107 protein-coding genes, 2 pseudogenes and 1 riboswitch (1 of these 110 cut by a window edge) are annotated in these 112,189 nt (G+C 72.6%); of the genes and pseudogenes, 67 read left to right on the top strand and 42 right to left on the bottom strand.

Translation table 11 applies throughout. The features are described 5' to 3' along the window. The 5 genes in view from ACWCP6_RS21215 to ACWCP6_RS21195 are tightly spaced (at most 4 nt apart) and all read right to left on the bottom strand, a layout consistent with a single transcriptional unit that may run on beyond the window. Nucleotides 1-172 carry the 5' portion of a cytochrome P450 gene (locus ACWCP6_RS21215; RefSeq protein WP_450934018.1) on the bottom strand. Its footprint begins 1,115 nt before the window's first position, so the window shows 172 of its 1,287 coding nt (coding positions 1-172); its start codon is at nt 170-172; its stop codon lies beyond the left edge, outside the window. Further along, nucleotides 169-789, bottom strand: coding sequence for a GTP-binding protein (locus ACWCP6_RS21210; RefSeq protein ID WP_450934017.1), 621 nt, complete (start codon nt 787-789; stop codon nt 169-171). The genes ACWCP6_RS21215 and ACWCP6_RS21210 overlap by 4 nt, the downstream gene beginning before the upstream one ends. Next, entirely contained in the window at nt 770-1,141 is a 372-nt protein-coding gene (locus ACWCP6_RS21205) for a DUF742 domain-containing protein (protein ID WP_450934016.1), read from the bottom strand. Before ACWCP6_RS21205 ends, ACWCP6_RS21210 begins: the two co-directional genes overlap by 20 nt. Further along, complete coding sequence (locus ACWCP6_RS21200) at nt 1,138-1,548, bottom strand: roadblock/LC7 domain-containing protein (RefSeq protein WP_450934015.1); 411 nt, start codon at nt 1,546-1,548, stop codon at nt 1,138-1,140. Before ACWCP6_RS21200 ends, ACWCP6_RS21205 begins: the two co-directional genes overlap by 4 nt. A 4-nt stretch (nt 1,549-1,552) precedes the next feature. Continuing rightward, entirely contained in the window at nt 1,553-3,229 is a 1,677-nt protein-coding gene (locus ACWCP6_RS21195) for an ATP-binding protein (RefSeq protein ID WP_450934014.1), read from the bottom strand. Nucleotides 3,230-3,592: 363 nt separating this feature from the next. Here ACWCP6_RS21195 and ACWCP6_RS21190 point away from each other — a divergent pair, with 363 nt between their 5' ends. The 3 genes from ACWCP6_RS21190 (at nt 3,593) to ACWCP6_RS21180 (ending at nt 8,804) form a co-directional block, all read left to right on the top strand. Next, entirely contained in the window at nt 3,593-4,960 is a 1,368-nt protein-coding gene (locus ACWCP6_RS21190) for an MBL fold metallo-hydrolase (protein WP_450934013.1), read from the top strand. A gap of 152 nt (nt 4,961-5,112) precedes the next feature. Beyond that, a complete protein-coding gene (locus ACWCP6_RS21185; RefSeq protein WP_450934012.1) occupies nt 5,113-6,495 on the top strand; it encodes a pyridoxal phosphate-dependent decarboxylase family protein in 1,383 nt (460 codons plus the stop codon). A gap of 236 nt (nt 6,496-6,731) precedes the next feature. Next, entirely contained in the window at nt 6,732-8,804 is a 2,073-nt protein-coding gene (locus ACWCP6_RS21180) for a SpoIIE family protein phosphatase (protein WP_450934087.1), read from the top strand. Nucleotides 8,805-8,846: 42 nt separating this feature from the next. On the opposite strand, the gene ACWCP6_RS21175 is transcribed toward ACWCP6_RS21180, so the two are convergent. Next, a complete protein-coding gene (locus ACWCP6_RS21175; protein ID WP_450934011.1) occupies nt 8,847-9,992 on the bottom strand; it encodes a PP2C family protein-serine/threonine phosphatase in 1,146 nt (381 codons plus the stop codon). A 139-nt stretch (nt 9,993-10,131) separates the two neighbouring features. Continuing rightward, nucleotides 10,132-11,595, bottom strand: a complete 1,464-nt coding sequence (locus ACWCP6_RS21170; protein WP_450934010.1) for a flavin-containing monooxygenase — start codon at nt 11,593-11,595, stop codon at nt 10,132-10,134. Nucleotides 11,596-12,065: 470 nt separating this feature from the next. On the opposite strand from ACWCP6_RS21170, the gene ACWCP6_RS21165 reads away from it, so the two are divergent. From ACWCP6_RS21165 to rho, 5 genes are all read left to right on the top strand, one after another. Then, nucleotides 12,066-12,281 carry a type A2 lantipeptide gene (locus ACWCP6_RS21165; RefSeq protein ID WP_450934009.1) on the top strand — a complete coding sequence of 72 codons (216 nt, stop codon included), beginning with the start codon at nt 12,066-12,068 and terminating at the stop codon, nt 12,279-12,281. Between the two features lie 103 nt (nt 12,282-12,384). Continuing rightward, nucleotides 12,385-13,191 carry an HlyD family efflux transporter periplasmic adaptor subunit gene (locus tag ACWCP6_RS21160; RefSeq protein WP_450934008.1) on the top strand — a complete coding sequence of 269 codons (807 nt, stop codon included), beginning with the start codon at nt 12,385-12,387 and terminating at the stop codon, nt 13,189-13,191. Next, nucleotides 13,188-15,461 carry an NHLP family bacteriocin export ABC transporter peptidase/permease/ATPase subunit gene (locus ACWCP6_RS21155; RefSeq protein WP_450934007.1) on the top strand — a complete coding sequence of 758 codons (2,274 nt, stop codon included), beginning with the start codon at nt 13,188-13,190 and terminating at the stop codon, nt 15,459-15,461. The genes ACWCP6_RS21160 and ACWCP6_RS21155 overlap by 4 nt, the downstream gene beginning before the upstream one ends. A gap of 1 nt (nt 15,462) precedes the next feature. Continuing rightward, nucleotides 15,463-18,360 carry an NHLP bacteriocin export ABC transporter permease/ATPase subunit gene (locus tag ACWCP6_RS21150; RefSeq protein ID WP_450934006.1) on the top strand — a complete coding sequence of 966 codons (2,898 nt, stop codon included), beginning with the start codon at nt 15,463-15,465 and terminating at the stop codon, nt 18,358-18,360. A gap of 561 nt (nt 18,361-18,921) precedes the next feature. Continuing rightward, on the top strand, nt 18,922-20,076 hold the full coding sequence (rho, locus tag ACWCP6_RS21145; RefSeq protein WP_450934005.1) for a transcription termination factor Rho: 1,155 nt from the start codon (nt 18,922-18,924) through the stop codon (nt 20,074-20,076). 64 nt (nt 20,077-20,140) lie between these two features. Here the strand turns inward: rho and ACWCP6_RS21140 are convergent, their stop codons facing one another. After that, nucleotides 20,141-20,977 carry a pentapeptide repeat-containing protein gene (locus ACWCP6_RS21140; RefSeq protein WP_450934004.1) on the bottom strand — a complete coding sequence of 279 codons (837 nt, stop codon included), beginning with the start codon at nt 20,975-20,977 and terminating at the stop codon, nt 20,141-20,143. A 431-nt stretch (nt 20,978-21,408) separates the two neighbouring features. On the opposite strand from ACWCP6_RS21140, the gene ACWCP6_RS21135 reads away from it, so the two are divergent. From ACWCP6_RS21135 to ACWCP6_RS21115, 5 genes are all read left to right on the top strand, one after another. Further along, nucleotides 21,409-21,855, top strand: a complete 447-nt coding sequence (locus tag ACWCP6_RS21135; protein WP_450934003.1) for a nitroreductase family deazaflavin-dependent oxidoreductase — start codon at nt 21,409-21,411, stop codon at nt 21,853-21,855. A 76-nt stretch (nt 21,856-21,931) separates the two neighbouring features. Continuing rightward, a complete protein-coding gene (locus tag ACWCP6_RS21130) occupies nt 21,932-22,681 on the top strand; it encodes an MBL fold metallo-hydrolase (protein WP_450934002.1) in 750 nt (249 codons plus the stop codon). 186 nt (nt 22,682-22,867) lie between these two features. Further along, nucleotides 22,868-23,785, top strand: coding sequence for a zinc metalloprotease HtpX (htpX, locus tag ACWCP6_RS21125; protein ID WP_450934086.1), 918 nt, complete (start codon nt 22,868-22,870; stop codon nt 23,783-23,785). A gap of 7 nt (nt 23,786-23,792) precedes the next feature. Continuing rightward, nucleotides 23,793-24,377, top strand: coding sequence for a PspA-associated protein PspAB (pspAB, locus tag ACWCP6_RS21120; RefSeq protein WP_450934001.1), 585 nt, complete (start codon nt 23,793-23,795; stop codon nt 24,375-24,377). Nucleotides 24,378-24,555: 178 nt separating this feature from the next. Next, entirely contained in the window at nt 24,556-25,602 is a 1,047-nt protein-coding gene (locus ACWCP6_RS21115; RefSeq protein WP_450934000.1) for a glutathione S-transferase family protein, read from the top strand. Nucleotides 25,603-25,714: 112 nt separating this feature from the next. Here the strand turns inward: ACWCP6_RS21115 and ACWCP6_RS21110 are convergent, their stop codons facing one another. The 3 genes from ACWCP6_RS21110 to ACWCP6_RS21100 all read right to left on the bottom strand — a co-directional run bounded on the left by ACWCP6_RS21110 (nt 25,715) and on the right by ACWCP6_RS21100 (nt 27,386). Next, nucleotides 25,715-26,128 (bottom strand): hypothetical protein, encoded by a 414-nt coding sequence (locus ACWCP6_RS21110; protein ID WP_450933999.1) that lies wholly within the window; start codon nt 26,126-26,128, stop codon nt 25,715-25,717. Between the two features lie 497 nt (nt 26,129-26,625). Beyond that, a complete protein-coding gene (locus tag ACWCP6_RS21105; protein ID WP_450933998.1) occupies nt 26,626-27,132 on the bottom strand; it encodes a GNAT family N-acetyltransferase in 507 nt (168 codons plus the stop codon). Between the two features lie 14 nt (nt 27,133-27,146). Beyond that, complete coding sequence (locus ACWCP6_RS21100; protein ID WP_450933997.1) at nt 27,147-27,386, bottom strand: hypothetical protein; 240 nt, start codon at nt 27,384-27,386, stop codon at nt 27,147-27,149. Between the two features lie 38 nt (nt 27,387-27,424). Between ACWCP6_RS21100 and ACWCP6_RS21095 the strand changes: the two are divergent. Then, nucleotides 27,425-27,562, top strand: a pseudogene (locus ACWCP6_RS21095) (transcriptional regulator); the annotation flags it as partial. 288 nt (nt 27,563-27,850) lie between these two features. Here the strand turns inward: ACWCP6_RS21095 and ACWCP6_RS21090 are convergent. Further along, nucleotides 27,851-28,060: a hypothetical protein gene (locus tag ACWCP6_RS21090; protein WP_450933996.1), complete on the bottom strand. Its 210-nt coding sequence runs from the start codon at nt 28,058-28,060 to the stop codon at nt 27,851-27,853. 183 nt (nt 28,061-28,243) lie between these two features. Here ACWCP6_RS21090 and ACWCP6_RS21085 point away from each other — a divergent pair, with 183 nt between their 5' ends. The 9 genes from ACWCP6_RS21085 (at nt 28,244) to ACWCP6_RS21045 (ending at nt 37,622) form a co-directional block, all read left to right on the top strand. Continuing rightward, nucleotides 28,244-28,975, top strand: coding sequence for a DUF2470 domain-containing protein (locus ACWCP6_RS21085; RefSeq protein ID WP_450933995.1), 732 nt, complete (start codon nt 28,244-28,246; stop codon nt 28,973-28,975). 197 nt (nt 28,976-29,172) lie between these two features. Continuing rightward, a complete protein-coding gene (locus ACWCP6_RS21080; protein ID WP_450933994.1) occupies nt 29,173-29,610 on the top strand; it encodes an SPW repeat protein in 438 nt (145 codons plus the stop codon). Between the two features lie 231 nt (nt 29,611-29,841). After that, complete coding sequence (locus ACWCP6_RS21075; RefSeq protein WP_450933993.1) at nt 29,842-30,501, top strand: peptide deformylase; 660 nt, start codon at nt 29,842-29,844, stop codon at nt 30,499-30,501. 142 nt (nt 30,502-30,643) lie between these two features. Then, nucleotides 30,644-31,810, top strand: a complete 1,167-nt coding sequence (locus ACWCP6_RS21070) for a D-alanyl-D-alanine carboxypeptidase family protein (protein WP_450933992.1) — start codon at nt 30,644-30,646, stop codon at nt 31,808-31,810. Between the two features lie 215 nt (nt 31,811-32,025). Further along, nucleotides 32,026-32,775: a 2OG-Fe(II) oxygenase gene (locus ACWCP6_RS21065; RefSeq protein ID WP_450933991.1), complete on the top strand. Its 750-nt coding sequence runs from the start codon at nt 32,026-32,028 to the stop codon at nt 32,773-32,775. 85 nt (nt 32,776-32,860) lie between these two features. Then, nucleotides 32,861-34,417 carry an MFS transporter gene (locus ACWCP6_RS21060; RefSeq protein ID WP_450933990.1) on the top strand — a complete coding sequence of 519 codons (1,557 nt, stop codon included), beginning with the start codon at nt 32,861-32,863 and terminating at the stop codon, nt 34,415-34,417. 98 nt (nt 34,418-34,515) lie between these two features. Beyond that, on the top strand, nt 34,516-35,610 hold the full coding sequence (locus ACWCP6_RS21055; RefSeq protein ID WP_450933989.1) for an acyltransferase family protein: 1,095 nt from the start codon (nt 34,516-34,518) through the stop codon (nt 35,608-35,610). 29 nt (nt 35,611-35,639) lie between these two features. Then, entirely contained in the window at nt 35,640-36,449 is an 810-nt protein-coding gene (locus tag ACWCP6_RS21050) for an ABC transporter permease (protein WP_450933988.1), read from the top strand. A gap of 102 nt (nt 36,450-36,551) precedes the next feature. Further along, the gene (locus tag ACWCP6_RS21045; protein WP_450933987.1) at nt 36,552-37,622 is read left to right on the top strand and encodes a hypothetical protein; all 1,071 of its coding nucleotides are present in this window, start codon (nt 36,552-36,554) and stop codon (nt 37,620-37,622) included. 59 nt (nt 37,623-37,681) lie between these two features. Here ACWCP6_RS21045 and ACWCP6_RS21040 read toward each other — a convergent pair whose 3' ends face one another. The 6 genes from ACWCP6_RS21040 to ACWCP6_RS21015 form a co-directional block, all read right to left on the bottom strand. Next, on the bottom strand, nt 37,682-38,236 hold the full coding sequence (locus tag ACWCP6_RS21040; protein WP_450933986.1) for an isochorismatase family protein: 555 nt from the start codon (nt 38,234-38,236) through the stop codon (nt 37,682-37,684). Nucleotides 38,237-38,449: 213 nt separating this feature from the next. Next, nucleotides 38,450-39,913: an MFS transporter gene (locus tag ACWCP6_RS21035; protein WP_450934085.1), complete on the bottom strand. Its 1,464-nt coding sequence runs from the start codon at nt 39,911-39,913 to the stop codon at nt 38,450-38,452. A 95-nt stretch (nt 39,914-40,008) separates the two neighbouring features. Then, nucleotides 40,009-40,461, bottom strand: coding sequence for a MarR family winged helix-turn-helix transcriptional regulator (locus tag ACWCP6_RS21030; protein ID WP_450933985.1), 453 nt, complete (start codon nt 40,459-40,461; stop codon nt 40,009-40,011). An 83-nt stretch (nt 40,462-40,544) separates the two neighbouring features. Next, nucleotides 40,545-41,042, bottom strand: coding sequence for an FBP domain-containing protein (locus ACWCP6_RS21025; RefSeq protein WP_450933984.1), 498 nt, complete (start codon nt 41,040-41,042; stop codon nt 40,545-40,547). A 152-nt stretch (nt 41,043-41,194) separates the two neighbouring features. Then, complete coding sequence (gene asnB / locus ACWCP6_RS21020) at nt 41,195-43,036, bottom strand: asparagine synthase (glutamine-hydrolyzing) (protein WP_450933983.1); 1,842 nt, start codon at nt 43,034-43,036, stop codon at nt 41,195-41,197. Between the two features lie 239 nt (nt 43,037-43,275). Next, nucleotides 43,276-44,556, bottom strand: a complete 1,281-nt coding sequence (locus tag ACWCP6_RS21015; protein WP_450933982.1) for an alpha/beta hydrolase — start codon at nt 44,554-44,556, stop codon at nt 43,276-43,278. Between the two features lie 301 nt (nt 44,557-44,857). Here ACWCP6_RS21015 and ACWCP6_RS21010 point away from each other — a divergent pair, with 301 nt between their 5' ends. The 8 genes from ACWCP6_RS21010 to ACWCP6_RS20975 all read left to right on the top strand — a co-directional run bounded on the left by ACWCP6_RS21010 (nt 44,858) and on the right by ACWCP6_RS20975 (nt 53,862). Beyond that, a complete protein-coding gene (locus ACWCP6_RS21010) occupies nt 44,858-46,555 on the top strand; it encodes a phosphatidylglycerol lysyltransferase domain-containing protein (protein ID WP_450934084.1) in 1,698 nt (565 codons plus the stop codon). A 12-nt stretch (nt 46,556-46,567) separates the two neighbouring features. After that, a complete protein-coding gene (locus ACWCP6_RS21005; RefSeq protein ID WP_450933981.1) occupies nt 46,568-48,139 on the top strand; it encodes an ATP-dependent DNA ligase in 1,572 nt (523 codons plus the stop codon). A gap of 74 nt (nt 48,140-48,213) precedes the next feature. Further along, complete coding sequence (locus ACWCP6_RS21000) at nt 48,214-48,681, top strand: NUDIX domain-containing protein (RefSeq protein WP_450933980.1); 468 nt, start codon at nt 48,214-48,216, stop codon at nt 48,679-48,681. A gap of 95 nt (nt 48,682-48,776) precedes the next feature. Then, complete coding sequence (locus tag ACWCP6_RS20995) at nt 48,777-50,171, top strand: NADP-dependent succinic semialdehyde dehydrogenase (RefSeq protein WP_450933979.1); 1,395 nt, start codon at nt 48,777-48,779, stop codon at nt 50,169-50,171. A gap of 118 nt (nt 50,172-50,289) precedes the next feature. Next, nucleotides 50,290-50,535 carry a DUF6213 family protein gene (locus ACWCP6_RS20990; protein WP_450933978.1) on the top strand — a complete coding sequence of 82 codons (246 nt, stop codon included), beginning with the start codon at nt 50,290-50,292 and terminating at the stop codon, nt 50,533-50,535. Between the two features lie 388 nt (nt 50,536-50,923). Continuing rightward, complete coding sequence (locus ACWCP6_RS20985; protein WP_450933977.1) at nt 50,924-51,997, top strand: type III polyketide synthase; 1,074 nt, start codon at nt 50,924-50,926, stop codon at nt 51,995-51,997. 98 nt (nt 51,998-52,095) lie between these two features. Further along, the gene (locus ACWCP6_RS20980; RefSeq protein ID WP_450934083.1) at nt 52,096-53,292 is read left to right on the top strand and encodes a cytochrome P450; all 1,197 of its coding nucleotides are present in this window, start codon (nt 52,096-52,098) and stop codon (nt 53,290-53,292) included. 12 nt (nt 53,293-53,304) lie between these two features. Next, nucleotides 53,305-53,862 carry a cupin domain-containing protein gene (locus ACWCP6_RS20975; protein WP_450933976.1) on the top strand — a complete coding sequence of 186 codons (558 nt, stop codon included), beginning with the start codon at nt 53,305-53,307 and terminating at the stop codon, nt 53,860-53,862. Between the two features lie 62 nt (nt 53,863-53,924). Here the strand turns inward: ACWCP6_RS20975 and ACWCP6_RS20970 are convergent, their stop codons facing one another. Continuing rightward, a complete protein-coding gene (locus ACWCP6_RS20970) occupies nt 53,925-55,178 on the bottom strand; it encodes an acyl-CoA dehydrogenase family protein (protein WP_450933975.1) in 1,254 nt (417 codons plus the stop codon). Between the two features lie 161 nt (nt 55,179-55,339). Between ACWCP6_RS20970 and ACWCP6_RS20965 the strand changes: the two genes are divergently transcribed. After that, a complete protein-coding gene (locus ACWCP6_RS20965) occupies nt 55,340-55,984 on the top strand; it encodes a TetR family transcriptional regulator (RefSeq protein ID WP_450933974.1) in 645 nt (214 codons plus the stop codon). Here the strand turns inward: ACWCP6_RS20965 and def are convergent. Then, a complete protein-coding gene (def, locus tag ACWCP6_RS20960; protein ID WP_450933973.1) occupies nt 55,981-56,592 on the bottom strand; it encodes a peptide deformylase in 612 nt (203 codons plus the stop codon). The genes ACWCP6_RS20965 and def overlap by 4 nt on opposite strands. Nucleotides 56,593-56,731: 139 nt before the next feature. Here def and ACWCP6_RS20955 point away from each other — a divergent pair, with 139 nt between their 5' ends. The 5 genes from ACWCP6_RS20955 (at nt 56,732) to ACWCP6_RS20935 (ending at nt 61,307) form a co-directional block, all read left to right on the top strand. Further along, nucleotides 56,732-57,970, top strand: a complete 1,239-nt coding sequence (locus ACWCP6_RS20955; RefSeq protein ID WP_450933972.1) for a MurT ligase domain-containing protein — start codon at nt 56,732-56,734, stop codon at nt 57,968-57,970. Between the two features lie 31 nt (nt 57,971-58,001). Beyond that, the gene (locus tag ACWCP6_RS20950) at nt 58,002-58,730 is read left to right on the top strand and encodes a type 1 glutamine amidotransferase (protein WP_450933971.1); all 729 of its coding nucleotides are present in this window, start codon (nt 58,002-58,004) and stop codon (nt 58,728-58,730) included. 195 nt (nt 58,731-58,925) lie between these two features. Beyond that, the gene (locus ACWCP6_RS20945; protein WP_450933970.1) at nt 58,926-59,951 is read left to right on the top strand and encodes a 6-phosphofructokinase; all 1,026 of its coding nucleotides are present in this window, start codon (nt 58,926-58,928) and stop codon (nt 59,949-59,951) included. A gap of 107 nt (nt 59,952-60,058) precedes the next feature. Next, a complete protein-coding gene (locus tag ACWCP6_RS20940; RefSeq protein ID WP_450933969.1) occupies nt 60,059-61,009 on the top strand; it encodes a cytochrome c oxidase assembly protein in 951 nt (316 codons plus the stop codon). 139 nt (nt 61,010-61,148) lie between these two features. Then, the gene (locus tag ACWCP6_RS20935; RefSeq protein ID WP_450933968.1) at nt 61,149-61,307 is read left to right on the top strand and encodes a hypothetical protein; all 159 of its coding nucleotides are present in this window, start codon (nt 61,149-61,151) and stop codon (nt 61,305-61,307) included. 39 nt (nt 61,308-61,346) lie between these two features. Here the strand turns inward: ACWCP6_RS20935 and ACWCP6_RS20930 are convergent, their stop codons facing one another. Then, nucleotides 61,347-61,964, bottom strand: a complete 618-nt coding sequence (locus ACWCP6_RS20930; RefSeq protein WP_450933967.1) for an ATP-binding protein — start codon at nt 61,962-61,964, stop codon at nt 61,347-61,349. 269 nt (nt 61,965-62,233) lie between these two features. Here ACWCP6_RS20930 and ACWCP6_RS20925 point away from each other — a divergent pair, with 269 nt between their 5' ends. Beyond that, a complete protein-coding gene (locus tag ACWCP6_RS20925) occupies nt 62,234-62,440 on the top strand; it encodes a DUF5133 domain-containing protein (RefSeq protein ID WP_450933966.1) in 207 nt (68 codons plus the stop codon). 42 nt (nt 62,441-62,482) lie between these two features. Here the strand turns inward: ACWCP6_RS20925 and ACWCP6_RS20920 are convergent, their stop codons facing one another. Both ACWCP6_RS20920 and ACWCP6_RS20915 read right to left on the bottom strand, forming a co-directional pair. Beyond that, the gene (locus ACWCP6_RS20920) at nt 62,483-63,295 is read right to left on the bottom strand and encodes a VOC family protein (protein ID WP_450933965.1); all 813 of its coding nucleotides are present in this window, start codon (nt 63,293-63,295) and stop codon (nt 62,483-62,485) included. A 270-nt stretch (nt 63,296-63,565) separates the two neighbouring features. Continuing rightward, nucleotides 63,566-64,747, bottom strand: a complete 1,182-nt coding sequence (locus tag ACWCP6_RS20915; RefSeq protein WP_450933964.1) for a hypothetical protein — start codon at nt 64,745-64,747, stop codon at nt 63,566-63,568. A 163-nt stretch (nt 64,748-64,910) separates the two neighbouring features. Between ACWCP6_RS20915 and ACWCP6_RS20910 the strand changes: the two genes are divergently transcribed. The 3 genes from ACWCP6_RS20910 to ACWCP6_RS20900 all read left to right on the top strand — a co-directional run bounded on the left by ACWCP6_RS20910 (nt 64,911) and on the right by ACWCP6_RS20900 (nt 67,302). Further along, a complete protein-coding gene (locus ACWCP6_RS20910) occupies nt 64,911-65,642 on the top strand; it encodes a lysophospholipid acyltransferase family protein (RefSeq protein ID WP_450933963.1) in 732 nt (243 codons plus the stop codon). A gap of 130 nt (nt 65,643-65,772) precedes the next feature. Then, on the top strand, nt 65,773-66,816 hold the full coding sequence (locus ACWCP6_RS20905) for an NAD-dependent epimerase/dehydratase family protein (RefSeq protein ID WP_450933962.1): 1,044 nt from the start codon (nt 65,773-65,775) through the stop codon (nt 66,814-66,816). Then, a complete protein-coding gene (locus tag ACWCP6_RS20900) occupies nt 66,817-67,302 on the top strand; it encodes a YbaK/EbsC family protein (protein ID WP_450933961.1) in 486 nt (161 codons plus the stop codon). It abuts the gene before it with no gap. Nucleotides 67,303-67,319: 17 nt separating this feature from the next. Here ACWCP6_RS20900 and ACWCP6_RS20895 read toward each other — a convergent pair whose 3' ends face one another. From ACWCP6_RS20895 to ACWCP6_RS20860, 8 genes are all read right to left on the bottom strand, one after another. After that, entirely contained in the window at nt 67,320-68,915 is a 1,596-nt protein-coding gene (locus tag ACWCP6_RS20895) for an alpha/beta hydrolase (RefSeq protein ID WP_450933960.1), read from the bottom strand. A 249-nt stretch (nt 68,916-69,164) separates the two neighbouring features. Next, nucleotides 69,165-69,923, bottom strand: a complete 759-nt coding sequence (locus ACWCP6_RS20890) for an urease accessory protein UreD (protein WP_450934082.1) — start codon at nt 69,921-69,923, stop codon at nt 69,165-69,167. A 131-nt stretch (nt 69,924-70,054) separates the two neighbouring features. Then, complete coding sequence (gene ureG / locus ACWCP6_RS20885; RefSeq protein WP_450933959.1) at nt 70,055-70,735, bottom strand: urease accessory protein UreG; 681 nt, start codon at nt 70,733-70,735, stop codon at nt 70,055-70,057. Nucleotides 70,736-71,099: 364 nt separating this feature from the next. After that, a complete protein-coding gene (locus ACWCP6_RS20880; protein WP_450933958.1) occupies nt 71,100-71,774 on the bottom strand; it encodes an urease accessory protein UreF in 675 nt (224 codons plus the stop codon). A 30-nt stretch (nt 71,775-71,804) separates the two neighbouring features. After that, the gene (locus ACWCP6_RS20875; protein ID WP_450933957.1) at nt 71,805-73,541 is read right to left on the bottom strand and encodes an urease subunit alpha; all 1,737 of its coding nucleotides are present in this window, start codon (nt 73,539-73,541) and stop codon (nt 71,805-71,807) included. Beyond that, a complete protein-coding gene (locus ACWCP6_RS20870) occupies nt 73,534-73,845 on the bottom strand; it encodes an urease subunit beta (protein WP_450933956.1) in 312 nt (103 codons plus the stop codon). The genes ACWCP6_RS20875 and ACWCP6_RS20870 overlap by 8 nt, the downstream gene beginning before the upstream one ends. Before the next feature lie 10 nt (nt 73,846-73,855). Beyond that, on the bottom strand, nt 73,856-74,158 hold the full coding sequence (locus tag ACWCP6_RS20865; protein WP_450933955.1) for an urease subunit gamma: 303 nt from the start codon (nt 74,156-74,158) through the stop codon (nt 73,856-73,858). Nucleotides 74,159-74,563: 405 nt separating this feature from the next. Further along, complete coding sequence (locus ACWCP6_RS20860; RefSeq protein WP_450933954.1) at nt 74,564-74,854, bottom strand: type II toxin-antitoxin system Phd/YefM family antitoxin; 291 nt, start codon at nt 74,852-74,854, stop codon at nt 74,564-74,566. Between the two features lie 104 nt (nt 74,855-74,958). Between ACWCP6_RS20860 and ACWCP6_RS20855 the strand changes: the two genes are divergently transcribed. The 4 genes from ACWCP6_RS20855 to ACWCP6_RS20840 all read left to right on the top strand — a co-directional run bounded on the left by ACWCP6_RS20855 (nt 74,959) and on the right by ACWCP6_RS20840 (nt 77,704). After that, complete coding sequence (locus tag ACWCP6_RS20855; protein WP_450933953.1) at nt 74,959-75,594, top strand: ATP-dependent Clp protease proteolytic subunit; 636 nt, start codon at nt 74,959-74,961, stop codon at nt 75,592-75,594. A 7-nt stretch (nt 75,595-75,601) separates the two neighbouring features. Continuing rightward, nucleotides 75,602-75,901 (top strand): hypothetical protein, encoded by a 300-nt coding sequence (locus ACWCP6_RS20850; RefSeq protein ID WP_450933952.1) that lies wholly within the window; start codon nt 75,602-75,604, stop codon nt 75,899-75,901. Between the two features lie 507 nt (nt 75,902-76,408). Beyond that, a riboswitch (cyclic di-AMP (ydaO/yuaA leader) is annotated at nt 76,409-76,573 on the top strand. Nucleotides 76,574-76,576: 3 nt separating this feature from the next. Continuing rightward, complete coding sequence (locus ACWCP6_RS20845; RefSeq protein WP_450933951.1) at nt 76,577-77,050, top strand: C40 family peptidase; 474 nt, start codon at nt 76,577-76,579, stop codon at nt 77,048-77,050. A gap of 114 nt (nt 77,051-77,164) precedes the next feature. After that, nucleotides 77,165-77,704, top strand: coding sequence for a DUF6328 family protein (locus ACWCP6_RS20840; protein WP_450933950.1), 540 nt, complete (start codon nt 77,165-77,167; stop codon nt 77,702-77,704). Nucleotides 77,705-77,821: 117 nt separating this feature from the next. Here the strand turns inward: ACWCP6_RS20840 and ACWCP6_RS20835 are convergent, their stop codons facing one another. Continuing rightward, nucleotides 77,822-78,253: an ATP-binding protein gene (locus ACWCP6_RS20835; protein WP_450933949.1), complete on the bottom strand. Its 432-nt coding sequence runs from the start codon at nt 78,251-78,253 to the stop codon at nt 77,822-77,824. Nucleotides 78,254-78,504: 251 nt separating this feature from the next. Here ACWCP6_RS20835 and ACWCP6_RS20830 point away from each other — a divergent pair, with 251 nt between their 5' ends. Both ACWCP6_RS20830 and ACWCP6_RS20825 read left to right on the top strand, forming a co-directional pair. After that, complete coding sequence (locus ACWCP6_RS20830; RefSeq protein ID WP_450933948.1) at nt 78,505-79,365, top strand: helix-turn-helix domain-containing protein; 861 nt, start codon at nt 78,505-78,507, stop codon at nt 79,363-79,365. A 9-nt stretch (nt 79,366-79,374) separates the two neighbouring features. After that, on the top strand, nt 79,375-79,599 hold the full coding sequence (locus ACWCP6_RS20825; protein WP_450933947.1) for a DUF397 domain-containing protein: 225 nt from the start codon (nt 79,375-79,377) through the stop codon (nt 79,597-79,599). Between the two features lie 9 nt (nt 79,600-79,608). Here the strand turns inward: ACWCP6_RS20825 and ACWCP6_RS20820 are convergent, their stop codons facing one another. Continuing rightward, on the bottom strand, nt 79,609-80,748 hold the full coding sequence (locus tag ACWCP6_RS20820) for an 8-amino-7-oxononanoate synthase (protein WP_450933946.1): 1,140 nt from the start codon (nt 80,746-80,748) through the stop codon (nt 79,609-79,611). 251 nt (nt 80,749-80,999) lie between these two features. Between ACWCP6_RS20820 and bioB the strand changes: the two genes are divergently transcribed. The 4 genes from bioB to ACWCP6_RS20800 all read left to right on the top strand — a co-directional run bounded on the left by bioB (nt 81,000) and on the right by ACWCP6_RS20800 (nt 85,161). Then, a complete protein-coding gene (gene bioB, locus ACWCP6_RS20815; RefSeq protein ID WP_450933945.1) occupies nt 81,000-82,208 on the top strand; it encodes a biotin synthase BioB in 1,209 nt (402 codons plus the stop codon). After that, the gene (locus ACWCP6_RS20810; RefSeq protein WP_450933944.1) at nt 82,201-83,484 is read left to right on the top strand and encodes an adenosylmethionine--8-amino-7-oxononanoate transaminase; all 1,284 of its coding nucleotides are present in this window, start codon (nt 82,201-82,203) and stop codon (nt 83,482-83,484) included. Before bioB ends, ACWCP6_RS20810 begins: the two co-directional genes overlap by 8 nt. 1 nt (nt 83,485) lies before the next feature. After that, entirely contained in the window at nt 83,486-84,202 is a 717-nt protein-coding gene (gene bioD, locus ACWCP6_RS20805; protein ID WP_450933943.1) for a dethiobiotin synthase, read from the top strand. 284 nt (nt 84,203-84,486) lie between these two features. Further along, on the top strand, nt 84,487-85,161 hold the full coding sequence (locus tag ACWCP6_RS20800; protein WP_450933942.1) for a class I SAM-dependent methyltransferase: 675 nt from the start codon (nt 84,487-84,489) through the stop codon (nt 85,159-85,161). Nucleotides 85,162-85,218: 57 nt separating this feature from the next. Here the strand turns inward: ACWCP6_RS20800 and ACWCP6_RS20795 are convergent, their stop codons facing one another. Both ACWCP6_RS20795 and ACWCP6_RS20790 read right to left on the bottom strand, forming a co-directional pair. Next, nucleotides 85,219-85,590, bottom strand: coding sequence for a fic family toxin-antitoxin system, toxin component (locus ACWCP6_RS20795; RefSeq protein WP_450933941.1), 372 nt, complete (start codon nt 85,588-85,590; stop codon nt 85,219-85,221). Between the two features lie 2 nt (nt 85,591-85,592). After that, entirely contained in the window at nt 85,593-85,820 is a 228-nt protein-coding gene (locus tag ACWCP6_RS20790) for a toxin-antitoxin system HicB family antitoxin (protein WP_450933940.1), read from the bottom strand. 394 nt (nt 85,821-86,214) lie between these two features. Between ACWCP6_RS20790 and ACWCP6_RS20785 the strand changes: the two genes are divergently transcribed. The 6 genes from ACWCP6_RS20785 (at nt 86,215) to ACWCP6_RS20760 (ending at nt 93,478) form a co-directional block, all read left to right on the top strand. Next, complete coding sequence (locus ACWCP6_RS20785; RefSeq protein ID WP_450933939.1) at nt 86,215-87,036, top strand: ABC transporter ATP-binding protein; 822 nt, start codon at nt 86,215-86,217, stop codon at nt 87,034-87,036. Nucleotides 87,037-87,047: 11 nt separating this feature from the next. Beyond that, nucleotides 87,048-89,612: an ABC transporter permease gene (locus ACWCP6_RS20780; protein WP_450933938.1), complete on the top strand. Its 2,565-nt coding sequence runs from the start codon at nt 87,048-87,050 to the stop codon at nt 89,610-89,612. 11 nt (nt 89,613-89,623) lie between these two features. Beyond that, nucleotides 89,624-90,505 (top strand): LLM class F420-dependent oxidoreductase, encoded by an 882-nt coding sequence (locus ACWCP6_RS20775; protein ID WP_450933937.1) that lies wholly within the window; start codon nt 89,624-89,626, stop codon nt 90,503-90,505. Between the two features lie 79 nt (nt 90,506-90,584). Further along, nucleotides 90,585-91,010 (top strand): GNAT family N-acetyltransferase, encoded by a 426-nt coding sequence (locus ACWCP6_RS20770; protein WP_450933936.1) that lies wholly within the window; start codon nt 90,585-90,587, stop codon nt 91,008-91,010. Between the two features lie 123 nt (nt 91,011-91,133). Continuing rightward, nucleotides 91,134-92,468: a hemolysin family protein gene (locus ACWCP6_RS20765; RefSeq protein WP_450933935.1), complete on the top strand. Its 1,335-nt coding sequence runs from the start codon at nt 91,134-91,136 to the stop codon at nt 92,466-92,468. Next, the gene (locus ACWCP6_RS20760; protein WP_450933934.1) at nt 92,465-93,478 is read left to right on the top strand and encodes a hemolysin family protein; all 1,014 of its coding nucleotides are present in this window, start codon (nt 92,465-92,467) and stop codon (nt 93,476-93,478) included. Before ACWCP6_RS20765 ends, ACWCP6_RS20760 begins: the two co-directional genes overlap by 4 nt. Before the next feature lie 125 nt (nt 93,479-93,603). On the opposite strand, the gene ACWCP6_RS20755 is transcribed toward ACWCP6_RS20760, so the two are convergent. Further along, entirely contained in the window at nt 93,604-93,897 is a 294-nt protein-coding gene (locus tag ACWCP6_RS20755; RefSeq protein WP_450933933.1) for a holin, read from the bottom strand. Nucleotides 93,898-94,051: 154 nt separating this feature from the next. Between ACWCP6_RS20755 and ACWCP6_RS20750 the strand changes: the two genes are divergently transcribed. The 3 genes from ACWCP6_RS20750 to mug all read left to right on the top strand — a co-directional run bounded on the left by ACWCP6_RS20750 (nt 94,052) and on the right by mug (nt 97,077). Beyond that, the gene (locus tag ACWCP6_RS20750; protein WP_450933932.1) at nt 94,052-94,840 is read left to right on the top strand and encodes an SGNH/GDSL hydrolase family protein; all 789 of its coding nucleotides are present in this window, start codon (nt 94,052-94,054) and stop codon (nt 94,838-94,840) included. A gap of 210 nt (nt 94,841-95,050) precedes the next feature. Beyond that, nucleotides 95,051-96,493 (top strand): adenylosuccinate lyase, encoded by a 1,443-nt coding sequence (purB, locus tag ACWCP6_RS20745; protein WP_450933931.1) that lies wholly within the window; start codon nt 95,051-95,053, stop codon nt 96,491-96,493. 62 nt (nt 96,494-96,555) lie between these two features. Further along, nucleotides 96,556-97,077 carry a G/U mismatch-specific DNA glycosylase gene (gene mug / locus ACWCP6_RS20740; protein WP_450933930.1) on the top strand — a complete coding sequence of 174 codons (522 nt, stop codon included), beginning with the start codon at nt 96,556-96,558 and terminating at the stop codon, nt 97,075-97,077. 40 nt (nt 97,078-97,117) lie between these two features. Here mug and ACWCP6_RS20735 read toward each other — a convergent pair whose 3' ends face one another. The 4 genes from ACWCP6_RS20735 to ACWCP6_RS20720 all read right to left on the bottom strand — a co-directional run bounded on the left by ACWCP6_RS20735 (nt 97,118) and on the right by ACWCP6_RS20720 (nt 100,275). After that, nucleotides 97,118-97,912 (bottom strand): SAM-dependent methyltransferase, encoded by a 795-nt coding sequence (locus ACWCP6_RS20735; RefSeq protein WP_450934081.1) that lies wholly within the window; start codon nt 97,910-97,912, stop codon nt 97,118-97,120. 121 nt (nt 97,913-98,033) lie between these two features. Then, the gene (locus ACWCP6_RS20730; RefSeq protein WP_450933929.1) at nt 98,034-98,480 is read right to left on the bottom strand and encodes a hypothetical protein; all 447 of its coding nucleotides are present in this window, start codon (nt 98,478-98,480) and stop codon (nt 98,034-98,036) included. A gap of 131 nt (nt 98,481-98,611) precedes the next feature. After that, nucleotides 98,612-99,349, bottom strand: coding sequence for an ABC transporter permease (locus ACWCP6_RS20725; protein WP_450933928.1), 738 nt, complete (start codon nt 99,347-99,349; stop codon nt 98,612-98,614). Nucleotides 99,350-99,351: 2 nt separating this feature from the next. After that, on the bottom strand, nt 99,352-100,275 hold the full coding sequence (locus ACWCP6_RS20720) for an ABC transporter ATP-binding protein (RefSeq protein WP_450933927.1): 924 nt from the start codon (nt 100,273-100,275) through the stop codon (nt 99,352-99,354). 107 nt (nt 100,276-100,382) lie between these two features. Between ACWCP6_RS20720 and ACWCP6_RS20715 the strand changes: the two genes are divergently transcribed. The 3 genes from ACWCP6_RS20715 (at nt 100,383) to ACWCP6_RS20705 (ending at nt 103,607) form a co-directional block, all read left to right on the top strand. Continuing rightward, entirely contained in the window at nt 100,383-101,627 is a 1,245-nt protein-coding gene (locus ACWCP6_RS20715) for a sensor histidine kinase (RefSeq protein ID WP_450933926.1), read from the top strand. A gap of 14 nt (nt 101,628-101,641) precedes the next feature. Continuing rightward, a complete protein-coding gene (locus ACWCP6_RS20710) occupies nt 101,642-102,304 on the top strand; it encodes a response regulator transcription factor (protein WP_450933925.1) in 663 nt (220 codons plus the stop codon). A 145-nt stretch (nt 102,305-102,449) separates the two neighbouring features. Beyond that, nucleotides 102,450-103,607 carry an ROK family transcriptional regulator gene (locus ACWCP6_RS20705; RefSeq protein WP_450933924.1) on the top strand — a complete coding sequence of 386 codons (1,158 nt, stop codon included), beginning with the start codon at nt 102,450-102,452 and terminating at the stop codon, nt 103,605-103,607. A 142-nt stretch (nt 103,608-103,749) separates the two neighbouring features. On the opposite strand, the gene ACWCP6_RS20700 is transcribed toward ACWCP6_RS20705, so the two are convergent. Further along, entirely contained in the window at nt 103,750-104,511 is a 762-nt protein-coding gene (locus ACWCP6_RS20700; RefSeq protein ID WP_450933923.1) for a GntR family transcriptional regulator, read from the bottom strand. Nucleotides 104,512-105,354: 843 nt separating this feature from the next. Here ACWCP6_RS20700 and ACWCP6_RS20695 point away from each other — a divergent pair. Beyond that, the gene (locus ACWCP6_RS20695; RefSeq protein WP_450933922.1) at nt 105,355-106,185 is read left to right on the top strand and encodes an alpha/beta fold hydrolase; all 831 of its coding nucleotides are present in this window, start codon (nt 105,355-105,357) and stop codon (nt 106,183-106,185) included. Between the two features lie 471 nt (nt 106,186-106,656). Here ACWCP6_RS20695 and ACWCP6_RS20690 read toward each other — a convergent pair. After that, nucleotides 106,657-107,034 (bottom strand): annotated as a pseudogene (locus tag ACWCP6_RS20690) (EamA family transporter); the annotation flags it as partial. 74 nt (nt 107,035-107,108) lie between these two features. Here ACWCP6_RS20690 and pdxR point away from each other — a divergent pair. From pdxR to ACWCP6_RS20675, 3 genes are all read left to right on the top strand, one after another. Next, on the top strand, nt 107,109-108,545 hold the full coding sequence (pdxR, locus tag ACWCP6_RS20685; RefSeq protein ID WP_450933921.1) for a MocR-like pyridoxine biosynthesis transcription factor PdxR: 1,437 nt from the start codon (nt 107,109-107,111) through the stop codon (nt 108,543-108,545). Between the two features lie 128 nt (nt 108,546-108,673). Next, complete coding sequence (locus ACWCP6_RS20680; RefSeq protein ID WP_450933920.1) at nt 108,674-110,257, top strand: alkaline phosphatase D family protein; 1,584 nt, start codon at nt 108,674-108,676, stop codon at nt 110,255-110,257. A gap of 312 nt (nt 110,258-110,569) precedes the next feature. Further along, nucleotides 110,570-112,021, top strand: coding sequence for an N-acetyltransferase family protein (locus ACWCP6_RS20675; RefSeq protein WP_450933919.1), 1,452 nt, complete (start codon nt 110,570-110,572; stop codon nt 112,019-112,021). Nucleotides 112,022-112,189: the final 168 nt, after the last annotated feature.

Raw genomic sequence — 112,189 nt, 5'->3', positions numbered from 1 at the left:
CGACGGCCCCGTACTGCTTGCGCAGCCGCTCGTAGATGCCGTGCGGGTCGGTGGCCGCCTCCGGTCCGTAGAGCCGGGTCGGCGCGCCCGGTGCGGCGATGCCGGTGACCGGGCAGCGGGCGGGGGCGTCCTGGGTGCCCGGGTGCGGGCTCGTGTGCGAGTGTTCGGTCATCGGGGCTCCAGGGCGACGGCAGAGCGTTCCTTGAGATGTCGGATCAGGGCGATCAGCACATCGCGACTGGACCCGCGGTCGCGGGCGTCGCAGGCGACGATCGGCGTGTGCGGTGAGATGTCCAGGGCGTCGCGGATCTCCTCGATCGGGTGCTCGCGCGAGTCGGGGAACACATTGAGCGCGATGACGAAGGGCACGTCCTGCCGCTCCATCTCCTCGATGGCGCGGAAACTGGACGCCAGCCGGCGCGTGTCCACCAGGACGACCGCTCCCAGCGCCCCCTTGAACAGCCCGTTCCACAGGAACCAGAACCGCTCCTGGCCGGGTGTGCCGAACAGGTACAGCACCAGTTCGTCGTTGATGCCGATGCGCCCGAAGTCCAGGCTGACCGTGGTCTCCTGCTTGTCCGCCACGCCGATGAGGTCGTCGACGTCGGCGGCCGCCTGGGTCAGGGTCTCCTCGGTGGTGAGCGGGCGGATGTCGCTGACCGACCGGACCAGGGTCGTCTTCCCGGTGCCGAATCCACCGGCGATCATGATCTTCACCGAGCGTGAGGCCGAGGGCAGGGAGCCCGTCGAAGGTGAACGGTCCGGATGGTCAAAGCCGTTCAAGTCCACTGAGTACCTCCTCAAGGAGCGCGAGGTCGGGCCCGCGGCGGGCGTCGGAAGCCGGGAGAGGATTGCGTACCTCCACACGGCCGGCTTCCCACAGGTCGGCCAGCAGCACCGCGAGAATGTTGAAGGGCAGTCCGAGGTGGGCGCCCAGCTCGGCGACCGACAGCGGATCGCGGCAGCGGCGCAGGATCTCCTCGTGCTCGGCCTGCGTGCCCGGGCCGGGTGACGCCAGGGCCACGACGAGGGTTGCCACGTCGAGGCCGGTGAGCACACGGCCCGGGCCGCTGCGGCCCCCGGTGAGAACGTAGTAGCGCTCCAGGCCGGACGGATCCGGGGGGCGCTGGGGACCACTCATCCAGGCTGCTCCTCCAGCCGGGGAGTGGTGCCGAGCAGCTCACCCATCCTGCGGGCCAGATCTCTCATCTGATGGCCCAGCAGCCCCTGGTCCAGGCCCTCCCGCGCGAGCACTCCGAGATACGTCTCGACACCGGCCCGCACCACGAAGAGGTGCCCGCCGTCCACCTCGATCATCGCGAGGCGCAACTGGCCGCCGTACGCGGGGAACTGTTCGGCGACGGGCTGCGCCAGCGCCTGGAGGCCCGCCACGACGGCCGCGAAGCGGTCCACGTCGTCGGGGTCCTCGGCGCCGTACGAGGTGATGGCCTTGCCGTCGCTGGAGGCGACGAGCGCGAAGCGGATCTCCTGGATGGACTCGGTGAGATCACGGAGCGCCCAGCTCACGTCGGTTCCGTGTTGCGTCATGTGGCTAGTCGCTCTCTTCGCTGCGGTACTCGGGGGTCTCGGTGGTCTCGCGTCCGGCGGTGGCGAACGCGGCGAGGCCGGTGAAGGACGAGTCCGGCGGCACCGCGGACGCCGGGGGCACCGCCGCGGGGGCCGCCTCGGGGGCGGACCGCTCGGGCTCGGTGCGCTTGCTGCGGCGCCGGGGCAGGCCGCCGGGGGTGGTCTCCAGGGCGTCCGCCTCGGTATCCGCAGGTGCCGTGTGCACGGGCGCGGGCGTCGCGGGGCTCGCCGCCCGGGCGACCTCTGCCGTGTCCACGGGGGTGGCGGCTACGGGGGTCGCGGGGGCGACGGCCACTGTGTCCACCGGGGTGACGGCCGCCGGGGCCGCCACCGGGATCGGGCTGAAGAACCTGTGCGGGACGACGACGATCACCGAGGTGCCCAGCCAGGGCGAGTCGGCGAAGGTGACCCTGATGCCGTACTTGCGGGCCAGGATGCCGACGACGCGCAGGCCGAGGTGGGCGTCCTCCGAGAGGCCGCCGATGCCCGGGCCCGAGGCGGCGCCGTCGAGCGCCCGCAGCGCCACGTCCTTGCGCTCCTCGCTCAGGCCCTTGCCCGCGTCCTGGATCTCGATGCCGACGCCGTTCGGGACCTCCTTGCCGGAGATGAACACCGGCTCGGTGGGCGGCGAGTAGCGCGCCGCGTTGTCCAGCAGGTGGGCGAAGATCAGCGTGAGGTGGTCCACCAGACCCCCGTCGACGCCGAGTTCGGGCAGCTGGCGGACCTGGATCCGGTTGAAGTCCTTGATACGGCCGATGCCGCCGCGGACCACGCTCAGCAGGCGCTGCGGCTCCTGCCACTGCCGCCCGGGCCGGTCCGAACCGCCGAGCACACCGATGCTCGCGGCCAGACAGTCGGCGGGTCCCGCCTCCTGGTCCAGCTCCATGAGGCCCTGCGCCACGGACGGCAGCCGTCCGTGCTCGCCCTGGAGTTCGTGGAGCCGGCCGCGCAGCTTGCTGGTGAGGACGTGCATCCGGTTGCCGACGCTGATGACGGCCTGCTCCGCGGACGTGCTGCGGTTGAGCTCCTCCTCGACCGCGAGGAGGGCGGTCCTGAGCACCCTGCGCAGTTCGGCTCCGAACTCCGGGGAGGCGTCCGGGTCCTGGGTGAGCGGCACGAGCACGTCGTCGATGGCGTCGCCGTCCCGCAGCCGTTGCAACGCGTCGGGCAGATAGGCGTCGGCGAGCCGTGCGACGAGGGCGCCCTGCGCATCGGTACGCGCCTGCCACAGCGCCGACTGATCCGCGAACTGCGCCTGCCAGTGGTCCGCCTGGTCCGCGAGCTGCGCCTGCCACTGGTCGGCCTGCTCCACGAGCTGCGCCTCGTGCACGGCCCGCTCCGCCTCGTACCGGCTCTCCAGGGACGCCACGTGCTGCTGCCACTGCTGCGAGTGGCGCGCCTGCGATGACCGGAAATCAGCGGCGGTACGGAGCAGCTGACTCTGTGTGCGAAGCAACTGGCGTACGCAGACGAAGGCTGCCGCCGTGGCCACGAGCCCGGCGATCGCCCCGGGTATGCGGACCCCGTCGGGCCCCGCAACCGCGGTGACGACCGAACCGGTCAGTAATACGGCCGGAAGCAGCCACCACGCGTGCCGGGTGACCGGTGCCCGGCCGGCCGGGGGTGGAGTGGCAAGTTCCATCTGCACCTCAATACAACGGGTTCGTACGGGGGGACGGGGGTCCGCGCGTCGCGCGGCCGGTGCCATCGGCGGAGCGGCACGCCGTACTCCGCCTCCGTGGCCCGTTTCGCGACACGCCAGATGGCACGGCGTGACTTGTCCGGGTGCGGACACGTCAACTCGCCGCGCCGCAGGGGAGCTTAGCGGGTTCGAGATCGCGAGGATCAACTTCTCCACCTGCTGAAGGTCCACCTTCAGCCACCTTCAGGTCCTGGGCCCGCACGCCCCGTAACCGTCTTTGCGGATCGTCGCAGCCGCGAAGAGAATGGCCCCTGAGGGGCGGTGTCACCGGCTGCCGGGCCGGTCGAGACATCTGGAGGCGCCATGGGCTTCGCCGACGCGCACCTGGTGCCCCTGGTGGACGAGGGACTCGGCAACAGCGCATATCTGGTCGATCTCGGTGACGGGCGGGCCCTCGCCGTCGACGCCACCCGCGATCTGCGTGCCCTGCGCCGGGCGGCCCGGCACCGCGGCCTCACCGTCGCCTTCGCCGCCGACACCCATCTGCACGCCGACTTCCTGTCCGGCTCGGTCCAGCTGGCCGCGGACGACGGCGCCACCGTCCTCGCGTCGGCCGCCGGGAAGCGCGCCTTCCCGCACACCGCACTCGGCGACGGCGACGAGACCGACCTGGGCGGGCTGGTGCTGCGGGCCCTGGCCACCCCCGGACACACCGACGAGCACCTGTCGTTCCTGCTGCTGGACGGCGACCGGGCGCTGGGCGTGTTCAGCGGCGGCGCCCTCATCGTCGGCTCGTCCGCCCGGACGGACCTGCTCGGCGCCGACCACGCGGAGGACCTCGCCCGCGCCCAGTACCGCTCGCTGCGGCGGCTGGCCACGCTGCCGGACGGCACCGCGGTGTGGCCGACGCACGGAGCCGGCTCCTTCTGCGCCGCGCCGCCCGGGGCCGGGCGCACGACCAGCATCGGCGCCGAGCGGCGGTCCAACCCGCTGTTCGGCGCGCCGGACGAGGACACCTTCGTACGGGAGCTGCTGAGCGGCCTCGGCTCCTACCCCGCGTACTTCGGCCGGCTCGCCGCGCTCAACCGGCGCGGGCCGGCTCTCGTCGGCACCGATCCGGCGCTCCCGCCGCTCTCGGCGGCCGACGTCCGCAGGCTGCTCGCCGAGGGGGCGCAGATCGTCGATGTGCGCCCCGTGGCGGACTTCGCCGCCGGGCACGTTCCGGGCGCGCTGTCCATCGCGCTGCGCCCGCAGTTCGCCACGTGGCTGGGCTGGCTGGTCCCCGACGGAACGCCACTGGTGTTCGTCGCCGGCCCGGACCAGGACCTCGACGAGGTGCTCTGGCAGTCCCTCAAGATCGGGTACGAGGATCTGGCCGGCCATCTGGACGGAGGCATGGATGCATGGGCCGCCGACGGCGGGGTGCGGCGCAGCATCCCCCTGGTCACCGCCGACCGCATCACGGACGACCGGCCGGTGCTCGACGTCCGCCAGCGGTCCGAACACGTCACCGGGCACATCCCCGGCGCGCTCCCCGTCGAACTCGGCGACCTCCTCACCCGCACCGGCGAGGTACCGGAGGACGTCGTGGTCGCCTGCGGACGGGGCATGCGCGCGATGACCGCCGCCAGCATCCTCGAACGCGCCGGTCACCTCTGCCCGGCGGTGCTCGACGGCGGACCGGCCGACTGGGCGGCCGCCACGGGACGGCCCCTGGCGATGGGCGGGTGATCCGCTGCTCGGGTGAGCCCCTGCGGCATCCGGTTCAGGCCACTTCCCCCGGATTGGACCAGGCGGGGCCCTGGAGAGCGGCCCTAGCGTGGGGGCCGGTCGACCGTCCTCGGCCCTCGCAGCAGTGCTCAAGATCAGGGAGCGACCCGCCCGTGCATCCTCGACTCGCCGCAGATCTCGCTCGGTTGCCGCACCTCATGGAGGCGGTCGGGCAGCATGCCGTCGCCTTCCTGGAAGGCGTTGCGGAACGACCGGTCGTCCCGGAGTGGCGGAGACCCGCGGCCGTTCCGCTCCCCGAGCGGGGGGTCGGGCTGGACGCGGCCCTGGACGAGTTCGCCGTCCGTTGGGAGCCGGGCCTGTCGGCGAGTGCGGGGCCGCGCTATCTGGGGTTCGTGACCGGCGGTGCGACCCCGGCCGCGGTGGCCGGGGACTGGCTGACGTCGGCGGCGGACCAGAACTCGAACTCGTCGCTCGATCCCGGCGGGCAGCACCTGGAACGGGAGACCGTGGCCTGGCTGCGGGATCTGTTCGGCCTGTCGGATGCGCACGAGGGCACGTTCGTCAGCGGCGCCACCATGTCCAACACGGTCGGTCTGGCCATCGCCCGGGAGTGGCTCGGGGAACGGCGCGGCGTCTCTCCCGCCGAGTCGGGCGTCGGCGCGCTGGGGCCGGTACGGGTGCTGTCGGCCGGTGCGCACTCCAGCATCGCCAAGGCCCTCGCGGTGCTCGGCCTCGGGCGGGACGCCCTGGTGCGGGTCGACGCGCTGCCGGGCCGTGAGGCGGTGGACCCGGCGGCGCTTGAGCGGGCACTGCGCGAGGCCGACGGGCCGTGCGTGGTCGTGGCCAACGCCGGCACCGTGAACACCGTCGACTTCGACGATCTGCGCGCCGTCGCCGCGCTGCGCGAGCGGTACGGCTTCTGGCTGCACGTCGACGCCGCGTTCGGCGCCTTCGCCGCCCTCTCCCCCGAACACGCGCACCTGGTGGCGGGTCTGGACCTCGCCGACTCCGTCTGCGTGGACCTGCATAAATGGCTGAATGTGCCCTATGACAGCGCCGTGCAGTTCACCCGCCGACGGGACCTCCAGGCGCGGGTCTTCCAGAATGCCGCCGCGTATCTGGGCCCGCTCGGCGACACCCCGGACCTGGTGCATCTGACCCCGGAGAACTCCCATCGGCTGCGCGCCCTCGCGGCCTGGTTCACGCTGCGCGCCTACGGCCGGGACGGCCACCGCGAGATCGTCGAACGCTGTGTGGCCTGCGCACGGTCCCTCGGGCGGACCGTGGACGCCCTGCCGGGCCTGCGCCTGCTCGCACCGGTCCGCCTGAACGTGGTCTGCTTCACGCTCGCCGACGATCCGACCCCCGAGCGGCTCGGTGCGTTCGCCCGCGCCCTGGCCGACGACGTCTTCGTCACGCCCACCGTCCACGGGGCGGTGCCCGCCCTGCGCGCCGCGTTCAGCAACTGGCGCACCGGACCGTCCGACACGGAGCGGATCTCCTCGGCTCTGGAGCGCGCCCTGACCACGCTGTGATCCGGTCCCGGGGCCGACCCGGATCCCGTACGGTCCCCCACCCGGCCACGCCGCCCCGGCGGGCGGCGGGCGGTCCATGGTGCGCGGACCCGGTGGAAGGGGCAGCCTGGACCGTAGGCATCCGGCGATGTCCGGCGTTTCGGCCCCTCGGGAGGTGATCCGCCATGGTCCGCCGACGGGCAGCCCGGCGGGAGCGACCGGACGTGGCGACACCGCAGCCGGACCCGGCGGAGGAGATGGCCCCGCTGTCGATCGCGCTCTCGGACATGCTGGCGCACGTCGGTGCGCATTCCGGCGCTGTCTACCTCCTGTCCCCGCACGCGCCCGTCCTGGTCATGGCCGTGATGGCGGGTCTGCCCCGCTCCTTCGCCGCGCCCTGGGAGCGCGTGAGCCTGAACACTCCGCTCCCGGTGGCGGACGCGGTGCGCGAGCGGCGCCTGGTGTGGGTGGCGGGCGAGGAGGAGATGGCGAACCGGTATCCGCGCGTGGCGGTCGTGCTGCCCTACCCGTTCGCCCTGGCCGCGCTGCCCGTGGCGACGCCCAGGGCGCAGTACGGGGCGGTCTTCGTGACATGGCCGGGCGCCCAGGCGCCACGGATCGGCGCACAGCAGTGCGCCGTACTCAAGGCGGCCTGCGACCGTCTCGCGCGACGCCTGGAGCGGGCCGCGGACGAGGGCCGCCCTCTCCTCCCGGAGCAGGAGCGGGCACCGGCGTCCGAGGCACCGCCCGGGTCCTCCACCGTCGAGGCGGCACGGCTGCTGTCACGCCTGCCGTACGGGATGTGCGGGCTCGATCTGGACGGCCGGGTCACCTATGCCAACAGTGCCGCCTGCAGGCTGCTCGGCGTTCCGGACCACCGTCTGCTGGGCTCGACGCTGTGGGCGGCGCTGCCGTGGCTGAACGACCCGGTGTACGAGGACCGTTACCGCGCGGCGCTGGTGAGCCAGCAGGACACCTCGTTCGTCGCACTGCGCCCGCCGGGCGACTGGGTGTCCTTCCGGCTCCATCCGAGTACGAGCGGTCTGAGCCTGCGGGTCACGAAGGCCCGGGCCTCCGTCGTGCCGGGCGGGAACGGCCCCCGGAGGGTCCCCGGGGTCTCACACCTGGTGACGGTCTCACGGGTCCTGGCGCTGGCGACCGCACTGACCGAGGCGGTCGGCGTGCAGGACGTGATCCAGCTGGTCGCGGACGAGGTGGCCGCGGCGGCAGGCTGCCAGGCGGTGGTGATGACGACCGCGGAGGGCGGGCGGATGCACATCATCGGGCACCGCGGGTTCGCGGACCCGTCGGTCCTGAGCCCTTTCGACGGGATCCCGCTGACCACACGGACGCCGGGCGCGCACGCGCTGAGCACGGGGGTCCCCGCCTTCTTCGAGTCGCGGCAGGACATGGAGCGGCTCTACCCGCAGCGCCCGCCCGTCGCGGACGGCATGGCCGCATGGGCGTTCCTGCCGCTCATCGCGTCCGGCCGGCCGGTGGGCACCTGCGTCCTGTGCTACGTCGAGCCGCATGTCTTCCCGGCGGACGAGCGGGCCGTCCTGACGAGTCTGAGCGGGCTGATCGCGCAGGCCCTGGAGCGGGCACGGCTCTACGACACGAAGCACCAGCTCGCGCACGGGCTCCAGCAGGCGCTGCTCCCCCACTCGCTGCCCTCGCTGCCGGGCCTGGAGGCGAGCGGCCGCTATCTGCCCGCCACCCGGTCCATGGACATCGGCGGCGACTTCTACGACCTGATACCGGCGCACGGCGGCGCGGCCGCGGTGATCGGCGACGTCGAGGGCCACAACGTCACCGCCGCGGCCCTGATGGGGCAGGTCCGCACCGCGGTGTGGGCGTACACGGCGGTCGACCAGTCGCCGAGCGAGGTCATGCAGAGCACCAACCGCCTCCTCTTCGACTTCGACGCCGAACTGTTCGCCAGCTGTCTCTACTTGCGCCTGGACACGGAGAACCACCGGGCCCTGTTCGCCCGTGCCGGGCACACCCAGCCGCTGCTGCGCGGCCCGGGCCACCGGGTGGAGGTCCTCGACATCGCCGGGGGTCCCCCGCTCGGCGTCGACCCCCACGCCCGCTACCCCACCACGGAGCTCCCGTTGCCGCCGCGCTCGATCCTCGTGCTGTACACCGACGGGCTCGTCGAGGTACCCGGCATCGATCTGGACGACGCGCTCGCCGTCGTCTCGCACCGCCTGACCCGCGCGGGTGACCGTTCACTGGACGAGGTGGCGGACGGGCTCGTACGGCATCTCCAGGACGGCTCGGAGGAGCGCCACGACGACGTGGCGGTGCTCCTGCTGCGGCCCGTGTGACGCATCGCGGCCCCCGGCACGGGGCCGGAGGTGCGTGTCCGCTCATCCGCCGCCCGCCCCGGACGGCGGTGCCCATGGCAGACGCTCGATGGCGACCAGTGCCGCGTCGTCGCCCAGGGTGCCGCCCGCGTGGGCGAGCAGATCGGCGCAGACGCGGTCGAGCAGGGCGCGCGGGCTGCGGCAGGCCCAGTCGGAGACCCGTTCGGCGAGCGGATAGAAGGCGCCCGTGTCGTCGCGGGCCTCGATGACCCCGTCGGTGTACAGCAGGACGATGTCACCGACCTCGAACGGGAAGGTCTCCGCGTGGAGTGCGGTGCCGGAGAACGCCGCGAGACCGAGCGGCGGCGCCGGATGGCTGACCTGGAGCGGCACGACCTTGCCGTCACGCACGAGCAGCGGCGGCGGATGCCCGCAGCTGATGAGCCGGATCGCCGCCTCCGCGTCGGGGACGTCGAGCACGGCCGCGGTCGTGAAGGCCTCGCCCCGGTCGCCGCCGCCCTCCCCGGGTACGCCGGATTCGCCCGGGTCGGCGATCACGGCGCCCTCCAGGTAGGACACGAGCACGGGCAGCTCGACCCGCAGATGGGCGGCGGCACGGAAGGCGCCCAGGACGAGGGCGGCGTCGCCGACCGCCTCCAGGCCCTTGCCGCGGACGTCCCCGATGATCAGCCTGGTGCTGTCGGTGGTGCGCGCCACCGCGTAGAGGTCACCGCCGATCTGCGCCTCCGCCTCGGCGGCGAGGTAGACGGAGGCGACGCGAAGGGGGCCGACCTGGCGCGGCAGCGGGCGCAGCACCACCCGCTGCGCGGCCTCGGCCACCGAGCGCAACTGCGTCACCTCCTGCTCGTGCTGCTCCCGCAGGTGGGCGAAGAAGGTCACGATGGCCGAGATCAGCACCAGCGCGATGATCTGGACCGTGTGGTTCAGATCGGTGACGGTGGTGCGCAGGGTGGCCACCAGCACCTGGGCCAGGACGGCGACGGCGCCGACGAACCCGGTCAGCCGGGGCCCGGCGAACGACGCGGTGATGGCGGGCGCGGCGACGAGGAACGGCCCGAGGTGCACATAGGGCGGTGACACCAGGTCGAGGACGGTGACGGCCGCGATGATGGCGAACGGAACCGCCACGAGAGCCCGTTTCGGCCACCGTGACCACCGGTGCTCCTCATAGAGCCGCTGCAGGCCCATGTCTCTTGCATACACCAGGCCGCAGGCCGGCGCCCACGCCCGACGTCCGATGCGGCCGGGGCACCTCGCGCGCCCTGGAAGTGGTGGGGGGAGCCTGCCGCGGGCCCCCACGCGCCCGGCGCGGTCCGCAGGACAGCTCCTAGGGCCGCCTGCGTGAGAGCAGGATGCCCTCGTCGTCGACGGGGCCGCGGCGCAGCATCAGGACGTCGCGCGGATAGTTCTGGAAGAGCCGCCAGGGCGCGCGGGTTCCCTGTTTGGGCAGGGAGTCGACACCCCGCCGGACATAGCCCGACGTGAGGTCGATGAGCGGTGCGAGCGGGGCGCCGGCCTCGGGGGCCCGCGGGGTGCAGATCTCGTAGCCGCGCCGGTCCATGTGGGCCAGCAGGCGGCAGACGTACTGGGCCACCAGGTCGGCCTTCAGGGTCCAGGAGGCGTTGGTGTAGCCGATGGTGAGAGCGAGGTTGGGCACGCCGGAGAGCATCATGCCCTTGTAGGCGACGGTCCGCGCGAGGTCGACGTCGGTGCCGTCGACGGTGAGAGCCATCCCGCCGAGGGCGAGCAGGTTGAGGCCGGTGGCGGTGACGACGACGTCGGCGTCGAGGTCCCGGCCGGAGGCCAGCCGCAGCCCGGTCCTGGTGAAGGTGTCGATCCGGTCGGTGACCACGGAGGCCCGGCCCGCACCGATCGCGTCGAAGAAGTCGCCGTCCGGCACGATGCACAGCCGCTGGTCCCACGGGGCGTACGGCGGGTTGAAGTGCGTGTCGACGTCGTACCCGGCGGGCAGCCTGCGTGCAGCGCCCTTGCGCAGGAGGTTCCGTACGAACTCCGGGTGGCGGCGGCTGAGCTGGAAGTTGGCGAGTGCCAGCAGCGCGTTCTTCCAGCGGGCGGCGTCCGCGGCGGCGCGGGCGGGCAGGACACGGCGCAGTGCGTCGGCGACGGCGTCCCGCGACGGCAGGGACAGCACGTAACTGGGCGACCGCTGGAGCATGGTCACGTGGCCGGCGGTCTCGGCCAGCGCGGGGACGAGCGTGACGGCGGTGGCGCCGCTCCCGATCACGACCACCCGTTTGCCGCGGCAGTCCAGGTCCTCGGGCCAGTGCTGCGGGTGCACGAGACGGCCCGTGTACGCGTCGACGCCCGGGAAGGCGGGCGTGTAGCCCTGGTCGTAGCGGTAGTAGCCGGCGCAGGCGAACAGGAACGAGCACGTCATCCGGACGGTCTCGCCGGAGTCGGCGCGGTGGACCCGCACGGTCCAGCGGGCGTGGTCCGACGACCAGTCGGCGTGCACGACGCGGTGGCCGAAGCGGACGGCGCGGTCGACGCCGTACTCGCGGGCCGTGTCGCGGATGTAGTCGCGGATCGATGCGCCGTCCGTGATCGCCTTGGCGCCGGTCCACGGCCGGAAGGAGTAGCCGAGGGTGTGCATGTCCGAGTCGGAGCGGACGCCGGGATAGCGGAAGAGGTCCCAGGTGCCGCCGATCGCCTCGCGCCCCTCCAGGACGGCGAACGTCCGGCGCGGCTGCCGGCGCCTGAGGTGGCAGGCCGCCCCGATGCCGGACAGTCCGGCACCGACGATGAGTACGTCGACGTGCTCGTCGGCCATGTCGGATCCCCGTGAGTCGCTGCGGTCGCTGAGGGCGGGCCCATCGGCACGCTATCAGCCCGTTTAGCACCTTATCGACGCCGTGTCGACAGCAGCGGACTCGGTGGTTCACAGGACATCGGCACGCCTTCAGCAAATCTGCACACCCAATACGCACGCGGTGCATGACCTCGGAAGGACATTCACCGTCCCGGAGCGCCGTCCGCGCCATTGGGGCGGGAGTGTCCCTTTCCCCCGCCGTGCGACCGGAGGAAAGGCATTGGAGCTCGGTGAAAGGTGTGAAGAAGTGGCCACCGATTCGTGGACCCGCGTGCACGCGAAAGCAGCGTCGGCACGGAACTCCCCCAGGTCAGGGGCTGGTTGATTGGATGTGCGGTGCGGCAGCGTGCTTTGATCTGCGCACCGCGGAACCGGTGGTTACGGTTCCGCGCTCCCCCTTGAGAATTACCGATGTGAAGGGAAGCTCAGTCATGAACGTCACCCCCCAGGTTCAGACCGCCGAGATCTCCGACGCCGACCTCGACGCCGTTTCGGGCGGTCTGGCCCTGAACGCCCTCAACACCGTCACCGGTGCCGTGGACTCCGTCGCCCCGGTCTCGGGTGTCGCGGACACCGCCATCGGCACCGTCGAGGGCGTCACCGGCCTGAACACCGCGCCGGTCACCGGCCTGGTCGCCGGTCTCTGATCGCCCTTCGGCGATACCTGATCCACCGTGAGTCCCGGAACCCTTCCCGGTTCCGGGGCTCACGGTTGCCGTAACGCAGTCCTTCACAGGTGAGGGAAGTCCCGTGCAGTTCCGCCAACAGGCCCTCGCCAAGCTGCAGTCGCCCGAGGAGCTGGACCTCCCGGTGCGATTCGCCCGCCCGCAGGGCTGGCTCGTGCTGGCCGTCACCGTCGTCGTCATGGCGGCCGCTTCCGTGTGGGCGGTCACCGGTTCGGTGTCGCCGACGCTGAGCGCACCGGGCATCCTCACGCATGCACAGGGCAGTTACGTCCTGCAGAGTCCCGTCGCGGGCCAGGTCACCGCCGTCCTCGCCAAGGAGGGCGCAGAAGTGCGCGCCGGCGCGCCGCTGCTGAAGGTCCGTACCCAGCGGGGCGAACAGGTCGTGCGCACCATCGCGGCCGGCCGGGTCACGGCGCTCACCTCGACGATCGGCTCGGTCGTCACCACCGGTGCCGACGTGGCGACCGTGGAACGCGCGGGCGGTCACGGCAATCCGCTCGTCGCCCTCCTGTACGTGCCGGCGACCGGCGCGTCGACCGTGCCCGTGGGCGCGTCCGTCGACCTCACGGTGCAGTCGGTGCCCGCCCAGCGGTACGGCGTCCTGCGCGGCCGGGTGAAGGCGGTCGGCCGGGCCACCCAGACCCGGCAGAAGATCGGCTCCTTCCTCGGCAACGACCAGCTCGGCGAGGAGTTCTCACGCCACGGGCAGCCCGTGGCCGTCCTCGTGACCCTCGACCGGTCGGGCAGCACGAAGTCGGGCTACCGCTGGTCGTCGGCGGACGGCCCGCCGTACCCGCTCGACTCGATGACCATGGCTTCCGCCTCCGTCCACCTCGCCGATCAGCGCCCCGTCGATTGGCTGCTGCCATGACCGCACCCCACCATCCCGCCGGCGCCCCGCAGTTGCCGCCGCCCGTCCGCGGCAGGCATCGCCCCGAGGGCGCACCCCCCGGCCGCCGCCGCGCCGCCGCCGGTGCACCGGCGAAGAAGCAGCGGACCGTCCGCACCCCCTCGGTGCTCCAGATGGAGGCCGTGGAGTGCGGTGCCGCCTCGCTCGCCATGGTGCTCGGTCACTACGGCCGCCATGTGCCGCTGGAGGAGCTGCGCATCGCGTGCGGCGTGTCCCGCGACGGCTCCCGCGCCAGCAACCTGCTGAAGGCGGCACGCAGTTACGGCCTCACCGCCAAGGGCATGCAGATGGACACGGCCGCGCTGGCCGAGGTCCGGGCGCCCGCGATCCTGTTCTGGGAGTTCAACCACTACGTCGTCTACGACGGCACGGGGCGTCGCTTCGGACGCCGCGGGGTGTACGTCAACGACCCTGCCAAGGGCCGCCGTTTCGTGCCCATGGAGGACTTCGACACCAGCTTCACCGGCGTCGTTCTGGTCTTCGAGCCGGGTGAGGGCTTCCGCAAGGGCGGACGCAGGCCGGGCGTCCTGGGCGCCATGCCGGCCCGGCTGCGCGGCACGTCCGGCACGATGCCCGCCGCGGTGCTGGCGAGCCTGCTGCTGGTCGCGGTCGGTGCGGCCACGCCCGCGCTGAGCCGTACCTATATCGACATGTTCCTGATCGGCGGCCAGACCTCGCTGCTCGGGGTGCTGTTCGCCTCGATGGCGGCCACGGTGCTGCTGACCGCCGTCCTGACCGGGCTCCAGCAGGCCAATCTGCTGCGCGGCCGGATCATCTCGTCGACGCTGAGCAGCGCCCGTTTCCTGCGCCATCTGCTGCGTCTGCCGGTGACCTTCTTCGCCCAGCGCAGCCCCGCCGACCTCGTGCAGCGCCTGCAGTCGAACGACGCCGTCGCCGAGACCCTGGCCCGCGACCTCGCCGCCGCGGGCGTGGACGCGATCGTGGTCGTGCTGTACGCGGTGCTGCTGTGGACGTACGACCCGCAGCTGACGGTGCTCGGGGTCATGGTCGCCCTGCTCAACGTGGTGGCCATGCGCGTCGTCGTCCGGCTCCGCGCCACCCGCACGCAGAAGCTGCGCGCCGACAGCGCCCGGCTCACCAACACGGCGTACACCGGACTCCAGCTGATCGAGACCATGAAGGCGACCGGCGGTGAGAACGGCTACTTCCGGCGCTGGGCGGGCCAGCACGCGACGACGCTGGAGGAGCAGCAGCGGCTCGGCGTGCCGAGCGCCTGGCTCGGTGTCGTCGCGCCGACCCTCGCGACGCTGAACAGCGCGCTGATCCTGTGGATCGGCGGACTGCGGGCCGTCGAGGGCCATATCTCCGTGGGGCTGCTGGTCGCCTTCCAGGCCCTCGTGACGCGCTTCACCGCGCCCATCACGCGCCTCAACGGCGTAGCGGGCCGCATCCAGGACTTCGCGGCCGACGTGGCGCGTCTCAAGGACGTGGAGAGCTTCCCGGCGGACTCGCTGTACGCCCGGCCGGACGGAGCGGCGAGCACCCGCAGGCTCAAGGGCCATGTGGAGCTGGACAACATCACCTTCGGGTACAGCCCGTTGGACAAGCCGTTGCTGACCGGGTTCTCGCTGTCGGTCGGCCCCGGCCGGCAGGTCGCGCTGGTCGGCGGCTCCGGCAGCGGCAAGTCGACCGTGTCACGCCTGATCTCGGGCCTGTACGCCCCGTGGGAGGGCACGATCCGCATCGACGGGCAGCGCCTGGAGGACATTCCTCGGGGCGCACTGGCGGCGTCGGTGTCGTTCGTCGACCAGGACGTGTTCCTCTTCGAGGGGACCGTGCGCGACAACATCGCCCTGTGGGACCCGTCGATCCCGGACGAGGCGGTCGAGGCCGCACTCCAGGACGCGGCCCTGTACGACGTCGTGGTGCGCCGCCCCGGCGGCATCCACAGCCGCGTCGAGCAGGACGGGCGCAACTTCTCGGGCGGCCAGCGACAGCGCCTGGAGATCGCGCGGGCCCTGGTGCGGCGGCCCAGCATCCTCGTCCTCGACGAGGTGACCAGCGCCCTGGACGCCGAGACCGAGCAGGTCATCATCGACAATCTGCGGCGCCGCGGCTGCGCCTGCGTCGTCATCGCGCACCGGCTCAGCACGGTCCGCGACAGCGACGAGATCGTGGTGCTGCACCACGGCACGGTCGTCGAGCGGGGGCGCCACGACGAACTGCTCGCCGCGGGAGGCCCGTACGCCGAACTGGTCAAGGAGCGGTGAGATGACCGTGGAGCGGACGACCGGGGGCGCCGAAGCCCCCGCCCTCGCGAACCCGGAGGGTCCGGCGGACGGCGATCTGGTGCTCTCCGCACTGGGCGGCCTCGGCACGCCCGTGCACGGAGCAGGCCTCAACCGCCTGTCGCTGGAGGGCCCGCAGGTGCTGTGGCTCGTGGCGGCGGGCGCCATGGACCTGTTCGCGGTCGACGCGCTGCAGGAGGGCCACTGGCACTTCCTCGGCCGTCTGGAGGCGGGCTCCCTGCTGCTCGGCCCCGTCGAGGGCCCGCAGCACACCCTCGTCGGCAGACCGCTGCGCGAGTGCGTGCTGCGCCGCATCCCGCTGCGGGAGCTGTACCGGCCGGAGTACACGCAGTACGGGGCGCAGTACGGCGACACGGGTACCTGGACGTACGACGCCTACGGCAATCCGCAGGAGCCGGCCCCGACCCCCCTCGAATACGCCTTCGCGCTGGGCGTCGGGCGCAGCCACGGCATTCTGCTCCAGGCGCCGCTCGACGACCGCCCGGCGGAGGGCGGGGCGACCGCGGACGACATCCTGTGGATGCAGGTGCCGCCGGGCAGTGTGCAGTACGGCGCCTCCTACAGCGCCGACGCCGCAGGTGACCTGCTGGTGGACCCGGCGATGTGGCAGGGCATGGTCGACCAGCAGTACCGGCTGCTGTCGGCGCTGGACCGCTGGATCGAGCAGCTGGAGCTCAGCCACGAGAACCGCACGGCCGCCGGTATCAAGGCGGGCGAGGCGGTGCGTGCCCAGGCGGACCGGACGCTGATCGACTCCATCGGGCGCCGCCCGAAGACGGCCTCCCGTACCGGAACCGCCGACGCGGACGCCACCTACGCCGCCTGCCGGCTGGTCGCCGAAGCCGCCGGCGTCACACTGACGGAACCCGCCCTGAGCGGGGTGCAGAACGACCGCCTCGACCCGGTCGAACGCGTCGCCGTCGCCTCCCGCGTCCGCACCCGCGCGGTCCGGCTCACCGGGCGCTGGTGGCGCGAGAACTCCGGCCCCCTGGTGGGCCACCGGGCCGCCTCCGGTTCCCCCGTGGCCCTGCTGTGGCGGCGCGGGGGCTATGTGGCGGTGAACCCGGCGAACGGTCGGCACACCCGGGTCGAGGCGGCGAACGCGGACGAGTTCGAGCCGCGCGCCGCCATGTTCTACCGCCCGCTTCCGGAGCGTCGCCTCAGTCCCTTCCGGCTGCTCCGCTTCAGCCTCCGCGGCACCGGCGGCGATCTGCGCACGCTGCTGCTCAGCGGCCTGGTGACGGTCACGCTGGGGGCGCTGGTTCCGGTGGCGACCGGCCGGGTCCTCGGCGAGTACGTCCCCAACGCCGAACGGAACCTCATCGTCCAGGTGTGCCTGGCGGTCATGGTCACCAGCGTGGTCACGGCGGCCTTCACCCTCCTGCAGAACCTCACGGTCCTCAGGGTCGAGGGGCGGATCGAGGCGACCCTGCAGCCGGCCGTGTGGGACCGGTTGCTGCGGCTGCCGACGAAGTTCTTCGCCGAGCGGTCGACGGGCGAACTCGCCAGCGCCGCCATGGGCGTGAGTGCCATCCGGCGGCTTCTCGCCGGAGTCGGCCCGGTGGTCGTGCAGGCCGGCACGGTCGGGGCGGTGAACCTGGTCCTGCTGTTCTGGTACAGCGTGCCGATGGCCCTCGCGGCGATCGGGATGCTGACCGTCATCGCCGCCGTGTTCCTCGGCATGGGTCTGTGGCAGGTCCGCTGGCAGCGGCGTCTCGTGGTCCTCGGCAACAAGCTCAACAACCAGGCCTTCCAGACTCTGCGCGGGCTGCCGAAACTGCGTGTCGCGGCCGCGGAGAACTACGCCTACGCGGCGTGGGCCGGCGAGTTCGCGCACAGCCGTGAGCTCCAGCAGCGGGTCGGCCGTATCAAGAACCTGACGACGGTCCTCAACGCGGTGTATCTGCCGCTGTGTTCCCTGCTGATGTTCGTCCTGCTGGCCGGTCCGGCGCGGGGGTCTCTGTCGGCGAGCGCGTTCCTCACGTTCAACACCTCCGTGACGATGCTGCTGACCTCGGTCACCCAGCTGACCGGCGCCGCCGTGTCGGCGGTGGCCGCGCTGCCGATGTTCGAGGAGCTCAGGCCGGTGCTCGACGCGGCACCGGAGGTGCGGGGCGCCAGTACCCAGCCCGGTGTCCTGTCCGGCGGCATCGAGGCCCGCCGGCTGTCGTTCCGCTACACCGACGACGGGCCGCTCGTGCTGGACGACGTCTCCTTCGACGTGCGCCCCGGCGAATTCGTGGCCGTCGTCGGCCCCAGCGGCTGCGGCAAGTCGACCCTGCTGCGGCTTCTCATCGGCTTCGACAAGCCGCTGTCGGGCAGCGTCCTCTACGACGGCCAGGACCTCGCCGCCCTCGACCAGGCCGCGGTGCGCCGTCAGTGCGGCGTCGTACTGCAGCACGCCCAGCCGTTCACCGGCTCCATCCTGGACTGCATCTGCGGCACCGAGCCGTACACGCCGGAAGAGGCCATGGAGGCCGCCGAGATGGCGGGCCTCGCCGAGGACATCAAGCGCATGCCGATGGGACTGCACACCATCGTCTCCGGCGGAGGTGCGATCTCCGGCGGGCAGCGGCAGCGTCTGATGATCGCGCAGGCCCTGATCCGGAGGCCGCGCATCCTCTTCTTCGACGAGGCGACCAGCGCGCTGGACAACGAGACGCAGCGCACCGTCATCGAGAGCACGAAGGCACTGCGCGCCACGCGGATCGTCATCGCGCACCGCCTCTCGACGGTGCTCGATGCCGACCGCGTCATCGTCATGTCCGAGGGGCGCATCGCGCAGCAGGGCCCGCCGGCGGAGCTGCTGGCGGACGAGGGCGGGCGACTGCGGGAACTGGTCCGGCGTCAGATGCAGTGAGGCCGGCGCCCCGGCGCAACCCCTCGGCCCGACCGGACCGCCCAGTCCGCACGGCTCCCCCCAACTCGCTCGACCCCGTCCCGGTCCGTCCGGCGATCGGGGACAAGGCCGTTGAGGCCGAGCGGGCTCCAGGGGCGGAGCCCCCTGGTTTCGGGAAGGGGCGGGTCGGGGAAGAATCCGTGGTACCGTGCATGCGGTAATCGTCCGCGCCTCTCTTCGGCGCCGGTGCCGCATCCTTTTCTCCACGCGCCGCTCAGCGCGGCGGCTCACCTCCACAACAGCCCGTCCGTATCGGGCTTCCCCTGGTGATCGCTTCCTCTGCGTGACCGATCCGCAGACCCGCTCCGGCCCCAGCTGACCGGACGGTCGGTCCTCGGCCCGACGTGGCCCGCCCCGACCGACGCCGCGGGCCAGGTCGACGCAGTCCGCCCGGTCGGGCCCGTCGGCCCGGCGCGCCGTATCCGTGCGCCCCGGCCCCTCCGCGTATCACCTCGATCTCCCTGTCCCACAGCCATGTATCGCCACATCGACATGCACCCTCGTCCACGGAAGGACGGCAGCATGACCAGCCCCACTCTCGAATCCCCGCAACGCACCGCACCCGCACCGAAGCCGGCCACGCCGGTCACCGGTGTGCTCGACATCGCGAAGGGCGGCCACGGTTTCCTCCGGGGGCCCGGCCTCCTGCCCGCCCCCGGCGACGTACAGGTGCCGGCGGCCCTGATCCGCCGGTTCGCCCTGCGGCAGGGCGATCTCGTGGCGGGCGAGTCCGCCCGGCCCCGGACGCTGACCGGCGTCACACAGGTCGACGGCATCGCACCGCACGACCCGCGCGGCCGCCCGGAGTTCGCCACGCTCACCCCGCTGCACCCCGGCGAACGGCTCCGCCTGGAGCACCCGTCCGGCGGGGCGGCGATGCGGCTCGTCGACCTCGTCGCCCCCATCGGCAAGGGCCAGCGCGGTCTGATCGTGGCCCCGCCGAAGGCGGGCAAGACCGTGCTGCTCCAGCAGCTCGCGGCAGCCATCGCAGGCAACCACCCCGAGGTCCACCTCATGGTGGTGCTGCTCGACGAACGCCCGGAGGAGGTCACCGACATGCGCCGCTCGGTGCGCGGCGAGGTGCTCGCCTCGACGTTCGACCGGCCGCCGAAGGACCACATCGCGCTCGCGGACCTGGCCGTCGAGCGGGCCAAACGGCTCGCGGAGCGCGGCCGGGACGTCGTCCTGCTGCTGGACTCGCTGACCCGGCTGTGCCGGGCGCACAACAACGCGGCCTCCGCCGGCGGCCGCACGCTCAGCGGCGGCGTCGACGCGGCGGCCCTGCACGGCCCGAAGCGGTTCTTCGGCGCGGCCCGCCGTACGCAGGAGGCGGGCTCCCTCACCATCCTGGCGACCGCGCTCGTGGAGACGGGCTCCCGGGCCGACGCCTACTACTTCGAGGAGTTGAAGAGCACCGGGAACATGGAGCTCCGCCTCGACCGCGCCCTCGCCGAGCGCCGTGTCTTCCCGGCCGTCGACATCACGGCTTCGGGCACCCGGCGCGAGGAACTCCTCCTCCCCGCAGCCGAGTTGGAGACCGTACGCCGGCTGCGACGCACCCTGGTCGGGCGTGAAGGACCGAGCGCGATGGCCGCCCTGCTGGACACGCTGCGCGGCACCCCGGACAACGCGGCGTTCCTGCGTCAGGTCCACCGCACGGTGCCCCCGCAGGGTTAGGAGCGTCCCGCCGATCCCGCCGGTCCCGCCGGTTCAACGAGCGGGCCGGATCCGCAGGAGCCCCCTACCGCCAGTGCGCGGGACGCGCGAAGCCGTCCGGCAGCTTCGTCGTCGTATCGCCCTTGGCAGCGTCGAGCTGGGCCTGGACGAGGAAGATGCTGCCGGTGAGGTCCGCGCCGCGCAGGTCGGCGTCCCTGAGGTCCGCGCCGATCAGATCGGCCGAGCGCAGGTCGGCGCCGCGCAGGTCCGCCGCGATCAGACAGGCACCACGCAGAGTGGCGCCCCGCAGGTCGGCGCCGCGCAGCCGGGCTCCCATCAAATCGGCCCCGCGATGGTTCTTCCTGCGGCCCGGCACCTCGGCGCGCACCAGGTCTCCGGCGCGCAGCAGCAGGGCGTTGACGTCCTGGCGCAGGGACGCCACGTCCAGTTCGGTGAGCGACGCCGCGTCGCCGCGGGTGAGGCCGTCGATGCGGTCCTGCGCACGCCGGAGGTCTTTGTGCACGGGCCGGGCCGCCGGACGGGCCAGCGCCTCCGTGACGTACCACAGCAGCTCATGGAGGTGCCGCATCACGGGGAACACCTCGACCATGCGGCGCGCGGTGTCCGGGGCGCTGCGCCAGTCCCGGCCGCCGAAGGTGACCCGGGAGACCTTCTGGCCCGCGCCGAAACAGTCGAAGACGGTGCAGCCCGCATAGCCGCTCTCGCGCAGCCGGGTGTGGATCCCGCAGCGGAAGTCCGCGGTCAGGTTGGAGCACGGGGTGCCTGCGGCCTTGTCGGCCGCGAAGTCGGACGAGGCGGCGAAGGGCAGTGCGACACAGCACAGGCCGAAGCAGTTGCCGCAGTCGGCCCGCAGGCCGAGGCGGTCGACGTCGTTGGAACGGGTGTCGTGCTGCTGGGACAAGATGCCTCCTGGTCTGGACGTCCATTGTCCCCGAGCCGGCCGGACACCCCGGAACCAGGGCACCGTGCAGGGACCGCGCCCCCACGGCCCCACGGCATGGTCCGCCTCGGAACCCGGACACGGCTTGGCCTCGGCCCCGGGTGTCAGGCCGGGGCCGCACGCCTCCCGGCCTGACGCCGGCACACCGGCCTCAGGCCGGAATCCGGCCGCTCGGGGGACCCACCGCGGGCCTCTGCGGTCCCCGCCCGGCGTGGCCGGATGCGGCCGTACGCGGCGACCGCGAGGATGATGGCGCCGCCCGGCGGCGTTGGTTCCTCGTGGGACTGCCGCCACGCACCGGACGGCAGTGCGAATACAGGACGGCGGTGACGCGGGGGCGTACGGGCGGGCGCCCGCATCGCACACCGCGGGCGAGTCGAAGGGACGAGGGCATGCCTCTGCAGGGCGAGTACGAGCCGAGCCCGACGGTTTGGGTACGTGAGCAGGTCCAGCAGTACGAGGGGTCGGGCGGCACGGAGGGCACGACGATGCGCGGCCTGCCGGTGGTCATCCTGACGACCCGCGGCGCCAGGTCGGGCAAGATCCGCAAGATTCCGCTGATGCGGGTCGAGCACGACGGCAGCTATGCCGTCGTCGCCTCGATGGGCGGCGCCCCCAAGCACCCGGTCTGGTACCACAACATCGTCGCCGACCCCAGGGTCGAGCTCCAGGACGGCCCCGTGCGTCGCGACATGACGGCGCGGGAGGTCACCGGCGACGAGAAGGCGCTGTGGTGGCGCCGCGCGGTCGAGGCCTTCCCCGACTACGCGGACTACCAGCACAGGACGGACCGCGAGATCCCCGTCTTCGTGGTGGAACCGGCCGCGGCACCGCACTGACCGGAGGCAGCTGCCGGGCCGGTTGCGGCCCGGGCCGCGGTAGCATCGCGCCCCCACGACAGACGCGAGGACGGTCATGCGCGACGACTCCCCCGTTCAGGTGGCCGACGGGGTCCATCTGGTGCACGGCAGCGACACCAACTGGGTCGTCGTGAGCGACGGCGACGCCGTCACCCTCGTCGACACCGGGTATCCCGGGGACCACGAGCGGCTGCTCGCCTCACTGGCCGTGCTCGGCCATGCCCCCGGTGACGTCACGGCGGTGCTGGTCACCCATGCGCACAACGACCACATCGGCTCGGCTGCGTACTTCGGGAGTCTGCACGGCGTGCCCGTGCTGATGCACGACGCGGAGGTACCGCACGCACGCCGGGAGTTCCTGCACCAGGTGACGGTCGGACAGGTGCTCGCCCAGGGCTGGCGTCCCGGGGTGCTGCCCTGGGCGCTGCGCGCACTGCGGTCCGGCGGCAAGCGGGACGTCCGGGTGCCGCAGGCCCTGCCGTTCCCCGCGCCCGGGCCGCTGGACCTGCCGGGGCGCCCGGTTCCGGTGCCCTGCGCGGGCCACACGCCCGGCCACACCGCGTACCACCTTCCCGACGCCGGCGTGCTGATCACGGGTGACGCCCTGGTGACCGGGCATCCGACCGCCTCGGGGCGGGGCCCGCAGCTTCTGCACCCCATGTTCGACACGGACCGCGCGCAGGCGGTGGCCGCGCTCGACGTGCTGGGCGGCATCGACGCGGACGTGCTCCTCCCCGGCCACGGCCCGGCCCACCACGGCCCGGCCCGCGACGCGGCCCGGCGGGCACGGGAACTGGCACCCTGACCCACGTGGCCGGGCCCGGCGGCGGGTGTCCGGTTCCACCGTGCGCACGGAACGTGAACGCCGAACCCGGCTGCGTACCGAAACTCGGCCTTTCGGTCCCTGTCCCCGGGGCCCGGCATGACGGACCATGGATGTCGGACCATGGAGGGAAAGACCCGCACCAGCGGTCCCGACGGGGTGATGGCGATGCAGAGCCGCTTCCAGCCCGACCGAAAGCTGACCGCCCGCATGGGCGTCACGATCTTCCTGCTCGGACTTCTCTACGTGGCCTTCGTGGCCGCGCTCATCGTGCTGCTCAAATCCTGGGTGCTCGTGGTGGTGGTCGCCGGAGGCCTGCTGGCGGCGCAGTACTGGTTCTCGGACCGGATCGCGCTCTACGCGATGCACGGCCGCATCGTCTCCCCGGAGGAACAGCCGCATCTGCACGGCCTGGTGGACCGGCTGTGCGCCACCGCGGACATGCCGAAGCCGGAGGTGGCGATCGCGGACATGGAGCTGCCGAACGCCTTCGCGACCGGGCGCAACGCCGACCACGCGGTGATCTGTGTGACCACCGGGCTGATGCGCCGGCTGGAGCCGGAGGAGCTGGAGGGCGTCCTCGCGCACGAGCTGTCGCACATCGCGCACCGGGACGTCGCGGTGATCACCGTCGCGTCCTTCCTGGGCGTGATCGCGGGGCTGATCGTGCGGTTCGCCTTCTACTCGCAGATGTTCCGGGGCCGCCGCGACCAGAACACGCTGGCGGTGATGGGGGCCGTGATGGCCGTGTCGATCGCCGTCTACGCGATCAGCTTCCTGCTGATCAGGGCCCTGTCCCGGTACCGCGAGCTGGCCGCGGACCGCGCCGGGGCGATGCTCACCGGCCGCCCGTCCGCACTGGCCTCCGCGCTGACGAAGCTCACCGGCGACATCGCACGGATCCCCACGCGTGATCTGCGGACCGCGCAGGCGTTCAACGCGTTCTACTTCACGCCGGCGCTCGGCTCCGGCGGCGGCCTGAAGGTGTCGCAGCTGTTCTCCACCCACCCGAGCCTGGAGCAGCGGCTCGCCCAGCTGGCGCGGATCTCGGCGCAGCTCGGCCGGCCGTCGGACCAGCGGAGCTGAGGGACGTATGGGATTTCTGGACACCCTGTTCGGCCGCACCAAGCCGGTCGCACCCGACCTCGACCAGCTGTTCGGGCTGCCCTCGGCGGCCGTCACCCTGGAGGCGGCCGCGGGCTTCACCCCCACGGGGGTCGGCTCGGTGTGCTTCGCCTCGGTGGAGGGCGCGGAGTTCGCGCAGATCGGCAGCGACGTACGGGCTCTGCTGGACGCGGACGCGGAGCGGTCGGGGCCTGCCGTCGAGCCGGTCCGGGACCCGTACGGGTACTCGTGGCTCGTCTCCCGGCGCTCCCCCGACGAACTGCCCGCGCTGGTCGGGGATCTGCACGCGGTCAACACCGCGCTCCAGGACAGCGGATTCGGGCCGCAGCTGCTGTGTTCCCTGGTCGGCTTCGAGGACCGGGACGGGCGACGCCTCGCGCTGGTGTACCTCTACAAGCGGGGCACCTTCTACCCGTTCGCACCCCGGCCCGGTGAGCGCCGCGACAATGCGCTGGAGCTCCAGATCAGGGCGATGCTCGGCGACGACCTGAGGATCGAGCAGGATCTCGCCCGATGGTTCCCCGTCTGGGGGGCACCGGGCATGGAGGGCTGAACCCCTCTCCGCAGCCGGGACGCGCAGCAGCGACCGATGACGGCCGCCGACCGCCGGCGAGCATGTTCTGCGGGCCCGCACGTGATGGTTTCCCGCCCGGTGGGCACCCGGTCCGTGACCCGCCCCGTCCCCGGCCGTGCGGAGGCCGTCGCGCGGGGCCCCTGGCGAGGAGGCCCACATGGGATACGACGAAGCCCGCACGGACGCCGGAGAGCGCGGGAACACCGCGTACGGGCGGAAGCCGTTCAAGCGGTCCACGAGTCACTTCACGGACCGCATCACGGCCGACGGCCGGGACGGCTGGCCGGTCGAGGCCGGACGCTACCGGCTGGTGGTCAGCCGCGCGTGCCCCTGGGCGAGCCGCGCGGTGATCGTGCGACGGCTGCTGGGCCTGGAGGACGCCTTGTCGATGGCGATCGTCGATCCGCTCCAGGACGACCGCAGCTGGCGGTTCACGCTCGATCCGGACGACCGGGACCCGGTACTCGGCATCCGGTTCCTCGGCGAGGCCTACGACGCCCGCGAGTCCGGGTACCCGGGCGGGGTCAGCGTGCCCGCGATCGTCGACGTACCGAGCGGGAAGCTGGTCACGAACGACTACAAGCAGATCACCCTCGACCTCTCGACCGAGTGGCAGGCCCTGCACCGGCCCGGCGCCCCCGACCTGTACCCGGAGCCGCTGCGCGACGAGATCGACCTGCTGATGGCGGGGATCCACCGGGACGTCAACAACGGTGTGTACCGGGCCGGCTTCGCGGTGGGCCAGACCGAGTACGACGAGGCCTACCGCGATGTGTTCCGGCGTCTGGAGCTGCTGTCGGACCACCTCGGCCGGCGGCGCTTTCTGGTCGGGGACACGATCACGGAGGCCGACATCCGGCTGTTCACGACGCTGGTGCGGTTCGACTCCGTGTACCACGGCCACTTCAAGTGCAACCGCTGGAAGATCGCCGAGAACCCGGTGCTGTGGGCGTACGCCCGGGACCTGTACCAGACGCCCGGGTTCGGCGACACGGTCGACTTCGACCACATCAAACGCCACTACCACCTGGTCCACACGGGCATCAATCCGACGGGGATCGTCCCGCTCGGCCCCGACCTGTCGGACTGGCTGACCCCGCATCACCGTGACGAGCTCGGTGGCCGCCCCTTCGGAGACGGAACCTCGCCGGGGCCGGTACCGCCCGGTGAGGAGGTCACGCCGCTCGACCGTGCCTACGGGTGACACCACCACGGCGGCCCGGACTCCCCCATACGCCAGGGCCCTTCAGGTGGCCGCACGGTTGCACGGCGGCACACGGTTGCACCGCCGCACGGGCCGGACGCCGAGGCCCGTGTCACAGGTGGTGGAGCCGCATCTGGAGCTGGGTCTCCTGGTCGCCGGACACCTTGCCCACGTCCTCCACGGCGAAGGCCTCGCCGAGTGCCGTGCGCATCCGTCCGACGGCGCCGTAGCCGCCCTGGACGTCGGCCGTGACCTCGGCGGCCAGGTCGGCGGGGGCCAGGTGCCGCGGCGGGCCCGGCACGTCGCCGTGGGAGACGTCGAAGGTCGCGGACCACACCATGGGGCGCGTCCCCGTGACCTCCTGCGGCCGGTCGTCCGGGGCGCGGTCGCAGGCGAACGCCGTGCGCAGCGCACTGAAGACGGCGTGCGCGTCATCCGTGCTGCACTCGCTCAGCTCCACCAGGACCTCGTCGTGCGGCAGGTCGGGCGCCGACGTCGGATGTGACCGCTCTGTGCTCTCGTTCACCGCTCGCTCCTCTGCACGTCACGCCCCCGTACTGCGTTCCCCTTCCAGGCTCGGCCGTCAGCGGCGCGACGGCGACCCGGGAGACCGCCGGCCTGGGACGGGACGCCCTCGGTGGATCCCCACCGAGTGCGCCGCCCAGGACCCGCGAGTGGCGGGATCACTCCGACGGTCGGATCCTTGGAGGACGCGACAGATCCGTACCGGTGGCGGGGAGAGGCCGACGGCACACCGCCCGACAGCGGTCCCGCACCCCCGGACCTCGGGAGCCTCCCCCGCCACCGTTGCCGTGTGCCCGGCCGTCGCCTCCGGGCGCCGAGCGGACGACCCGTCCATGGCGGAGCGTCACCTCCGGGACGCCGGGCCGCTCGTGCGAGTTCGGTGGCTGCGGAGGGCGGGGCCGCAGACACGGCGGACGGCGTCGCCGAGGACTCACCGGGGCGGAGACGGCATGGCGGGGCCTGCCGCGACCATGCGAGGACGGATTCCCCGCCGGCCGGTCAGCCGTCGTCGCTCAGCGGCAGGCGGGCCGAGATCTCCCCGGTGGCCGGATCGCTGGTGAGCGCGGCGCCGTTGCGGCGCAGGGCCGAGACGGCGGCGCGGTTGGTGTCCGTCGTGTCGGCGACCACGGCCAGGGCGCCGCACCGTGCGGCCTCGTCGACCAGCGCGCGCACCGCGGCCGTACCGATGCCGCGGCCCCGCGCGGACCGGCCCAGCCAGATCCCGGTCTCCAGGACGGCAGGACCGCCCCGCTGGGCCAGACGCGCCGACCCCACGACGACACCGTCGGCCAGAACGGCGTAGGTGGCCTCGTGCCGCGGCCCGTTCAGCCCCGCGGTGCGCTCGCGGTGCCAGGCCAGGAAGGCGTCGCGCCGTGCGGCGGTCCAGCCCGGTGGGCCGGGCACGGGCGGCATGACCTCGCCGGGTTCGGCGTCGGCCACGGCCACGGCCAGCAGGCCCCGGAGCAGTTCCTCGTCGACGGGGCGCAGTTCCACGGCTCCGGGCATCGGGACTCCTCTCCTCAGCGGCGCCGGGCATCGCCGCCGACCGCCCGGCCGCCGGACCGCGGCGCGTCCTGTACCCGACACCCGACGATATCGCCGGACCGGCCGCGGACCGGCTCACCGGTGCGCAGCCCGGGTGCCAGTGCCAGGGTCACCGCGACGGACGTCCCTGCGATCACCTCCATGGCCGCCCCGGGCGGCATCCGCTCGGCCAGCGTGCCCGCGAGCGCGGCGCAGACACCCTGGAGCGTGAGCATGCCGGAGCTGTGAAGCCCGAGGGCGTGGCCGGTCAGCCGGGCCGGGCTCCGTCGGACGTCATCTGAAGGTGCTGCTCGATGCGGGCCTGGTCGGGAGACGGCGAGCGGGCCGGTCGGTGCTCTACTACCGGACGGCCGCGGGGGAGGTTCTGGTGAAGGCGGCGCGGGACGGGTGAGGTCCCGCGACGGGGACGGGTGAGGTGCCGTGCCGCGTGACGCCGGTGCGCGGCGCTCAGGCACGGCGGCGGATGACGCATGCGGGAAGCGCGTGCCGACGGGCCGGTCGCCGATCTGCCTGCCGTGGTCCCAAGAGGCGGACAGAGCGGGGCCCGTGGCGGTGCTGCGGACGCCGGGCATCGCCCGGTGCACGGTGTCGGGCGCGGGTGCCGGGTGTTTCCCGGCGCCCGCGTCGTCGTGGGGCGGGGGCGGCCGCCCGGTGCGGACGGACGGGGTCCCCGGGGTCCTCAGTGATGGACTTCGCGCAGGTAGAGCGCTCCGCAGGTGTGGCAGAACGGGTGCGGCTTGGAGCCGCCCCACTCCGTCGACGCCATTTCGGGCACGTCCTTCTCCAGCTCCCGTCCGCACATCGCTGTCGCTTCCCCCTCACGGACCATGTGCCACCACTTGATCGTCTTCTTGTCGGGCTCGAACTGGGCCCGGATCACATGTTCCATGCCGGTACGTCCTTGTCGGCTCGTGGGGTCCTGCTACTTCCAGGATGGAACAGAGACGACCGCGCAGCCCCGGGACGCGGGCAAACGCGGTAGCCGTGGGCGCGGAGCGCCGCCGCCCGCCCCTCGCATTCCCCGGCGATCTCCGATAACTTAGGCAAGGCTAACCTAACGATGGAGGTCGGGATGGGTGTCCGGTACGACGGAACGACAGCGCCCAGCGCGGCGGAACGCGCCCGCTCGGTGCTCGCCGCGGCATGGTCCTGCACGGTGACCACCGAGGACCGCGAAGAGCACCTGATCGGCGCGCACACCGTCACACCGGACGGCGGACTGCTGTTCCATCTGCCGGAGGACAGCAGGGCGATGGAGGCCGCGTCCACCGCACCGGCCGGCGATCCGACCGCGCTGCTGGAGTTCACGGACGTCGCCCCCGTACCCGTGTGCGACCGGGTCCGTGCCCGCCTGTGGCTGTCGGGACACTTCGTGGCGACCGGCCCGCACGTCGCGTTCCGCCCGGCGCGGGCGGCCCTGCACGACGCGACGGAACGGATCTGCATCGGGTACGCCGAGTTCGCCGAGGCGACGGCCGATCCGTTCGTGCGGGCCGAGGCACGCCTGCTGACCCATCTCGCCGGCGCCCACCCGGACGCGGTCGAACTGCTGACCCGCTGCGTGGACCCGGACCGGCTGCAGGGCGTGGTGCGAGTCCAGCCGCTCGCCCTGGACCGGTACGGCATCACCCTGCGCCTCGAACGACTGCGCGGATTCGGGGATGTTCGCCTGCCTTTCCACGCGCCCGCGGACGACATGACCGAGATCTCGGAGCGGATGCACACCCTGCTGGAGGCGGCCAGGGCGACCGGCCGGCGCCGGTCGGTCCGCCACTGGGCACATCGCGCCCACGACACGCGCTGACCCGGCGGCAGGGACTCGACGGCGCCGGCCCAACGGCTCCGACCCGCGGTATCCATGCGGCGGCATCCGCCTGGCGACATCCACCCGACGACCCAGAGCGCTGTACATCTACACATAAAGGCTGAATAAGAGCAGAATGGACATGCACGCTTCGGAAGCGTGCAGTGGGACTTGCCGAACCGAAGGAGTCGAGTCTCATGGCCGATCTGCACCACAGGGGCGACATAACCAGTCACCCCGACATATCCGAGATGCGGGACAGATACGCCCGGGTACTCGGAGGACGCGATGTGGCGCTCGTCGACGCACCGGTGTTCCTGACCGGTCTGTACTGCGCCATCTCCCCCTGGGTGGTCCACTTCAGCGCCGGTCAGCCCGCGCTCGCCGTCCAGAACTTCATCGTCGGCGTGGCGATAGCCCTCCTCGGCCTCGGTTTCACCACCGCCCCGGCCAGGATGTACGGCCTCAGCTGGGCCATGTGCGCCATCGGCGTATGGATGATCATCTCGCCGTGGGTCGTCGGACGTGCCCCGGACACCGGGGTCATCATCAACAACATCGTCATCGGCGGCCTCACCCTCCTGCTGGGCCTGGTCTGTGCCGGCGCGGCGGAGAAGCACGGCCGCGAGACGTAACAGGCGCACGACCCTCTCGGAGACGAAGCAGCACCGTCGGCCGGTCCGCGAAGAGCGGGCCGGCCGACCGCAGTTCGCCGCACGGAACGCGCACCGGGCGTGGCCGGGGCACGGCCGGGCGGGCCGGGCGGGCCGGGCGGGCGGGCCGGGCGGCAGCAGGCTCGGACGCAGCCGCGACGGGCCGCTCCCCCGCTTCCCGCGGCGCGCCAGCCCGGCTGGCATGCTGAGGGGATGCCAGCCGCTTCGCCGTCACAGCCGGGCCCGCTCACCGACCGGGTCGAGGAACTGCTCGCGGGACCCCGCCCGTTGCCGATCGTCGCCGCCGGGGACCCGGTGCTGCGCAGCCCGGCACCGCCGTACGAGGGACAGCTGGCCCCGGGACTGCTGGTGCGGCTCGTGGCGGCCATGCGCGAGACGATGCACGCGGCGCCCGGCGTGGGGCTTGCGGCGCCGCAGATCGGGCTGCCCCTGCGGATCGCGGTGCTGGAGGACCCCGCGGAGGTCGGGCCCGAGGTGCGGCGGGCGCGCGGCCGTGTCCCCCTGCCGTTCCGGGTGCTCGTCAACCCCTCGTACGCTGCTGCCGGACCCGCGACGGCCGCGTTCTACGAGGGCTGCCTGAGCGTCCCGGGCTGGCAGGCCGTCGTCGTCCGGCACGCACAGGTCCGGCTGCGTGCGACCGACGAACGCGGCACGGAGACCGACGAGCTGGTCACGGGGTGGCCCGCGCGCATCGTGCAGCACGAGACGGACCACCTGAACGGCACGCTGTACGTGGACCGCGCCGAGCTCCGCTCCCTGTCCTCGGACCGGAACCTGAGGGAGCGCTGGTCACAGCCGACCCCCGAGGCGGCTGCAGGTGCCCTGGGCTTCACCCTGCCGCCGGCCCGCTGATCACCCGACGTCCCGCCGTCGCGGCCCGCCGGTCCGGCGTCGGCCCCGTCGCGACCGCGGTACGCCCAGCCGGATCAACCGACCTGCGGTCGGTGCTCCGCGTTCCTACCGTGACTGAATGGCCATCAGATCATTTCACCGCTTGCCGTCCACCCGTACGGTGGCCCTCGCGATCGGGACGGTCCTCGCCGTGTCCGCGCCCGCGGCGGCGGCCGTGCACCGGGAGCCCGAGCCGCCGAAGCCCCGTCCCGCCCTTGCCCGTTCCGAGCTGGACCGGGAGGGGGTCCAGACCCATCCGGCACCCGGCGTGCGCACCCTGCCGAGTGAGCTCTCCGCCCTGTCATGGCTGGTCGCGGACGCCGAAACGGGTGACGTGCTGGCCGCCCACGACGCCCACAAGCCGTTGCCGCCCGCAAGTACCCTCAAGTCGCTGTTCGCGCTCACCGTACTGCCGCGTTTCAACGCCAACACCGAGCACCGGGCCACCTCCGCCGAGCTCGCCGACGTCGGCGAGGGCAGCAGCCTGGTCGGCGTCTCGGCGGGCCATATGTACCAGGTCGCCGACCTGTGGCGCGGGGTGTTCCTCAGCTCCGGCAACGACGCCGTGCACGTACTCGCCGCGATGAACGGCGGAGTCGCATCCACGGTGAAGCAGATGCAGGCCAGGGCCCGTTCGCTGGGCGCCTTGGACACCCATGTGGTGTCCCCCGACGGCTACGACGCGCCGGGCCAGGTGTCGTCGGCGTTCGACCTGGCCGTCTTCGGACGCGAGGGTCTGGCGAACCGCGACTTCGCCCGCTACTGCGGGACGGCGCTCGCCGACTTCCCCGGCGACGGCACGCCGTTCCGGATCGAGAACACCAACCGGCTGCTCAGCGGCGAGGACGGCGTGAAGCGCTATCCCGGTCTGATCGGCATCAAGAACGGCTACACCACCAACGCGGGCAACACCCTGATCGCCGCCGCACGCCACAAGGACCACACGGTGCTCGTGACCGTGATGAACCCCCAGGAGGGCGACGGCTACGAGGTCTACGAGGAGGCCCGCGCCCTCCTTGACTGGGGCTTCAACGCCGCCGGACGGGTACGCCCGGTCGGCTCGCTGGTCCCGCCGACGAGTCTGCTCCCGGCGGCGAGCCAGGGCCCGGCGTCGGCCGTGCACACCTCCGGCCTCGCGGCGTCCGACTCCGACAGCCTCGCCTGGCAGATCGGCCTCGCCGCCGCCGGGCTCTGCGCGATCGCCCTCACGGCCTACGCGGTACGGACGGCCCGCCGGAGGGCGGAACGGGAGGACGGTGAGCCGGGCTGACGGCGCGGGCTCGCACACGCCGTCGTCGGGCCGGCCGGAACCCGGGCCGGGAACGCGGTGCCCGGCCCACGTGGTGGTCCGAATCCCGCCAGCGGGCGGCGGGGCCCGTGTCCAGGATGGAGGACGCCGCGGACGGCGGTGTTCGCGCCGGCCCCGGCCGTCGCGCCCCGCCCCGGCACGTCGTCCCATCGCCCCGTCCTCATCGGGAGGCCCCCATGACCGCCGCCACACTCCCCCCGGCCTCCCGCCGGCCCGGCGGCTCCGTGCACGGGCGGGTCGACGCGGCCGACTGGGCGGCCGTGCGGACGGATCTCGACGTCGGCGGAAGCGCGGACGCCGGGCCGCTGCTGAGCCCGCAGGAGTGCCACGAGGTGGCCGCGCTGTACGACGACGCGGCGCGGTTCCGGTCGACCGTCGACATGGCACGGCACCGGTTCGGCTCCGGCCGGTACCGGTACTTCCGGGAGCCGTTCCCGCAGCTCGTGGGCGAGCTGCGCGCCGCGCTCTACCCACGGCTGCTGCCGATCGCCCGCGACTGGGCGGAGCGGCTGGGGCGGTCCGCCCCGTGGCCCGACGCGCTGGACGAGTGGCTCGCCCGCTGCCACGAGGCCGGCCAGACCCGGCCCACACCGATCCTCCTGCGCTACGGCCCCGGCGACTGGAACGCCCTCCACCGCGATCTGTACGGAGACCTCGTCTTCCCCCTCCAGGTCGTCATCGGGCTCGACGTCCCGGGCACCGACTACACCGGCGGCGAGTTCCTGATGACCGAACAGCGCGCCCGCGCCCAGTCCCGCGGCTTCGCCACCGCGCTGCCGCAGGGCCACGGCATCGTCTTCACGACCCGCGACCGGCCGGTCCGCTCGGCCCGCGGCTGGTCCACGGCACCGATGCGGCACGGGGTGAGCACCGTGCGCTCCGGCCGCCGCCGCACCCTGGGCCTGGTCTTCCACGACGCGGCCTAGGGGGACCGGCAGGTCTTTCCCCAGGGCTCGCTTCCCCGGCGCGATCGGGAGACCCTGGTGACGAGGACCGTCGGGAGGCGAACGGATGGCGGACGTCCATCGGGAAGCCGGACAGGCCGGAGCCGTGAGCGAAAGCGTCCGGCTGACGTCGGCCCGCGGCCGGTGGATCCTGGGCTGCGTCGTCCTCGCCTCCGGCATGGCGATGCTCGACGGCACCGTGGTGAACGTGGCCCTGCCCCGGATTGGCCGCGATCTCGGGACCTCCCTCTCCTCGCTCCAGTGGGTCGTCAACGGCTACATGCTGACGCTGTCGGCCCTGCTCCTGTGGGGCGGCTCCCTGGGCGACCGCATCGGCCGCCGCCGCACCCTGCTGGTGGGTGTGGCCTGGTTCGCCGTCGCCTCCGCCCTGTGCGGCGTCGCACCGAACGCGGGCGCACTGATCGCGGCGCGGGCGCTTCAGGGCGTCGGCGGCGCGCTGCTGACGCCGGGGTCGCTGGCGATCGTGCGGTCCGTCTTCCATCCGGACGACCAGGCGCGCGCCGTCGGCGCATGGTCGGGCCTCACCGGGGTGGCGGGGGCCCTCGGGCCGTTCCTCGGCGGCTGGTTGATCGACGGGCCGGGGTGGCGCTGGATCTTCCTGATCAACGTGCCGATCGCGGCGGTGGTGCTGGCGATCGCGCTGCGTCACGTGCCGGAGAGCCGGGACCCGGCTGCGGCGGGACGCCGGTTCGACTTCCTGGGCGGGGTGCTGGCCGCGCTCTCCCTGGCCGGTGTGAGCTATGCCCTGATCGAAGCGTCGGGCGGCGCGTCGGTGGCCGCGATCGCGGTGTCCGGGCTGGCCGGGCTGGCGTGCGGGTGCGCCTTCGTCCTCGTCGAGCGGGTGCGGGCGGAGCCGATGCTGCCGCCCTCGCTGTTCCGCTCCCGCCTGTTCAGCGCGACCAACGGCATGACGCTGTTCCTGTACTCGGGCATCGGCGGCATCCTCTTCCTGCTGCCGGTCCAGTTGCAGACGACGCTCGGGTACGACGCCCTTCAGTCCGGCACGGCGACACTGCCGCTGACCGTGCTGATGCTGCTGCTGTCGGCGCGGGCCGGTGACCTCGCACGCCGGGTGGGCCCCACCCTGCCGCTGGTCACGGGCCCGCTGGTCGCGGCGGTCGGGGTGCTGCTGATGATGCGGGTGCGGCCCGGGGCGTCGTACGTCACCGACGTGCTGCCCGCCGTCGTGGTCCTCGGTCTCGGCATGAGCCTCTTCGTCGCCCCGCTCACCGCGACGGTCCTGGCGTCCGTGGAGCCGAGCCGCGCCGGACTGGCGAGCGGCGTCAACAACACGGCGGCCCGGGTCGCCCAACTCCTCGTGGTCGCCGCCCTGCCCCTGGTGGTGGGGCTGTCGGGAGACGCCTACACCTCCCCCGCCGCCGTCGACGCGTCCTTCCACCGCGCGGTCGTCGTCTGCAGCGGCCTCTTCGCCCTGGGTGCGGCGACCGCGCTGGTCTTCATCCGCCCGGTGGCCCTGCGCCCCCGCCTCGAGCGGGCCCCCGAACCACGGTGCCGCTCGTGCCTGGGCGTATCGTCGCCACCGCTGGAGCCGGGCCAGTGCGGGCGGCCGAGAACCGGCGGGTCCGGACCGCCGAAGCCGTGAAGCGGGCCCGGTGACCTCGTGGGCCCTGCCCGGCATGGGCGGCATGATCCTGGGCAGGCGCGCAGGATCATCCACGATCCAACGGCAACAGGACATTCATGGGACAGCCCGAAGCAGCCGTACACGAGCACCTGTCGGCAGGCCGGGAGCACACCACCGGAACGGAGCGGCAGAAGGCGCCGCGGGACCCGTACTTCGACAATGCGAAGTACCTCACCATCGTGCTCGTCGCCTGCGGACACGCCTGGGAGCCCCTCACCTACGGCAGCCGGACCGCCACCGCGCTCTATCTGCTGGTCTACGCCTTCCACATGCCGGCGTTCGCCCTGGTCTCCGGTTATTTCTCACGCGGGTTCGATCTGCGGCCGCGGCAGGCGAGACGGCTCCTCGGCAGTGTGGTCGTGCCCTACGTCCTGTTCGAAGTGGCGTACACGGAGTTCTACCGCCTGACCCAGAACGATCCGGGCTATCCCATCAGCCTGCTGGACCCGTGGTATCTGATGTGGTTCCTGGTCGCCCTGTTCGTGTGGCGGCTCACCGCGCCCGTCTGGGAGGTGCTGCGCCACCCGGTGCCGGTCGCACTCGCCGTCGCCACATTCGCCTCCGTGTCGCCGGAGACGGGCGGGGACCTGGCGCTCCAACGCGTCCTCGCCTTCCTGCCGTTCTTCGTCGTCGGACTCACCCTGCGGCCGGAACACTTCACCCGGCTGCGCACGCCTCGCGCCCGGTGGGCGGCGCTGCCGGTCCTGGCCGGCGCGCTCGCGGCCGCGTACTGGGCGGCGCCGTGGGCCGATTCGGGCTGGCTGTACCACCGGGGCAGCGTCACCGGGCTCGGCGCGCCGGGCTGGGCGGGCTTCATCAGCACCCCGCTGCTGTTCGGCCTCGCCCTGGTGCTGTCCGCGTGCTTCCTGGCGTGGGTGCCGGGCCGGGCGCACTGGTTCACCTCGCTGGGCACGGGAACGCTGTACGCGTATCTGCTGCACGGCTTCCTCATCAAGTCGGCGCGCTTCTGGGGCTGGTACGACCATCCGTGGCTGCATACGCCGTTCGGTGAGGTCGCCGTGACGGCCACCGCGGTGGGCGTGATCACCGTGCTGTGCACACCGCCGGTGCGGCGGGTGTTCCGCCCGCTCGTGGAACCGCGGCTGTCGTGGGCGTTCCGCAAGCCCGAGGAGGCCCCGCGGCAGCCCTGACGCGGGGACGGCCGTCCTAGGGTGGGGCCGTGCGCGCTCTCGCTGCCCAGGCCCTGTTGCCGGTGAACGCGGCCCTTGCCGTGGCACTCGTGGTGCTGCTGCTGATCGCCGTGGTGACGACGGCGGTGTTCCGGCTGTCCCCGGACGGCTCGTACCGCAGGGCCCGCGACCAGGCCCTCGCGGGCGTGCGTGCGGCGGCACAGCTCGGTGCGGTGTCGCTGGTGATCGGCTGGGTGGTGCACCACACGGCGGCCCTGTTCGGGTTCCTCGTCCTGATGTGCGCCGTCGCCGCGCGCACCGCGGGCCGGCGCATCACGCACAACCGCAGCTGGGCGTGGGCGGCGGTCCCGGTCGTCGCCCCGGTCGTGCCGGTGGTGGCGGGACTGACGCTCGCCGGTCTGCTTCCGGTGCGCGGCATCGCGATGATCCCGGTGACCGGCATCCTGATCGGCGGCGCGCTGACCGCGACGGTCCTCGCGGGGCGCCGCGGGCTCGACGAACTCCGCCTGCGCCACGGCGAGACCGAGGCGGCGCTCGCGCTCGGGTTCCTGGACCGGGACGCCCGTATGGAGGTTGCGCGCCCCGCGGCCTCGGACGCCCTGCTGCCGGGTCTCGACCAGACCCGCACCGTCGGTCTGGTCACGCTGCCCGGCGCCTTCGTGGGCATGCTGCTGGGCGGGGCGTCGCCCCTGCTTGCCGGTGCGGTCCAACTCTTCGTGCTGATCGCCCTGATGGCGGTGCAGGCGATGGCGGTGGCGACGACGGTGGAGCTGGTCGCGCGGGGGCTGCTGCACCGCGGGGACCCGCGTGCCGCGGGCTCTGCCGACCACGATCGGTGAGCATGCCGCCGGCGGGCGGGTGCCCGGGACGGGAACCGACGCGTCCGCGGAGCCGTCGTTGAGACGTACCGAACGCACCATTGCCGGGAGGGGAGTCGCGCCGTGGGAAACACCGCCGTACGCGTCGACGGGAACAGTCTGCTGCTGCCGGGCGGGGTGAGGGTCCGTTTCATCCGGACGCTGCGCCTGCCGGAGACGGGAACCCATCCGCTGCCGCCGGGGCTCGGCGAGTTCCCGGTGCGGCGGGTCGAGGACCACGCGGACACGGTGCCCGCCGCCTGGCGGGCACGCGGCGGCGTGATGCTGCCCGTGTATCTGCGGGAGGCGATGTGGCTGAGCTTCGCCGGGACGGTCGACCCGGCGGCTCTCCAGGTCGGCGTGGGCAAGGTGTGCGCCGTGTCCGGGAAGCCCTGGAGCGACCGGCTGTCCCGCGACCCGCAGAACTACGTCGTACTACCGCGCCAGCCGTGGCTCGACGGCATCAACTCCGGGAAGGGGACGGTCCGTCAGTTCGTGGCCGTGCCGCTCGGGATGGGCGCCACCGTGGAGGGCCAGGTCACCGGCGAGGAGACCTGGGGCGGGGTGCAGCTGCAGTCGTTCCCGCTGTCCGGCGGTGCGCTGGCGGCGTGGCGCGAGGAGCAGCGGCGGGCGGCCGAGGCGGCGCGGACGGCGGCGCCCCCGCCGACTGCGGGGTTCGGGGCGATGGCACCGATGAGCGCCCCGGCCGGGCCGGTGCCGCCGCCCATGGCCGCAGCTCCCGCCGCGCCTTCGGGTGGGGTGCCGCGTGCCGCGGCCGCCATGGGCCTCGGTGTGGGCGGCTCGATGCGGCAGGAGGTGTACCGGGACGACCGCCCGGCGTCGGACTGGGCGGCGGAGCCCTCCGGCCGGGTGTTCGTGCACCTCGTGACGCCGCCGGAGTGGCGGCGCATCACGGGTGAGGCGGCCCCGCCGTCGCCGGTCGACCGTGCCGCGTACACCCGGGCCGGTCTGCCGTGGTTCGACTACTACGACGCGGACGCCGCCGATCTCCCGCCGACCGGGACGCTCGGCGGGGTGCGGCCGGTGGGCGACTGGCTGGGCGACGACCACGAGCCCTGGCAGCCGCCGGCCCCGCACCAGGTGCAGCCCCTCGCGGACGCCCCGGGCAAGCCGGTGTCCGACGGGGAGTGGTGAGGTTCCGCCGGAGACCTCACGGGGCGCCCCGGGATTCCCGGGCGCGCCCCGCCGTCGTGTCAGCCGAGCAGCTTGACGATCGCGTCGGCGGTGTCGGTCTCGCCGAGCCGCGGGAAGATCTTCTCCACGCTGTTGCGGTGGGCGTCCGCGTCGGTGTCGGTGATCGCGTCGGTCACCACGGTGACGTTGTAGCCGTGCTCGTGGGCCGAGCGGGCCGTCGACTCGACGCCGATGCTGGTGGAGATTCCGGTCAGGACGATCTGGGTGACCCCGCGGCGGCGCAGCTGGAGGTCGAGGTCGGTGCCGTGGAAGGCGCCCCACTGCCGCTTGGTGACGACGATGTCGCCGTCCTGACGGCCGAGCCGCGGGTCGAGGTCGGCCCAGTCCTGCGGCAGGGAGCCGAGCGAGGAGGGGCCCCTCTCGGTGCGGCCGGGCGCGCCGTCGGTGACATGGACGAGGACCACCGGCAGCCCCTTGGCGCGGAAGGCCTCGGCCAGCGTCACGGAACGCTCCACGACGTCGTCGGCCGGGTGCATGGTGGGCAGGCTCGTGATGCCCTTCTGCAGGTCGATCACGACGAGCGCGGTCCTGGGGTCGAGCGTGGTGGCGGGCATGGGGTGCTCCGTTTCTGTGAGGAGTCCTCGGCGGCACCGCGACGTGCCGTGGACGTTCGTGGGGTGGATCGTGGGCCGGTCCGGTGGGGCCTCGGAGGTCTCCGCGGTGCGTCCTGGGCGGGCTCGGGTGTGCGGCCCGGACGGTAGGCGTGGTGTCGGTTTCGGTCCCTCCGGTGCGTCCCGGGTGTGGTCCGTGGGGAGTTCCGGATCCCTTCAGGGCCGTCGGCGCAGGGCCCGGTCGGTGACCGTGAGGACGACGAGCAGGACGCCGAGGACCGCGGACGCCGCCGCCATCAGATGCAGGCCGGCGTCGGTGACGCGCTGCCCGTAGGCGAGGGCGATCAGGCTCGACGCGGTGATCGCGCCGATGTACTGGGCGGTGCGCTGGAGTCCGGCGGCGGATCCGATGTCGTCGGGCGGCGCGTACTGCTGGACGGCGGCCTGGTTGCTGGTGCCCATCAGGCCCTGCGGCGCGCCGAAGCAGGCCCCGGCGAGCAGCAGTACGGACAGCGGCGTGGCGCCGGACACGCACATCAGCATCCCGGCGCCGGCCGCGAGCAGCACGCATGCGACCACGAGCGGCGCCCGGATCCCCCGGGTGCGTGCCCCGAGGAGCGAGCACACCAGCGCCGCGAGCGACATCGGCAGCATCAGCAGTCCGGTGTGCCCGGGCGAGAAGCCGCGCCCCGCCTCCAGCCACTGCGTGTAGCCGTACATCACGCAGTAGATGAGCAGATAGCCGAGCCCGTGCCGCAGATACGTACGGGCCAGCGGGCCGTTGCCCGCGAGCATCCGCAGGTCTATGAACGGCGTGCGGCACCGCAGTTCCCAGCGGACCAGCGCTGCCGTGAGGACGGCGCAGGGCGCGAGCAGCCACCAGGCCGGGTGGGTCAGGTCGAGCAGGAAGAAGACGAGGAGGGTCAGGGCCGTCGCGAACAGCGCGATGCCGAGCGGATCGAGCCCGGGCACGGCGCCGTTCCGTTCGGGCTGCCGCGTGCGCGGCGGGTCGGCGGGGATCCAGAGCACGGCGCAGACCAGCGCGATCAGCGACACCGGGACATTGACGGCGAAGATGCCTCGCCAGCCGACGGCCATGACCAGCAGCCCACCGAGGGTGGGACCGACCGCGGCGCTGCCGAGCGCCGCGAAGGACAGCCGCGCGAGGACCGTGCGCGGTGCGGCACGCCCGACCCGCCGCGCCTCGTCGCGCAGCACCGACATGGCGGCCGGATACGCCGCTGACGTGCCGATCCCGAGCAGCAGCCGGGACACGACGAGCCATCCGAATGCCGGGGCCGCGGCACCGACCAGGCCGGAGGCGAGGACGACGAGCAGGCCCGCGAGGAACACCCGCCGGGGACCGTACGCGTCGGCGAGCCTGCCGAGTACGGGCTGGGCGACGGCGCTGGCGAGGTAGAGCACGGAGATGAGCCATACGGTGTCGGCCGCGCCGGTCCCGAAGTGATGTCCGATCGCCACCAGAGCGGTGGAGATCATGGTCGTGTTCAGGGGGTTGAGCAGTGAGCCGAGGAGCAGCGGGGCGGTCAGTCTGGCGCTGAATCCCGGGCGGGAGGACGGCTCGGACCGGGTGTCTCGGCCGGTTTCGGGACCGGTGTCGGTGCCGCCGGCGGCGGTCTGCGGCGGCTCGGCGGACCCCGCGGTGTCCGGGCCCGTCACCGGAGCCCCGGACAGCTCGGCCGGCCCGGACGGCACGACCGGTCCGGCCGCCGACCGGCCGGCGGTCTCGGTCCCGGAGGCGCCCGTCGTCCGCCTCACTGCCCGGTCAGCCGTTCGAGCAGGGCGGTCGCCTCGGCGATGGTGCGCCGCTCCGACGCGTCGAGCTGTTCGCCGATGGCGTGGGAGAGCCAGCCGCGCTTGGCGGCACGGACCGCGGCGAGTGCGGCACGCCCGGTGTCGGTGACCGACATGACGGACTGACGGCCGTCGTGCGGATCGGGGGTGCGCTCGACGAGCCCCTGTTCCTCCAGGGCGCCGAGCGTGAGCCGCATGGACTGCGGGCGTACGTACTCGGCGCGCGCCAGCGCGGCCGTCGTCGCCGGCCCCTCCCCTTCGAGACGCGCGAGGACGACCCGCTGCGAGGGGGTGAGCCGGCTGTCGGGCGCGGCGGTCCGCAGCCGGCGGACCAGCCGCCCCACGACGTCCGCGAGATCGGCGGCGACCTGCTCTGGGTCGTCGGCGACGGGGTCGTGCCGTGGTTCGTCCATGGCTCCAGCATAAAGATGGACAGGGAGCCTTGCAAGTTTTCCTGTCCATCTATTGGGACGGGCCGGGCCCCTCCGGCGCACGATCAGGCCGTCACCTTCCGCAGGAAGCCGTCGAGGTTGCCGAGCATGCGGTCGATGCGCTGCTCCAGCGTGAGCGTCTCCTCGTACCGCACGCGCAGCCCCGTGTCGCGCTTGTCGCGCAGATACAGCGAGCAGCCGAGGTCCGCGCACATGTACGCGCCGACCGTGTTGCCCTGCCGGCCCGCCGCGCCCGCGCGGGGTGCGGCGAGCAGGGCGACGCCGGAGCCGGGGTGAGTGGTGAGGCACAGGCTGCACGCCGTTGTCCTGGTGAAGCCGCGGGGTATCTTCTGGGGCGCGCGGAGCGTCACGCCCGTCAGCCGGTCGTCGCGCCGGACCACCAGGTATCCGCGGTCCGGGGCGCCGGGGTCGCGCCAGCCGAGGAAGTCCAGGTCGGCCCAGGGCAGTTCGGACAGACCGCGGGGCAGGCTGATCCGCTTCGCCTCGCCCTGGGAGCAGTTGACGAAGGACGCCCGGATGTCTTTGTCTTCGATGGGATCCATGATTCGCCGAAGCTAACAGCGGCCCGGCCGCACCGTCGCCCGATTTATTCCGGGCGGGAGCGCCCGGACCCGCAACCCCGGCGGAAGCGCCGGACCCGCGATCCCGGCGGAAGCGCCGGGCCCGCGGTTCGGACGGGCCCCGGATCCCCGCCTCATTCGAGGAGCACGTCGGGTTCGTACATGTCCAGCCACAGCGCCAGGTCCAGGGCGCGCTCCAGGCCGCGCCGCGAGGCCTGGGTGATCTGCGGTACGTCACGGTGGGCGGCACGCTCCAGCCGCGCCCGGTCGACGAGGCCGAACACGCGGTGCGAGGGGCGGGCCAGGAGGTCCTTGACGTGCTCCTGGAGGGCGAGGGCGTACTTGGGGTCCTGGGTCGACGGATAGGGGCTCTTGGTGCGTTCGTAGACGGAGGTGGGCAGGAGGTCTGCGGTGGCCTCGCGCAGGAGGCTCTTCTCCCGGCCGTCGAACGACTTCAGCGACCAGGGGGCGTTGTAGACGTACTCGACGAGCCGGTGGTCGCAGAACGGCACGCGGACCTCCAGCCCGACGGCCATGCTCGCCCGGTCCTTGCGGTCGAGCAGGACGCGTACGAAGCGGGTGAGGTGGAGGTGGCAGATCTGCCGCATGCGGTACTCGAAGTCGCTCTCGCCGTCGAGGCGTTCGATCCCGGCGACCGCGCCCCGGTAGCTGTCGCGGACGTACGACTCCAGGGCGAGGCGTTCGGTGAGGTCGTCGCGGAGCACATCTCCGTCGTCGCCGAAGTGCTCGGCGTACCGCAACAGCCAGGGGAAGGTGTCGGCGCGGCGGGCCTCCTCGTCGAAGAACTGGAGGTAGCCGCCGAAGACCTCGTCGGCGGACTCGCCGGACAGGGCGACCGTCGAGTGCTCGCGGATGGCGCGGAAGAGGAGGTACAGGGAGGTGTCCATGTCGCCGAAGCCCATGGGGAGATCGCGGGCACGGATGACCCGGGCGCGTGCGTCCGGGTCGGCGAGGCTCTGGGCGTCGAGGACGATGTCGCGGTGGTCGGTGCCGGCCGCGCGGGCGACGTCGTGCACGAAGGGCGCATCGGGGGTGCCGCGCAGTTCGTCGGCGACGAAGTTCTCGGTCTGGCCCACGAAGTCGACGGCGAAACTGCGGACCGTCTCGCCGGTCTCGGCGAGCTGCCGGGCGGCCAGCGCGGTCATCGCGGAGGAGTCGAGCCCGCCGGACAGCAGTGTGCAGCGGGGCACGTCGGCGACGAGCTGACGGCGCACGATGTCCTCGAGGAGCGAGCGCACGGTGGCGATCGTGGCGTCGCGGTCGTCGGTGTGCGGCCGGGTGCGCAGGCTCCAGTAGACCCGGCGGCGCAGCCCCTGCCGGTCGACGGTGACGACCGTGCCGGGCTCGACCTCGTGCATACCGTCCCAGACCGCATGGCCGGGCGTCTTCACGAAAGCGAAGAGTTCACGCAGGCCGTCGAGGGTGACCCGGGGCCGGGCGAGCGGGTTGGCGAGGATCGCCTTCGGCTCGGATCCGAACAGCACGCCGTCCGGGGTCGGGTAGTAGTAGAACGGCTTGATGCCCATGCGGTCGCGGATCATGACGAGCTTGTCGTGGCGCCCGTCCCAGACGGCGAAGGCGTACATGCCGTTGAGCCGCTCGGCGACCGCCTCGCCCCATTCGACGTAGCCGCGGAGCACGACCTCGGTGTCGGACGAGGTGCGGAACCGATGACCGCGGGCGGCGAGTTCCTCGCGCAGCTCGGTGTAGTTGTAGGCCTCACCCGAGTAGACCAGGGCGACGGTGCCCTCCGGGGTCTCGGCGGTCATGGGCTGACGCCCGCCGGGCAGGTCGATGACGGCCAGCCTGCGGTGGCCGAGTCCCACGGGTCCGTCGATCCAGGTGCCGCGGTCGTCGGGGCCCCGGCAGGCCATGGTCTCCGTCATCGCGTCCAGGGTGGCGGATGCCGTTTCCAGGGCGCGGTCGAAGGAGACCCAGCCGGTGATGCCGCACATGCGTCCTCCCACAAGCAATTAGTTGTAACGAGCACCTATGAAACGAGCCTGTGACATTGCGGGGCCGGGGTCAACGCGCCGATCGCCCGACCGGTCGCCGCACCCCCACCGTTTCGGCCGTCCGGGTGGGCCCGCGGCGTGGCTCCGCCGCCTCACGACGGGCCGGACCGCGGGCCCGGCGCCACGAACGAGCCATCGGCAAAGACTTCACCAACGATCATCCGTGGCGCGGTCCGGCGTCAGTCGGACGCGCTGCCCGCGTTCGCCGCCGGGCGCCGGAACGGGGCCGGGGACCGCGTCCCCGAGGCCCTGGTCGTGGCCGGAGCCGGCTTGCGCTTGGGGTCGGGAGTGACGTCCTGGGGGAAGGTGAGCTGCTGGCTCATCCACTCGAGGGCGGGCCCGATCTCCCGGATCCAGGTCGTGAAGTGGTGGCTGCCCTCCGGCAGGATGATCTTCGCGGAGGTCATCGGCGGCCGCACGGCGGACAGGAACTTCATGGTCTCGCCGTAGTCCTTCTCGCCCTTGCGGCTGCTGGCGACCAGCACGGAGACGCGCGGCCGGGGCAGGTGGCCGAGCCGCCAGATCAGGTCGTGCTCGCGCTGCCGGCGCGCGGCCGCCGGGCCCGTGCCGAAGAGGTCGCCCGTGGTCAGGTCGTTGCCGATCCGGTAGTCGGCGGACAGCGCGGCCGCCGATGTGTAGACGCCCGGGTTGCGCAGGGCGAGCTGAAGGGAGCAGGAACCGCCGGACGAGTACCCGAGGGCACCCCAGGCACTCGGGTCGTGACCGACGCGGTACGTCTCCTTGAGAGCCTCGGGCAGGTCCTTGGTGAAGAACGTCTCGGCCTGCGGGCCGCCCGGCACGTCCACGCACTCGGTGTCCCGCGGCGGCGCGATGGTCGGCCGGACCATCACGACCACGGTCGGCTGCATCCGGTTCTCGGCGATCAGCCGCCCGGCCGTCTGGGGCACCTGGAGGTACTTGGCGAGGTTGATGATGCCTCCGGGGTAGCCGCTGATCGCGACGACGACCGGGAAGCGCTGCCGGTGGTACTGCTTCTGGAAGTACTGCGGCGGCAGGTAGACGAACGCCGGGTTGATGGCGCGGGTCCGGCGGCCGATGACGCGCACGGACTCGACGCGTCCCACCTTCTCGGCCGGCCCGCGCGGAATGCCCTTCACCTGGTCCAGGCCCTGCGCACCCGCCGGCTGGATCAGCCCGCCGTGACGGGCGCCGACGGTCGAGTAGACGCCGCCCTTGGTGAGACCGGTGACCTGTGCCGGCGCGGTGGAACCCCGGCCGAGGAGTTCGTCCCACGAGCCGTAGAACTCGAAGTTCGCGTTCACGGCGAGGGCGAAGGCCACGAGCACCGCGATCTGGGTCACGCCGATCGTGGCCAGGCGCCCCAGCACCGGCAAGGGGCCGGACCGTGCAAGACGTGGCCACAGCCAGACCGTGAGACCGACGCACGCCAACGCGCTCAGTGCCACGGCGTATTCGAGTGCCCGACTGGTCAGGCCCATGGATCCCTCTTTCCGCTGTTCGTCACGCGCTGGGGCATGACGTCACCCCACGAAAGGGCGTTCTTGTCACTCCGGTCGTGCGCACTGCGCTGACCGGCGGAATTCACCCGGGAAGAGGTCGCCGAAGGGACGAAGGGTTTGCTCGTCTCCGCGTTCTTACCAAGCTCCTGCCCAGTTCTTACTCGGATGCCGCCGCGCGCTCCTACGCTGATCCGCCGTGAAACAACGACCCGCGTCCCTGGCCGGTCACACCTGCCTGCTCATCGGGCTCATCGACATCGTGTCCGCGGTAGTGCCGCGGATGAGAGAAGGCAGATACGAAGACATCGCGTCCTACGTGCCCGGCCTCGCCGACGACGTCGCGCGGGCCGGTGCCCTCGCCGCGGGCATCCTCCTGGTCATGCTCGCCCGCGGACTGCGGCGGCGGAAGCGCGACGCATGGCGTGCCGCCGTCCTGCTGCTCACCCTGAGCACCGTGCTCCAGGCCGTACGCCACCACCACCTCGTCGCCGCCGCCGTCTCGGCGGTGCTGTGCGCGGCCCTCGTGTGGCAGCGGGACGGTTTCCGGGCGCTCGGCGATCCGCGGGGCAGAGTCCGGGCCTTGTGGAATCTGCTGGTGCTGGGCGCGTGCAGCGTCGGCCTCGGTCTCGCCGTCGTGGGCTTCCGGGCCGACGAGGAGGCCGGGCACGGCATAGCGCTGACGGACCGGCTGTGGCAGGTGGGCTACGGCCTGTTCGGCATGGCCGGGCCCGTGCACTACAGCAGCGAACGCGCCGCGGACATCGTCTCGTTCTCGCTCCTCGCGCTCGGTCTGGTCACCGCCGCCACCACGGTGTACCTCGCGCTGCGCCCCGTGCCCTCGCCGACCGACGGGAGCGGCGACCGGCTGCGCGCGCTGCTCGCGCAGGAGGGCCGGCGCGACTCGCTGGGCTACTTCGCGCTGCGCGAGGACAAGAGCGTGCTGTTCTCGCCGACCGGGAAGGCAGCCATCGCGTATCGCGTGGTCTCCGGTGTCGCCCTCGCGGGCGGCGATCCGATCGGCGACCCCGAGGCCTGGCCGGGCGCCATCAGGACGTTCCTGGAACAGTGCGAACGGCACGCCTGGACCCCCGCCGTGATGGGGTGCAGCGAACTGGGCGGACAGGTGTGGATCCGTGACGGCGGACTGCGCGCGCTGGAGCTCGGCGACGAGGCGATCGTGGACACCCGCTCGTTCAGCATGGCCGGGCGCGCCATGCGCAACGTCCGGCAGATGGTGAACCGCATCGAGCGCGGCGGCTACACCTGCCGGGTCCGGCGGGTGCGGGAGTTGTCCGACGAGGAGAGGCGGCGGCTGCGGGAGGACGCGGCGGCCTGGCGGGGCAGCGCGACGGAACGCGGCTTCTCCATGGCGCTCGGCCGCTTCGGCGGTCCGCAGGACGACGACTGTGTGGTCGTCACCGCGCACCAGGCCGACGCCGAGGGGCGCGACCGGGTGCGGGCGTTGCTGCACTTCGTGCCGTGGGGCGACGACGGGCTCTCGCTCGACCTGATGCGCCGCGACCGCACCGCGGAGCCCGGGCTGAACGAACTGCTCATCGTGGCGGCCCTGAAGGCGGCCCCGGACCTCGGGGTTCACCGGGTCTCGCTCAACTTCGCCGTGTTCCGTGCCGCGCTGGCGCGCGGCGAACGGCTCGGCGCGGGACCCGTCCTGCGGCTGTGGCGGGGGCTGCTGGTGTTCCTCTCGCGCTGGTTCCAGATCGAGTCGCTGTACCGGTTCAACGCGAAGTTCCAGCCCGTGTGGGAACCGCGGTTCGTGGCCTACCCCGCGGCCCGCGACCTGCCGCGCATCAGCTGGGCCTGTCTTCAGGCGGAGGCGTTCGTGGTGCTGCCCAGGCCGGCGGAACGGCTCCGCCAGCTGGTGCGGTCGACGACGGCACGCACCCGGGGCGGCACGGTCCCGGAGCCCCGCGGCGACAGCGCCCAGGCCGCGGAGGAAGCACATCGGCTCTCCTCGTAAGAGGATGGGCCCATGCTGCTCGCCCGGCTGGCCCAGGTCTCCCGGGAGGTCGCCGCGACGTCGGCACGCTCCCGGAAGGTCGCCCTGCTGGCGGAGCTGTTCCGCGAGGCGGGGCCGGACGACGTGCCGGTGGTCATCCCGTATCTGTCGGGGCGCCTGCCGCAGGGCAGGATCGGTGTCGGCTGGAGCGTCCTGCGCGACCCGGTCGCACCGGCGGCGGAGCCGACGCTGACGGTGCGCGCCGCGGACGCCGCGCTGACCGCACTGGCGGGCGTCTCGGGGCCGGGGTCGCAGACGGAACGCCGCCGTCTCGTCGCCGGGCTGATGGGCGCGGCGACGGCCGACGAGCAGCGCCTGCTGTTCGGGCTGCTGACCGGTGAGGTGCGGCAGGGTGCGCTGGACGCGGTCGCGGTCGAGGGGCTGGCCGTGGCGACCGGCGCACCGGCGGCGGACGTGCGCCGCGCGGTGATGCTCGCCGGTTCGCTCCGGACGGTGGCCCAGGCCCTGCTGGCCCGGGGGCCGGACGCCCTGGCCGGGTTCCGGCTCACCGTCGGCCGCCCCGTCCAGCCGATGCTGGCGCAGACCGCGTCGTCCGTGTCCGACGCGGTGGACCGGCTGGGCGCCTGCGCGGTCGAGGAGAAGCTGGACGGCATCCGCGTACAGGTGCACCGCAGCGGCGCCGAGGTGCGCGTGTACACCCGCACCCTCGACGACATCACCGACCGCCTGCCCGAACTGACGTCCGCGGCCCGGCGGTTGCCGGGCGAGCAGTTCATTCTGGACGGCGAGGTCATCGCGCTCGACTCGGACGGGCGTCCCCGGCCGTTCCAGGAGACGGCGGGGCGTGTCGGCTCGCGGGTCGACGTCGCAACGGCCGCGGCGGCGCTGCCGTTGTCCCCCGTCTTCTTCGACGCCCTGTCCGTCGACGACCGGGATCTGCTCGACCTGCCGTTCGAGCATCGCCATGCCGAGCTGGCGCGACTGGTGCCGGAACCGATGCGGGTGCGCCGTACGGTCGTCGCCGACCCCTCGGACCCGGCGGCCCGGGACGCCGCCGGTGCGTTCCTCGCGGACACGCTGGCGCGCGGCCACGAGGGCGTGGTCGTCAAGGGCCTCGACGCGCCCTACAGCGCCGGGCGGCGTGGCGCGTCCTGGCTCAAGGTGAAGCCCGTGCACACCCTGGACCTGGTGGTGCTGGCCGCGGAGTGGGGGCACGGCCGGCGCACCGGGAAACTGTCCAATCTGCACCTGGGTGCCCGACGGTCCGACGGGTCGTTCGCGATGCTGGGCAAGACCTTCAAGGGCCTCACCGACCGGATGCTGGCCTGGCAGACGGAGCGCCTCCGGGAGCTCGCCGTGGACGACGACGGCCGGGTGGTGACCGTGCGCCCCGAACTCGTCGTCGAGATCGCGTACGACGGTCTGCAGCGGTCGACGCGCTACCCGGCGGGTGTCACGCTCCGCTTCGCCCGCGTGGTGCGCTATCGCGAGGACAAGACGGCGGCCGAGGCCGACACGGTCGCGACGGTCCTGCGGACGTCGCCCGTGCCGGGTGCCGCGGATCCGGGTACATCGCAGGAGTGACGGCTCCCGCGCGCCGGTGACGGTGACGACGGGACGGCCGGCAGGACGACGGTTCGCGACACACCGGGAGAGCGATGACGGGCAAGCGCAGTGCCGGGCTGCTCCTCCACCGCCGCGCCGACGACGGCGTGGAGGTGCTGCTCGGCCACATGGGCGGGCCGCTCTGGGCGCGGCGGGACGTGGGGGCCTGGAGCGTGCCGAAGGGCGAGTACGTGCCGCCGGAGGAGGCGTGGGAGGCCGCCCGCAGGGAGTTCGCGGAGGAACTGGGGCTGCCGCCGCCGGAGGGTGAGGCCGTGCCCCTCGGCGACACCCGGCAGTCCGGCGGGAAGACCGTCACGGTGTGGGCGATCGAGGCGGATCTCGACCCGGAGGCGGTCGTCCCGGGCACGTTCACGATGGAGTGGCCGCCGCGGTCCGGCCGCATCGGGACGTTCCCGGAGATCGACCGGGTCGCGTGGTTCGGCGTCGACGCGGCGCGTGAGGCCATCGTGAAGGCACAGACGGTCTTCCTGGACCGTCTCGTGGCGCACCTGGCCGGCTGAGCGGTCCTGGGCCGCCCGTACGGCGCAGGGCCCGTCTTGCGGCCCGGCACCGCCGGGGTGAAGGTCGAAGCACCGGCCCCCAGGAGGTCTCTGCCATGCCCATCGCAACGGTCAATCCGGCCAGCGGCGAAACCCTCAGGACGTACGACGCCATGGCCGCCGACGAGGTCGAGCGGAAGCTCGCCACCGCCGCCGAGGCCTTCAGGACGCACCGCGCCACCGGCTTCGACGAACGCGCCCGGCTGCTGCACCGTGCCGCCGGCCTGCTGGACGAGGACCAGGAGGACATCGCGCGGACCATGACCACCGAGATGGGCAAGCCGGTCAAGCAGGCCCGCGCGGAGGCCGCGAAGTGCGCCAAGGCGATGCGCTGGTACGCCGACCACGCGGAGGAACTGCTCACCGACGAGCACCCGGCGGACGCGGACGTGAAGGACTCCGGCGCGTCACGGGTACGCGTCGTGTACCGCCCGCTCGGCGTGGTGCTCGCGGTCATGCCGTGGAACTTCCCCCTCTGGCAGGTGATCCGCTTCGCCGCGCCCGCCCTGATGGCGGGCAACGTGGGGCTGCTGAAGCACGCGTCGAACGTGCCGCAGACCGCCCTGTACCTGGAGGACCTGTTCCGCAGAGCGGGCTACCCCGAGGGCTGCTTCGGGACGCTGCTCGTTGGGTCCGGAGCGGTCGAGGGCGTCCTGCGCGATCCCCGGGTGGCCGCGGCGACCCTCACCGGCAGCGAGCCGGCGGGCCGCTCGGTGGCCTCGATCGCCGGGGACGAGGTCAAGAAGACGGTCCTGGAGCTCGGCGGCAGCGACCCGTTCGTGGTCATGCCGTCGGCGGACCTCGACCGCGCCGCGAAGACCGCTGTGACGGCACGGGTGCAGAACAACGGCCAGTCCTGCATCGCGGCCAAACGGTTCATCGTCCACGAGGACGTGTACGAGGCGTTCGCGGACCGGTTCACCGCGGGAATGCGCGGCCTGACGGTGGGCGACCCGCTCGACGAGGACACCGACATCGGCCCGCTCTCCAGCGAACAGGGCCGTGCCGATCTGGAGGAGCTCGTGGACGACGCCCTGGAGCACGGCGCGACGGCGCTGTGCGGCGGACAGCGGCCCGAGGGCTTCACCGAGCGGGGTTACTACTACGCGCCCACCGTCCTGGCCGGCATCACCCCCGGAATGCGCATCCACCAGGAGGAGGCGTTCGGTCCGGTCGCCACCCTGTACCGGGCGGCGGGGCTCGACGAGGCCGTGGCCCTGGCGAACGACACACCCTTCGGACTGAGTTCCAACGTCTGGACGCGGGACGACACGGAGGTCTCGCGGTTCGCGCGCGATCTGGAGGCAGGCGGCGTGTACGTCAACGGGATGACGGCCTCTCACCCGGCCTTCCCGTTCGGCGGGGTGAAGCGCTCCGGGTACGGGCGGGAGCTCTCCGGGCACGGGATCCGGGAGTTCTGCAACACGACGACCGTGTGGATCGGCGCCTGACCCGCACCGCCGGGCGGAGTGGTCCTGCCGGGTTCGTGTCGCCCGCTTCGTGCGGCCTGCCCGCTCCGCCCCTTCCGGGGGGCTACGATCCTCAGCGTCGTCGTCCCCGGGAGGTCCAGTGGGTCGGGCAGTGACACCGCCTCTGATCATCGACAGCAACGGTCACTTGAGCGTGGCGGCCGCCGATGTGAGCAAGCTGCTGCGAGCCATCGGGGCACAGTGGCTGCGCATGGTCCACACGGGCGACGAGGACCTCGACGAGGACACGGTGGCCACGCTCACGATCGAGCTCGCCAAGCTGGCGGACCGCATCGACGTGGCGTGCATCGCGCACAGCAGCGGTCCGGGCATGCAGGGGCAGTAGGGTCCCCTGCCGGTCGCACCGTCCCCGGGCCGCGTTCCGCTGCGGCGGAACGCACCTGTGCCTCCCCGAACACCTTCCCAAACACCTGTTCGCCCGCCCGGAAGGGCCCCTGCCGGTGGGCCGGATGGCCGATCGCTGCGCCGCACCGGCGCCCCGACGTCCGACGGGACGTCCGCCCCGCCGCGCAGCGACCTGCACACCCGCTCCCACCTGCGGCGGAGCAGGGCCTGAACGCCCCCGTCACGGATGGTGCGTTCACTGGAGTGGAGTAGCCCGGCGCGCCCCCGTCCCCCGGTCGGGGGATCGTGAGGGGACCACTCCTCGGGGGCTCATCCCTCCCCCCAGGGGTGAACCACTCCTCACGCGGGGGGCGAAGGAAGGCAGACTCATGGCAGTGTTGTGCAAGCCCGCTGTCTCCGTCCCGGAACATGTCATCACCATGGAGGAGACCCTCGAGCTGGCTCGCTCGCGGCATGCGGGACATCCCCAACTCCCGCTGGCGCTCCGGTTGATCGAGAACACCGGGGTCGAGACGCGGCACATCGTCCAGCCGATCGAGGAGACCCTCAAACACCCGGGGTTCAACGAGCGCAACAAGCTCTACGAGGCCGAGGCCAAGGCACGTGTGCCCGCGGTCGTGCGGCGCGCGCTGGAGGACGCGGAGGTCCGCCCCGCCGACATCGACGTCATCATCTACGTGTCGTGCACGGGCTTCATGATGCCGTCCCTGACCGCGTGGCTGATCAACGAGATGGGGTTCGAGAACTGCACGCGGCAGCTCCCCATAGCGCAGCTCGGCTGCGCCGCGGGCGGCGCGGCCGTCAACCGGGCGCACGACTTCTGCACGGCGTACCCCGACGCCAACGCGCTCATCGTGGCCTGTGAGTTCTGCTCGCTGTGCTACCAGCCGACGGACCTCGCGGTCGGCTCGCTGCTCTCCAACGGCCTGTTCGGCGACGGGATAGCCGCCGCCGTGGTCCGCGGCCGCGGCGGCACCGGCGTCCAGCTCGAGCGCAACAGCTCGTACCTGATCCCGCGGACCGAGGACTGGATCTCGTACGACGTCCGCGCGACCGGCTTCCACTTCCTGCTGGACAAGCGCGTGCCGAAGACGATGGAGCCGCTGGCCCCGGCGCTCAAGGAGCTGGCGGACGCCCACGGCTGGGACGCCTCCGACCTGGACTTCTACATCATCCACGCCGGTGGGCCGCGCATCCTGGACGACCTCACCAAGTTCCTCGACGTCCCGCCGGAGGCCTTCCGGTTCAGCCGGGCGACGCTCACGGAGTACGGGAACATCGCCAGCGCCGTCGTCCTCGACGCCCTGCGCCGGCTGTTCGACGAGGGCGGCGCCCCCGAGCAGGCACGCGGCATGCTGGCCGGCTTCGGCCCCGGCATCACGGCCGAGATGGCGGTGGGCAGCTGGGTGACCGAGAAGGCGAAGGCGAAGGCGACGGTATGACCGACGACCTGACGACCGAAGGGCCCTCGCCCGACGAGGTCACGCCCCATGTGACCGCGCCCGAGGTGGAGTACAGCGGCGTCACGGAATCCGGCGTCATGAGCGCGCTTCCCCCGGTGCGGTTCTGGCCCGTGGCCGACCTGACCGCCGTCGACTTCGACCCGGTGCTGGAGGAGCTCATGCAGGAGGGTCCGGTGACCCGGATCCAACTGCCCAACGGCGAGGGCTGGGCGTGGCTGGTGACCCGCATGGACGACGTGCGGTTCGTCACCAACGACGCACGGTTCAGCCGGGAGCGGGTCATGAGCCGGCAGATCACCCGGCTGGCACCGCACTTCATCCCCGTGGCGGGCGCCGTCGGCTTCGCCGACCCGCCCGACCACACCCGGCTGCGCCGTTCGGTGGCCCCCGCGTTCACGGCACGTGGCGTGGCACGGCTGCGGGAGCACGCGCAGGAGGCGCTGGACGGGCTGATCGACGCCCTGCTGCGCGACGGCCGGCCGGCCGACCTCACCGAGCGGATACTCGGCCCGTTCCCGATCGCGGTGATCTGCGAGCTGATGGGCGTGCCGCCCGCCGACCACGGGCGGATGCACACCTGGACGCAGCTGATCCTGTCGTCGTCGGCGGGCGCCGAGGCGAGCGAGCAGGCCAAGAACGACATGCTCCGCTACTTCGGCAGGCTCATCCCCGAGCGCCGCGACAGCACCGGCGAGGACGTCGCCTCACTGCTGGGCTCCGCCGTCGCCCGGGGCGAGCTGACGCACGAGGAGGCGGTGGGACTCTCCCTGCTTGTCCAGATCGGCGGGGAGGCCGTCACCAACAACAGCGGCCAGATGTTCTATCTGCTGCTCACCCGTCCCGAACTGCTGGAGCGCCTGCGCGCCGAGCCCGGCGTGCGCCCGCAGGCCATCGACGAGCTGCTGCGGTACATCCCGCACCGCAGCGCCGTCGGGTTGTCCCGCATCGCTCTGGAGGACGTGGACATCAAGGGCGTACGCATCCGGGCGGGCGATGCGGTCTATGTGTCGTACCTCGCCGCCAACCGTGACCCGGACGTGTTCCCCGAACCGGACCGGATCGACTTCGACCGGACTCCCAACCCGCACGTGGCCTTCGGGCACGGACCGCACTACTGCGTCGGCGGCATCCTCGCGAAGATGGAGCTGGAGCTCCTGGTCGACGCGGTCGTGGACCGGCTTCCGGGCCTGCGGCTCGCCGTCGCGCCCGACCGGGTGCCGTGGCGCAGGGGAGCCCTGATCCGCGGCCCCGAAGCCCTGCCCGTCACCTGGTGAGCCGGGAGAGCCATGACGACCCTCATCGCGACCGACGAGGAACTGCCGGAAGAAGTGCCGGAAGGGCTGCTCGTGCCGCCCGGCGAGGGCCGGACGGTGCGGACACCCGCGCAGCACGTCACCTTCAAGGTCACCGGTTCGCACTCGCGAATCACGTCGAGCTTTGAAGTGGTGGTGCCGCCGGGGTTCGACGTCGGCGCCCATGTCCACACCCGCAGCGAGGAGCTCTTCTACGTTCTCGAGGGCGAGGTCGACGTGCTCGCCTTCGAGCCGCGGGTACGGACACCCGACCGCTGGCAGAAGTGGGAGTCCCTGTCCGGCAAGGGCGTCGTCCGGGCCACTCCCGGCACGGTCATCGCCGTGCCGCCGGGGTGCCCGCACGCCTTCGCCAATCCGACCGACACGCCCGCGAAGATGTTCTTCCAGGCCTCGCCGCCGCCCGACCACGAGCGGTACTTCGACGAGTTGCTGGAGATCCTCGCGGCGGGCGGGCCGCCCGACCACGAGGCGATCGAGTCGCTGCGGGCCCGCTACGACATCGAACAACTCACCCCCATGCGCCACCGCTAGCCGCGGGGCGCCCCCTCCCCCGCCCTTTCCCTACTCGGGGGCGGGGGACGGGGAGCGGAGAGCTACCGGATCGGCATGCCCGACAGGGTGCGGGCGATGACCAGGCGCTGGATCTCGCTGGTGCCTTCGAAGATCGTGTAGATGGCCGCGTCCCGGTGCATCCGCTCGACGGGATATTCGCGAGTGAAACCGTTGCCACCGAGGATCTGCACGGCCTGTGCCGTGACCTTCTTCGCGGTCTCGCTGGCGAAGAGCTTCGACATGGAGCCCTCGGCCGCGGTGAACGGCTTGCCGTTGACCGCCATCCAGGAGGCCCGCCACACCATCAGCCGTGCCGCGTCGATCGACGTCCGCATGTCGGCGAGCTGGAAGGCGACGCCCTGGTTGTCGATGATCGGGCGCCCGAACTGCTCCCGGGTCATCGCGTAGTCGAGCGCCACCTCGTACGCGGCACGGGCGGTGCCGACCGCCATGGCTCCGACGGCGGGGCGGGACGCCTCGAAGGTGGCCATGGCGGCGTTCTTCACCCTCGCCGAGCCTCCGCCCGTCCCGCTTCGCTCGCCGCCGGACCTGGCCCGCTCACGGGCGCGGGCGAGCCGCTCGTCGAGCTTGTCCTTGCCGCCGAGCAGGCAGGAGCCGGGCACCCGGACGTTCTCGAGGACGACCTCGGCGGTGTGCGAGGCGCGGATGCCGTGCTTCTTGAACTTCTGGCCCTGCGACAGACCGGGCGTGTTCGGCGGAACGATGAAGGACGCGTGGCCCTTGGAACCGAGGTCGGGGTCGACCACCGCGACGACGACGTGCACATTGGCGATGCCGCCGTTGGTGGCCCACGTCTTGGTGCCGTTGATCACCCACTCGTCCTTGGCCTCGTCGTAGACGGCGCGCGTGCGCATCGAGGCCACGTCGGAGCCCGCGTCCGGCTCGGAGGAGCAGAAGGCGGCGACCTTGACGTCGTTGGTGTCGCCGTACATCTGGGGGATCCAGGTGCCGATCTGCTCCTCGGTCCCGTTGGCGAGGACGCCTACGGCGGCGAGGCCGGTGCCGACGATCGACAGGGCGATGCCCGCATCACCCCAGAACAGTTCCTCCATCGCCATCGGAATGCCGAGACCGGTGGGGTCGAAGTACTGCTGGGCGTAGAAGTCGAGCGAGTAGATACCCACCTTCGCGGCCTCCTGGATCACCGGCCACGGCGTCTCCTCGCGCTCGTCCCACTCGGAGGCCGCCGGCCGGATCACATCGGCCGCAAACCCGTGGAGCCAGTCCCTGACCTCCCTCTGCTCGTCGTTGAGCTCCATGGTGAACTCGGCCATGACCCCTCCAGCGCTACGCTCAAAGCAGTGTTACTTGCGGTAACCGAAGTCTGTTACCGACGGGTAGCCAATGTCAACCTCCGGCAGCCCGTTCGAGGCCCCCTGCCTGCCGGTGTTACTTTGCGCAGGCGTCACCGATAGAGCACGGGTGGGGAGAGCACATGGACACCACACAGCGGACCGATCAGCAGCGGACGACCGACCAGCGACGGCGTGAGCTGCTCCAGGCCGCCGACCGGGTGGTGCTGCGGGACGGCCCCGGAGCCTCCATGAACGCGATCGCCGCCGAGGCGGGGATCACCAAACCGATCCTCTACCGGCACTTCGGCGACAAGGCCGGCCTGTACGCCGCGCTCGCCAAGCGGCACACCGACGCCCTGCTCGACGCGCTGCGCACCGCGCTGGACGCCCCGGCCGAGCGCCGCGAGCGCGTCGAGGCGACGCTCGACACGTACCTCGCGACGATCGAGGCCGCGCCGCAGGTCTACCGGTTCCTGATGCACCCGGCCGAGGGCACCGGGCCTGGCGACCAGGGCTTCGACGTCGGCCGGCACTCCGCACCCCTGCTCCGCCGACTCGGCGAGGAGCTGGCGAAGGTCATCGAGGAACGCATCGACCTCGGTCCGGAGACCCACCAGCTGGCACGCGTCTGGGGCCACGGCATCGTCGGCATGATGCATGCGGCGGGCGACTGGTGGCTCGGTGAACGGCCGTGCTCCCGCGCCGAGTTGGTACGCAGCCTCGCCGATCTGCTGTGGGGCCGGCTGGCCGCGGCCGCCGACCGCGCCGGCGCACCCGGCTTCTAGACCGGCCCGCCCTGCGGCACCGTCCCCCGGTCCGCACGGGCCGCCGCGTCCGTACCGGCCGGCCGGTCCGGGCGGGCCCACGGGGCCCGCGCCGCCTGCCTCAGCACCTTCCATCTGCGCCACCCCGTGATGTGGTCCGTGTACACGCCGCCGTCGAGATGGTCGCACTCGTGCTGGAGACAGCGGGCGAAGAACCCGGATCCGTGCACGCGTACCGGCTCCCCCCGCATCGTCACGCCCTCCACCACGGTGTGGTCGAAGCGGGGCGTGCCCGCTTCCAGACCGGGCAGCGACAGACAGCCCTCGGGGCCGCGCACCACCACACCGTCCGCCTCCACGAGCCGGGGGTTGACCACATGCCCGAGATGGCGCCTGTCCTCGTCGTCCGGGCAGTCGTACACGAACACGCGCAACGCCTCGCCGATCTGGTTCGCGGCGAGACCGACGCCGTGGGCCGCGTACATCGTCGCGAACATGTCCTCGACAAGACGCTCCAGCTCCGGGCCGAATGCGGTGACCTCGGCGCAGGGGGTGCGCAGGACGGGGTCGCCCAGCAGCGTCATGGGCCTTACGCGCCCTGTGGCGCCGGGGATAGAGGCGTGTCGCATGACCGCAAGGGTACGTTCGGTGTTCTGCGGGCACCCTCTGCGGTGCCGCAGTTCGGGGCCCGATCAGGATCTCGATAGGCTGAGGGCCAACGATGCCGGGTGGCAGGCGCGGCGCCGTACGCAAGGAGGATCGAGAAGGATGGCAGGCAACTCTGACCCGCTCTCGCCGCGGGCCAAGCTGGCCGTGACGGCGGGCAAGGCGGTCGCTGCCGCGTCGCGTGCTGCGGGCCGCGGCAGCGGATCGGTGATCGGTGGCCGGGTGGCACTCAAGCTCGACCCCGACCTGCTCGGCCGCCTCGCACAGCATCTGGATGTGGTGTTGGTCTCGGCGACCAACGGCAAGACGACCACGACGCGGCTGATCGCGGAGGCGCTGCGCGCCGCGGGCCCGGTCGTGTCGAACGCGCTCGGCGCGAACATGCCCGCCGGCATCACCTCGGCGCTGGCAGGCGGCTCGGAGTCCAGGTACGGCGTCATCGAGGTCGACGAGAAGTACCTCGCGGGCGTCGCCCGCGACGTCGAGCCGAAGGCGATCGCGCTGCTGAACCTGTCGCGCGACCAGCTCGACCGCGCCGCCGAGACCCGCATGCTCGCGGAGCACTGGCGCGAGGGCCTGTCCGGCACCAAGGCCGTGGTCGTCGCCAACGCCGACGACCCGCTCGTGGTGTGGGCCGCGTCGTCCTCGCCGAACGTGGTGTGGGTGGCGGCCGGCCAGATGTGGAAGGACGACGCCTGGTCGTGCCCGTCCTGCGGCGGTGTCATGCAGCGCCCGGGCGACGACTGGTTCTGCGGCGAGTGCGGCTTCCGCCGCCCGACGCCGAGCTGGGCGCTCCAGGGCGACTACGTCCTCGACCCGCACGGCTCCGCCTGGCCGATCCACCTCCAGCTGCCCGGCCGCGCCAACAAGGCGAACGCCGCGAGCTCGGCCGCGGTCGCCGCCGTGTTCGGGGTGCCGCCGCAGGTCGCGCTGGAGCGCATGTATCAGGTGCAGGCGGTCGCGGGGCGCTACGACGTGGTCCAGTTCATGGGCCGGGACCTGCGTCTGCTGCTCGCGAAGAACCCGGCGGGCTGGCTGGAGACGTTCTCGCTGATCGACCAGCCGCCGGCGCCGGTGATCCTCTCGGTCAACGCGCGCGGCGCCGACGGCACCGACACCTCCTGGCTGTGGGACGTCGACTACACGCGGCTCAGCGGTCACCCGATCTTCGTGATCGGCGACCGTCGGCTCGACCTCGCGGTGCGTCTGGAGGTCGCGAACCAGAACTTCCAGGTGTGCGAGAGCCTCGAGGAGGCTGTCCGGCTGGCTCCGCCCGGACGGATCGAGACGATCGCGAACTACACCGCGTTCCAGGACCTCCGCCGCATCGTCGGCAACTGACCGCCGGCCTCCCGTAAGGACTTCCCCAAGCATGAGCGACAGCAGTCTGCGTCTGGTGTGGGTCTACCCGGACCTGCTCAGCACCTACGGCGACCAGGGCAACGCCCTGGTGGTGGAGCGCCGGGCCCGGCAGCGCCACCTCGACGTCAGCCGCATCGACGTCCGCAGCGACCAGCCGGTGCCCACCTCCGGCGACATCTACCTGATCGGCGGCGGCGAGGACCGTCCGCAGCGGCTGGCGGCCGAGCGGCTGCGCCGCGACGGCGGCCTGGCCCGCGCGGCCGGCAACGGCGCGATCATCTTCTCGGTCTGCGCCGGCTACCAGATCCTCGGCCACGAGTTCATCAACGACCTCGGCGAGCGGGAGCCCGGCCTCGGGCTGCTCGACGTGGTGTCGACGCGCGGCGAGGGCGCGCGGTGCGTCGGCGACGTGCTCGCGGACATCGACCCGCGCCTGGGGCTCCCGCAGCTCACCGGGTTCGAGAACCACCAGGGCGTCACGCACCTGGGCCCGACGGCGCGCCCGTTCGCGCAGGTGAAGCTGGGCCGGGGCAACGGCACCGGGGACGGCACGGAGGGTGCGTACAACGACACCGTCTTCGGCACGTACATGCACGGCCCGGTGCTCGCCCGCAACCCGCTGATCGCGGACCTGCTGCTGAAGCTCGCCCTCGACGTGAACGCGCTGCCGCCCACCGACGACCGGTGGTACGAGGCGCTGCGCGCCGAGCGCATCGCGGCCGCGCAACAGCCCGCCTGACCGCCGGGCCGTTCGGCGGATCGTACGAAACGGGGCCCGGCCCGGCCCGGATGATCGGGCATCCGCACAGGTGAGCGGGCACGTCCAGAACGCGGACCCGGTTCTGCCCCGCCCCCTTCCGCCGGTAGGGTGGCGGGGTTCCAGCCGGACGACGTGGTCCGGTCACCGGCCCACGTTGCAAAGGTATTCCGGGCTATGCGCATTGGTGTCCTCACCTCCGGCGGCGACTGCCCCGGCCTGAACGCCGTCATCCGTTCGGTCGTGCACCGCGCCGTCGCCGATCACGGCGACGAGGTCATCGGCTTCCACGACGGATGGAAGGGTCTGCTCGAGGGCGACTACCGCAAGCTGGACCTGGACGCGGTGGGCGGCATCCTCGCCCGCGGCGGCACCATCCTCGGCTCCTCCCGTGTGCAGCCCGCACATCTGCGGGACGGCGTGGAGCGGGCCAAAGGGCATGTCGCCGAGCTCGGCCTCGACGCGATCATCCCGATCGGCGGCGAGGGCACCCTGAAGGCGGCCCGGCTGCTGTCCGACAACGGGCTGCCGATCGTCGGTGTGCCGAAGACCATCGACAACGACATCGCGGTCACCGACGTCACCTTCGGCTTCGACACCGCCGTCGGTGTCGCGACCGAGGCGCTGGACCGTCTCAAGACCACCGCCGAGTCGCACCAGCGGGTGCTCATCGTCGAGGTCATGGGCCGGCACACCGGCTGGATCGCGCTGCACTCGGGCATGGCCGCGGGCGCCCACGCGATCGTGGTGCCGGAGCGGCCGTTCGACATCGACGAGTTGACCGCCCGGGTGGGCGAGCGGTTCGCCGCGGGCAAGCGCTTCGCGATCGTGGTGGCCGCCGAGGGCGCCAAGCCGCGTGCCGGCTCCATGGAGTTCGACGAGGGCGGCAAGGACATCTACGGTCACGAGCGGTTCGCGGGCATCGCCCGACAGCTGTCCGTGGAGCTGGAGGAGCGCCTCGGCAAGGAGGCCCGCCCGGTGATCCTCGGCCACGTCCAGCGCGGCGGCACCCCCACCGCGTACGACCGGGTGCTCGCCACCCGCTTCGGCTGGCATGCGGTGGAGGCCGCGCACCGCGGCGAGTTCGGCATGATGACGGCGCTGCGCGGCACGGACATCGTGATGGTGTCGCTCGCGGAGGCCGTGGAGACCCTGAAGACGGTTCCGGCGGAGCGGTACGACGAGGCCGAGTGCGTGCTGTGAGCCGTACGCCCAGCTGAGCACTGCCCCCGGTCGCGGACGCGGCCGGGGGCAGTTCTAGTCTGGTGCGGACAGACGGCACGCAATCAGCACGAAACAGGAGCCGCCGGATGGACCACAGCGGGCACGGCATGACGATGGATCTGCCGCCGTTCACGCTGGGACGGGGGCTCGAGTGGTCCGCCGACCCGTTCTTCCTCGTCGGCTGCCTGCTGGCCCTGGCCCTGTACGGCTGGGGCGTGGCGCGGCTGGTCCGGCGCGGTGACCGCTGGCCCGTGGGCCGGACCGTGGCGTTCGCCGCCGGTGTGCTCAGCGTGCTGCTGGTGATGTGCACCGGGCTGAACGACTACGGCATGGTCATGTTCAGCGTGCACATGGTGCAGCACATGGTGATCAGCATGCTGTCGCCGATCCTGCTGCTGCTGGGAGCACCGATCACGCTGGCGCTGCGGGCCCTGCCGGTCGCGGCCCGCGGCCGCAAGGGCCCGCGGGAGCTGCTGCTCGCGCTGCTGCACAGCCGGTACATGCGGGTGATCACGCACCCGGCTTTCACCATCCCGCTGTTCATCGCGAGCCTGTACGCGCTGTACTTCACGCCGTTGTTCGACACGCTGATGGGCTCCATGGGCGGCCACATCGCGATGATGGTGCACTTCCTCGCCGTCGGCCTGGTCTTCTTCTGGCCGATCATGGGCGTGGACCCGGGCCCGCACCGGCCCGGGTACGTGATGCGGATGCTGGAGCTGTTCGCCGGCATGCCGTTCCACGCCTTCTTCGGCATCGCCCTGATGATGGCGTCGGAACCCATGGTCGGGTCGTTCGCGCACCCGCCCGCTTCGCTGGGCATCGACGCACTGTCCGACCAGACGTCGGCGGGCGGCATCGCCTGGGCGTTCAGCGAGGTCCCGTCCGTACTGGTGCTCCTGGCGCTGCTGTTCCAGTGGTACAGGTCCGAGCAGCGTCAGGCGCGGCGCACGGACCGCGCCGCGGACCGGGACGGCGACAAGGAGCTGGAGGCGTACAACGCCTACCTCGCGTCGCTCAACGCGCGCGGCCGATAGGACCCGTCCTCCGGCAACGCACGCGGCCGATGGACCCCGCTCCCCCGCTCTGGCGCCGCCCCGCCCCCAGGGCGGACCATGGGGGCGAGGCTGTGGTCCGGACGGCCGGCGCCCGGCCCGCCGTGAGGAGGGTGTCGCGATGCCCGGTTCCACGAAGGCGATGGGGGTCATCACCATCAGCGGTCTGGTGCTGGTGACGGCCTACACGGTGGCCCTCGGCAGCAACGGCTGGCTGTGGTTCGGCTGGGTCGTCCTGGGACTGATCACGGTGGGGATGGTGGCCTCCCGCACGACCTGAGACGCCGCCACGGGGCGGCGTCGCGCATGGTGCGGTCCCCTACGGCGCGGCGGACGCGCGCACGGCACGGTAGGCCGGGACGCGAGCGCGGTCGCGCCGGGCGACGGGTTCCGGTGCGAGGGCCGGCCCGCGCGCCACCGCGGGCTCCGGGATGACGCTCTCCGGGTCCCCGTGCGGTTCCGGTACGCCTGCGGGCGCCCCGGACAGGGTCTTCGGCACCCGCTTCGCCTCGCGCAGCCGGGTCAGCGGCAGACGGGCCACCAGGGGCTGGCGCTCGGCGGACTTGACGCGGCGCGAGAACCACACGACCTTGCCGTCCGGGCGGCCGTGGACGCCCCAGCCGTCGCTGAGCGCCGCGACCAGGGCCAGGCCGCCGCGGGCGGGGCCCAGCAGGCGCGGCATCCGGCGCTCGTGGTCGGCTACGGCCGCTATCAGGTGCTTGCCGTTCCACCACAGCTCGACCATGCAGGTCTTGTCCTCGGCGTGCTCCACGACATTGCGGAGCAGTTCGGCCACGCCCCGGCACACCGGCTCCACCTGGGGATCGAGGCCCCAGTACCTGAGGTGCGCGGCCACTATGCGGCGCATCTGCGGCACCCGCTCGGGGCTGGCTTCGACCTCCACGAGGTAGTAGCCGGGAACCGTCGGAACGTTCATCGTTTTCGCTCCTCACCCATGAAGCCCACTCTTTTGCCTCACCCATGCGGCGGACGCCGTCCATGGAGCCGAGCCCCGAACACGTAGCGTGAGCAGTTGCTTCTTCTGAGTCGCCACCAGAGTGAACTTTTCTCGCGCCGCGCGCAACAGCAGCGCCAAGGGGAAGCGCCGGGTGGTTGAAGCGCCAACAAGAGCCTTTTGCGGGCGGACGAGAAGATGTCCGGTGAACCAGAGCCGCCAGGCCCTGCCGTCCGAAGGCGAGCGTCGCGATGCTTCTCCCCGACAAGTCGCAGGTCGCCGCACTGCTCAGCCGCTATCGCACGTGGGAGCGGCTGCTGCGCGCGAACCCGTCCAACCGGACGGTCCGCCGGCGATTCGAGGACACCGGGTACACGTTGTGCATTCTCATGGGTCGGCAGAACGCCCTTGAGGCGGTGTGGGCCGCCGAGCGCTATCTGCTCGCGCATGCCAGCTGACACCGGCTGGACCGAGGGCCCTACGCACGGACGCCGACCCGCCTACTCGTTCGTGGAGTTGACGGCGAACAGCGCGCCGTCGGGGTCCCGCAGGATCGCCTCGTCGCTGTCGGACGTGGTGGTCCGTTCGATGACCCAGCCGCCGTGTTCGCCGGTCGCCTCCACGCAGCGGCCGACATCGGCGACGGGGAAGTGGATCTGCCAGCGCGGTCGGACCGTGGGGTCCGCGGCGTCCTCGAGCGCACCGGAGTACAGGCGGGCCACGACGTGCCCTCCGCTGCGCAGCACGACCTCGTCCGCCTCGTACCCGACCTCGCAGCAGCCGCAGCGGGAACCGGCCCATTCCAGGACCTCGCCGTAGAAGATCGCGGCCTCGAAGGCGTCACGCGTGCGCAGCCGCACCCAGGCCGGGGCCTGGGTGCGCCAGCTCTCCCAGCCGGCGAAGAGCTCGCCCTGCCAGACCCCGAAGGTCGCGCCGTCGCGGTCGGCGACCAGGGCGGCCCGTCCGGCGGGGAAGGTGAGCGGCCCGACCGCGACCGTCCCGCTGCGCTCCCGGATGCGGGCGGCGGTGGCGTCGATGTCGCTGACGGCGAAGTACGGCGTCCAGGCCACGACGGCCTGGCGGGTGCTCGTCGGCGTCCCCATGCCCGCCACCGGCACCCCCTCGGAGAAGGCGACGCAGACGTCACCGCCGAGCAGGCCGCCGTCGTGGAACTTCCAGCCGAGCACCCCGCCGTAGAAGTCCTGGGCCGCGGGCAGATCGCGGGCCACCAGACTGACCCAACAGGGTGCCCCGAAGACGGCATCACTGGTGAGTGCCGATCCGGTGCCGGCCGCTGTCGTGTCGTTGTCCATCGGGGCCCTCCAAGCGTTGGTGCGTCTACCCGTATCCATAGCACCAGAAACGGCGTGATTCCGTACGAACCGTACCGAAGGAGCACAACCCTGCCGCCCGTCGGGATGCTCCCGGAACGGGCGGCAGCGCGGCGGGCTCACTTCCGAACCCTCCCGGGGAGTTCGCCCGCGACCCACCACCCATCGGAGTTCCAGGGGATGCGCCGTCGAAACCCCCGGCGCCCGGCGTGCCGGGCCGCACGCCGGGCGGCAGGGCCCGTCTACGGCCGGTCAGGGCGTCCGGCCGGCGATCCCCGCGTCGGTGAGGGCGCAGACGGTGACCGCCGTGACCAGGAACGCGGCCGCCGCGGCGAGCAGCGTGGCCTCGTAGTAGGGCCCGCTCCCCAGGCGCGCGACCAGGTACGCCGCCGCCCCGCCCGCCACCACGGCGGGCACGATCCGCCCCAGCAGCAGGAGCGCGCTCCGCCCCGGCCGGGGCCGGCCCGGGCCCAGCGTGTCCCCCACGGCCCGAACCGCGGCCACCGACGCCATCAGGAGTCCTGCGGCCGCCGCCAGTTCCGGCGTGCCGAAGGCGACCCCGTAGCGCACCGCGAGCGCCGGCACGAGGAACAGGGTCAGCCAGCGCCGCAGCGTATGCCCGGCGAGCCGGACGGCGGGCCCCGGCGGGGCGGCCCGGACCCTACGGGCCGCCAGCCGGGATCCGGCCAGGGCGCAGGCCGCGGCCGCCGCGAGCGGCAGCCGGTCGTCGAGCCGTCCGAGGTTGTAGAGCAACGCCGTGTCGTACACGACGAGGACGAGCACCCCCAGCGACCCCAGCGAGGCGATGAACAGCAGCAGGCCGGCTGCGGACAACGGCCACCGGGAGGGCGCCGCGTCACGTGCGCCCATGAGGGCCATGAGCGGCGGCGTGAGCACCGCGGAGAGGGCACGGAGGGCGATGTCGTCCCAGGTGAACGGGTTGCGGAGCTCCCATTCGACGGCGCAGAAGACGGCCGTGTAGGACGCCGCGGCCAGCGGCAGCAGCGGCGAGCGCACGACCCTCCGGTAGAGGCCGGTGTCGAGCCAGCGGAGGACCGTCGCGAAGGCCAGCAGCACGAAGGGAAGCTCGAGGAACGCCTGGACGCGCAGCACGCAGGGCGCGAGGAGCGACGGGGCGGGGAAGCCTCGCGCGAGCGACCGCAGCGCCTCGTCACCGGTGGCCAGGTCGAACCAGCCGGCGGGCAGGTACCGCGCGACGAACGACGCGTCGCCGCCGTGCACGCGCAGCACGTAGACCGTGAACAGCACTTGGTTGAGCAGGATGACCACGGTCACGGCCGCGAGGGCGGCGAGCGGGGTCGCGCGGCGGCCCGTGTGCCGCACGGCCGTGCCGGGGCCCGCCCGCAGGCGCAGGGCCGGTGCCAGGGAGAGCACGACGGACAGCAGGATCACGGCGTCGACAAGCCCCTCCATCGCCCTCCCTCCGCGCACGCACACGGTAGTCCACGGCGGGATCACGTAGGCCGGGAACGGTTGCGACGGCCCGGCCGGGAACAGACGGTCGGGGGGTGGTTACGGATCGCGACGCATACGCTTACACTGACCGCTCATCCGGACCTTTTGGGGGAGCCGACCCGTGTTTTATTACGTGCTCAAGTATGTCCTTCTGGGACCCCTTCTGCGGCTGGTGTTCCGGCCCCGGATCGAAGGGCTTGAGCACATTCCGGATTCGGGTGCCGCGATCGTCGCCGGCAATCACCTGTCGTTCTCCGACCACTTTCTGATGCCGTCGATCCTGAAGCGCCGCATCACTTTCCTCGCCAAGGCCGAGTACTTCACCGGACCGGGCGTCAAGGGCCGGCTGACCGCCGCGTTCTTCCGCAGCGCCGGGCAGATCCCGGTGGACCGCTCGGGCAAGGAGGCGGGCCAGGCCGCCATCCGCGAAGGGCTCCGAGTCCTGGGCAGGGGCGAGTTGCTCGGCATCTACCCGGAGGGCACACGCTCCCACGACGGGCGCCTCTACAAGGGCAAAGTGGGCGTCGCCGCCATGGCGATCAAAGCGGGCGTTCCGGTGATTCCGTGCGCAATGATCGGTACGTTCGAGGCACAGCCGCCCGGTCAGCGGCTGCCCAGGTTCCACCCCGTGACGATTCGCTTCGGAAAGCCGCTCGAATTCTCGCGCTATGCGGGTCTCGTGGACCAGAAGGCGGCTCTGCGCGCGGTCACCGACGAAATCATGTACGCCATTCTCGAGCTGTCGGGGCAGGAATACGTCGACCAGTATGCGGCGGTCGTCAAGGCCGAGGAGGCGGAGAAGAAGGCCTCCGTGGACAAGCGCCGTGCCTTTCCCCGGCTTCCGCTGAGCTGATGCGCGGCGGTGGCCCCGCAGACGTACGCGTTCACCGAAGGCCGCACCACCACACCGCTTCGCCGTCCGAGGAATTCGCGTACCGCGAAAGCAGCTGGGCGGCCCCGGGCGTCCGGCGTACGGTCCGGGCATGGGACACGCAATGATCATCGGTGCGACAGGACAGATCGGACGTGCCGCGGTCCGGGCACTGGCCGAGGACGGATGGACGGTGACCGCGGCCTCGCGCCGCGGTCGGCACGACGAGAAGTGGCCCGCGGGGGTACGCGCCGTGGCGCTGGACCGCGACGACGACGCGGCGCTCGGTGCGCTGCTGGGCGACGGATGCGACGTGGTCGTCGACATCGTGGCCTACGGGCGGCGGCACGCCCGCCAGTTGCTCACGCACGCCGACCGCATCGGCTCGGCCGTCGTGATCTCCAGCGGCGCGGTGTACGAGGACGCCGAAGGGCGCAGCTTCGACACCCAGGGGGAGCCGGACGGTTCCCCCGAGTACCCCGTGCCGATCCCGGAGAGCCAGCCGACGGTGGCGCCCGGGGACGCGACGTACGGCACCCGGAAGATCCAGCTGGAGCGGGAGCTGCTCGGCGCCGGGGACCGACTGCCGGTGACGCTGCTGCGCGCCGGTGCGATCCACGGACCGCACTCCCCCGCGCCGCGGGAACTGTACTTCGTCAAGCGGAACCTCGACGGGCGGCGCACCCGCATCCTCGCGCACGGCGGCCGCAGCCGCTTCCACCCGGTGAACGCCCGCAATCTCGCCGAACTGATCCGGCTGGCCGCCGCACGGCCCGGCTCCCGGGTGCTCAACGCGGGCGACCCCGAGGCCCCGACGGTCGAGGAGATCGGCGCGGCGATCGACGCCGTGATGGGCGTGCGGACGCGGACGGTGCGCGTGGAGGGAGCGTCACCCGGGTCCGGAGTCGGCCTCACTCCGTGGAGCGCACCGCACCCGATCGTCTACGACATGACGGCGGCCGAGCGGGAGCTGGGCTACCGGCCGGCCGTCGGCTACGCCGACTCGCTCCCGGAGACGGTGAGTTGGCTGGTGGACCAGCTCGGCGGCGGGGACTGGCGGGCGGCGTTCCCGGCCATGGCCCGGGCGTACGATCCGTCGGGTGATCTCTTCGACTACGCGGCGGAAGACGCCTGGCTGGCGCGGCAGGAGGACTAGGTGAGCGAGCACCCCCAGTACACCAAGCTGATCGGGCTGCTGGACGAGCGCGGTGCCGGGTACCGCGTCATCGAGCACGCGCCGGAGGGCGCGACGGAAGCGGTGAGCGCGCTGCGCGGCAACACCCTGGAGCAGGCCGCCAAGTGCATCGTGGTGATGGTGAAGATCGGCAAGAAGGAGAAGCGGTACGTCCTGGCGGTGGTGCCGGGCGACCGCCGTGTCGACCTCTCCGCGGTGAAGGCCCTGTACGGCGGGTCGTACGCCGGTTTCGCGACGCAGGAGGTCGCGGAGCGCCTCGCGGGCAGCGTCAGCGGCACCATTCTCCCGTTCTCCTTCGACCCGGATCTCGAACTGGTCGTGGATCAGGACCTGTTGGAGCACGAGGAGCTGTTCTTCAACGCGGCGCGTCTGGACCGTTCGCTGGCCCTGGACACCGCCGACTACCGGGAGATCGCCCGGCCTCGGACCGAGGCGATCTCCCAGTAGCGCTCAACCGGCTGTGACTACGGCTGCGGCGTGGCGTGCGGGGTGCACGTCACGTCGGCCGAGTCCAGCTTGCCGGTGAGCAGGTAGGCGTCGACCCGGTCGTTGATGCACGGGTTGACCAGACCGGTGACACCGTGCGAGCCCGCGTCCTTCTCGGTGATCAGGCGGGAGCCCTTGAACCGCTTGTGCAGCTCGACGGCGCCGGCATAAGGCGTCGCGGCGTCACGCGTGGACTGGACGATCATGACCGGCGGAAGGCCCTTGCCGGTCCTGACGTTCAGCGGGGTCTGCTGCTTGCTGTGCCAGGTGGCGCAGGGCAGGTTCATCCACGCGTTGGCCCAGGTCATGAACGGGTAGTCCTTGTTGAGCCGGGTGTTGTCCCGGTCCCAGGTCTTCCAGCTCGTGGGCCACTGGGCGTCGGCGCACTCGACGGCGGTGTAGACCGCGTTGCCGTTCTCGGCCGAGGCGTTGCCCGCGGTGTCGGACATGTCCGGGGCGGCGGCGTCGACGAGCGCCTGGGTGTCGCCGGCGACGTACTTGCTGAACACCTGCGCGGTGGGCACCCACGAGGAGTCGTAGTACGGCGCGTTCTGGAAGAAGGAGATCAGCTCGGCGGGGCCGACGACGCCGCCGAGCGGGTGCTTCTTCGCGGTGGCGCGCAGCTTGAGCCACTGGTCCTGGACCTTGGCGCGGGTGTCACCGAGGTGGAAGGTCGCGTCGTTCTTGGCGACCCAGTCCTCCCAGTCCTTCCAGCGGCCCTCGAACGCGATGTCCTGCTCCAGGTTGGCCTGGTACCAGATGTTCTCGCGCGCCGGGTTGACGACACTGTCGACGATCATGCGCCGGATGTGCCCCGGGAAGAGGGTGCCGTAGACGGCGCCCAGGTAGGTGCCGTAGGAGACACCCAGGTAGTTGATCTTCTTCTCGCCGAGGGCGGCCCGGATGACGTCCAGGTCGCGCGCCGTGTTCGGCGTGGTCATGTAGGGCAGCATGTCGCCGCTGCGCTCGGCGCAGCCGTCCGCGTACTCGGCGGCGAGCTTGCGCTGGGCGCGCTTGTCGGCCGTGCTGTCCGGGACCGGGTCCATCTTGGGGGCCTTCACGAACTCCTGCGGGTCGATGCAGGAGATCGGCGCGGAGTGGCCCACTCCGCGCGGGTCGAAGCCGACGAAGTCGTACGCCTTCGCGGTCTTCGCCCACAGCGGGTTGTTGGTGGTGATCCGGCGCGGGAACCGCAGGCCGGAGCCACCGGGACCACCGGGGTTGTAGACGAGCGCGCCCTGGCGCTCGCTCTTCGTACCGGTGTTGCCGATGCGGTCGACGGCGAGCTTGATCTGCTTGCCGAACGGGTGCGCGTAGTTCAGCGGGACCGAGACCCAGCCGCACTGGATGGGCTTCTCCAGCCCCCAGTCGGCAGGACAGTCCTTCCAGTCGATGCCCGCCTTGGCGGCCCGGGCCGCGGCGATCGCGGCACCGCGCGCCTCGCGGTCCTGGCCGGTGCGGGTGTGCGCGCTGGCGGCCGGCGCGGCCAGCGCGCCGACTATGAGCGTGCCCGCGACGAGCGTGCCCGCGGAACCGAGCACGGCGGAACGCCTCGCTCTTCCTGTTCCCTTCAAGTGCTGCCTCCCCTAGGCCGATTGAATCGGCGACAAGATCAGTACGTCGGTCGGACGTCGATCAGTAGGAGGGATCCTGGCGGCTGGTGGGTCCCTGACAACAGGAGAGACGAGGGTTCTTTACCAATCCGATAACCGGATAACGTGTCGTCGTTGAGCGGTGACGCTTCCTCAGGAGACGCGGAACACGGCCACGCGGACGAACCGGACACGAGGGCGCGTATCCGGGCCGGGCGTCCTCCGTGCCGCTCAGCCCAGCGCGTCCAGGGCGTCGTCCATGACACGGCGCAGCTCTCTCGCGTCCGGGGCGACGGCCGTGACCAGGACCGCGGGCCCGGCGAGCGGGGTCACGGCGGCGAGCTCGCCGAGAGGTGCGGCCGGGGGCTGCTGGCGCTCCCACTCCGGTCGTACGACGACCAGCTGGCCGACGGCCCGGTACCCGGCGATGCCGGCGGGTCCGTCCCAACCGCCGGGTGCCCCCGGGCCGCAGGCGAGTTCCTGGTCCAGCAGGGGCCGCCCGGCGCGCCGTACGGTCAGCCGGCTCGTGAGGCGGCCCGGGGCCTCGCCGGTGCGCCCGAGGACCTGCTCCTCGCGCAGCACGAGACGCGCGCCCGGGGCGAGCTCGGCCCGCGTCGTGACCTGCAGCTCGCTGTCACACGCCGAGATGAGCTGCTCCGGCAGCCAGCGCAGCTCGGCGCCGTCGGCGACGTCCAGCCGCACGTCGTAGCGCGCGGGCTCCTTCGCCTGCCCCGGCAGAGCGAGCGTCGCCGCGACCGAACCGACGTGCAGGTGCGCACCCTCGGCGGCCGTGGCCTCCACCCGGAAGTGGTCGCCGCCGAGCGGCCCGCTCATCGCGCCGACCAGCACGACCCGCGCCTGCGGCCCCGCGGACCGGATCCGGCGCAGTGCGATCGGGCCCTCGCCCCGGAGTACCGGCAGGGCGGTTCCGCCGCGGCCGTCCGCGACGGCGGAGATCCGGGCGGTGGCGCCGATCCCCGCGGCGGACAGCACGGCAGACACCGCTCCGGCCTCCGCGGCGGCGCCGGCTGCGCGGTGCGCCGTCCCTCCCGCGCCGTCCATGGTCACGGCGCCGCCCCCGGCGGCCCGGGCCACTGCGACGCTCCCACCGGCCATCCTGCTCACGTCCACGCCGCCAGCCGTGCGCGGACCCAGGCGGCGACCTGGCGCACCCCCTCCTCGGTCCTCAGGGACTGGAGCACCACGGGCAGTTCGGCGCGCTGCGCCCTGGCGTCGGCGGCCATCCGGGCCAGGTCGGAGCCCACGTACGGGGCGAGGTCGGTCTTGTTGACGACCAGCAGGTCGGCGGTGGTCACCCCGGGCCCCCCCTTGCGGGGGATGTCGTCGCCGCCGGCGACGTCGATGACGAAGATCTGCGCGTCGACGAGGCCCTTGGAGAAGGTCGCCGTGAGGTTGTCGCCGCCGGACTCGACGAGGATCAGATCGAGCGGTCCGACCTCGTCCTCCAGGTCCTCGATCGCTTCGAGGTTGGAGGAGATGTCGTCGCGGATGGCGGTGTGCGGACACGCCCCGGTCTCCACGGCGGTGATCCGCTCGGGCGGCAGCACCGCCTCGCGCAACAGGAACTCGGCGTCCTCGCGCGTGTAGATGTCGTTCGTGACGACCGCGAGCGACAGCTCGTCGCGCAGGGCCCGGCACAGGGCGGCCACGGTCGCGGTCTTGCCGGAGCCCACGGGGCCGCCGAGGCCTATGCGCAGGGCGCGTCGGCTCCCGTCGGGCCGAAGGGCATCGGCGCCGACCGCGGCGGGGCCGCCGTGGGCGTGGGAGTGGTCGAGGTGCATGGGAGGCTCCAGTCGTTCGGCCTGTCGTGGATTCTTGCCCGTCGTGCGCGGCGCGAGGACGGACCCGAACCGGGGCGGCTCGCCCGGCGTTCGAGGACGGACCCGGATGCGCGGCCCGTCCGGAGGTCGACGCCGGGCTCCTTCAAGGCGATTCGGTTCTCGGGTCCTGGGTTCCTGGGTTCCTGGGTTCCTGGGGTTCTGGGGTTCTGGGGTTCTGGGGTTCTGGAGGTTCTGAGGTCCTGGGGGCAGGACTCCAGGGCCTACGGGAATGGGTGGGTTCGGCGGGCGGGAGCGCGCCCTCCAGGGCCTGCCGTCGAACTGCCGTCGTCGGCCCGCAGGCCGGGCGGGAGTCCGGCGACGGGCCCTACGAGGCGAACAGCCGCACAGGCCACGCGGCATGCGCCTCCGCCCCGATCTCCAGCAGGGGCGCCGAGGCGGAGGGCAGCGCATCGACACCGTCGTCGACCGTCTTCCGCGCCGCCTCGGCCGCCCGCCGGGCGACGAGGTCGAGTTCCGGCGCGAGCCGCGCCAGCACCGCCGTGGCGTCGAACGGGTCGAGGCTCAGCAGCCGTACCACGGCCGTCGACGGCCCGCTGACGCTCTCGTAGGCCGAGCAGTACGCGGCGTCCTCGCCCCCGAGTCCGGCGGCCCGCGCCGCCACCCCGAGCACGACGGGCTGATGGGCGCCGCGCGGGCGTGCCCGTGCCAGCGCGTCGAGCTCGGGGTGCGGCCATGCCGCACGGGCGGCCCGCATCAGCTGGCGGCCGAGCCTGCGTGCGGCCGTGCGCAGCGCGGCCGACGGGGTACGGGCGTCGCCGGCGTCGTCCAGCGCGAGCGGGTCCACGCCGAGCGCGGCCGCCGCCGCGAGCGCGGCCGACACCACTCCGGTGGTGTGCAGCCGCCCCCGGCAGAAGTCCTCCAGGCTCGCGGCCCCGGTGATCCGTCCGGCGGCGACGGCGGCTTCGGCCCCGCCCGAGTGGGCGTGCCCACCGGCGGGGAACCGGCCGTCGGCCAGGACGAGGAGCGCGGCCCGGCTCATGACGTGCTCGTCATTTCCGTACCAGCCGTTTCAGAAGAGGAAGTACCGCTGGGCCAGCGGTAGTTCGGCGGCCGGTTCGGGCTCGACGAGCTCCCCGTCGATGGTGACCGCAAAGCTGTCCGGCGCCACCTCGACCCGGGGCAGGGCGTCGTTCTGCCGCATGTCGGCCTTGGTCAGTCCGCGCGTGGACGTGATGGCGACGAACCGGCGGGCGAGGCCGAGCCGGTCGGGCAGGTCGTCGTCGAGGGCCGCCTGCGCCACGAAGTTGAACGAGTTCGCGGTCGGAGCGGTCCCGTGGCCGCCGAACATCCGGCGCGGCAGCACCGGCTGGGGCGTCGGGATGGAGGCGTTGGCATCGCCCATCTGCGCGTACGCGATCTGCCCGCCCTTGATGACGAGCTGCGGCTTGACGCCGAAGAACGCCGGTTCCCACAGCACCAGATCGGCCAGCTTGCCGGACTCGACGGAGCCGACCTCGCGGTCGATGCCCTGCGCGATCGCCGCGTTGATCGTGTATTTGGCGACATAGCGACGGGCGCGGTGGTTGTCCGCGCGGTGGTCGCCGGTCAGTGCGCCGCGGCGGCGCTTCATGACGTGCGCGGTCTGCCAGGTGCGCAGGATGACCTCGCCGACGCGGCCCATGGCCTGCGAGTCCGACGACATGATGGAGATCGCCCCGAGGTCGTGCAGGATGTCCTCGGCCGCGATGGTGGTGGGCCGGATCCGTGATTCGGCGAACGCGAGGTCCTCGGGCACCGCCGGGTTGAGGTGGTGGCACACCATCAGCATGTCGAGGTGTTCCTCGACGGTGTTGACGGTGTGGGGGCGCGTCGGGTTGGTGGAGCTGGGCAGCATGTTCGGCAGCGACACGGCCGTGATCATGTCGGGCGCGTGCCCGCCGCCCGCGCCCTCGACGTGGAAGGCGTGGATGGTGCGGCCCTTGATGGCGGCGAAGGTGTCCGCGACGAAGCCGGCTTCGTTGAGGGTGTCCGTGTGGATGGCCAGCTGGGCGCCGCTGTCCTCGCAGACGCTCAGACAGGCGTCGATGACGGCCGGGGTGGCGCCCCAGTCCTCGTGGATCTTGAAGCCGAGCACGCCGGCACGCAGCTGGGCGTGCATCGACTCGGCGGACATGGTGTTGCCCTTGCCCAGGAAGCCGATGTTGACGGGACTCGACTCCATCGCCTCGAACATCCGGGCGAGGTGCCAGGAACCCGGAGTGATGGTGGTCGCCTTGGAGCCCTCGGCCGGTCCCGTTCCGCCGCCCACGAGGGTGGTGACACCGGAGGCGAGCGCTTCCTCGACGATGGTCGGCGAGATGAAGTGGATATGGGTGTCGATGCCGCCCGCGGTGACGATCCTGCCGTTGCCCGCGATGACTTCGGTCTCCGGGCCGATCACCAGATCGGGGTGGACCCCGTCCATGGTGTCCGGGTTGCCGGCCTTGCCGATCCCGGTGATCCGGCCGTCCCTGATGCCGATGTCGGCCTTGACGACGCCCCAGTGGTCCACGATGACGGCGCCGGTGACGACGGTGTCGGGGGCGCCCTGCGCACGCGGTGTGCGGGCCTGCCCCATCGACTCGCGGATGACCTTGCCGCCGCCGAACACCGCCTCGTCGCCGGAGCGGCCGGGGCCGCCGCAGCGGTCCTCCTCGATCTCGACCAGAAGGTCCGTGTCGGCGAGCCGGATCCGGTCGCCGGTGGTCGGCCCGAACAGGTCGGCGTACGCGGCACGGGAGAGTTGTGCGCGGGACGGTTCAGACATCGAGGGCACCTCCGGTCTCACCGCGCAGCCCGGGCACGATGCGCCGGCCGGCCAGGGGCACGAGTTCCACGTCGACGGGGATGCCGGGCTCGAAGCGCACGGCGGTGCCCGCGGCGATGTTGAGCCGCCGGCCGTGCGCGGCGGCACGGTCGAAGTCGAGGCCGGGGTTGGCCTCGGCGAAGTGGTAGTGGGAGCCCACCTGGATGGGACGGTCGGCGGAGTTGAGCACCGTGAGGCGCGTCGTCCCGCGGCCCTCGTTGATGAGGACGGGCTCGTCCGCGAGAAGGATCTCTCCGGGAATCATGCGGGCCCCCTCAGACGATCGGCTCGTGGACGGTGACGAGCTTGGTGCCGTCCGGGAACGTGGCCTCGACCTGGACGTCGTGGATCATCTCGGCGATGCCGTCCATGACATCGTCCCGGCTGAGGATCTTCCGGCCCGACGACATGAGATCGGCGACGGTGCGGCCGTCGCGGGCGCCCTCGAGGATGTGCGAGGTGATGAGGGCGACGGCTTCGGGGTGGTTGAGCTTCAGTCCGCGAGCCCGGCGCTTCTCGGCCACGTCGGCGGCCACATGGATGAGCAGGCGCTCCTGCTCATGGGGGGTCAGATGCACGGGTCCCACCTTCAGTCCTCGCTCCGGACCGTGCGGGGTCCGGTCGCCGCGGCCACCGCGACAGGCATGGCTGTGCTGCACAACGAATGCGCGCGATCATGCGCATGAGCAGCTACAAAACCCCAGGTGGCGTGGGGGTGCAGGCTAGTTCGAACGAGTTTCAGGGACGTTAACCAAGCTTTGGCCATGCCATGACCGTCCGCTGGCCGTCTCCATACCCGGACACATCGGGGCATCCGACGACGGCCCTCCCGGGCACCCGCGCGGCGGCATCCGACCACGGAACGCCCGGGCGCACGGGAAACTCCCGGGGGAACTCCGTGAGGCGACGGGCGCGTTCAGTGCGCCGCCGGCGCGCGTACTCGGCGGGCTCCGGTCACGCGACCGCTCCCTCCGGGCCCGCGGTCAGCGGATCTCCGGCCCCCGGTGTTCGGCCGCGATGCCGAAGCGGTGGCGTTCGCCCGGAGCGGACGAGCCCATCGAGCCGATGGACGAAACGGAGCTGACGGCCTGCTCCTCCGACGCGTCCTGCACTCCGCCGGCCGCCTCCAGACGCTCCAGGTCAGCGGCGGAAACCAGGGCGACGAGCGGCTTGCCGTGCCGGGTCACGACCACGCGCTCGCCGCCGTAGACGACGCGGTTGATCAGATCGGCGAGCTCGGCACGTGCTTGCGTCACCGGAATCTCGTAGGCCATGCTCCCCACATTACGTCATGTACGTCCTGTACATTTTTTACAGAAGCCGAGGTCCGGGGGCGCCCGCCACCGGACTGCGGCACCCGCCCCGAGAAAGGCATGCCATGCACCGACCGGCCGCCCGTCACGTACTGCCCGAGTTCACCGAGCGCACCGCCACGGGGCAGCGCACGATGGACCCCTACTCGCGGCTTCTGGAGGAGCGGATCGTCATCCTGGGCACGCCGGTCGACGACACGACGGCCAACGATGTGATGGCGCAGTTCATGCACCTGGAGTACGCGGCGCCGGACCGCGACATCTCGCTGTACATCAACTCCCCCGGCGGCTCGTTCAGTGCGATGACGGCGATCTACGACACCATGCGGTACGTCGGCTGCGAGGTGGAGACGGTGTGCCTGGGGCAGGCGGTCGGGGAGGCCGCGATCCTGCTGGCGGCGGGTGCGCCCGGCAAGCGCTCCGCACTGCCCGGAGCGCGCATCGTGCTGCGCCAGCCATCGGCGCCGGAGCCCCTGCAGGGCCGGCCGGACGACCTGGACATCCATGCGCGCGAGCTGCTGCGGGCGCGGGCACAGTTGGAGGAGATGCTGGTCCGGCACACCGGACGCGAGCCCGAACAGGTCGCCGCCGACATCGAGCGCGACACGGTCCTGGACGCCGCGCAGGCCGTCGCCCACGGACTGATCGACGCGGTGGTCCCGAGCCGCAAGACTCAGCGTCCCGCACACGGTGCGAGGTGACGCGCCGATGCTGCCGCCCGAACTGCCGCCGCTGCCCGCGCTGACCCGCGCCGAGGCCGAGCTGATCGACCGTTATCTGGAGGTCGTCGACCTGCTGGGCCGCATCAACCCCGCTCGCGCCGAGCGCACCTACGGCGGTCTGCGCGCCGCCCAGGCCCTGGTCGGCAAGGCCACGGCGCTCCGCGACGCGCTCACCCTGATGCACCAGCGCGGCGAGTCCGAGGTGCACGGTCCCACGCTGGTAAGGGCACTGCGCGTTCTCGACGGCGAGCGGCGCGCCGCCCGGGTCACGCTCCCGCCGGCCTGACTCCTCCGGCAGGGCGGACCGACCCGCGACGAACAGGGCCCGCGAGGGACCGGACTCCACGACGGGCCCGACGCACGCACGCACGACCGACCGGACCGAACCGGACCGAACTGAACCGGACCGAGGGCACCCCGGAATCGGACGAACTGAGTTGACGACCCGTTCGGAACCGACCCCGACACGTCCGGAAGCGATCCGAAACGCACCAGACGGGTTACCCCCCGATGGCGTAATCGGCCATCGACGCGATGGACGAACAGAGTTGCTCGATCCGCGTACAACTCACGTGGAATCTCACGCTCCGCCGCTGGTCCGGGGGTCATCGACACCCTCCGTGATGTTCGAAAGGTGTGGTGTCCACCCGAACAGACACATCGTGAGTAGCCTCACAAATGCCCGGCAGAACTCGGAATTCGCGCCTTTCGTGCGTGAAGATCCCTTCCGACGACAAGACCCCGCCACCGCGGCGGGGCGGTCCGGGCGGACGCCGAGTCCTGCCGCCGCCCGGATACCCGGTCGACAGATGTGGATCGGCAGGAGTGGAGGACCCAGCACGGCGGGCCGGCCGGAGCGATCCGATCGGTCCTTGGGGTGAAGCCGCGTCAGCGGCCGGGCATCTTCGCCTGCCCGAACCCGACAGGTCATCCTTCACAGGCGGCTGACGAAGGGTTGCGCATGACTGCGCTGAATCGCGTCCCGTCACTCCTGGGCCGGGCCGGCACCGCATCGGCTCTCACGCTGGCCGCCGTCGGCGGCACCATCGTGGTTCCGGGGGTCGCTGCCGACGCCGAGGCCGCCACGTTCGGAGCGAGGGCGCTCCAGGTGGCGGCGTCCAAGAGGGGCGCGCCGTACCAGTGGGGGGCCACCGGACCACGCCGCTTCGACTGCTCCGGACTGACGCTGTACTCGTTCAAGCGCGCGGGCAAGAAGCTCCCGCGCACGGCCGCGGCGCAGTACAACAGGACCCGCCATGTCCCGGCGTCCCAGCGCCAGCAGGGCGACCTGGTCTTCTTCCACTACGGCTCGAGCGTCTACCACGTGGGCATCTACGCCGGGAAGGGAAGGATCTGGCACTCCCCGAAGACCGGGGACGTGGTCAAGATGTCGAAGATCTGGACCAGGAACGTCTGGTACGGGCGGGTGCGGTGACCCTCGGGCGCCGGCGCATCCGCTGAAGCCGTGGCGCGGGTGGTGGCGACCCCTACGGGGGCCCCTGCCCGCGCCGGCGGTAGGAGACGGGCCGACCCGGGAACCCGTCTCCTCATGCCGGACGTCCGATTCGTGACGGCGCGACGGGAAACACCCCTCGAGCGCGCCGACCGCAACTTCTCCGAGCTTCTGCAGGAGCTCAGAGTCACCCAGACCGGGGTGCAGATCCTCTTCGCCTTTCTGCTGACCCTGGCTTTCACCCCTCGATTCCCCACGCTCGACGGCTTCGAGCGGGCCACCTACGTCACGACGCTGCTCCTGGCGATGCTGTCCGCCGCGCTCTTCACGGCGCCCGCAGCGCTCCATCGCTTCCTGTTCCAGCAGCACGCCAAACGGCAGATCGTGCGTGTCTCGTCGCAGTTGTCCCGGGTGGGCCTGGGCGCCCTCGCACTGGCGCTCACCGGCTCGGTGCTGCTCGTCGTGGACGTCGCGGCGGGGCGGACCGGAGGCGTCGCCGCCGGGTGCGGGACCCTGCTCGTGTGCGTCCTGCTCTGGGGCGTCCTGCCGCGGCTGGTGCGGCGCCGGAACATCGCGGTCCGGCCGGCGTCCCGTCCGACGGCACGCGTGCCCGCGCGCCGAGGGCGCCGCCGGTGACGCCTCGGGCCGCCCGGGCGACACGCGGCCTGAGCGACACGGCACCTGGACGGGGCAGAGGAGGCTCCGGGACCTGCCGGGGAGCCCGGGACCCGGCGAGCGCGCTCCGGGCCGAGGTCAGTTCTGGACGGGAACCGTCCAGGGAAGCGCGATCCACACCGTCTTGCCGCCCTCGGGCGTCGGACTGACGCTGAGTCTGCCGCCGTACTCGTTGGCCAGCCAGCGGATGATCACCATGCCGCGGCCGTTGTCCTGCTGCACCGCCGCGGGCAGCCGCTTGGGGAAGCGGGGGTGGCTGTCGGTGACGCCGATGCGCAGCTGCTCGTCGCGCTCCAGCGTCACGTCCACGGTGAACGTGGGCGACTGGCCGAAGGTGTGCTGGACGGCATTGGTGGCGAGTTCGGAGACGATGAGCCGGACCGTGTCGGCCACATCCGCGTCCCCGGGCAGTCCCCATTCCGTGAGGACATTGCTGACGTATTTCCGCGCCGCGGAGACCGAGGCGGGATCGCTCGGCAGAGTGACGGAGGCTTCTTGGTGGTCTGCCATGGCGACGTCGTCCCTTTCCCATCGGGGCCGGACTCCGACACGTGGCGGATGGTTCGATACGGCCCCGGACCGGTGCTGTCGCCAGACTGCCACTCGCGCGCCGATCAGGGAGCGCATCCCCTGAGAATGCATATATCTGTCGCTCGAAGCGGTGAACTCTGCGACGAGAGAGCGTATTTGACCCATACCGTGTGGCTTCCTCTACCGTCGGCGGGTGAGCCGCCGCGGTGTCGGCCGGAAGGAGACGGCCCATGCAGCACGGTCCCGCGGTGCGCCGCCGCAAGCTCGGCGCGGAACTGCGTGCGCTCCGCGACCGCTCGGGGCTCACGAGCGGTGAGGCCGCCCGGCGCGCGGGCTGGCACCAGTCGAAGGTGAGCCGGATCGAGACGGGCCGCAGCGGTGTGAAGCAGGCCGATGTGCGGCTGCTGCTCGACATGTACGGCGTGGAGGACATCCAACACCGGGAACTTCTGGTCGCGTTGGCGGGCTCCGACGACGACGGCGGGCGGCGTCACTGGTGGCACGCCTATCGCGGGCTGCTGCCACCGGCATACCAGGACTTCATCAGTCTGGAGGCACAGGCCTGCGGAATGCGCACGCTGGAGAACTCCGTGGTGCCGGGCCTGCTGCAGACCCCCGACTACGCCCGCGCGGTGACCCGGGCCTCGCTGGGCGGCCTGCCGGAGCGGCAGATCGAGGCGCTGGTCGACGTACGGCTGGCGCGTCAGGACGTGCTGCGCGGCGATCCGCCGCTGGAGTTCAGCGCGATCCTCGACGAGGCGGTGCTGCGCCGGCAGGTGGGCGGGCCCGGCGTGATGGCGGCGCAGCTGAGGCATTTGGCGAAAGTGGCGTGCCTGCCGCATATGCGGATCCAGGTATTGCCCTTCACGGCGGGCGCCCATATCGGCCAGACCGGCGCTTTCGTTATTTTCTCATTTCCGCACATTGCCGATCTGGACGTGGTTGTTCTCGACCACTTGATGAGTAGTCTCTACCTCGAACGGAAAGAAGACCTCAGGGCATACACCGAAGCCTTCAACTCTCTTCGGAATCACGCCCTTTCACCCACGGACTCATTGGACTTCATCGCCGGGATGGGTGACGGCGCATAGGGAGGCACCATGACCGCTCTGCCTCGGCACGTTCCGTCCAGCACATCGCTGGCCCCCGTCGGCTGGCGGCGCAGCAGCCGCAGCACGGGCATGAACAACTGTGTGGAGACGGCCGAGCTCGGCCCGGGCCCCGCGGCGGGCCTGCTCGCCGTCCGCGACTCCAAGAATCCCACGGGGCCCGCCGTGCTCTTCTCGGCCGCCGCCTGGGGGACCTTCCTCGACGGTCTGCGCTGATCCCCGGGGTCAGCGGGGCGCGGTACGCCCGATCACGCGCACGGCCTCGGCGATCTGCTCGTCGGTGAGGTCCGCCCGGGCGGTCAGCCGCAGCCGCGAGATCCCGTCCGGCACGGACGGCGGCCGGAAGCATCCCACGGCCACCCCGGCCGCGCGGCAGTCGGCCGCCCACTCCACGGCCTCCTCGGGCGAGGGCGCCCGCACCGAGACCACCGCCGCGTCAGGGCGCACCGCCTCCAGGCCCGACGCGGTCAGCCGCTCGTACAGCTCGGTCGCGACGGCCCGGGCGCGTGCGGCGCGTCCGGGGTCGCGGCGCAGCAGGCCGAGGGCGCCCAGCGCGGCGCCCGCGGCCGCCGGTGCCAGGCCGGTGTCGAAGATGAAGGTACGAGCCGCGTTGATCAGGTGGTCGATGACCGGGGCCGGTCCGAGGACGGCACCGCCCTGGCTGCCGAACGACTTCGACAGGGTGACCGTGGTGACCACGTCGCAGTCGCCCGCGAGACCGGCCGCGAACGGCGCGCCGCGGCCTCCGTCGCCGAGCACGCCCACGCCGTGTGCGTCGTCGACGACCAGCCCGGCGCCGGCCTCACGGCAGGCGGCGGCGAGCCCGCCGAGGGGGGCCGCGTCGCCGTCCACCGAGAAGACGGTGTCGGAGAGGACCACGGCGGGTCCTTCATGGGTGTCCAGCGCCTTGCGCACCGCCTCCACATCGGCGTGCGGCACGACCTGGGTCGTCCCGCGCGCGAGGCGGCAGCCGTCGATGAGCGAGGCGTGGTTCCCGGCGTCCGACACGATCAGCGAGCCGTGCGGGGCGAGCGCGGTGACGGCGGCGATGTTGGCCGCATAGCCGGAGGAGAACACCAGGGCGGCCTCGAAGCCGCAGAAGTCGGCGAGCTCCCTCTCGAGCTGGGCGTGCAGTCCGGTGGAGCCGGTGACCAGCCGGGATCCGGTGGCGCCGCCGCCCCAGCGGAAGGCGGCCTCGGCGGCCGCCTCGGTGACCTGGGGGTGGCGCGCGAGCCCGAGGTAGTCGTTGCTCGCCAGGTCGAGCAGTGTCGACTCCGCACAGCGCGGACGCAGGGTGCGCTCCAGACCGGCCCGGCGGCGCAGACGTGCCTGCTCGTCGATCCAGTCGAAGGGAGATCTCGCCATGGCCGCCTCCGGGGCGTACGAGGGGTTCGCTGTGCAGGAAGAGAGGATGCGCGGTGCGGCCGGGTTGTCCGGCGGCGGGCCCCGCCCGCAGGTACCGCCCCCGTTGTGGGCCGCGCCTCGTTTGTAGGCAGTGCACAGACTGTAGCTCCACGGCCAGCCGCCAAGAATGTGGCAATACCCACACTCCGAACGGTGGGAGTTGTGCGAACTCTCCTTGGCCTGAGTACGCTCCGTAGGCAAGGATCGGCGCCATGGATCTGCTGAACACGCTGGTGGACAAGGGGCTTCGGCGCGAGCTGCCGACCCGCGAGGAGGCGCTGGCCGTACTGGCCACCTCCGACGACGACGTGCTCGACGTGGTGGCGGCGGCCGGAAAGGTGCGGCGTCACTGGTTCGGCCGACGGGTGAAACTCAACTATCTGGTCAACCTGAAGTCGGGCCTGTGCCCGGAGGACTGCTCGTACTGCTCGCAGCGGCTCGGCTCCAAGGCGGAGATCCTCAAGTACACCTGGCTGAAGGCGGACGAGGCGTCCGAGGCGGCCGCCGCGGGTGTCGCGGGCGGCGCCAAGCGGGTCTGCCTGGTCGCGAGTGGCCGCGGTCCGACGGACCGCGACGTCGACCGGGTGTCGCAGACGATCCAGACGATCAAGGAGCAGAACGAGGGCGTCGAGGTGTGCGCCTGTCTCGGCCTGCTCTCGGACGGCCAGGCCGAGCGGCTGCGCGCGGCCGGCGCCGACGCGTACAACCACAATCTGAACACCTCGGAGAGCACGTACGGGGAGATCACCTCCACGCACACGTACGCCGACCGGGTGGACACGGTCCAGAAGGCGCACGCGGCGGGTCTGTCCGCCTGCTCCGGCCTGATCGCCGGCATGGGCGAGACCGACGAGGACCTGGTCGACGTGGTCTACTCGCTGCGCGAGCTGGACCCGGACTCGGTGCCGGTGAACTTCCTGATCCCGTTCGAGGGCACCCCGCTGGCGAAGGAGTGGAACCTCACCCCCCAGCGCTGTCTGCGCATTCTCGCCATGGTCCGCTTCGTCTGCCCGGACGTCGAGGTGCGGATCGCGGGCGGCCGTGAGGTGCACCTGCGCTCCATGCAGCCGCTGGCGCTGCACCTGGCCAACTCGATCTTCCTCGGCGACTACCTCACCAGCGAGGGCCAGGCCGGCAAGCAGGACCTGGACATGATCGCGGACGCCGGTTTCGAGGTCGAGGGCACGGACACGGTGACGCTCCCCGAGCACCGGGCGGCCGGCGGCTGCGGCTCGCAGCAGGGCTCGGCCTGCGGGTCCCACGGCACCGGGGGCTGCGGCTCGCACGAGGACGCGGCCTGTGGGTCCCACGAGGGCTCCGTGTGCGGCTCCGCACCGGCCACCGAGACGTCCGAGGCCCGTACGGACCTGGTCGCGGTACGCCGCCGGGGCGCCGGCACGGACCTCGCGCCCAATGCCTGAGCCGCTCACCCCGGACGTGCTGCTGGCCCTGGACCGGCAGCACGTCTGGCACCCCTACGGCCCGATGCCCGGCCGCCAGGAACCGCTCGTCGTCGAGTCGGCGGCCGGGGTGCGGCTGCGCCTCGCCGACGGCGGGCGTGAGCTCGTGGACGGCATGTCGTCGTGGTGGTCGGCCATCCACGGCTACAACCACCCGGTGCTCAACGACGCGGTACGGGCCCAGCTGGACCGGATGAGCCACGTCATGTTCGGCGGCCTCACCCACGAGCCGGCAGTGGGACTGGCGAAGCGCCTTGTCGACATGTCGCCCGAAGGCCTGGAGCACGTCTTCCTGGCCGACTCGGGATCGGTGTCCGTCGAGGTCGCGGTGAAGATGTGCCTCCAGTACTGGCGTTCGCTGGGCCGCCCCGGCAAGACCCGGCTGCTCACCTGGCGGGGCGGCTACCACGGCGACACCTGGCAGCCCATGGCGGTGTGCGATCCCCAGGGCGGCATGCACGAGCTGTGGTCCGGCGTGCTCCAGCGCCAGGTCTTCGCGGACCGGCCGCCGGTGGAGTACGAGGAGTCGTACGCCGCCCACCTGGACGACCTGATCGGCCGGCACGCGGACGAACTGGCCGCCGTGATCGTGGAGCCGGTGGTGCAGGGCGCGGGCGGCATGCGGTTCCACTCCCCCGCCTATCTGCGGGTCCTCCGCGAGGCCTGTGACGCGCACGACGTGCTGCTCGTGTTCGACGAGATCGCGACGGGTTTCGGCCGCACCGGCGCCCTGTTCGCCGCCGACCACGCCGGCGTCACCCCGGACGTGATGTGCGTGGGCAAGGCCCTGACCGGCGGCTACCTGACCATGGCGGCGACCCTGTGCACGCCGCGCGTGGCGGACGGGATCTCGCAGGGCGAGGTCCCTGTCCTGGCGCACGGCCCGACGTTCATGGGCAACCCTCTGGCGGCTGCCGTCGCCTGCGCGTCGATCGACCTGCTGCTCGGCCAGGACTGGCAGACGGAGGTCAAGCGCATCGAGACCGCCCTGCGGGAGGGGCTCGCGCCCGCGTCGGATCTCCCGGGAGTACGGGAGGTACGCGTCCTGGGCGCGATCGGCGTCGTCCAGCTCGACCACGAGGTGGACATGGCGGCGGCCACCCGGGCGGCGGTCTCCGAGGGCGTGTGGCTGCGGCCCTTCCGCGACCTCGTGTACACGATGCCGCCGTACATCACCGACGGCGAGGACCTCGCCCGGATCGGCCGTGCGGTGTGCGCGGCGGCGAAGGAGGGCTGACATGACCGTTCTGGTGGTCACCGGTACGGGGACCGAGGTGGGCAAGACCGTGACGACGGCGGCCGTCGCGGCGGCGGCGTGCGCGGCCGGAAGGTCGGTCGCGGTACTGAAGCCCGCGCAGACCGGGGTCGGCCCCGGCGAGCCGGGTGACGTGGACGAGGTGATCCGGCTCGCGGGCGGGGTCACGGTGGCCGAACTCGCCAGGTTCCCCGAGCCGTTGGCACCCGAGACGGCGGCGGCGCGCGCGGGGCTGCCACCCGTCGGACCGCGGGAGATCGCCGAGGCGGCGGAAAAGCTCGCCGCCGACCACGACCTCGTACTCATCGAGGGTGCGGGCGGACTCCTCGTGCGCTTCGACGCCGCCGGCTCCACCCTGGCCGACGTGGCCCGGGAGCTCGGGGCGCCGGTCCTGCTCGTGGCGTCCGCAGGGCTCGGCACGCTCAACACGACGGCGCTCACGGCGGAGGCGCTGCGCGCCCGGGGCATCGGGTTGACCGGTGTGGTCGTCGGCAGCTGGCCCCGTCTGCCCGACCTCGCCTCGCGCTGCAATCTCGCGGACCTGCCGGTGTCCGCGGGGGCGCCCCTCGTGGGAGCGGTACCGGAGGGGGCGGGTGCCCTCGATGCGGCCGCGTTCCGCACGGCGGCCCCGGGATGGCTGGCGCCCCGGCTGCACGGCACGTGGGACGCCGAGCGGTTCACGTCCCACGAGGGCCCGTGACGGCCGAAGCCCTCCGGACGCGGCACCGCAGCCCCCGTTCGTAACGGCCGCAGCCCCCGCAAACGGGGCTCCGGCGCTCTCCCGCGGCGCGTCCGCCCGCAGCGGCACGGTTCCGCGACCACCGCGCGCGGTCCTTCCCCCTGCTCCGGGAGGACGCTCCGCACAGTCTCCGGGCGCACCGCACCGGCAGGCGGAACCGCGCCGTCGCGGGGAGGGTCACCCTGCCGTCTCCGGGGGCACAATCCCCGTAGGCCGCCGCTGCCGCCGGGAAAGGGAGGCGCTCCATGCCCTCGAGGAGCCCCAAGGCGTCCAAGGACGCCGTGCACCACCCGTTGTTCGCCCGCTTCTACGCCAAGTTCAGCGTCGCCTCCGAGCGCACGGTCGGCCCGCACCGTGAGGAACTGCTGGCCGGGCTGAGCGGCCGGGTCATCGAGATCGGCGCCGGCAACGGCCTCAACTTCGCGCGTTATCCCCGGGCCGTGTCGGAGGTCGTCGCGATCGAACCGGAGAGTGTGCTGCGCCGGATGGCGCTGGACGCCGCACAGCGCGCCGACGTTCCGGTCGACGTGGTGCCCGGCGCCGCGGAGGCGCTGCCCGTCAAGAGCGAGGCGTTCGACGCGGCGGTGCTCTCGCTGGTGCTGTGCAGCGTCCGGGACGTGCCACGGGCGCTGGCCGAGGTGCGCAGGGTGCTGCGGCCCGGCGGGCAGCTGCGGTTCTTCGAGCACGGACGGGCTCCGAGCGGTGCGATGGTGCCGGTTCAGCGCTCGCTGGACCGCACGGTCTGGCCGCTGCTGTTCGGCGGCTGCCATGTGGCGCGTGACCCGATCGGCGCACTGCGCGGGGCGGAGTTCGAGCTGGGCCCGTACCGGCGGCTGCTCGTGCCGGACAGGGGTCCGCTCCTGCCCACGTCGTACTGCGTCCTCGGGATGGCGCTCAAGCCGGGGAGCCCGGCCCCGTGAGCGGGCCGGGATCCCGTCGGCCCTGGGCGGATGCCGCCCCACCGGCGGTTCCCCGGCTCACCGGCTCCAGTGCCGCAGTTCCTCGGCGATGTCGTGGACCGTCACCTGCCCGTCCTTCACCAGACGGGCCAGGTCGCGCACCTGGTCGGGCGAGGTGACGACCTTGACGCCGCTGGCGACGAGATAGGCATAGGCGACGGCGGACGCGTACAGCGCATTGGAGTGCTCCAGTGCGGGGACGTGGAGCAGCAGTTGCAGCAGCGCGGCGGCACGGGTGTGCGCGTCGTCGTACACGGGCGCGCCGAATATCTCCGCCTCGTGGCGGCTGACGGCTGCGACGAGGGCGCCCCAGTCGGTGACCTGGGGATCTCCGGGTGTCCTACGCTCCGCGATCATGAGGAGCCAGGCGAGGTCGATGCACAGGTCCAAGGTCAGCGACGGCCTTCGCCGTCCGCGCCGAACTCCTCGCTGAACACGCCCTCGTACTGCTGCATGAAGTCGGCCGCCGCCTCGACGAACGTGTGACCGATCTCCCCGGCGTCCTGCTGGACGAGTTCCTCGATGTAGCGGTTGACGCTGATACCGCGGGCCGTCGCTCGGGCGCGGGCCGTTCGGGCGGTGTTCTCGTCCACCCGTACGTTCAGCCGAGTCTTCGCCATACGTCGACGCTAGCGCCGGGGAGCTGGCGCGGGCAAGGGCGGACCGGTGCGGACGGCGCACGCCGCGAAGGGCACGGGCGGACCGGCAGGCGCCGGGCGCGCAGCGGGACGGCCCTGCGGACGGCGCACGCCGGGGCGGTCCGGTGCGGACGGCCCCGCCGCGAAGGGCACGGCCACGGAGGCCGGCTGCAGCCTCCGCCCGGTTCCGGCGAACGCGCTCGCGGACGGCTCCGGCAGTGATCGCTCACCACCCGGAAGGCCGTATGTCCCTTGCCCCTTACACGGTTTATCCGGGGGACGACGGATATCGGCGTGGCGCACACCACACTACGCTCGGCAGTCAGTGGAAAGCAGAATCACGGGACCCAGGACGGCCAAGACGTAGGAGGCGGCCTTGTCCACACCTGCTGCAGAGACGATTGCCGACCGGCCGGGGGCCGACGGTTTCGCGGCCCGGGCGCGCGGCCTGACGAAGGCGTACGGCTCGGGCGAGACGACGGTGCTCGCGCTCGACTCGGTCGACGTCGACATCGCACGCGGGCGGTTCACGGCGGTGATGGGCCCGTCCGGCTCGGGCAAGTCCACGCTGATGCACTGTCTGGCCGGCCTCGACACGGTGTCGGCGGGACGGGTTTGGCTCGGGGACACGGAGATCACCGGCCTGCGCGACCGGGAGCTGACGCAACTGCGGCGCGACCGCATCGGCTTCATGTTCCAGTCGTTCAACCTGATCCCCACGCTGAACGCGGTGGAGAACATCACCCTTCCCATGGACATCGCGGGCCGCTCCCCCGACCGGGAGTGGCTGGACCGGGTCATCGACACGCTCGGACTGCGGAACCGGTTGAAGCACCGCCCGGCCCAGCTGTCCGGTGGCCAGCAGCAGCGCGTCGCGTGCGCCCGGGCCCTCGCGTCCCGGCCGGAACTCATTTTCGCGGACGAGCCGACCGGCAATCTGGACTCGCGCGCGGGTCTGGAGGTCCTCGGGTTCCTGCGCGAGGCGGTCGACGCGCTCGGCCAGACCGTGGTGATGGTGACCCACGATCCGAATGCGGCGGCCCGTGCCGACCTGGTGCTGTTCCTCGCCGACGGCAGGATCGTCGACGAGATGCCCGAACCGACGGCGGAGGCGGTGCTGGAGCGGATGCGTCTGTTCTCCACCGGACACGACCGGCCGCCGGCGGACCGCGGAGCCGATCTGCTCGGCCAGGACTGAGGCGGACGCACGTGCTCAAGGCGACACTCCGGAGCTTCCTGGCCCACAAGGGCCGGCTGATGCTGTCCGCGCTGGCCGTCGTGCTGTCGGTGGCCTTCGTCGCGGGCAGCCTGATCTTCTCGGACACGGTGACCCGCACCTTCGACCGTCTGTTCGCCTCGACGGCGGCCGATGTGACCGTCAGTCCGAAGACCGACCTCAGGGAGCGGGTGCCCTCGGGGGCGATCCCGAGCGTGCCCGCGAGTCTCGCCGACCGCATCGCGAAGGTGGACGGGGTCGCAGCCGCCCATGTCGACGTCAGTGTCGAGAACATCACCGTCGTCGACGCCGGGAACCGGCAGGTGGGTCCCACGACGGGCGCGCCCACCATCGCCACCGGCTGGCAGGTCACCCCGCGCAGCCCGGTGAAGCTGACCTCCGGACACGCGCCGCACGGACCCGGCGAGGCGCTGCTCGACGCGGACACCGCCGCCCACAGGCACCTCGGCGTCGGCGACACGATGACGGTCCTCGCGCGGCCCGGCTCGTTCAAGGTGCGGATCGTCGGCATCGCCACCTTCACCACGACCAACCCCGGCGCGGCTCTCGTCTTCCTCGACACCCCGACCGCGCAGAAGAAGCTGCTGGGCAGCACCGGGACGGCGACGAGCGTCTCGGTCGACGCGGCGAAGGGGGTGACCGACGACCGGCTGAAGCAGAACGTCGCGAAGGCGATCGGCTCGGCCTACGACCTCAAGACGGCCGGCGAGCAGGCCAAGTCCGCCACGTCACGGCTCGGCGGATTCCTGAAGGTCGTCAAGTACGTGATGCTCGGCTTCGCCGGGATCGCGGTGCTGGTGGGCGTGTTCCTCATCGTCAACACCTTCTCGATGCTCATCGCGCAGCGGACCCGCGAGCTGGGGCTGCTGCGGGCGCTCGGCGCGGATCGGCGCCAGGTGCGGCGTTCCGTGCTGACGGAGGCGCTGCTGCTGGGCCTGGTCGGTTCCACGCTCGGCCTGGCCGCCGGCATCGGCCTCGCGTTCGGGCTCATCAGCCTGATGGGCTCCTTCGGGATGAACCTGAAGTCCACGGAGATCGTGATCGGCTGGGGAACCCCTGTCGCCGCGTACGCCGTGGGGGTCGGGGTCACCTTCGTCGCGGCGTATCTGCCGGCCGGGCGCGCCGCACGGGTCTCGCCGATGGCGGCTCTCGCCGATGCCGAGGCCGCCGGGGCCGGGCGGCCGTTGCGGGTGCGGGCAGTCGCAGGTGCGCTCGTCGGCGCCGGTGGTGCCGCCGCGCTTCTCGGATGTGCCGGTGCCGACCGGACGACGACGGCGGCACCTCTGCTCGGTCTCGGCGTCGTGCTGACGCTCGTCGCCACGGTGATCGCGGGGCCGCTGCTGGTGCGCCCGGTGATCAGGGTCCTGGGCGGCGCGTTCCCCGCCGTCTTCGGCTCCGTCGGGCGGCTGAGCCAGCGCAACGCCCTGCGCAATCCACGGCGCACCGGTGCGACGGCCGCCGCGCTGATGGTGGGACTCGCACTGGTCGGCGGGATGTCCGTGGCGAGCGCATCGATGAGCAAGTCGTTCGACCAGCGGATCGACAGCACCCTGGGCGCCGACTTCGTCGTGCAGAACAACCAGTTCCTGCCCTTCCCCCGGGAGGTCACCGACAAGGTGAAGGCCACCGGCGGCGCGGGCCTCGTCGTGCGGCAGCGGAACACGGCGGTCGCGGTGAAGCTGCCGGACGGCCGGCGGGTCACGACGTCCGCGGCGGGCTTCGACCCGCGACTCGACGACGTCGAGCACATGACGTACACGGCCGGGAACACCGCGGCCGCGCTCGCGCCCGGGCACATCGCCATGGACCGTGACTTCGCCGCGTCCCACCGCGTCCGGCTCGGTACCAGGCTGGCCGTGGAGTTCCCCGGGAAGCGCACGGGTGACCTGACGGTCGCCGCGCTGACCGAGCACAGCGGCACGGGCGGCTTCGCCATGCAGGGCGGGCTGTTCCTCGGCCTCCCCACGGCCGAGAAGTACGTGCCCGGCGGCGAGGACTCCGCGCTGTACGTGAACGCCGCCCCCGGGACGGGCGCGGGCACGCTGCGGGCCCGGCTCGACCGGACGCTGCGCCCCTATCCCCAGGTGCAGGTCCGTAACCAGGCCGACTACAAGAAGCTGGTGCACGACCAGATCGCCGTGCTGCTGTACCTCGTGTACGCGCTGCTCGGCCTGGCGATCGTCATCGCCGTGCTCGGCGTGGTGAACACGCTCGCGCTGTCCGTGGTCGAGCGCACCCGTGAGATCGGGCTGCTGCGGGCCATCGGTCTATCCCGCCGGCAGCTGCGCCGGATGATCCGGCTGGAGTCCGTCGTGATCGCGGTGTTCGGGGCGGTCCTCGGGCTCGGCCTCGGCATCGTCTGGGGGCTCGCCGTCCAGCGGGTCCTCGCCCTCCAGGGCATGACCGCGCTCGCCGTTCCGTGGACCACGATCACGGCGGTGGTGACCGGTTCCGTGGTCGTGGGTCTGGCGGCGGCGCTGCTGCCCGCGCTGCGCGCCTCACGGATGAACGTGCTGGCGGCCATCGCACACGAGTGACGGGAGAGGTGATGGCACGTCCGTTCCGTTTCGGCGTCAATCTCGTCGAGCCGGCCCCGCGCGACGACTGGCGCGCGAAGTGCCGGCGTGCCGAGGAGCTCGGCTACGACGTGATCCAGGTGCCCGACCATCTGGGCATGGCGGCGCCGTTTCCGGCGCTGGTCGCCGCGGCCGAGGCCACCGAGCGGCCCCGGGTGGGCACGTTCGTGCTCAATGCCGGGTTCTGGAACCCGACGCTGCTGGCGCGTGAGGTCACGACGACGGACGCCCTGACCGGCGGCCGGCTGGAACTGGGCCTCGGCACGGGGTACGTACGCGCGGAGCACGAGGCGGCCGGCCTGCCGTACGGGTCGCCACGCGCACGCGTCGACCATCTGGCCCGCACCGTGGAGGAATTGGAACTTCTGCTGGCGCCGCCCGAGGGTGGGGGCAGCGGGCAGCGGGTGCCGCTGCTGGTCGGCGGGAACGGCGACCGGGTGCTGGAACTTGCCGCCCGGTACGCCGACATCGCCGCCTTCACCGGGGCACGGAGCGTACCCGGGAGCAGGACCGGGACCCTGGTCCCGATCAGTGCGGAGGAACTGGACGAGCGCGTGGCCGCGTACCGGCGCCTCGCCGCGGGGCGGGCCGAACCGGCCGAGCTGAACCTCCTGGTGCAGACGGTCGTCGTCACACAGGACCGGCGCGCCGCGGTCCGGGACGCGCTGTCGCTGGTGCCGCATCTGACCGAACCGCAGGTGCTGGACCTGCCCATCCTGCTCATCGGGACGGTGGAGCAGATCATCGGCCAGGTGCGGGCGCAGCGGGAGCGGTACGGATTCTCGTACCTCACCGTGCTGGAGCCGTACATGGAGGCGTTCGGCCCGGTCGTGGCCGCCCTGCGCGGGCAGTGAACCGCTCGCCGCCGGCAAGGAGCCGTCCACACTGCGGAATTGGTGCCAAGCCCGGCACCCGTGGTGGTGGGATGGCACCATGAGTGATCTTCGGACGAGGCCCGCCGGGCCCGACGACCTCGATGCGGTGCTCGCCTTCTGGAAGGTGGCCGCCGAGGGGACCAGCATCAGCGACGACCGTGCGGGGGTCGAGCGGCTCGTCGCCCGCGACCCGGAGGCGCTGATCCTCGCCGAGCGCGACGGGGTGCTGGCCGGCACGGTCATCGCCGGGTTCGACGGCTGGCGCTGCCATCTGTACCGGCTCGCCGTTCACCCCGGGTATCGGCGGCAGGGCATCGGCACGGCGCTGCTCACGGCGGCGGAGGAACGTTTCGTACGTCTCGGGGGCCGGCGCGCCGACGCGATGGTGCTCCAGCGGAACGAGACCGCGCACATCGCCTGGCGGGCCGCGGGGTACGCACCCGAGGAGAAGTGGCGCCGGTGGGTCAAGCCGCTGGTGGACTGAGCGGGAACCGCAGGGACCGGCGGGCGCGGGCCGCCGGTCCCTGCGGCTCCGCGAGGTGTGCCGCTGCGGTTCGCTCTTTGCGATCCTCCCGGCCCTGGCCGATCATGGGACGGAGGTGACCCGATGACCGAAGTGCTCCTCCTCGTAGTCGCGATCCTGCTCTCCCTCACCTGTGGAGCCTTCGTCGCGGCGGAGTTCTCGCTCACGACGGTCGAGCGCAGCGAGCTCGAAGCGGCGGTCGCACGGGGCGAGCGCGGCGCGGCGGGCGCGCTGAAGGCCGTGCGGCAGCTGACCTTCCAGCTGTCGGGGGCACAGCTCGGGATCACGGTCACCAATCTGGTCGTCGGCATGCTCTCCGAGCCGTCGATCGCCAGGCTCATCGCTGCGCCGCTGGAGGACCTGGGCCTCTCGCGCGCGACCGCGGACTCGGTCGCGCTGGTGATCGGTACCGCGCTCTCGACGGTCTTCCTGATGGTGGTCGGGGAACTGGTGCCGAAGAACTGGGCGATCTCCTCGCCCCTGGCGATGGCCAAGCGCGTCGGCACCCCGCAGCGCTGGTTCAGTGCCGCGTTCCGGCCCTTCATCACCCATCTCAACAACGCCGCCAACCGTGTCGTGCGCCGTCTCGGCCTCGAACCCGCCGAGGAGCTTGCGTCGGCGCGGAGCCCGCAGGAGCTGGTCGCGCTGGCGCGGCACTCGGCGAAGCAGGGCGCCCTGGAACCCGACACGGCGGAGCTGTTCGTGCGCACCCTGAACCTCGCCGACCTGACCGCCGAGAACGTGATGACGCCGCGCGTCCAGGTGATCGCCCTGGATGCACAGGCCACCTGCGAGGACGTGGCCAACGCGACCCGGGCGACGGGCCTGTCCCGCTTCCCGGTCCACCGCGGCGGACTCGACCAGGTCGTGGGTGTGGTGCACATCAAGGACGTGCTGGCCGTGCCGGCCGAGCGTCGGCCCCACACCCCCGTGTCCGAGCCGATGCGTGACCCGTTGCTGGTCCCCGAGTCGCTGACCGTGGACCGGCTGCTCGACCGGCTCTCCGAGGGCCGCACCATGGCGGTCGTCATCGACGAGTACGGCGGCACGGCGGGCGTGGCGACCCTGGAGGACATCGTCGAGGAGGTCGTGGGCGAGGTGCGGGACGAGCACGACCCGCACGAGACCCCGGACCTGGCCCCGGCCGGTCAGGACGCGGACGGGCGCACGCTGTACTCGGCGGACGGGTCCGCGCGCACCGACCAGCTGGCCCGGGTCGGGATGCGGGTGCCCGACGGGCCGTACGAGACGCTCGCCGGTGTGGTCGCCACGCTGCTCGGCCGGATACCGGCCGTCGGCGACCGCGTCGAGATCGCCGGCTGGCGGCTCGACGTCGTCGACGCCACCGGGCACCGCGCGGCGCGGGTGCTGCTGCACGCCCCGGCGGCGGATGGCGAACGGCCGGAGGGAGACCGATGACCCTCGTCCAGCTGTTGATCGGCCTGGCGACCCTGGTCGCCAACGCCTTCTTCGTCGGCGCGGAGTTCGCGCTGATCTCCGTGCGCCGCAGCCAGATCGAACCGCGGGCCGAGCACGGCGACCGTCGGGCGCGCAGCGTGCTGTGGGGCCTGGAGCACGTGTCCGCGCTGCTGGCGGCGGCGCAGCTCGGCATCACCCTCTGCACGCTGGTCCTGGGTGTGGTGGCCGAGCCGGCGATCGCGCATCTGCTCGAGCCACTGTTCCACGCGGTCGGGATTCCGCAGGGCCTGATCCACCTGATCTCGTTCGTGATCGCGCTGACGGTGGCGACGTATCTGCACATGCTCTTCGGCGAGATGGTCCCCAAGAACATCGCGCTGGCCGAGCCGGTGCGCACCGCGCTGACGCTGGGGCCGCCACTGGTCACGCTGACGCGCACCGTGCGGCCGGTGATCTTCACCGTCAACACCTTCGCGAACGCCCTACTGGCGCTGTTGCGGGTCGAGGTGAAGGGCGAGGTGGCGGCGACGTTCACCGACGACGAGCTGGCGCGCCTGGTGAAGGACTCCGGAGACGCGGGGCTGATCGACGACCGGGCGCAGGAGCGGCTGCACGACGCGCTGGAGCTGGGGCGTCGGCCCGTCGAGGACGTCGTCCTGCCACTGGAGCGGATCGTCTACGCGCGCGTGGGCGTGACCCCCGAGGAACTGGAGCGGCTCTCGGCGGAGTCCGGGTTCTCCCGGTTCCCGGTGGTGGACGAGGGGCGGCGCATCGTCGGCTATCTGCACGTCAAGGACGCGCTGGACGCGATGCCGCGCGATGTGCCGTTCCCGGTCCGGGACATGCGGCCCATCGCGCGGGTCCGCGAGACGACCCCGCTCGACGACGTACTCACCGCCATGCGCGGCAGCAGCACGCATCTGGCGGCGGTACTGGGTACGGACGGCAGGCTCGCCGGTCTGGTGACGATGGAGGACGTCCTGCAGGAGCTGTTCGGGCAGCGGGTGTGAGGCGGGGCCGCGCCGGTGGCGGTGTAGGGCCCGGCCCCCTGCCTGCGCCATGCGGATCGGGCAGGGGGCCGGTCCGGGCCGGGTGCCGCCTACGGGCTTTCGGCCGAGTGCGGGAATGCGCCCGGCTAGGCCGCCGGGGCCTGCGCCTTCTTCGTCTGCTTCGGGCGCTTCGGATGCCCCGGAGCGGTCGTCTCCGTGATCCCGGGACCCGGGGCGCCGGCATTGGCCGCGCCGATCGCGGTGAGCACGGCGAGCAGGGTCGCGAACCCCGCGGTGGCGAGCGCGGCGGGCCAGTCCACGTCCAGGAGGTTGGTGGCCCGGGCGACGAGAACGGCGGCGAGCGACTGGGCGAAGGTCCGGATGGCGCGCTCGGCGGTGGCCTTCCAGAAGGCCGCGGTGAAAAGACTGCTTTGTGACATGTCCCTGGCATACCGCGCGCGGAGGCCGAGGGCCAGGGTGTCGCGCGCCATTCGATGGCCGATCTGCGCCACGACCGGACCGACTCCCCATCGGACCGACCGGACGGTATGGGCTGCGAACCGCGGGCTACGGCGCGGTAGCATCGTCTCCGCCATGACGATCGATGCCAATTACACCAGTCTTGTCGCGGTGGGCGACAGCTTCACCGAAGGCATGTCCGACCTGCTGCCGGACGGCTCCTACCGCGGCTGGGCCGACCTGCTCGCGGCCCGTATGGCCGCGCGGACACCAGGTTTCCGCTACGCCAACCTCGCCGTACGGGGCAAGCTGATCGGGCAGATCGTCGACGAGCAGGTCGAGACGGCCGCGGGGATGCGCGCAGACGTCGTCACCCTGGTCGGCGGACTCAACGACACCCTGCGGCCCAAGTGCGACATGGGCAGGGTGCGCGGACTGCTGGAGGAGGCCGTGGAGCGGCTCGCGCCCTCCTGCAAGCAGCTCGTCCTGATGCGCAGCCCGGGCCGGCAGGGACCCGTCCTGGAGCGGTTCCGCCCCCGCATGGAGGAGCTGTTCGCCTGCGTCGACGAGCTGGCCGCCCGGCACGGCGCGGTGGTCGTCGACCTGTACGGCTCCCCCGCGCTCTCCGATCAGCGCATGTGGGACGTGGACCGACTGCATCTGACGGCCGAGGGGCACCGGCGGATCGCCGAAGCCGTCTGGCAGAGCCTCGGATACGCGCCGGAGGACGACTGGCAGGCGCCGCTGCCGTCGGCGGCGGCACCGAGCTGGGCCTCCCGCCGGGCGGCCGACGTGCGGTTCGCGCGGCAGCACCTGGTGCCCTGGATAGGTCGGCGGCTCACGGGACGCTCGTCGGGCGACGGACGCCCGGCGAAGCGGCCGGAGCTGCTGCCGTACGAGACGGGCGGGACGACGGGCGCGTAGGGCGCCGACCGGGTCCGACGAGCTGGACGACGGGCGCACAGGGACCGCCGGACCGGTTCCGACGAGCTGGACGACGGGCGCACAGGCACCGCCGGACCGGTTCCGACGGGCGGTCTTCGCCGCGGCCCGCCGTCCACCATCGGCCTCGTAGCTTCCCACGAACCGGACCATGGCGCTGGCCTGCACGAACCGCCAGTAGAATCCATTCACGTGACTGCTGCGTCTTCGAAGCCCCGCATCCCGAACGTCCTGGCCGGCCGCTACGCCTCGGCCCAGCTCGCCACCCTGTGGTCTCCCGAGGAGAAGGTGAAGCTGGAGCGCCGGCTCTGGCTCGCCGTGCTGCGCGCCCAGAAGGACCTGGGCGTCGAGGTGCCGGACGCCGCCATCGCCGACTACGAGCGCGTGCTCGACCAGGTCGACCTCGCATCCATCGCCGAGCGCGAGAAGGTCACGCGCCACGATGTGAAGGCCCGCATCGAGGAGTTCAACGCCCTCGCCGGCCACGAGCACGTCCACAAGGGCATGACCTCGCGCGACCTCACGGAGAACGTCGAGCAGCTCCAGATCCGCCTCTCCCTGGAGCTGGTGCGGGACCGCACGGTGGCCGTCCTGGCGCGGCTCGGCAAGCTCGCCGGTGAGTACGGGGAGCTCGTCATGGCCGGCCGCTCGCACAACGTTGCCGCTCAGGCGACGACCCTCGGCAAGCGCTTCGCGACCGCCGCGGACGAGCTGCTGGTCGCGTTCGGCCGGGTGGAGGAGCTGCTGGGCCGGTACCCCCTGCGTGGTATCAAGGGCCCCGTCGGCACCGCCCAGGACATGCTCGACCTGCTCGGCGGGGACGCCGCCAAGCTCGCCGAGCTGGAGCGCCGGATCGCCGGGCACCTGGGCTTCGCGCAGGCGTTCACCTCGGTCGGCCAGGTGTACCCGCGATCCCTGGACTACGAGGTCGTGACCGCGCTGGTGCAGCTGGCGGCCGCCCCCTCGTCGCTCGCGAAGACGATCCGGCTGATGGCCGGGCACGAGCTGGTCACCGAGGGCTTCAAGCCGGGCCAGGTCGGCTCCTCCGCGATGCCGCACAAGATGAACACCCGCTCCTGCGAGCGCGTCAACGGCCTGATGGTGATCCTGCGCGGCTACGCCTCGATGACCGGCGAGCTGGCGGGCGACCAGTGGAACGAGGGCGACGTGTCCTGCTCCGTCGTACGCCGGGTGGCACTGCCGGACGCGTTCTTCGCGCTCGACGGCCTCCTGGAGACGTTCCTGACCGTGCTCGACGAGTTCGGCGCGTTCCCGGCCGTCGTCGCACGGGAGCTGGACCGCTATCTGCCGTTCCTCGCGACCACCAAGGTCCTGATGGGTGCCGTGCGCGCGGGCGTGGGCCGTGAGCTCGCCCACGAGGCCATCAAGGAGAACGCGGTGGCGTCGGCGCTGGCGATGCGCGAGCAGGGTGCCGAGCGCAACGAGCTCCTGGACAAGCTCGCCTCGGACCAGCGCATTCCGCTGGACCGCGCGCAGCTCGACGCACTGATGGCGGACAAGCTGTCCTTCACGGGCGCCGCGGCCGACCAGGTGGCCGCCGTCGTCGGCCGTGTCGAGGACGTCGTCAAGCAGCACCCGGAGGCCGCCGGTTACGCGCCGGGGGCGATCCTCTGACAAGCGGCGGCGTTCCGCCCCGGCTCACCGCGGCCGACCTGGAGGCCGCCCGCGACCGCCTCGTGCCCGACGTGGTCGCGGACGGCCTCCGTGTGCTGTTCTGCGGCATCAACCCCGGACTGATGACGGCGGCGACCGGTCATCACTTCGCACGGCCCGGCAACCGCTTCTGGCCGGTGCTGCATCTGTCCGGGTTCACGCCGCGGCGGCTGCACCCGTCCGAGCAGCGTGAGCTGCTGACCTACGGGCTCGGCATCACCAATGTCGTGGCGCGTGCCACCGCACGGGCCGACGAACTGACCGCCGACGAGTACCGCGACGGCGGCCGCATCCTCACCGCGAAGGTGGCACGGCTCCGGCCGCGCTGGATCGCCGTGGTCGGTGTGACGGCCTACCGCGCCGCCTTCGGCGACCGCACCGCCCGCATCGGACCTCAGGAGCGCACGATCGGCGGAAGCCGGGTCTGGGCGCTGCCGAACCCCAGCGGGCTCAACGCGCACTGGACCGCCGCCACGATGGCGGAGGAGTTCGCACGGCTGCGCGCGGCGGCCGCGGAGGACCGGGACACGTCCGGCGGATCGTGACGGGCCGGAGCCCCCGGCCCGCTCCGCGGGGCGCCCCGGCTCAGGGCTTCCGGGCGACCGCGCCGAACTGGGCCACCAGCGGCGGCTCGGCGCCGTCCGCGTCCGCGGTCGCACGCCAGCGGGCGCAGGAGACGAGGCCCGGCTCCAGGAGGTCGAGGCCTTGCAGGAACCCGCGCACCTCGGCACTGCTGCGCGCCGTGATCGGCGGAGTGGCGTTCTCGTTCCAGAACCGCATGGCCTCCGCGTTGCCCTCGCCGCCGAGTTCCAGGGTGGGGTGCGTGATCACGAGATGGCTGCCCGACGGCACGCCGTCGATGAGGCGGCGGACGACGGCCGTGGCCTCGCCGGTGTCGAGGATGAAGTTGAGGATGCCCAGCATCATGATCGCGACGGGCTTGTCGAAGTCGAGCGTCGCGGCCGCGGCGCGCAGGATCGCGTCCGGGTCGTGGGCGTCGGCGTCCACGTAGCTCGTCGCGCCCTCGGGTGAGCTGGTGAGCAGTGCCCGGGCGTGGGTCAGCACGATGGGGTCGTTGTCCACGTAGACGATGCGGGCGTCCGGCGCGATGCGCTGGGCGACCTCGTGCGTGTTGTCGACGGTGGGCAGCCCCGTGCCGATGTCGAGGAACTGACGGATGCCCACCCGGCCTGCCAGATGACCGACGGCACGGCCCAGGAAGGCCCGGTCGGCGCGGGCGACCTCGCCGATGCTGGGATACATCGAGGTGACCCGGTCGCCGACCTGCTGATCGACGAGATAGTGGTCCTTGCCGCCGAGCCAGTAGTTCCACACGCGGGCGTTGTGCGCGATGTTGCTGGAGATCCTCTCCCCCGGCATCTGCCCGCTGTTCTCGCTCACGCTCTCTCCTTCGTACGGCCGTTCGCGCGCTCATCGGTCAAGGCCCCATGGTGGCACGCGAGTTGCCGCGGACAGACCGGCCCGTGATCCGCGCAGCACCCTAGGGCGGGTCCGCCTCCGTGACGACGGCGATGAGCTGGAACGGCAGTTCCTTGTCCCACTGCGAGACGCCCAGCGCTATCCAGCGGGCGTGGGCCTCCGAGCGCCACAGGTGCACGTCCGGGACGTGGCCGGACAGCGAGCTCCACGGCTCGGGTATGTCCTCGCCGTCCTCGTGCACCCGCCGTGCGGCGCTCCGGAGGCTGAAGACGTCGGGCTCGCCCCAGCGCAGGGAGAGCAGCGCGCTCAGGCCGTCGCGCTCCGCCTCGTACTGCTCCTCGGTCTCCTCCCGTCGCGTCCCGTCGTCGTCCCAGAAGTCCTCGCTCGTGACTAACTCCGCCAGGTGGTACCCGGGACCGCCGGAGCCCACGTCCGTCCTGCCGTGCTCGGCGGGGAACTCCCGGGAGCACAGCAGATCGATCGTGGCGAGGTGCTGTGCGGTGCTCATGACGTCCAGTAAACCGGCCTCCACTGACAATCGGTGCGGTGCGGAGCGGGACGACCGGGTGCGCCGCGATCGGCAACGGCCGGATCCGGGTCCGCACCTGACGACCGGGATCCGCACGATGCGAACGGGCGTCAGGCGTCGCGCCTGCGCAGGGACCACCATCCGGCGAACAGTGCGGCCGCGGCCCAGGCGGCCGTGACGGCGATTCCGCTCCACGGGCCGAGGCTGCCGGCCGGATGCGCATGGAGCACCTGCTGCCCGGCCTGGTCCGGGAAGTACTGGGCAACGCCCCCGGCGATGTCACCGACCACGAACGACACGACCAGCGTGAACGGGATGAGCAGACCCAGCACGGCCGCGCCGCTGCGCAGCAGCAGGGTGAGACCCGCAGCGAACAGGGCCATCAGAGCCAGGTAGATGCCGCCTCCGAAGCAGGCCCGCAGCGCACCCGGGTGGCTCAGCCCGATGGCGTGGTCGCCCAGGAACGCCTGACCGCCGAGGAAGGCGGAGAAGCTGGTGAGCAGGCCGACGACGAGCCCTGCGGCGCCGATCACGGCCGTCTTCGCGGTGAACAGGAGGCCCCGGTGCGGCACGGCGGCGAGCGAGACGCGCAGGGCGCCCCCGTGGAACTCGGAGGACACGGCGGTCGCGCCGAAGGCGATGGCCGCGATCTGGCCGAAGTTCAGTGCGTAGAAGGCCCCGAAGACCGGGTCGGCCCCCGGGTTGTCGGCCTCGGCCCTGCCCACCGTGGCGTACACGAGCTCCGTGATGGCGAACGTGGCCAGGAAGACCGCGAGGAGGGATATCAGGCTGGCGCGCACCGACCTGATCTTGATCCACTCGGAGTGGAGTACGGCGACGGGTGACATGGTCAGGCCTCCTCGGCGGTGGTGGCGGTGAACTCGGCGGCATCGGCGGTCAGGGCCAGGTAGGCCTGCTCCAAGGAGGCCTGTTCGTCGGCGAGTTCGAGGATCGGGAGGCCTGCCCGTGCGGCCATCGCGCCGATCTCGGCCGCCTTGACGCCCTCGACGAGCCATCGGTCGTCCGCGTCCCTCAGGGGAGCGTGCCCCGCTCGCGTGAGGACCTCGGCCAGTCTGGCCGGTTCGGTGGTGCGCACCCTCACGCGCGGGCTGGTGTGCGCATCCAGGAACTCCTGCATGGGGGCGTCCGCGAGCAGCCTGCCGCGGCCGAGGACGACGAGATGGTCGGCGAACGTCGCGGTCTCGTTCATGAGATGGCTGGAGACGAGCACGGTCCGGCCTTCGGCCGCGAGCCGTCGCATCAGGTCACGGATCCAGATGATCCCTTCCGGGTCGAGTCCGTTGGAGGGCTCGTCCAGGAGGACGACACGGGGGTCTCCGAGGAGCGCCGCGGCGATGCCGAGGCGCTGACGCATGCCGAGCGAGAACGTCTTGATGCGCCGTCCTGCGACGGAGGCCAGTCCGGTCTCCTCGAGGACCTGGTCGACACGGCGCACCGGCACGCGGTTGCTGACGGCGAGGGCGAGCAGGTGGTTGCGGGCGGTACGGGAGCCGTGCGCGGCCTGTGCGTCCAGGAGGGCGCCGACCAGCCGCAGCGGCTCGGCGTACGACGCGTACGGCCGGCCGCCGACCGTGGCGGTGCCCGACGTCGGCCGGTCGAGGCCCATGACGAGGCGCATCGTGGTGGACTTGCCGGCGCCGTTGGGGCCGAGGAAGCCGGTCACGCGGCCCGGTTCGACGGTGAGGCCGAGTCCGTCCACGGCCCTTTTCGGGCCGTACTCCTTGGTGAGGTCCCTGAGTTCGATGCTGTTCATGGCCTCAGCCTCGCCGCCGCGCCGGGACCCGGGCTTCCCCCGGCCGAGCGGATCGGCTCCCCCGCGCGGGGGAGCCGGGGTGCGTGCCGCCCTGCGACGATGACGGCATGTCACGCTCCCCCGGCTCCTGGCCGTCCCGTATGGTCCGCCCCCTGACGCGTGCGGTCACGTACACCCGGTGGGCGCATCTGCTCGTCGGCTCGGTGTTCGTGTTCGTGTGCGGCACCGCGTATCCGGGCCTGTACGGACTCACGCCCGCCGACTGGGCCCTGATGGCACTGTGGCCGGCCCCGCTCGTCGCGGCCGCGGCGCTGGTCCCCGGTGTGCGGCTCGCGGAGGGGCACCAGGCACTGCTGATGCTGTTTCCGGGCCGGCACGCGCGCGGGGACGCCGACGGGCCCGGCCCCGGCATCCATCCGGCTCCGTCCGAGTCGAGGGGCGATCGGGGCAGGACAGCGGTGTGGATGGTGCTGCGTCTGGAGGCGGGGTTCGCGGCGGCCGTCGTCACCGCGCAGCTGGTGGAGCTGGACATGGCTCTCGTGAGCACCGCTGCGGGAGCGCCCATCGGCGGCGTGACCTACTGGTCCTGGCTGCCCGCCTCGCGCTGGGCGGCCGCGCTGCTCGCGCCCGCGCCGCTGCTGGTGCTGGCGATCGTGGCCGTCGCATCCGGTGCGCTGATGGCCGCTGCCTCCCGCCGTCTCCTCGGCCCTTCCCCGGCACAGCGCCTCGCGGCCCTGGAAGAGCGCACCGAACGTCTCCTCGAACGCAACCGGATCGCCCGGGAGCTGCACGACTCGATCGGGCATGCGCTCACCGTGGCGGTGGTCCAGGCGGGGGCCGCGCGAGCCGCCGCCGATCCGGGGTTCACCGACCGGGCCCTGGACGCGATCGAGGAGACGGGGCGCGCGGCACTGGAGGACCTGGAGCGGGTGCTGCTCGTCCTGCGCGAGGCCGACCAGCCGCCCTCCAGCCGCCCCACGCTCGCCGACGCCGACCGCCTCCTGGCCTCGGCTCGCGCTTCCGGAGCGGAGGTCGACGCGGAGGTCACGGGCCCCGTCGACACCGTGCCCGGCCCCGTCTCGCGCGAGGGCTACCGCATGCTCCAGGAAGCCCTCACGAATGTGCTGCGGCACGCCGGAACGGTCCCGGTGAGCGTCCGCATCGGCGTCGATGCGGAGCGTCTTCGGCTCACCGTGCGCAATGCGCTGCCGGCGGGTTCACCGGTCATCGGCGGCGGAACCGGCAGTGGGCTGCGGGGCGTTCGTGAACGCGCCGCGCTGCTGGGCGGCCGGGCCCACACGGGCCCCGACCGGGATGAGTGGCAGGTGCACGTCGAACTACCGGTCCGGTGATCTACGCTGGACGGATGCCGCTGACCGTCCTCCTCGTCGACGACGAACCGCTGGTCCGCGCGGGTCTGCGCGCCGTTCTGGAAGCGCAGCCGGACATCGAGGTCGTCGGGGAGGCGGCGGACGGGGCGGCGGTGATCCCCCTCGTGCGCAGCCTGCGCCCCGATGTGGTCGCCATGGACGTCCGTATGCCGCTGATGGACGGCATCGAAGCGACCCGCGCGGTGCTGCGTTCCGTTCCGGACCCGCCGAAGATCGTCGTGATCACGACCTTCGAGAACGACGAGTACGTGTCCGGGGCGCTGCGCGCAGGTGCCGACGGCTTCCTGCTGAAGCGTGCCCGGCCCGCCGAGATCGTGAACGCGGTCCGGCTGGTCGCCGAGGGCGATTCGCTGCTGTTCCCGGCGGCGGTGCGCCAGTTGGCCGCCGAACACGGCCGGCAGTACGGCGATCCGGAGGCCAGGGCGGCGATGGAACGGGCGGCGCTGACGGACCGCGAGGCGGAGGTGCTGCGGCTGATGACGCGCGGTCTGTCGAACGCGGAGATCGCCGCGCGTCTGGTGGTCGGAACCGAGACCGTGAAGTCCCATGTCAGCGCGGTGCTGGCGAAGCTGGGCGCGCGCGACCGGACGCAGGCGGTGATCGCAGCGTACGAGTCCGGCTTCGTCGCGCCGGGCTGAGGACACCGCCGGACCGCCGGGCGCGCGGCGCCGGGCGTGGCCTTCCCGGGAGCCGGCCCCGGCCGCCGGCCGGTCCCGTGGTCGCCCGAGGCGTGCGTGACGAGTAGCATCCGGCCAACACGCGCACGAGCTGGGAGGACGGACCGTGGGGCGGCTGACCGGCGGAGATCCGTCTCTGCTGCGGCGGATCAATTCCGCCGTGGTGCTGCATGCGCTGCGCGCGACGGACTCCGCGACCCTCACCGAGATCACCCGGGTCACCGGCCTGTCCCGGCCCACCGTCGAGGGCGTGGTCGAGGATCTCATCGAGGCCGGTCTGGTGGTCGAGGCCGCCGCCGAGGAGGGCGCCGCGCGCCGTCAGGGACGCCCCGCACGCAGGTTCCGCTTCCGGGCCGAGGCGGGGCACCTGCTGGGGCTGGAGATCGGCGCCCACCGGGTGGCCGCAGTGCTGGCGGACCTGGACGGCCGGATGCTCGGCACGGCGGCCCGGGAGGTCTCCGAGACGGCACCCGCGGACGAGCGTCTGGAGCGGCTTCGTACGACAGTGGCGGACCTGCTGCGCCGCGCGGGCGTCGCCCGCGACTCGCTGCGCGCGGTCGGCGTGGGGAGCCCGGGCATCGTGGAGGCCGACGGCACGGTCCGGCTGGGCACCGCTCTCCCCGAGTGGACGGGGCTCCCGCTGGGCGAGCGGCTGCGGCGATCCTTCAAGTGTCCGGTCCTCGTCGAGAACGACGCGAACGCGGCGGCCGTCGCGGAGCACTGGAAGGGCGCCGCGACCGATTCCGACGACGTGGTGTTCGTGCTGGCCGGGCTGAGCCCGGGCGCCGGGTCACTGATCGGCGGGCGGCTGCACCGCGGGTACGGCGGCGCGGCCGGCGAGATCGGCGCGCTGCACCTGCTGGGCCGGGAGGCCGCCCCGGAGACGCTGCTGTCGACCACGGACGAGCCCCTGCACCCGCTCGACGAGCAGGCCGTGGCGGACGTCTTCGCGCTCGCTCGCGAGGGGGACGAGCGGGCCCGCGCGGCCCTCGACCGCTTTCTGCAGCGGCTCGTCCACGACGTGGCCGCGCTGGTGCTGGCCCTCGATCCCGAACTGGTCGTCGTGGGCGGCTGGGCGGCAGGCCTGGACGGCGTACTGGAGCCGCTGCGCGAGCAGTTGTCGCGCTACTGCCTGCGCCCGCCCAAGGTCGCCCTGTCGGTGCTCGGCGAGGCCGCCGTGGCGACCGGCGCCCTGCGACTCGCCCTCGACCACGTGGAGGAGCAGCTGTTCGCGGTGGAGAGCACGGTGACGGCACGCCGCTGACCCCCCTGCATGTCCGGGCAGGCCGGGCTGCACGGCAGGACAGGGCGGCCGGTACTCGTCGTTCGGCACGGATGCGGGCCGCTACGGGGGCGGGATGACGTCGCCGAAGCGCGCCAGGCGCGGCAGCGGGGAAGCCGGGCGGTCAGGAGGCCTGGCGCTCCGGTCCGTGGTGGATCTCGACGCGGCCGCTGTCGCCGAAGGTCAGTCGGCAGGTGTCCGCGCGGTACGTCGCCACCGACACGGCCGCGGTGCGGCCCTCGGCGAAGAAGCGGGTGGTGACCACGAGGACGGGGGCGCCCGGGAGGCGGTCGAGTTCCTTGGCGTCGTCGGCGCGGGCGGAACCCAGCTCGACGGCGCGGTCCTCGCCCTCCGGCTCCAGCCGCTGCAGCTCGCGGAGCACGGCCCGCGCGCGTGCGGTCGCCGAGGGCGAATCGATCGCCGTCAGCGCAGGCACCGACGCGGCCGGGACGTACAGCAGCTCGGCCGCGACGGGCTGGCCGTGCGACGTGCGGGTACGACGCACGGTGTGCACCGTGTCGTCGGGGCCGGTCTCCAGCATCCGGGCGACCGCGGCGGGCGGCACGTCGGTCGTGCAGTCGGTGGGCTGCCAGGCGTCGCCCTGCGCACCCGGCCAGGCGTGCTGTGCGGTGCCGACGTCGACGCCCACGCGCGGCGGGGCGACGGTCGTGCCGACGCCGCGGCGGCGCTGGAGACGGCCTTCGAGTTCGAGCTGTTCGAGTGCCTGCCGCAGGGTGGCCCGCGCCACGCCGAAACGGGCCGCGAGGTCACGTTCGTTGGGCAGGATCTCCCCCACGGCGAACTCGGAGTCGAGTGCCTCCGTGAGGACGGTCTTGAGGTGCCAGTACTTGGGCTCCGGCACCGTGTCGAGCTGCGTGGTCCCCACCCTGTCCTCCGCAATCGCCGCGTCCCGGCAGTGTTTTGCGCCTTTGTTTATTAAAGGTTCCTGCACTATCCCTGCGACCATAGGACGGTCCCCACCCTTGGTCAATACCAATCGTGGACCGGTCACAGCGTGCACAGAGCCGATTCCACAGAGCGTTTATGAGCCGTTCTTGATGGCGGTCCGGACGTCGGACTCCGGCCATCGGAAGGCGGTCGCAAGCCCGCGAAGGCAGCCGCAGACCTCGGGAGCGCAGGAAGCCGGGGAGGGGCTGGGAGAACACGCGAGGCACCAGGGCGGAGCCGGAGGAGACCGCGGAGGAGCCGGGAACACCCGGGACGTGCCCGCCCGGCCCGGGAGAGGCCCCGGGCCGACGCAGAAGGCACCGGACCCAGACCGAAGAGGCCGCGCGCGGAGGCAGGTTGGCGACGGACACCGCACGGAGCCGGTACGGCCGACGCCCGCGCGGAGCGCAGCCCGTCGACAGCGGGACCGGGGTGACCCGCACCAAGTTGCCGCGTGGGTCGTGCGGTTCGCCGTGGTCGACGCCGGACCGGCGCTCCACGCGTCCCGGACGACGCCCTCCGCGCCGGTCACCCGTCCGGGCACGCGGTGGGCGATGCCATGGGCACGGGCCCGGACTCCTCGAAGACCCCGGCCGCGCTGTCGACCGTCACGGCCCCGTTCCGGCCGGGGCCCGGGTCCGGGTCCGGGTCCGGGTCCGCCGTCCAGCCGCGTCCGACGCCGGGACGGGAAACACCCCCGGGGGCTACCCGCCGGTAGTCATTGCTGACAAGCTGTCTATCAGACCGACCGTCCATCAGCGCGTCCCCTCCGAGGAGCAGCATGTCCGCAACGGTCTCCTTCGCCGTCCCGACCCCCCGCGGCCCGCGCGACGTACGCGTCGCCTACCACCGCGCCGGCAGCGGTGACCCCCTTCTGCTGCTGCACGGCATCGGCCACCACCGGCAGGCCTGGGACCCGGTACTGCCCGCGCTGACGGCCGAGCGGGAGGTGATCGCGGTGGATCTGCCCGGCTTCGGCGCGTCGCCCGCGCTGCCCGACGGACTCGCGTACGACCTGACGACGGTCGTGCCCACGCTCGCCGCCCTCTGCGAGGCACTCGGGGTCGAACGGCCGCATGTCGCGGGCAATTCCCTCGGTGGTCTGCTCGCCCTGGAGCTGGGCCGTGAGAAGCTCGTACGCTCCGTCACCGCGCTGTCCCCCGCGGGCTTCTGGACCGAGGCGGAACGCCGCTACGCGTTCGGGACGCTGCTTGCGATGCGGCGCGGTGCACGGCTGCTACCGCTCCCGGTGGTCGAGCGGCTGTCGCGCACCGCGGCCGGGCGCGCCGCGCTGACGGGCACCATCTACGCCCGCCCCGGGCGCCGTTCACCCGAGGCCGTGGTCGCCGAGACCCTGGCGCTGCGCGACGCCTCCGGCTTCGAACAGACGATCGCTGCCGGACGCCGGGTGCTCTTCACCGACGACGTCCCCGGGGTTCCGGTCACCGTCGCCTGGGGCAGCCGGGACCGGCTGCTGCTGCGCAGGCAGGGTGTCCGGGCCAAGCAGGCCGTCCCCGGGGCCCGGTTGGTGCGGCTGCCCGGGTGCGGCCACGTCCCGATGAACGACGATCCGGCCCTGGTCGCCCGGGTCATCCTGGACACCAGTCGCTGACCGTCCGGGGCTCAGCACCCCGGTCCCCAGGGCCACTCCGGCGGCGACGAGCGCGCTGCCGGCGGCCTGGGCGGCCCCGTAGCCACCCGCGCCGACGACCGGCGCGGTGCAGGCCGCCGCGACCGGGATGAGCCCGGAGAACAGCGTGGCGCGCTCGGCACCGATCCGTTGCATGGCGGCGTACCAGCAGACGAACCCGATCACGGTGACGACAGCCGCCTGCCAGAGCAGTGCCGCGGTCTGCGTCGCGTCCGGCACCCGGAGCGAGTCCCGGCCGTCGGCGAGCAGCGCCAGGCCTCCGGACTCGGCGGCGGCGACGCCGCACACCGTCGCGGACAGCAGCTTCGGGCCGAGTACGCGCAGGACGGGGACCGCCAGCACGGCGAAGCCCACCTCGCCGACGAGCGCGCACAGGGAGTACGCCAGGCCCGGCGCGTCGGTGCGGCCCCACCCTTGGACGGTGAACGCTCCCCCGGCGACCAGCAGTCCCCCGTACAGCGGGGCGCGCAGCGGCCGGCGCCCTTCGACCAGGGGCACGACCAGGGCGACGGCGACCGGTGCGCAGCCCACGAAGACACCCGGTACGGCCGGTTCCGCGGTGCGCTCCGCGGCAAGCACGGCGAGGTTGAAGCCGACCATGCCGACGGCGGCGAGCAGGGCGAGGCGGCCCCACTGCCCGGGCGAGAGCCGGCGCAGCGGCGCGGCGCCGGCGCGGCCGAGCCAGGGCAGCAGCAGGAGACAGGCCAGCCCGTAGCGCAGGAACTGCCCGCCCGCGTACGGGTAGTCGCCGAGGAGGCTGTTGGCGGTGAAGGACCCTCCGACGAGGGTGCAGGCGAGGGCGGCGAGCATCGCGCCCCGCAAGAAGATCGCGTCCATGGCACCGACGCTAGGAACGCGCACGGCCCGGTTTAAGGTCCACTTCCATGACGTCGTCGGGGACCAATCCGGGTGCCGGTGGAGCGTCGTGGACCGCCGCCTGGGAGCTGCTGCTGCCAGCCGCGTCGGCCCCGGCGCGCCGCCGCGGCCGCACACTGCAGTCGGCGCTGCGCGAGGCGGTGCGGTCCGGGCGGCTGGCGCCGGGGACGCGCCTGCCGTCGAGCCGTGACCTCGCGGCCGACCTGGGGGTGTCCAGGGGCCTGGTGACGGAGGCGTACGAGCAGTTGGCCGCGGAGGGCTATCTGCGCAGCGGGCGGGGCGCGGGCACCTGGGTGGGCGGCGCGGCGCGGGCCGCCCGCCCGCGCGCGCGGGACCGCGCTCCCCGTCCGCTAGGGGTGCGCACGGACTTCGTTCCCGGCTCCCCCGACCTGTCGCTGTTCCCGAGGGCGGCGTGGGGCGCGGCGCAGCGCGCCGTCCTGGCCGACCTGCCGCACCATGCGCTGGGTTACCCGGATCCGCGGGGGCTGCCCCGACTGCGTACCGTGCTCGCCGATCTCCTCGTACGGCGCCGGGGCGTCGTCGCGGACCCGGAGCGGATCGTCGTGTGCTCGGGGGTGGCGCAGGCGTTGACGCTCCTCGGATCCGTGCTCCACGCGCGCGGGGTGCGCGCCGTCGGGGTGGAGAGCCCCGGCAGCCCCGAACACGGGGCGCTGTTCGCGTCGGCAGGGGTGTCCACGACCCCACTGCCGCTGGACGCGGAAGGACTCGCGCGGGATCCGCTGCACGGCTCGGAAGTGCGGGCCGTGGTGACGACGCCCTCCCACCAGTTCCCCTCCGGCATCGCGTACACGGCACGGCGCCGCACCGAACTGCTCGACTGGGCGCGCTCGGTGGACGGGTGGATCGTGGAGGACGACTACGACGGGGACTTCCGCTACGACCGCGCCCCCGTCGGGGCCCTGCAGGGCCTCGATCCGGAGCGCGTCGCCTACACGGGGTCGGTGAGCAAGGCCCTCGCGCCGGGGCTGCGGCTCGGCTGGCTGGTGGTGCCGGCCGAGCTCGCCGAGGAGGTCGTCGAGCGCAAGCGCACCATGGATCTCGGCAATCCCACGCTGGACCAGGAGGCGCTGGCCCGCTTCGTCGAGCGCGGCGACTACGACCGTCATCTGCGCCGCTGCCGCCGGGTCTACCAGGAACGCCGCGACGCTCTTGTCGGGGCCCTTCAGGAGGAGTTCCCCGGCGCGCGGGTGACCGGGATCGCGGCCGGGCTGCACGTCATCGCCCGGCTGCCCGAGCGCTACGGACCCCAGGAGCTCTTCCTGGCCCGCGCCGCGCAGGCCGGGGTCGCGGTGCGGCCCCTGTCGGCCTACGGCTCCGCGGTGCCCGGCGACGGCACGGTGGGGCTGGTGTTCGGGCATGCGCATCTGCCGCCGGCGCGCATCAGGGAAGGGGTGCGCCTGCTGGCGTCCGCGGCCGGTCCATGACCCCCGACCGCGCGCCCGGTTCCCCAACGGTGGTGGCCGGTTGTTCACTTGGGGTTCGCATGGGCGCTGCGGCGCACCAGTAGTTGTGGCTCTGCACTGTGGTCGGATCCGTCACTGGAGGCTCATCAATGTCACATCGTCCGCCGAGCACGTTCACGGACCGGCGCAGCGTGCTGCGCGGTTCGCTCGCCGCTTCGGCGGCACTGGCACTGCCCGCCACGGTAGGGGCGGCGGCACCCGCTCTCGCCCTCTCGGGCCGCCCCACGGCGGGCTGGGGCGTCCAGGCCGGCGACGTCACCGCGCACTCGGGACTGGTGTGGGTGCGTTCCGACCGCCCCGCCCGGATGATCGTGGAGACCTCAGCGACCGAGTCGTTCCGCAATCCCACCCGCTGGCACGGGCCGCTGCTCGGTGCGGACACGGACTTCACGGGCACGACGCGGCTGCGCGGACTGCCGCCGGGCGAGCAGATCCACTACCGGGTGCTGCTCGCCGACCCGGACGACCCGCGCCGCACCGGAGAGCCGGTCGCCGGAACGTTTCGCACGACGCCGGTGCGCCGCCGCGCAGGCGCGCGCTTCGTCTGGTCGGGCGACCTCGCAGGACAGGGCTGGGGCATCAACCCCGACCTGGGCGGCTACCGGGTCTTCGAGGACATGCGGCAGCTGAATCCGGACTTCTTCCTGTGCAGCGGCGACAACATCTACGCCGACAACCCCATCCTGCCCAGCGTCACGCTGCCCGACGGCCGGGTCTGGCGGAACATCACGACCGAGGAGAAGTCGAAGGTCGCCGAGACCCTGGACGAGTTCCGCGGCGCGTTCCGGTACAACCTCCTCGACGACAACCTGCGCCGCTTCCACGCCGAGGTGCCCACGATCACCCAGTGGGACGACCACGAGGTGCACAACAACTGGTACCCGGGGCAGATCCTCGACGACGCGCGCTACACGGTGAAGGACACCGACCTGCTGGCTGCCCGGTCGCTGCGTGCCTTCAGCGAGTACTTCCCCGTCTCGACGCTTCCGCCGGGCGATGCGGACGGGCGCGTGTACCGGGTGCTGCGGCACGGGCCCCTGCTGGACGTGTTCGTGCTCGACATGCGCAGCTACCGCAACGCCAACTCGCCCGACCGGCAGCCCGACGACACCACCGGCATCCTCGGGGCCGAGCAGCTCGCCTGGCTGAAGCGCGAGCTGTCGCGCTCCCGCGCCGTCTGGAAGGTCATCGCGTCGGACATGCCGCTGGGCCTCGTCGTCGCGGACGGTCCGGCCAACTTCGAGGCGGTCGCGCAGGGAGACCCCGGGGCACCGCTCGGGCGTGAACTGCAGATCGCCGAGCTGCTGCGGCACATCAAGCACCAGCGCGTCACGGGCACCCTGTGGCTGACTGCCGACGTCCACTACACGTCGGCGCAGCACTACGACCCGTCGCGCGCCGCCTTCCAGGACTTCGAGCCGTTCTGGGAGTTCGTGTCGGGTCCGCTGTCCGCGGGAGGCTTCCCCGCCGTGAAACTGGACGGCACCTTCGGCCCCGAACAGACGTTCACCAAGGCGCCAACCCGGGCCAATGTGTCACCGGCCGAGTCCCCGCAGTACTTCGGCGAGGTCGACATCGACGGCGACAGCGGCGAACTGACCGTGCGGCTGCGCGAGCAGGGCGGCGGGGTGCTGTACACGAAGGTGCTCCAGCCGGGTCTGGTGGGGCAGTAGCGTCGAGGCGCCCGTCCGCCGTCGGGTGCCACCGGGCGCGGTACGGCCGTTCGGGTGCCGCGCCCGGCGCGGGCCGGACGACCCGGTCGCGGTGGCGGCGGAGCGCGTCGAGGCCTGTGGTCGGAGCTCGCGGAGCCGTCGGCCGCCCGACCCGCTCCCCGTCAAGCGCTCACCGCAAGAGGGAAGTTGACAAGAGGCACCTGGTGAACGCGCACCGAACTCAAAACTTAAACAAAAGGGACAGATGTATGCTTTACTCATCGGTCACACATCGTTCGTGATCACGCAACACCGTTCCTTCACAGTGGATGCATGAGTGCAGACATGTCTGATGTGAAGCGTACGAGGCACGGCCGCCCGGTCCACCACTGGCGGCGTGATCTCGTCGAACTGGCGGCCCTGTTCACGGCTGTGGCGGTCGCCGACGGTGTGGCGAATCTGGTCGGGCACGGGCCCGACGGCCCCGCGCTGCTGGTCGCGTCGGCGGTCGCGCTGGCCGGCACGGCCGCCTTCCACATCTGGTGGACACGGCACCACGGCCACGCACCGCCGGTGAGCGATACCGGCGCCCGGCCGCTCGCCGCGGGCGAGCAGGCCGGGCCGCACCCGGCGGCACCCGTCGCCGCCGAACCGTCCGGGGAAGGTGCGGGCTCGCTGTGGCGGATGCGGACGACGGTGCGCGACGAACCCGGTTCGCTGGCCGCGCTGTGCGTGGTCATGGCGCGCCGGCGGATCGACGTCCTCACCCTCCAGACGCATCCGCTCGCCGACGGCACCGTCGACGAGTTCCTGCTGCGCGCGCCGGCCGGCCTGTCCGCGTCCGAGATCACCAGGGCCGTCTCCCAGGCGGGCGGCGCCGGCACCTGGATCGAGCGGGCGGACGCCCACGATCTGGTGGACACCCCCACACGCGTCCTGGGGCTCGCCACGCGCACGGCGCTCGACGCCGCCGAGCTCCCGCTGGCGCTGCGGCAGCTGCTGGGCCGCTGCACGATCCGTTCGCTGCCTGCCACCACCGTGAGCGGGCACAAGGATCCCGCCGCCGACGCCCCCGTCGACGGCGCACTGGAGGGGACCGTACTGCGGCTGCGCGCGCCGGAAGGCGGTGCGATCGTGGTCGAACGGCCGTATCTGCCGTTCACGCCCACCGAGTTCGCCCGGGCCCGGGCGCTGGTGGAGCTGGATGCGCGGCTGGGTCCGCGTGTTCCGCGCAGCCAGGACGTGCTGACCCTGGCGCAGGGCAGCGCGATCACCGTGCGCCGGGCGGACACCACGGACGTCGAGGCGGCCAAGGCGATGCACGAGCGCTGCTCCAAGCGCACGCTGAGCATGCGCTACCACGGGCCCGTCGGTGACGCGGACCGCTATCTGAACCATCTGCTCAGCCCGCGCTTCGGCCGCACGCTGGCCGCGCAGACGGCGTCGGGCCGGATCGTCGCGCTCGGCCATCTGCTGTGGGACGGCGACGAGACCGAGATAGCGCTGCTCGTCGAGGACGACTGGCAGCGGCGCGGCATCGGCAGCGAACTGCTCGGCCGCCTGGTGACCATGGCGGTCGAGGCGGGCTGCGAGTCCGTGTACGTGGTCACCCAGGCGTCCAACACCGGCATGGTCGCGGCGATGCGCGGCCTGGGGCTGCCTCTCGACTACCAGATCGAGGAGGGGACCCTGGTGATCACGGCCCGGCTCGACGCGACGCCGGTCAGCTCCCGGCTGCCGTACGACGGGGCTCACGAGCAGAACCGGCAGTTCGTCGCCGAGTGATCCCGGCGGACGGCGGGACGGCTGCCGTCCCGCCGCCAGGTCCGTGGCCCCCCCCGGGCCACGCCCGGGGGGGGGGCCGGCCGGGTGGGGGGGGGGTAGGCCCCCGCGCCACGCCCCCGGGCCCCGTGCAGGGGACGCCCCACGGGCACGCAGAGCGCCAGACCCACG

The organism is Streptomyces sp. NPDC002004 (assembly GCF_053593975.1).
The sequence above is the reverse complement of the archived record's forward strand: the minus strand, read 5'-3'. Positions and strand labels throughout refer to the sequence as shown.

Coding starts and splice junctions, on each gene's coding strand:
- ACWCP6_RS21205 (WP_450934016.1), bottom strand. CDS start 1,141: ATGAGTGGTCCCCAGCGCCCCCCGGATCCGTCCGGCCTGGAGCGCTAC.
- ACWCP6_RS21200 (WP_450934015.1), bottom strand. CDS start 1,548: ATGACGCAACACGGAACCGACGTGAGCTGGGCGCTCCGTGATCTCACC.
- ACWCP6_RS21195 (WP_450934014.1), bottom strand. CDS start 3,229: ATGGAACTTGCCACTCCACCCCCGGCCGGCCGGGCACCGGTCACCCGG.
- ACWCP6_RS21190 (WP_450934013.1), top strand. CDS start 3,593: ATGGGCTTCGCCGACGCGCACCTGGTGCCCCTGGTGGACGAGGGACTC.
- ACWCP6_RS21180 (WP_450934087.1), top strand. CDS start 6,732: ATGGCCCCGCTGTCGATCGCGCTCTCGGACATGCTGGCGCACGTCGGT.
- ACWCP6_RS21175 (WP_450934011.1), bottom strand. CDS start 9,992: ATGGGCCTGCAGCGGCTCTATGAGGAGCACCGGTGGTCACGGTGGCCG.
- ACWCP6_RS21170 (WP_450934010.1), bottom strand. CDS start 11,595: ATGGCCGACGAGCACGTCGACGTACTCATCGTCGGTGCCGGACTGTCC.
- ACWCP6_RS21165 (WP_450934009.1), top strand. CDS start 12,066: ATGAACGTCACCCCCCAGGTTCAGACCGCCGAGATCTCCGACGCCGAC.
- ACWCP6_RS21155 (WP_450934007.1), top strand. CDS start 13,188: ATGACCGCACCCCACCATCCCGCCGGCGCCCCGCAGTTGCCGCCGCCC.
- ACWCP6_RS21150 (WP_450934006.1), top strand. CDS start 15,463: ATGACCGTGGAGCGGACGACCGGGGGCGCCGAAGCCCCCGCCCTCGCG.
- rho (WP_450934005.1), top strand. CDS start 18,922: ATGACCAGCCCCACTCTCGAATCCCCGCAACGCACCGCACCCGCACCG.
- ACWCP6_RS21135 (WP_450934003.1), top strand. CDS start 21,409: ATGCCTCTGCAGGGCGAGTACGAGCCGAGCCCGACGGTTTGGGTACGT.
- ACWCP6_RS21130 (WP_450934002.1), top strand. CDS start 21,932: ATGCGCGACGACTCCCCCGTTCAGGTGGCCGACGGGGTCCATCTGGTG.
- htpX (WP_450934086.1), top strand. CDS start 22,868: ATGCAGAGCCGCTTCCAGCCCGACCGAAAGCTGACCGCCCGCATGGGC.
- pspAB (WP_450934001.1), top strand. CDS start 23,793: ATGGGATTTCTGGACACCCTGTTCGGCCGCACCAAGCCGGTCGCACCC.
- ACWCP6_RS21115 (WP_450934000.1), top strand. CDS start 24,556: ATGGGATACGACGAAGCCCGCACGGACGCCGGAGAGCGCGGGAACACC.
- ACWCP6_RS21105 (WP_450933998.1), bottom strand. CDS start 27,132: ATGCCCGGAGCCGTGGAACTGCGCCCCGTCGACGAGGAACTGCTCCGG.
- ACWCP6_RS21100 (WP_450933997.1), bottom strand. CDS start 27,386: ATGCTCACGCTCCAGGGTGTCTGCGCCGCGCTCGCGGGCACGCTGGCC.
- ACWCP6_RS21090 (WP_450933996.1), bottom strand. CDS start 28,060: ATGGAACATGTGATCCGGGCCCAGTTCGAGCCCGACAAGAAGACGATC.
- ACWCP6_RS21085 (WP_450933995.1), top strand. CDS start 28,244: ATGGGTGTCCGGTACGACGGAACGACAGCGCCCAGCGCGGCGGAACGC.
- ACWCP6_RS21080 (WP_450933994.1), top strand. CDS start 29,173: ATGGCCGATCTGCACCACAGGGGCGACATAACCAGTCACCCCGACATA.
- ACWCP6_RS21075 (WP_450933993.1), top strand. CDS start 29,842: ATGCCAGCCGCTTCGCCGTCACAGCCGGGCCCGCTCACCGACCGGGTC.
- ACWCP6_RS21065 (WP_450933991.1), top strand. CDS start 32,026: ATGACCGCCGCCACACTCCCCCCGGCCTCCCGCCGGCCCGGCGGCTCC.
- ACWCP6_RS21060 (WP_450933990.1), top strand. CDS start 32,861: ATGGCGGACGTCCATCGGGAAGCCGGACAGGCCGGAGCCGTGAGCGAA.
- ACWCP6_RS21055 (WP_450933989.1), top strand. CDS start 34,516: ATGGGACAGCCCGAAGCAGCCGTACACGAGCACCTGTCGGCAGGCCGG.
- ACWCP6_RS21040 (WP_450933986.1), bottom strand. CDS start 38,236: ATGCCCGCCACCACGCTCGACCCCAGGACCGCGCTCGTCGTGATCGAC.
- ACWCP6_RS21030 (WP_450933985.1), bottom strand. CDS start 40,461: ATGGACGAACCACGGCACGACCCCGTCGCCGACGACCCAGAGCAGGTC.
- ACWCP6_RS21025 (WP_450933984.1), bottom strand. CDS start 41,042: ATGGATCCCATCGAAGACAAAGACATCCGGGCGTCCTTCGTCAACTGC.
- asnB (WP_450933983.1), bottom strand. CDS start 43,036: ATGTGCGGCATCACCGGCTGGGTCTCCTTCGACCGCGCCCTGGAAACG.
- ACWCP6_RS21015 (WP_450933982.1), bottom strand. CDS start 44,556: ATGGGCCTGACCAGTCGGGCACTCGAATACGCCGTGGCACTGAGCGCG.
- ACWCP6_RS21010 (WP_450934084.1), top strand. CDS start 44,858: ATGAGAGAAGGCAGATACGAAGACATCGCGTCCTACGTGCCCGGCCTC.
- ACWCP6_RS21005 (WP_450933981.1), top strand. CDS start 46,568: ATGCTGCTCGCCCGGCTGGCCCAGGTCTCCCGGGAGGTCGCCGCGACG.
- ACWCP6_RS21000 (WP_450933980.1), top strand. CDS start 48,214: ATGACGGGCAAGCGCAGTGCCGGGCTGCTCCTCCACCGCCGCGCCGAC.
- ACWCP6_RS20995 (WP_450933979.1), top strand. CDS start 48,777: ATGCCCATCGCAACGGTCAATCCGGCCAGCGGCGAAACCCTCAGGACG.
- ACWCP6_RS20985 (WP_450933977.1), top strand. CDS start 50,924: ATGGCAGTGTTGTGCAAGCCCGCTGTCTCCGTCCCGGAACATGTCATC.
- ACWCP6_RS20980 (WP_450934083.1), top strand. CDS start 52,096: ATGAGCGCGCTTCCCCCGGTGCGGTTCTGGCCCGTGGCCGACCTGACC.
- ACWCP6_RS20975 (WP_450933976.1), top strand. CDS start 53,305: ATGACGACCCTCATCGCGACCGACGAGGAACTGCCGGAAGAAGTGCCG.
- ACWCP6_RS20970 (WP_450933975.1), bottom strand. CDS start 55,178: ATGGCCGAGTTCACCATGGAGCTCAACGACGAGCAGAGGGAGGTCAGG.
- ACWCP6_RS20965 (WP_450933974.1), top strand. CDS start 55,340: ATGGACACCACACAGCGGACCGATCAGCAGCGGACGACCGACCAGCGA.
- def (WP_450933973.1), bottom strand. CDS start 56,592: ATGCGACACGCCTCTATCCCCGGCGCCACAGGGCGCGTAAGGCCCATG.
- ACWCP6_RS20955 (WP_450933972.1), top strand. CDS start 56,732: ATGGCAGGCAACTCTGACCCGCTCTCGCCGCGGGCCAAGCTGGCCGTG.
- ACWCP6_RS20950 (WP_450933971.1), top strand. CDS start 58,002: ATGAGCGACAGCAGTCTGCGTCTGGTGTGGGTCTACCCGGACCTGCTC.
- ACWCP6_RS20945 (WP_450933970.1), top strand. CDS start 58,926: ATGCGCATTGGTGTCCTCACCTCCGGCGGCGACTGCCCCGGCCTGAAC.
- ACWCP6_RS20940 (WP_450933969.1), top strand. CDS start 60,059: ATGGACCACAGCGGGCACGGCATGACGATGGATCTGCCGCCGTTCACG.
- ACWCP6_RS20935 (WP_450933968.1), top strand. CDS start 61,149: ATGCCCGGTTCCACGAAGGCGATGGGGGTCATCACCATCAGCGGTCTG.
- ACWCP6_RS20930 (WP_450933967.1), bottom strand. CDS start 61,964: ATGAACGTTCCGACGGTTCCCGGCTACTACCTCGTGGAGGTCGAAGCC.
- ACWCP6_RS20925 (WP_450933966.1), top strand. CDS start 62,234: ATGCTTCTCCCCGACAAGTCGCAGGTCGCCGCACTGCTCAGCCGCTAT.
- ACWCP6_RS20920 (WP_450933965.1), bottom strand. CDS start 63,295: ATGGACAACGACACGACAGCGGCCGGCACCGGATCGGCACTCACCAGT.
- ACWCP6_RS20915 (WP_450933964.1), bottom strand. CDS start 64,747: ATGGAGGGGCTTGTCGACGCCGTGATCCTGCTGTCCGTCGTGCTCTCC.
- ACWCP6_RS20905 (WP_450933962.1), top strand. CDS start 65,773: ATGGGACACGCAATGATCATCGGTGCGACAGGACAGATCGGACGTGCC.
- ureG (WP_450933959.1), bottom strand. CDS start 70,735: ATGCACCTCGACCACTCCCACGCCCACGGCGGCCCCGCCGCGGTCGGC.
- ACWCP6_RS20880 (WP_450933958.1), bottom strand. CDS start 71,774: ATGAGCCGGGCCGCGCTCCTCGTCCTGGCCGACGGCCGGTTCCCCGCC.
- ACWCP6_RS20875 (WP_450933957.1), bottom strand. CDS start 73,541: ATGTCTGAACCGTCCCGCGCACAACTCTCCCGTGCCGCGTACGCCGAC.
- ACWCP6_RS20870 (WP_450933956.1), bottom strand. CDS start 73,845: ATGATTCCCGGAGAGATCCTTCTCGCGGACGAGCCCGTCCTCATCAAC.
- ACWCP6_RS20860 (WP_450933954.1), bottom strand. CDS start 74,854: ATGGCCTACGAGATTCCGGTGACGCAAGCACGTGCCGAGCTCGCCGAT.
- ACWCP6_RS20855 (WP_450933953.1), top strand. CDS start 74,959: ATGCACCGACCGGCCGCCCGTCACGTACTGCCCGAGTTCACCGAGCGC.
- ACWCP6_RS20850 (WP_450933952.1), top strand. CDS start 75,602: ATGCTGCCGCCCGAACTGCCGCCGCTGCCCGCGCTGACCCGCGCCGAG.
- ACWCP6_RS20845 (WP_450933951.1), top strand. CDS start 76,577: ATGACTGCGCTGAATCGCGTCCCGTCACTCCTGGGCCGGGCCGGCACC.
- ACWCP6_RS20840 (WP_450933950.1), top strand. CDS start 77,165: ATGCCGGACGTCCGATTCGTGACGGCGCGACGGGAAACACCCCTCGAG.
- ACWCP6_RS20835 (WP_450933949.1), bottom strand. CDS start 78,253: ATGGCAGACCACCAAGAAGCCTCCGTCACTCTGCCGAGCGATCCCGCC.
- ACWCP6_RS20830 (WP_450933948.1), top strand. CDS start 78,505: ATGCAGCACGGTCCCGCGGTGCGCCGCCGCAAGCTCGGCGCGGAACTG.
- ACWCP6_RS20825 (WP_450933947.1), top strand. CDS start 79,375: ATGACCGCTCTGCCTCGGCACGTTCCGTCCAGCACATCGCTGGCCCCC.
- ACWCP6_RS20820 (WP_450933946.1), bottom strand. CDS start 80,748: ATGGCGAGATCTCCCTTCGACTGGATCGACGAGCAGGCACGTCTGCGC.
- bioB (WP_450933945.1), top strand. CDS start 81,000: ATGGATCTGCTGAACACGCTGGTGGACAAGGGGCTTCGGCGCGAGCTG.
- ACWCP6_RS20810 (WP_450933944.1), top strand. CDS start 82,201: ATGCCTGAGCCGCTCACCCCGGACGTGCTGCTGGCCCTGGACCGGCAG.
- bioD (WP_450933943.1), top strand. CDS start 83,486: ATGACCGTTCTGGTGGTCACCGGTACGGGGACCGAGGTGGGCAAGACC.
- ACWCP6_RS20800 (WP_450933942.1), top strand. CDS start 84,487: ATGCCCTCGAGGAGCCCCAAGGCGTCCAAGGACGCCGTGCACCACCCG.
- ACWCP6_RS20790 (WP_450933940.1), bottom strand. CDS start 85,820: ATGGCGAAGACTCGGCTGAACGTACGGGTGGACGAGAACACCGCCCGA.
- ACWCP6_RS20775 (WP_450933937.1), top strand. CDS start 89,624: ATGGCACGTCCGTTCCGTTTCGGCGTCAATCTCGTCGAGCCGGCCCCG.
- ACWCP6_RS20770 (WP_450933936.1), top strand. CDS start 90,585: ATGAGTGATCTTCGGACGAGGCCCGCCGGGCCCGACGACCTCGATGCG.
- ACWCP6_RS20765 (WP_450933935.1), top strand. CDS start 91,134: ATGACCGAAGTGCTCCTCCTCGTAGTCGCGATCCTGCTCTCCCTCACC.
- ACWCP6_RS20760 (WP_450933934.1), top strand. CDS start 92,465: ATGACCCTCGTCCAGCTGTTGATCGGCCTGGCGACCCTGGTCGCCAAC.
- ACWCP6_RS20755 (WP_450933933.1), bottom strand. CDS start 93,897: ATGTCACAAAGCAGTCTTTTCACCGCGGCCTTCTGGAAGGCCACCGCC.
- ACWCP6_RS20750 (WP_450933932.1), top strand. CDS start 94,052: ATGACGATCGATGCCAATTACACCAGTCTTGTCGCGGTGGGCGACAGC.
- ACWCP6_RS20735 (WP_450934081.1), bottom strand. CDS start 97,912: ATGCCGGGGGAGAGGATCTCCAGCAACATCGCGCACAACGCCCGCGTG.
- ACWCP6_RS20730 (WP_450933929.1), bottom strand. CDS start 98,480: ATGAGCACCGCACAGCACCTCGCCACGATCGATCTGCTGTGCTCCCGG.
- ACWCP6_RS20725 (WP_450933928.1), bottom strand. CDS start 99,349: ATGTCACCCGTCGCCGTACTCCACTCCGAGTGGATCAAGATCAGGTCG.
- ACWCP6_RS20720 (WP_450933927.1), bottom strand. CDS start 100,275: ATGAACAGCATCGAACTCAGGGACCTCACCAAGGAGTACGGCCCGAAA.
- ACWCP6_RS20715 (WP_450933926.1), top strand. CDS start 100,383: ATGTCACGCTCCCCCGGCTCCTGGCCGTCCCGTATGGTCCGCCCCCTG.
- ACWCP6_RS20710 (WP_450933925.1), top strand. CDS start 101,642: ATGCCGCTGACCGTCCTCCTCGTCGACGACGAACCGCTGGTCCGCGCG.
- ACWCP6_RS20695 (WP_450933922.1), top strand. CDS start 105,355: ATGTCCGCAACGGTCTCCTTCGCCGTCCCGACCCCCCGCGGCCCGCGC.
- pdxR (WP_450933921.1), top strand. CDS start 107,109: ATGACGTCGTCGGGGACCAATCCGGGTGCCGGTGGAGCGTCGTGGACC.
- ACWCP6_RS20680 (WP_450933920.1), top strand. CDS start 108,674: ATGTCACATCGTCCGCCGAGCACGTTCACGGACCGGCGCAGCGTGCTG.
- ACWCP6_RS20675 (WP_450933919.1), top strand. CDS start 110,570: ATGAGTGCAGACATGTCTGATGTGAAGCGTACGAGGCACGGCCGCCCG.